General features: G+C 71.7%; 101 protein-coding genes and 1 tRNA gene (1 of these 102 running past the window's edge). 21 read left to right on the top strand and 81 right to left on the bottom strand.

The genetic code is table 11. The features are described 5' to 3' along the window. The 20 genes from cmk to polA all read right to left on the bottom strand — a co-directional run. Positions 1-632 carry the 5' portion of a (d)CMP kinase gene (gene cmk / locus ACTVAJ_RS02340; protein ID WP_470386339.1) on the bottom strand. It extends 64 nt beyond the left edge of the window, so only the first 632 of its 696 coding nucleotides appear in the window; the start codon lies at positions 630-632; its stop codon lies beyond the left edge, outside the window. Between the two features lie 96 nt (positions 633-728). Further along, positions 729-1,868, bottom strand: coding sequence for a prephenate dehydrogenase (locus ACTVAJ_RS02335; RefSeq protein WP_470386338.1), 1,140 nt, complete (start codon positions 1,866-1,868; stop codon positions 729-731). A gap of 70 nt (positions 1,869-1,938) precedes the next feature. After that, positions 1,939-2,301 carry a chorismate mutase gene (gene aroH / locus ACTVAJ_RS02330; protein WP_470386588.1) on the bottom strand — a complete coding sequence of 121 codons (363 nt, stop codon included), beginning with the start codon at positions 2,299-2,301 and terminating at the stop codon, positions 1,939-1,941. Between the two features lie 105 nt (positions 2,302-2,406). Next, entirely contained in the window at positions 2,407-4,221 is a 1,815-nt protein-coding gene (locus ACTVAJ_RS02325) for a pseudouridine synthase (protein ID WP_470386337.1), read from the bottom strand. Further along, positions 4,205-4,798, bottom strand: coding sequence for an SMC-Scp complex subunit ScpB (scpB, locus tag ACTVAJ_RS02320; protein WP_470386336.1), 594 nt, complete (start codon positions 4,796-4,798; stop codon positions 4,205-4,207). The genes ACTVAJ_RS02325 and scpB overlap by 17 nt, the downstream gene beginning before the upstream one ends. Further along, positions 4,795-5,643 (bottom strand): segregation and condensation protein A, encoded by an 849-nt coding sequence (locus tag ACTVAJ_RS02315; RefSeq protein ID WP_470386335.1) that lies wholly within the window; start codon positions 5,641-5,643, stop codon positions 4,795-4,797. The genes scpB and ACTVAJ_RS02315 overlap by 4 nt, the downstream gene beginning before the upstream one ends. Before the next feature lie 114 nt (positions 5,644-5,757). After that, a complete protein-coding gene (locus ACTVAJ_RS02310; RefSeq protein WP_470386334.1) occupies positions 5,758-6,183 on the bottom strand; it encodes a hypothetical protein in 426 nt (141 codons plus the stop codon). Beyond that, on the bottom strand, positions 6,156-7,115 hold the full coding sequence (locus ACTVAJ_RS02305; RefSeq protein WP_470386333.1) for a ParA family protein: 960 nt from the start codon (positions 7,113-7,115) through the stop codon (positions 6,156-6,158). The genes ACTVAJ_RS02310 and ACTVAJ_RS02305 overlap by 28 nt, the downstream gene beginning before the upstream one ends. A 220-nt stretch (positions 7,116-7,335) precedes the next feature. Next, positions 7,336-8,370 (bottom strand): tyrosine recombinase, encoded by a 1,035-nt coding sequence (locus tag ACTVAJ_RS02300; RefSeq protein ID WP_470386332.1) that lies wholly within the window; start codon positions 8,368-8,370, stop codon positions 7,336-7,338. Beyond that, positions 8,367-9,026 carry an NUDIX domain-containing protein gene (locus ACTVAJ_RS02295; RefSeq protein ID WP_470386331.1) on the bottom strand — a complete coding sequence of 220 codons (660 nt, stop codon included), beginning with the start codon at positions 9,024-9,026 and terminating at the stop codon, positions 8,367-8,369. The genes ACTVAJ_RS02300 and ACTVAJ_RS02295 overlap by 4 nt, the downstream gene beginning before the upstream one ends. A 40-nt stretch (positions 9,027-9,066) precedes the next feature. Then, on the bottom strand, positions 9,067-10,710 hold the full coding sequence (locus ACTVAJ_RS02290; protein ID WP_470386330.1) for a CTP synthase: 1,644 nt from the start codon (positions 10,708-10,710) through the stop codon (positions 9,067-9,069). Between the two features lie 283 nt (positions 10,711-10,993). After that, positions 10,994-11,917, bottom strand: a complete 924-nt coding sequence (locus ACTVAJ_RS02285) for a hydroxymethylglutaryl-CoA lyase (protein ID WP_470386329.1) — start codon at positions 11,915-11,917, stop codon at positions 10,994-10,996. Between the two features lie 93 nt (positions 11,918-12,010). Continuing rightward, positions 12,011-13,006 carry a GNAT family N-acetyltransferase gene (locus ACTVAJ_RS02280; protein ID WP_470386328.1) on the bottom strand — a complete coding sequence of 332 codons (996 nt, stop codon included), beginning with the start codon at positions 13,004-13,006 and terminating at the stop codon, positions 12,011-12,013. A 249-nt stretch (positions 13,007-13,255) separates the two neighbouring features. Further along, positions 13,256-13,705, bottom strand: a complete 450-nt coding sequence (locus tag ACTVAJ_RS02275; protein WP_470386327.1) for a DUF3060 domain-containing protein — start codon at positions 13,703-13,705, stop codon at positions 13,256-13,258. 169 nt (positions 13,706-13,874) lie between these two features. Continuing rightward, positions 13,875-15,962: an excinuclease ABC subunit UvrB gene (uvrB, locus tag ACTVAJ_RS02270; protein ID WP_470386326.1), complete on the bottom strand. Its 2,088-nt coding sequence runs from the start codon at positions 15,960-15,962 to the stop codon at positions 13,875-13,877. 35 nt (positions 15,963-15,997) lie between these two features. Then, complete coding sequence (gene coaE / locus ACTVAJ_RS02265) at positions 15,998-16,612, bottom strand: dephospho-CoA kinase (RefSeq protein ID WP_470386325.1); 615 nt, start codon at positions 16,610-16,612, stop codon at positions 15,998-16,000. Between the two features lie 10 nt (positions 16,613-16,622). Further along, positions 16,623-17,114, bottom strand: a complete 492-nt coding sequence (locus tag ACTVAJ_RS02260; RefSeq protein ID WP_470386324.1) for a GNAT family N-acetyltransferase — start codon at positions 17,112-17,114, stop codon at positions 16,623-16,625. A 263-nt stretch (positions 17,115-17,377) separates the two neighbouring features. Continuing rightward, positions 17,378-18,868, bottom strand: a complete 1,491-nt coding sequence (gene rpsA, locus ACTVAJ_RS02255) for a 30S ribosomal protein S1 (RefSeq protein ID WP_470386323.1) — start codon at positions 18,866-18,868, stop codon at positions 17,378-17,380. A gap of 461 nt (positions 18,869-19,329) precedes the next feature. Then, complete coding sequence (gene arfB, locus ACTVAJ_RS02250; RefSeq protein WP_470386322.1) at positions 19,330-19,755, bottom strand: alternative ribosome rescue aminoacyl-tRNA hydrolase ArfB; 426 nt, start codon at positions 19,753-19,755, stop codon at positions 19,330-19,332. A gap of 70 nt (positions 19,756-19,825) precedes the next feature. Next, entirely contained in the window at positions 19,826-22,621 is a 2,796-nt protein-coding gene (polA, locus tag ACTVAJ_RS02245) for a DNA polymerase I (protein ID WP_470386321.1), read from the bottom strand. Between the two features lie 113 nt (positions 22,622-22,734). Between polA and ACTVAJ_RS02240 the strand changes: the two genes are divergently transcribed. After that, the gene (locus tag ACTVAJ_RS02240) at positions 22,735-23,166 is read left to right on the top strand and encodes a PaaI family thioesterase (protein WP_470386320.1); all 432 of its coding nucleotides are present in this window, start codon (positions 22,735-22,737) and stop codon (positions 23,164-23,166) included. Positions 23,167-23,547: 381 nt separating this feature from the next. After that, positions 23,548-24,792, top strand: coding sequence for an ABC transporter substrate-binding protein (locus ACTVAJ_RS02235; RefSeq protein ID WP_470386319.1), 1,245 nt, complete (start codon positions 23,548-23,550; stop codon positions 24,790-24,792). A gap of 381 nt (positions 24,793-25,173) precedes the next feature. On the opposite strand, the gene ACTVAJ_RS02230 is transcribed toward ACTVAJ_RS02235, so the two are convergent. The 5 genes from ACTVAJ_RS02230 to ACTVAJ_RS02210 all read right to left on the bottom strand — a co-directional run bounded on the left by ACTVAJ_RS02230 (position 25,174) and on the right by ACTVAJ_RS02210 (position 30,344). Beyond that, on the bottom strand, positions 25,174-26,019 hold the full coding sequence (locus ACTVAJ_RS02230) for an ABC transporter ATP-binding protein (RefSeq protein WP_470386318.1): 846 nt from the start codon (positions 26,017-26,019) through the stop codon (positions 25,174-25,176). Continuing rightward, positions 26,012-26,893 carry an ABC transporter ATP-binding protein gene (locus ACTVAJ_RS02225; RefSeq protein WP_470386317.1) on the bottom strand — a complete coding sequence of 294 codons (882 nt, stop codon included), beginning with the start codon at positions 26,891-26,893 and terminating at the stop codon, positions 26,012-26,014. Before ACTVAJ_RS02225 ends, ACTVAJ_RS02230 begins: the two co-directional genes overlap by 8 nt. After that, a complete protein-coding gene (locus ACTVAJ_RS02220) occupies positions 26,883-27,872 on the bottom strand; it encodes a branched-chain amino acid ABC transporter permease (protein ID WP_470386316.1) in 990 nt (329 codons plus the stop codon). Before ACTVAJ_RS02220 ends, ACTVAJ_RS02225 begins: the two co-directional genes overlap by 11 nt. 12 nt (positions 27,873-27,884) lie before the next feature. Further along, on the bottom strand, positions 27,885-29,450 hold the full coding sequence (locus tag ACTVAJ_RS02215) for a branched-chain amino acid ABC transporter permease (RefSeq protein WP_470386315.1): 1,566 nt from the start codon (positions 29,448-29,450) through the stop codon (positions 27,885-27,887). A gap of 324 nt (positions 29,451-29,774) precedes the next feature. Next, positions 29,775-30,344: an ANTAR domain-containing response regulator gene (locus ACTVAJ_RS02210; RefSeq protein WP_470386587.1), complete on the bottom strand. Its 570-nt coding sequence runs from the start codon at positions 30,342-30,344 to the stop codon at positions 29,775-29,777. A gap of 136 nt (positions 30,345-30,480) precedes the next feature. On the opposite strand from ACTVAJ_RS02210, the gene ACTVAJ_RS02205 reads away from it, so the two are divergent. From ACTVAJ_RS02205 to ACTVAJ_RS02195, 3 genes are all read left to right on the top strand, one after another. Continuing rightward, positions 30,481-30,563, top strand: a tRNA-Leu gene (locus ACTVAJ_RS02205). A 96-nt stretch (positions 30,564-30,659) separates the two neighbouring features. Further along, a complete protein-coding gene (locus ACTVAJ_RS02200) occupies positions 30,660-31,457 on the top strand; it encodes a transcriptional regulator (RefSeq protein ID WP_470386314.1) in 798 nt (265 codons plus the stop codon). Between the two features lie 216 nt (positions 31,458-31,673). Beyond that, positions 31,674-32,636, top strand: a complete 963-nt coding sequence (locus ACTVAJ_RS02195) for a DUF1266 domain-containing protein (RefSeq protein ID WP_470386313.1) — start codon at positions 31,674-31,676, stop codon at positions 32,634-32,636. 197 nt (positions 32,637-32,833) lie between these two features. Here the strand turns inward: ACTVAJ_RS02195 and pyk are convergent, their stop codons facing one another. Next, positions 32,834-34,264, bottom strand: coding sequence for a pyruvate kinase (pyk, locus tag ACTVAJ_RS02190; RefSeq protein ID WP_470386312.1), 1,431 nt, complete (start codon positions 34,262-34,264; stop codon positions 32,834-32,836). A 178-nt stretch (positions 34,265-34,442) separates the two neighbouring features. On the opposite strand from pyk, the gene ACTVAJ_RS02185 reads away from it, so the two are divergent. Next, the gene (locus tag ACTVAJ_RS02185; RefSeq protein WP_470386311.1) at positions 34,443-35,162 is read left to right on the top strand and encodes a maleylpyruvate isomerase N-terminal domain-containing protein; all 720 of its coding nucleotides are present in this window, start codon (positions 34,443-34,445) and stop codon (positions 35,160-35,162) included. Positions 35,163-35,202: 40 nt separating this feature from the next. On the opposite strand, the gene ACTVAJ_RS02180 is transcribed toward ACTVAJ_RS02185, so the two are convergent. From ACTVAJ_RS02180 to gltB, 3 genes are all read right to left on the bottom strand, one after another. After that, positions 35,203-36,096 carry a prenyltransferase gene (locus ACTVAJ_RS02180; protein WP_470386586.1) on the bottom strand — a complete coding sequence of 298 codons (894 nt, stop codon included), beginning with the start codon at positions 36,094-36,096 and terminating at the stop codon, positions 35,203-35,205. Positions 36,097-36,529: 433 nt separating this feature from the next. After that, on the bottom strand, positions 36,530-37,984 hold the full coding sequence (locus tag ACTVAJ_RS02175; RefSeq protein WP_470386310.1) for a glutamate synthase subunit beta: 1,455 nt from the start codon (positions 37,982-37,984) through the stop codon (positions 36,530-36,532). A 33-nt stretch (positions 37,985-38,017) separates the two neighbouring features. Next, on the bottom strand, positions 38,018-42,574 hold the full coding sequence (gltB, locus tag ACTVAJ_RS02170; RefSeq protein WP_470386309.1) for a glutamate synthase large subunit: 4,557 nt from the start codon (positions 42,572-42,574) through the stop codon (positions 38,018-38,020). A gap of 580 nt (positions 42,575-43,154) precedes the next feature. On the opposite strand from gltB, the gene ACTVAJ_RS02165 reads away from it, so the two are divergent. Beyond that, positions 43,155-44,921, top strand: coding sequence for a bis-aminopropyl spermidine synthase family protein (locus ACTVAJ_RS02165; RefSeq protein WP_470386308.1), 1,767 nt, complete (start codon positions 43,155-43,157; stop codon positions 44,919-44,921). A gap of 86 nt (positions 44,922-45,007) precedes the next feature. On the opposite strand, the gene ACTVAJ_RS02160 is transcribed toward ACTVAJ_RS02165, so the two are convergent. The 14 genes from ACTVAJ_RS02160 to hisI form a co-directional block, all read right to left on the bottom strand. Beyond that, complete coding sequence (locus ACTVAJ_RS02160; protein ID WP_470386307.1) at positions 45,008-45,868, bottom strand: hypothetical protein; 861 nt, start codon at positions 45,866-45,868, stop codon at positions 45,008-45,010. A gap of 392 nt (positions 45,869-46,260) precedes the next feature. Beyond that, on the bottom strand, positions 46,261-47,427 hold the full coding sequence (locus tag ACTVAJ_RS02155; protein WP_470386306.1) for a hypothetical protein: 1,167 nt from the start codon (positions 47,425-47,427) through the stop codon (positions 46,261-46,263). 110 nt (positions 47,428-47,537) lie between these two features. Beyond that, positions 47,538-48,650, bottom strand: coding sequence for a prolipoprotein diacylglyceryl transferase (gene lgt / locus ACTVAJ_RS02150; protein ID WP_470386305.1), 1,113 nt, complete (start codon positions 48,648-48,650; stop codon positions 47,538-47,540). 51 nt (positions 48,651-48,701) lie between these two features. Further along, a complete protein-coding gene (locus tag ACTVAJ_RS02145; protein ID WP_470386304.1) occupies positions 48,702-49,682 on the bottom strand; it encodes a DsbA family protein in 981 nt (326 codons plus the stop codon). Positions 49,683-49,739: 57 nt separating this feature from the next. Beyond that, positions 49,740-50,255, bottom strand: a complete 516-nt coding sequence (locus ACTVAJ_RS02140) for a MauE/DoxX family redox-associated membrane protein (RefSeq protein WP_470386303.1) — start codon at positions 50,253-50,255, stop codon at positions 49,740-49,742. A gap of 370 nt (positions 50,256-50,625) precedes the next feature. Continuing rightward, entirely contained in the window at positions 50,626-51,441 is an 816-nt protein-coding gene (gene trpA, locus ACTVAJ_RS02135) for a tryptophan synthase subunit alpha (RefSeq protein WP_470386302.1), read from the bottom strand. Next, on the bottom strand, positions 51,438-52,655 hold the full coding sequence (gene trpB / locus ACTVAJ_RS02130; protein ID WP_470386301.1) for a tryptophan synthase subunit beta: 1,218 nt from the start codon (positions 52,653-52,655) through the stop codon (positions 51,438-51,440). The genes trpA and trpB overlap by 4 nt, the downstream gene beginning before the upstream one ends. Positions 52,656-52,879: 224 nt before the next feature. Next, positions 52,880-53,686, bottom strand: coding sequence for an indole-3-glycerol phosphate synthase TrpC (trpC, locus tag ACTVAJ_RS02125; RefSeq protein WP_470386300.1), 807 nt, complete (start codon positions 53,684-53,686; stop codon positions 52,880-52,882). A 251-nt stretch (positions 53,687-53,937) separates the two neighbouring features. Then, on the bottom strand, positions 53,938-54,276 hold the full coding sequence (locus tag ACTVAJ_RS02120) for a CD225/dispanin family protein (RefSeq protein ID WP_470386299.1): 339 nt from the start codon (positions 54,274-54,276) through the stop codon (positions 53,938-53,940). An 84-nt stretch (positions 54,277-54,360) separates the two neighbouring features. Next, on the bottom strand, positions 54,361-54,882 hold the full coding sequence (locus ACTVAJ_RS02115) for a DUF2752 domain-containing protein (RefSeq protein ID WP_470386298.1): 522 nt from the start codon (positions 54,880-54,882) through the stop codon (positions 54,361-54,363). A gap of 111 nt (positions 54,883-54,993) precedes the next feature. Then, positions 54,994-55,392 (bottom strand): CD225/dispanin family protein, encoded by a 399-nt coding sequence (locus tag ACTVAJ_RS02110; protein WP_470386297.1) that lies wholly within the window; start codon positions 55,390-55,392, stop codon positions 54,994-54,996. Positions 55,393-55,656: 264 nt separating this feature from the next. Next, the gene (locus ACTVAJ_RS02105; RefSeq protein WP_470386296.1) at positions 55,657-55,974 is read right to left on the bottom strand and encodes an HGxxPAAW family protein; all 318 of its coding nucleotides are present in this window, start codon (positions 55,972-55,974) and stop codon (positions 55,657-55,659) included. Beyond that, the gene (locus tag ACTVAJ_RS02100; protein ID WP_470386295.1) at positions 55,974-56,684 is read right to left on the bottom strand and encodes a Trp biosynthesis-associated membrane protein; all 711 of its coding nucleotides are present in this window, start codon (positions 56,682-56,684) and stop codon (positions 55,974-55,976) included. Before ACTVAJ_RS02100 ends, ACTVAJ_RS02105 begins: the two co-directional genes overlap by 1 nt. Then, positions 56,681-57,025, bottom strand: a complete 345-nt coding sequence (gene hisI, locus ACTVAJ_RS02095) for a phosphoribosyl-AMP cyclohydrolase (RefSeq protein WP_470386294.1) — start codon at positions 57,023-57,025, stop codon at positions 56,681-56,683. Before hisI ends, ACTVAJ_RS02100 begins: the two co-directional genes overlap by 4 nt. Before the next feature lie 168 nt (positions 57,026-57,193). Between hisI and ACTVAJ_RS02090 the strand changes: the two genes are divergently transcribed. Next, on the top strand, positions 57,194-58,195 hold the full coding sequence (locus tag ACTVAJ_RS02090; protein WP_470386293.1) for a sugar isomerase: 1,002 nt from the start codon (positions 57,194-57,196) through the stop codon (positions 58,193-58,195). A 25-nt stretch (positions 58,196-58,220) separates the two neighbouring features. Here the strand turns inward: ACTVAJ_RS02090 and ACTVAJ_RS02085 are convergent, their stop codons facing one another. From ACTVAJ_RS02085 to hisD, 10 genes are all read right to left on the bottom strand, one after another. After that, entirely contained in the window at positions 58,221-60,068 is a 1,848-nt protein-coding gene (locus ACTVAJ_RS02085) for an ABC transporter ATP-binding protein (protein WP_470386292.1), read from the bottom strand. Then, positions 60,065-62,131: an ABC transporter ATP-binding protein gene (locus ACTVAJ_RS02080; protein ID WP_470386291.1), complete on the bottom strand. Its 2,067-nt coding sequence runs from the start codon at positions 62,129-62,131 to the stop codon at positions 60,065-60,067. The genes ACTVAJ_RS02085 and ACTVAJ_RS02080 overlap by 4 nt, the downstream gene beginning before the upstream one ends. A gap of 257 nt (positions 62,132-62,388) precedes the next feature. After that, entirely contained in the window at positions 62,389-62,985 is a 597-nt protein-coding gene (locus tag ACTVAJ_RS02075; RefSeq protein ID WP_470386290.1) for a peptidoglycan-binding domain-containing protein, read from the bottom strand. Between the two features lie 166 nt (positions 62,986-63,151). Next, entirely contained in the window at positions 63,152-63,925 is a 774-nt protein-coding gene (gene hisF, locus ACTVAJ_RS02070) for an imidazole glycerol phosphate synthase subunit HisF (RefSeq protein WP_470386289.1), read from the bottom strand. After that, positions 63,922-64,674, bottom strand: coding sequence for a bifunctional 1-(5-phosphoribosyl)-5-((5-phosphoribosylamino)methylideneamino)imidazole-4-carboxamide isomerase/phosphoribosylanthranilate isomerase PriA (gene priA, locus ACTVAJ_RS02065; protein WP_470386288.1), 753 nt, complete (start codon positions 64,672-64,674; stop codon positions 63,922-63,924). Before priA ends, hisF begins: the two co-directional genes overlap by 4 nt. Before the next feature lie 45 nt (positions 64,675-64,719). Next, entirely contained in the window at positions 64,720-65,376 is a 657-nt protein-coding gene (gene hisH / locus ACTVAJ_RS02060) for an imidazole glycerol phosphate synthase subunit HisH (protein WP_470386287.1), read from the bottom strand. Between the two features lie 16 nt (positions 65,377-65,392). After that, a complete protein-coding gene (locus ACTVAJ_RS02055; RefSeq protein WP_470386286.1) occupies positions 65,393-65,554 on the bottom strand; it encodes a hypothetical protein in 162 nt (53 codons plus the stop codon). Continuing rightward, positions 65,555-66,148 carry an imidazoleglycerol-phosphate dehydratase HisB gene (gene hisB / locus ACTVAJ_RS02050; protein WP_470386285.1) on the bottom strand — a complete coding sequence of 198 codons (594 nt, stop codon included), beginning with the start codon at positions 66,146-66,148 and terminating at the stop codon, positions 65,555-65,557. It abuts the gene before it with no gap. A 76-nt stretch (positions 66,149-66,224) separates the two neighbouring features. Then, positions 66,225-67,307 (bottom strand): histidinol-phosphate transaminase, encoded by a 1,083-nt coding sequence (locus ACTVAJ_RS02045; protein WP_470386284.1) that lies wholly within the window; start codon positions 67,305-67,307, stop codon positions 66,225-66,227. 40 nt (positions 67,308-67,347) lie between these two features. Further along, positions 67,348-68,649, bottom strand: coding sequence for a histidinol dehydrogenase (gene hisD / locus ACTVAJ_RS02040; protein ID WP_470386283.1), 1,302 nt, complete (start codon positions 68,647-68,649; stop codon positions 67,348-67,350). Positions 68,650-68,899: 250 nt separating this feature from the next. On the opposite strand from hisD, the gene ACTVAJ_RS02035 reads away from it, so the two are divergent. The 4 genes from ACTVAJ_RS02035 to ACTVAJ_RS02020 all read left to right on the top strand — a co-directional run bounded on the left by ACTVAJ_RS02035 (position 68,900) and on the right by ACTVAJ_RS02020 (position 72,932). Continuing rightward, positions 68,900-69,460 carry a ferritin gene (locus ACTVAJ_RS02035; protein ID WP_470386282.1) on the top strand — a complete coding sequence of 187 codons (561 nt, stop codon included), beginning with the start codon at positions 68,900-68,902 and terminating at the stop codon, positions 69,458-69,460. Positions 69,461-69,587: 127 nt separating this feature from the next. Further along, on the top strand, positions 69,588-70,364 hold the full coding sequence (locus ACTVAJ_RS02030; RefSeq protein WP_470386281.1) for an LON peptidase substrate-binding domain-containing protein: 777 nt from the start codon (positions 69,588-69,590) through the stop codon (positions 70,362-70,364). Between the two features lie 131 nt (positions 70,365-70,495). Then, positions 70,496-70,954 carry a Cys-tRNA(Pro) deacylase gene (gene ybaK / locus ACTVAJ_RS02025; protein ID WP_470386585.1) on the top strand — a complete coding sequence of 153 codons (459 nt, stop codon included), beginning with the start codon at positions 70,496-70,498 and terminating at the stop codon, positions 70,952-70,954. A 109-nt stretch (positions 70,955-71,063) separates the two neighbouring features. Continuing rightward, a complete protein-coding gene (locus ACTVAJ_RS02020; RefSeq protein ID WP_470386280.1) occupies positions 71,064-72,932 on the top strand; it encodes an AMP-dependent synthetase/ligase in 1,869 nt (622 codons plus the stop codon). A 10-nt stretch (positions 72,933-72,942) separates the two neighbouring features. On the opposite strand, the gene ACTVAJ_RS02015 is transcribed toward ACTVAJ_RS02020, so the two are convergent. Continuing rightward, positions 72,943-73,596, bottom strand: a complete 654-nt coding sequence (locus ACTVAJ_RS02015; protein ID WP_470386279.1) for a hypothetical protein — start codon at positions 73,594-73,596, stop codon at positions 72,943-72,945. A gap of 78 nt (positions 73,597-73,674) precedes the next feature. Between ACTVAJ_RS02015 and ACTVAJ_RS02010 the strand changes: the two genes are divergently transcribed. After that, the gene (locus tag ACTVAJ_RS02010) at positions 73,675-74,205 is read left to right on the top strand and encodes a DinB family protein (RefSeq protein WP_470386278.1); all 531 of its coding nucleotides are present in this window, start codon (positions 73,675-73,677) and stop codon (positions 74,203-74,205) included. Between the two features lie 104 nt (positions 74,206-74,309). Here ACTVAJ_RS02010 and ACTVAJ_RS02005 read toward each other — a convergent pair whose 3' ends face one another. The 3 genes from ACTVAJ_RS02005 to ACTVAJ_RS01995 form a co-directional block, all read right to left on the bottom strand. After that, complete coding sequence (locus tag ACTVAJ_RS02005; RefSeq protein WP_470386277.1) at positions 74,310-75,161, bottom strand: PadR family transcriptional regulator; 852 nt, start codon at positions 75,159-75,161, stop codon at positions 74,310-74,312. Between the two features lie 199 nt (positions 75,162-75,360). Further along, on the bottom strand, positions 75,361-78,924 hold the full coding sequence (gene dnaE, locus ACTVAJ_RS02000; RefSeq protein ID WP_470386276.1) for a DNA polymerase III subunit alpha: 3,564 nt from the start codon (positions 78,922-78,924) through the stop codon (positions 75,361-75,363). A 126-nt stretch (positions 78,925-79,050) separates the two neighbouring features. After that, positions 79,051-80,001 carry a hypothetical protein gene (locus tag ACTVAJ_RS01995; protein ID WP_470386275.1) on the bottom strand — a complete coding sequence of 317 codons (951 nt, stop codon included), beginning with the start codon at positions 79,999-80,001 and terminating at the stop codon, positions 79,051-79,053. Positions 80,002-80,125: 124 nt separating this feature from the next. On the opposite strand from ACTVAJ_RS01995, the gene ACTVAJ_RS01990 reads away from it, so the two are divergent. After that, positions 80,126-81,313 (top strand): endonuclease/exonuclease/phosphatase family protein, encoded by a 1,188-nt coding sequence (locus ACTVAJ_RS01990; protein ID WP_470386274.1) that lies wholly within the window; start codon positions 80,126-80,128, stop codon positions 81,311-81,313. 10 nt (positions 81,314-81,323) lie between these two features. On the opposite strand, the gene ACTVAJ_RS01985 is transcribed toward ACTVAJ_RS01990, so the two are convergent. The 4 genes from ACTVAJ_RS01985 to ACTVAJ_RS01970 form a co-directional block, all read right to left on the bottom strand. After that, on the bottom strand, positions 81,324-82,283 hold the full coding sequence (locus tag ACTVAJ_RS01985) for a hypothetical protein (RefSeq protein ID WP_470386273.1): 960 nt from the start codon (positions 82,281-82,283) through the stop codon (positions 81,324-81,326). Positions 82,284-82,386: 103 nt separating this feature from the next. Then, positions 82,387-82,698 carry a chorismate mutase gene (locus tag ACTVAJ_RS01980; protein WP_470386272.1) on the bottom strand — a complete coding sequence of 104 codons (312 nt, stop codon included), beginning with the start codon at positions 82,696-82,698 and terminating at the stop codon, positions 82,387-82,389. 234 nt (positions 82,699-82,932) lie between these two features. Beyond that, positions 82,933-83,601 (bottom strand): PaaI family thioesterase, encoded by a 669-nt coding sequence (locus ACTVAJ_RS01975; RefSeq protein ID WP_470386271.1) that lies wholly within the window; start codon positions 83,599-83,601, stop codon positions 82,933-82,935. Between the two features lie 133 nt (positions 83,602-83,734). Beyond that, positions 83,735-84,178, bottom strand: a complete 444-nt coding sequence (locus ACTVAJ_RS01970; protein ID WP_470386270.1) for a GNAT family N-acetyltransferase — start codon at positions 84,176-84,178, stop codon at positions 83,735-83,737. A 62-nt stretch (positions 84,179-84,240) separates the two neighbouring features. Here ACTVAJ_RS01970 and ACTVAJ_RS01965 point away from each other — a divergent pair, with 62 nt between their 5' ends. The 4 genes from ACTVAJ_RS01965 (at position 84,241) to ACTVAJ_RS01950 (ending at position 88,061) form a co-directional block, all read left to right on the top strand. Further along, positions 84,241-85,098, top strand: a complete 858-nt coding sequence (locus ACTVAJ_RS01965; RefSeq protein WP_470386269.1) for a helix-turn-helix domain-containing protein — start codon at positions 84,241-84,243, stop codon at positions 85,096-85,098. A 103-nt stretch (positions 85,099-85,201) separates the two neighbouring features. Next, positions 85,202-85,894 carry an AzlC family ABC transporter permease gene (locus tag ACTVAJ_RS01960; RefSeq protein WP_470386584.1) on the top strand — a complete coding sequence of 231 codons (693 nt, stop codon included), beginning with the start codon at positions 85,202-85,204 and terminating at the stop codon, positions 85,892-85,894. Then, positions 85,891-86,208, top strand: a complete 318-nt coding sequence (locus tag ACTVAJ_RS01955; RefSeq protein WP_470386268.1) for an AzlD domain-containing protein — start codon at positions 85,891-85,893, stop codon at positions 86,206-86,208. The genes ACTVAJ_RS01960 and ACTVAJ_RS01955 overlap by 4 nt, the downstream gene beginning before the upstream one ends. A 188-nt stretch (positions 86,209-86,396) precedes the next feature. Further along, positions 86,397-88,061 carry a thiamine pyrophosphate-dependent enzyme gene (locus ACTVAJ_RS01950; RefSeq protein ID WP_470386267.1) on the top strand — a complete coding sequence of 555 codons (1,665 nt, stop codon included), beginning with the start codon at positions 86,397-86,399 and terminating at the stop codon, positions 88,059-88,061. A 58-nt stretch (positions 88,062-88,119) separates the two neighbouring features. Here ACTVAJ_RS01950 and ACTVAJ_RS01945 read toward each other — a convergent pair whose 3' ends face one another. Beyond that, positions 88,120-89,025, bottom strand: coding sequence for a LysR family transcriptional regulator (locus tag ACTVAJ_RS01945; RefSeq protein ID WP_470386266.1), 906 nt, complete (start codon positions 89,023-89,025; stop codon positions 88,120-88,122). Positions 89,026-89,098: 73 nt separating this feature from the next. Between ACTVAJ_RS01945 and ACTVAJ_RS01940 the strand changes: the two genes are divergently transcribed. Next, a complete protein-coding gene (locus ACTVAJ_RS01940) occupies positions 89,099-90,097 on the top strand; it encodes a DMT family transporter (RefSeq protein WP_470386265.1) in 999 nt (332 codons plus the stop codon). 24 nt (positions 90,098-90,121) lie between these two features. Here ACTVAJ_RS01940 and ACTVAJ_RS01935 read toward each other — a convergent pair whose 3' ends face one another. From ACTVAJ_RS01935 to ACTVAJ_RS01920, 4 genes are all read right to left on the bottom strand, one after another. After that, on the bottom strand, positions 90,122-91,048 hold the full coding sequence (locus ACTVAJ_RS01935) for an RluA family pseudouridine synthase (RefSeq protein WP_470386264.1): 927 nt from the start codon (positions 91,046-91,048) through the stop codon (positions 90,122-90,124). After that, a complete protein-coding gene (gene lspA, locus ACTVAJ_RS01930; RefSeq protein WP_470386263.1) occupies positions 91,045-91,617 on the bottom strand; it encodes a signal peptidase II in 573 nt (190 codons plus the stop codon). Before lspA ends, ACTVAJ_RS01935 begins: the two co-directional genes overlap by 4 nt. A gap of 29 nt (positions 91,618-91,646) precedes the next feature. Continuing rightward, a complete protein-coding gene (locus ACTVAJ_RS01925; RefSeq protein WP_470386262.1) occupies positions 91,647-92,057 on the bottom strand; it encodes a TraR/DksA family transcriptional regulator in 411 nt (136 codons plus the stop codon). Positions 92,058-92,244: 187 nt separating this feature from the next. Then, positions 92,245-92,505: a hypothetical protein gene (locus ACTVAJ_RS01920; RefSeq protein WP_470386261.1), complete on the bottom strand. Its 261-nt coding sequence runs from the start codon at positions 92,503-92,505 to the stop codon at positions 92,245-92,247. A 366-nt stretch (positions 92,506-92,871) separates the two neighbouring features. Between ACTVAJ_RS01920 and ileS the strand changes: the two genes are divergently transcribed. Further along, entirely contained in the window at positions 92,872-96,072 is a 3,201-nt protein-coding gene (gene ileS, locus ACTVAJ_RS01915; protein WP_470386260.1) for an isoleucine--tRNA ligase, read from the top strand. A 65-nt stretch (positions 96,073-96,137) separates the two neighbouring features. Here the strand turns inward: ileS and ACTVAJ_RS01910 are convergent, their stop codons facing one another. The 15 genes from ACTVAJ_RS01910 to ACTVAJ_RS01840 form a co-directional block, all read right to left on the bottom strand. Then, complete coding sequence (locus ACTVAJ_RS01910) at positions 96,138-97,280, bottom strand: hypothetical protein (RefSeq protein WP_470386259.1); 1,143 nt, start codon at positions 97,278-97,280, stop codon at positions 96,138-96,140. Between the two features lie 69 nt (positions 97,281-97,349). Continuing rightward, positions 97,350-98,234 carry a DivIVA domain-containing protein gene (locus tag ACTVAJ_RS01905; RefSeq protein ID WP_470386258.1) on the bottom strand — a complete coding sequence of 295 codons (885 nt, stop codon included), beginning with the start codon at positions 98,232-98,234 and terminating at the stop codon, positions 97,350-97,352. 127 nt (positions 98,235-98,361) lie between these two features. Beyond that, positions 98,362-98,661: a YggT family protein gene (locus ACTVAJ_RS01900; RefSeq protein ID WP_017600236.1), complete on the bottom strand. Its 300-nt coding sequence runs from the start codon at positions 98,659-98,661 to the stop codon at positions 98,362-98,364. A 39-nt stretch (positions 98,662-98,700) separates the two neighbouring features. Beyond that, complete coding sequence (locus ACTVAJ_RS01895) at positions 98,701-99,228, bottom strand: cell division protein SepF (protein WP_470386257.1); 528 nt, start codon at positions 99,226-99,228, stop codon at positions 98,701-98,703. Positions 99,229-99,365: 137 nt separating this feature from the next. Further along, the gene (locus ACTVAJ_RS01890) at positions 99,366-100,094 is read right to left on the bottom strand and encodes a YggS family pyridoxal phosphate-dependent enzyme (protein WP_470386256.1); all 729 of its coding nucleotides are present in this window, start codon (positions 100,092-100,094) and stop codon (positions 99,366-99,368) included. Between the two features lie 167 nt (positions 100,095-100,261). After that, entirely contained in the window at positions 100,262-100,981 is a 720-nt protein-coding gene (gene pgeF, locus ACTVAJ_RS01885) for a peptidoglycan editing factor PgeF (RefSeq protein WP_470386255.1), read from the bottom strand. 90 nt (positions 100,982-101,071) lie between these two features. After that, positions 101,072-102,595: a cell division protein FtsZ gene (gene ftsZ, locus ACTVAJ_RS01880; protein ID WP_470386583.1), complete on the bottom strand. Its 1,524-nt coding sequence runs from the start codon at positions 102,593-102,595 to the stop codon at positions 101,072-101,074. Between the two features lie 485 nt (positions 102,596-103,080). Next, the gene (locus ACTVAJ_RS01875) at positions 103,081-103,833 is read right to left on the bottom strand and encodes a cell division protein FtsQ/DivIB (RefSeq protein WP_470386254.1); all 753 of its coding nucleotides are present in this window, start codon (positions 103,831-103,833) and stop codon (positions 103,081-103,083) included. A gap of 74 nt (positions 103,834-103,907) precedes the next feature. Then, positions 103,908-105,368 (bottom strand): UDP-N-acetylmuramate--L-alanine ligase, encoded by a 1,461-nt coding sequence (gene murC, locus ACTVAJ_RS01870; protein ID WP_470386253.1) that lies wholly within the window; start codon positions 105,366-105,368, stop codon positions 103,908-103,910. Continuing rightward, complete coding sequence (murG, locus tag ACTVAJ_RS01865; protein ID WP_470386252.1) at positions 105,365-106,525, bottom strand: undecaprenyldiphospho-muramoylpentapeptide beta-N-acetylglucosaminyltransferase; 1,161 nt, start codon at positions 106,523-106,525, stop codon at positions 105,365-105,367. Before murG ends, murC begins: the two co-directional genes overlap by 4 nt. Further along, on the bottom strand, positions 106,522-107,952 hold the full coding sequence (ftsW, locus tag ACTVAJ_RS01860) for a putative lipid II flippase FtsW (protein ID WP_470386251.1): 1,431 nt from the start codon (positions 107,950-107,952) through the stop codon (positions 106,522-106,524). The genes murG and ftsW overlap by 4 nt, the downstream gene beginning before the upstream one ends. Before the next feature lie 164 nt (positions 107,953-108,116). After that, positions 108,117-109,559 (bottom strand): UDP-N-acetylmuramoyl-L-alanine--D-glutamate ligase, encoded by a 1,443-nt coding sequence (gene murD, locus ACTVAJ_RS01855; protein WP_470386250.1) that lies wholly within the window; start codon positions 109,557-109,559, stop codon positions 108,117-108,119. Between the two features lie 4 nt (positions 109,560-109,563). Beyond that, entirely contained in the window at positions 109,564-110,637 is a 1,074-nt protein-coding gene (gene mraY / locus ACTVAJ_RS01850; protein WP_470386249.1) for a phospho-N-acetylmuramoyl-pentapeptide-transferase, read from the bottom strand. Further along, complete coding sequence (locus tag ACTVAJ_RS01845) at positions 110,634-112,082, bottom strand: UDP-N-acetylmuramoyl-tripeptide--D-alanyl-D-alanine ligase (protein ID WP_470386248.1); 1,449 nt, start codon at positions 112,080-112,082, stop codon at positions 110,634-110,636. Before ACTVAJ_RS01845 ends, mraY begins: the two co-directional genes overlap by 4 nt. 382 nt (positions 112,083-112,464) lie before the next feature. Further along, positions 112,465-114,135 carry a UDP-N-acetylmuramoyl-L-alanyl-D-glutamate--2,6-diaminopimelate ligase gene (locus tag ACTVAJ_RS01840; RefSeq protein WP_470386247.1) on the bottom strand — a complete coding sequence of 557 codons (1,671 nt, stop codon included), beginning with the start codon at positions 114,133-114,135 and terminating at the stop codon, positions 112,465-112,467. A gap of 173 nt (positions 114,136-114,308) precedes the next feature. Here ACTVAJ_RS01840 and mmuM point away from each other — a divergent pair, with 173 nt between their 5' ends. Further along, complete coding sequence (mmuM, locus tag ACTVAJ_RS01835) at positions 114,309-115,304, top strand: homocysteine S-methyltransferase (protein WP_470386246.1); 996 nt, start codon at positions 114,309-114,311, stop codon at positions 115,302-115,304. Positions 115,305-115,343: the final 39 nt, after the last annotated feature.

The raw sequence follows: 115,343 nt of genomic DNA, 5'->3' as shown, positions 1-115,343 counted from the left end.
CCCGTGGTGTCGAGCTCGGTCGCCGACTCGGTCCGCGTCAGCGGCGAGTGCGCCCGGCTGGAGTCCAGTCGGTCGCGGCGGGCCAGGTCGGCCTGGGTCCCGGCGACGTCACTGGTCCGGACCTCCTTGCTGCGCCGCTGGGCGCGCGCCTCGGCGCTGGCGGTCAGGTAGAGCTTGACCGGGGCGTCCGGCGCGACCACGGTCGTGATGTCGCGCCCCTCCACCACGATGCCCGCGCTCTGGGCCCTGGCCGCCGCGATGATCTCGCGCTGGGTGCGCACGAGCAGTTCACGCGCCTCGGGTACGGCGGAGACGGCCGACACGTTGCCGGTGACGTCACTGCCCCGGATCTCGGCGGCCACGTCGCGGCCGTCCACCGCCACGGTGGGGGCCGAGGGGTCGGTGCCCATCGTGATCTCGGGGCGCTCCACGGCCGCGGCCACGGCGGCGGCGTCGTGCACGTCCACGCCCCTGTCCAGCATCCACCACGTCAGCGCCCGGTACATGGCGCCCGTGTCGAGGTACCGCAGGTCGCGTGCCCTGGCCACACCCTTGGACGTGCTCGACTTGCCCGACCCGGAGGGGCCGTCGATCGCGACGACGATGCCCTCGGTGCTGCCCTGCGCGCTCACTGGCCCTGACTCCCGCATACGTTCACTTCTGCCGACGCCCCAGCGTACCCGCGCGCGGACGCGGTCCGGTACGCGCGGAGCCGTTCGGGACCCGGATCACCGGCCGGGGTGGACCGACCATCCGCCGTCGGCCAGCGCCCGGACGAGCGTCTGCTCGCCCTCGGGCAGCACGTACAGCTCGCACACGCCCAGCGGCAGCCCCGGGGTGTGCTCGATCCGCACGTCCTCGATGTTGACCCCGGCCTCGGCGGCCGCGGCGAACAGGCGGCCCAGCGCCCCCGGCTCGTCCGGGATGACCACGGGCACGACCGTGTAGGCGGGCCGCCGCACCGACCCGTGCTTGCCGGGAAGGCTCCCCTGACCACCGCGCCCCCGCAGCAGCACGTCACGCACCGGAGCCAGCGTCTCCTCCGGCCGGGCCTCGGGGTCCGCGCCGAACCTGCGCAGGGCCTCGGCCGTGGCGGCCAGGTCGGCGGCCACGGCCGACAGGACCTCCGCCACGGGTACCGCGTTGTGGGTGAGGATCTCGGTCCACATGGCCGGGTCTCCCCCGGCCACCCGGGTCACGTCGCGCACCCCCTGCCCCGCCAGGGCCAGAGCCGCCTCGTCCGCGCCCAGCAGGCGGGCGGCCACCGCGGAGGAGGCCACGTGCGGAACGTGCGAGACCAGCGCCACGGCACGGTCGTGCGCGGCGGCGTCCAGGACCCGGGGGACCGCACCGCACATCCGCGCCAGCTCGGCGACGGTGGCGACGGTCTCGGTGTCGGCCTTGCCCGTGGGGCACAGCGCCCAGGACCGGCCCAGGAACAGGTCCGCGCGGGCCGCCCCGGGACCGTGCTTCTCACGGCCGCCCATGGGGTGGCCGGGCACGAAGGTGGCCATGTCACAGCCGAGCCGGTCCGCCCCGGCGAGCACGCTGGACTTCACACTCGCGGCGTCGGTGTAGACGTGCGCCAACCCCCGGTCCTGCGCGTCACGCAGGACGTCCGGGACCAGGGCGGGCGGAGCGGCGATCACCGCCACGTCGGCGGGCCGCCCGTCCGACTCGCCGAGCGGCCGACCGGCACCCAGCTCACAGGCCAGGCGCAGGGAGGCGGCGTCCGGGTCGGACAGGTGGACGTCCACGTCACGGGCGCGCAGCGCCAGCGCCACGGAGGTCCCGATGAGTCCGGTGCCGATCACCGTGACCCGGCGTACGACGGGCCGGTGTCCGGCTCCGCCCCAGCTCTCACCCACTGCTCTTCCCGTCCCTCACACGTTGCCGTCCACACCAGCCTACGACCCCGCCGGCGGGAGCACCTGTCGTCTACTGCGCGATGTCCAGGCGCAACGCCTGGGCTCCGCGCAGGTAGACGTGCTGGACCTCGGAACGGGGGAGGTCGGTCTCCACGTGGGCCATGAGCCGGACCACGCGCGGAAGGGCGTGTGGGACGTCGATCTCGGTCGCGCACATCAGCGGGACGTCGGAGAAACCGATCCGGCGCGCGGCCAGCGCGGGGAACTCGCTGTTCAGGTCCGGTGTCGCCGTGAACAGGACGCTGATGACGTCGTCGGGCTCCAGACCGTTGCGCCGCACCACCTCGGAGACCAGCTCCGCTGTGGCCTCCAGTACCTGCTCACGTTCGTCCGCGTCGACCTGCACCGCACCACGGATGGCCCGTACCGCCACGTTCGTTCCCGTCTCGTCGTCGTACCCCGGGCCGCCCTCCCGGACGAGAGGGCGGCGGCCGCCGCCCGGACCGGGAGCCCGGGTGACGACCGCCGTCAACTGTATCTACAGGCCCGCGGCCGAGTAGAGTTCACTCACCTCACGGGACGTCAGCGACCGCATGGTACCCAGCTTGAGGGCGTTGAGGTCGATCGGTCCGACCTGGGTGCGCGCCAGGTCCGCGACCGGGTGGCCCACGGCCTCCATCAGGCGGCGGACGATGTGCTTGCGCCCCTCGTGCAGGCGGATCTCCACCAGGGCCCGGGGGGCGTCGTTGTCGACGATCCGGAAGGAGTCGACCTCGACCGGGCCGTCCTCCAGCTCGACTCCCTTGCGGATCTCGCGCACCACGCTGTGCGGGACCGGGCCCGGCACCTTGGCGATGTAGGTCTTGACGACCTTGTAGCGCGGGTGCGTGAGCCGGTTGGCGAGCTCTCCGTCGTTGGTGAGCAGGATGAGACCCTCGGTCTCGGTGTCCAGCCGACCCACGTGGAAGATCCGCTCGTCGGTCTGGCCGGTGTAGTCGGCCAGGGTCGGGCGGCCCTCGGGGTCCCACATGGTGCTGACCACGCCGCGCGGCTTGTTGAGCGCGAAGTACAGCTTGTCGGGGGCCGTGACGACGCGCATGCCGTCGACGCGGATCTCGGAGGCCTCGGGGTCGACCCGGGCACCGAAGCGGCGGACGACCTGACCGTCGACGCTCACGCGTCCGGCGGCGATCATCTCCTCGCTGGCGCGGCGGCTGGCCACACCCGCGGCGGCCAGCGCCTTCTGCAGGCGGATACCACCGGACACGTCGGCGTAGGTGTCGCGCTCCTCACCGGTGTGGCGGTCCTCGTCCTTGGGGTCGTAGTCGGCGCGCAGGGCGTTGAGCCGTTCGCGCGCGGCCTTCGACAGCTGCGACTCGCTCCGGACACCAGCGGACCGGTCCGCGTCCCGGCTCCCGGAGGCGGGGCCGCGGCCGCCGCGGTCCTGGCGGGCACCGCCGCGCCGGTCTCGGTCACCGCCGTGGGAACGGCGGTCGTCGCGACCGTACGGACGCCGGTCGCCGCGGTCCTCACGCGGGCCGCGGTCGCGGCGGTCACGGTCGTCCCGACCGAAGGAGCGGTCACGGTCGTCCCGGCCCCGGTACCCACCGCGGTCGCGCTCACCCCGGTAGCCGCCGCGGTCACGGTCCTCACGCGGGCCCCCACCACGGCGGTCGTCCCGGCCGTGCGGTCGGCGGTCGTCCCGGCCGCGGAAGTCACGGTCACCCCGAAAGCCCCCGCGATCCTCGCGCGAACCCCGGTCGCGGCGGTCACGGTCGTCCCGACCGTACGGACGCCGCTCCCCCCGGTCGTCACGGAAACCGCCGCGGCGGTCGTCCCGACCGAAGGAACGGTCACGGTCGTCCCGGCCCCGGTACCCACCGCGGTCACGGTCGTCCCGACCCTGCGGCCGACGGTCGTCCCGACCGAACGAACGGCGGTCGTCCCGGCCGCGGAAGTCACGGTCACCCCGAAAGCCCCCGCGGTCCTCGCGCGAACCCCGGTCGCGGCGGTCACGGTCATCGCGACCGTACGGACGCCGCTCCCCCCGGTCGTCACGGAAACCGCCGCGGCGGTCGTCCCGACCGAAGGAACGGTCACGGTCGTCCCGGCCCCGGTACCCACCGCGGTCACGGTCGTCCCGACCCTGCGGCCGACGGTCGTCCCGGCCGCGGAAACCACCGCGGTCGCGGTCCTCACGCCGGAAGGGCCGGTCGTCGCGGTCGCGCCGGTCACGGCCGTCCCGGCCGTGGAAGTCTCGTCCGCCCCGTCGGCGGTTGTCGTTGTTGTCGCCGCGCTCACCGCGCGGGGCGTGGTCCCGCGCACCGCGGGAACTGTCATTGGGTGTGCTCACCGGTGTCGTCTAGACCTTCGATGTCGTCGGGGAGGAACGGCGCCAGATCAGGCAGCTCGTCGAGGCCGCGCAGGCCCAGCCGTTCCAGGAAATAGGAGGTGGTCCGATACAGCAGTGCGCCGGATTCGGAGTCGTGTCCGGCCTCTTCGATCAGCCCCCTCAGTACGAGGGTACGCATAACTCCGTCGCAGTTGACACCGCGGACGGCGGAGACCCTGCCGCGGGAGACCGGCTGGCGGTAGGCCACCACCGCCATCGTCTCCAGGGCGGCCTGCGTGAGGCGGACCTCCTGCCCCTCCCTGAGGAAGTGCTCGACGACGTCGGCGCACTCGGGCCGCGTGTACACGCGCCACCCGTCGGCCACCGCACGCAGATCGAAACCGCGACCCTGCTCGGTGTATTCCCCGGACAGCTCCTCCAGCGTCCGGGCGACCGCCTCCAGGGGCACGTCCAGGGCACGCGCCAGGTCGTACTCGGTGACCGGCTGGTCCACCACCATGAGCACCGCCTCCAGGTCGCGGCGCAGCGTGGACGGCACCGAGACATCCCCCACACCGGCCGTGCGCTCTGCGCTCATTCCCGTCCCCCCTCGTCCGCGGCGTCGTCGTAGTCGGTCTCCACCCGGACCTCGCCCTCGCCGCCCGTCCACGTCACCGTCAGCGAACCCAGCGGCTCCGGCTGGTCGAAGCCCACGTTCGAGGCCCGGTACAGCTCCAGCAGTGCGAGGAACCGCGCGACGACCTCGAAGGTACCGGTACACCCCTCGGTGAGTTCGACGAACGTGAGCGTCCCGTGTTCACGCAGCGCCGCCACGACGAGCTCGCCCTGCTCCTTGACCGACGTCTTGGTCTGGTGGATGTGGGTGACCGGCACACTCGGCGGTTCCTTGGGGGTGAACACCCGTCCCGCCAGTGCCGCGAACTCCTGCGGGCCCAACCGGAACAGCACGTCCGGCCGCAGCGCCGCGAACCGCTCCTCCAGCGGCACCGCGCGCGCGTACCTACGGCCCTGCGACGCCAGCCGGGTGCTCATGACCGCCGCGACCTCCTTGTAGGCGCGGTACTGCAGCAGCCGCGCGAACAGGAGGTCCCGGGCCTCCAGGAGGGCGAGGTCGGCCTCGTCCTCCACGTCGCCCCGGGGCAGGAGCCGGGCCGCCTTCAGGTCCAGCAGGGTCGCCGCGACCAGCAGGAAGTTGCTGGCCTGGTCCAGGTCCCACGCCTCGCCGTGCTCGCGGATGTGGGCGATGAACTCGTCCGTGACCTTCGACAGCGCCACCTCGGTGATGTCGAGCTTGTGCTTGGAGATCAGCGCCAGCAGCAGGTCGAAGGGGCCCTCGAAGTTGTCGAGGTGCACCTGGAAGGCGTTCGGGTCACCCTCGCCGTTCTCCTCCGGGGGCGGCTGCGCCTCCTGATCAGCCGCCATGGGGGCGGCTCCACGTCGTCTCACTCATGCACACAAGGGTGTCACCGGCCAGGCCCCGCCGGTGACACCCTCGCCACGTCGGGCCCGGTGCTCCCCCTGCACCGGTCCCGACGGTCAGTCCTCGCTGAGCCGCCGCACCAGCATGCTGGACGGACCGTGCTCCTCGAAGTCGGCCAGCAGCACCGCGACGGCCTCACGGACGAGGCGGCCCCGGTCGGTCGACAGCCCGTGCTCGGCCCGCAGCGACAACCGCGTCTGCTCCAGGGCCAGCAGTTCCGCTCCCGAGACGTACACGGTGATCTTCTCGTCGTGACGCTGGCGACCGCTCGGTCTGGGAGCACGACGCGCTCCGGCGGCGCCCCCCGAGGTGCCACGCCCGCCCCGGGTGCCGTGTTCGGAACCGTCGGCCCGGGTCTCGCGCTCGGGTGCCGTGCGCTGGCGTCCGGTCGGCTCGTCCGGCTCCGGTTCGGGGCCGGAGGGGCGGAAGAACAGTTCGTCCGCCCCGGGCAGGGTCACACGCCGTGACCGCTGAGAGGCCACCTCGCCAGCACCTCCTTGGCCAGTTCCCGGTAGGCGTTGGCGCCCGCCGAGGAGGAGTCGAACCTCGTGATGGGCTCCCCCGCGACCGTGGCGTCCGGGAAGCGCACGGTCCGGTTGATGACCGTCCCGTAGACCTTGTCGCCGAAACCCTCGACGATGGTGGACAGCACCTCGCGCGCGTGCAGGGTGCGCGGGTCGTACATGGTGCCCAGGAAACCGTCGATGACCAGGCGCTCGTTGAGGCGCTCCTGAACCTTCTGGATGGTGTCCATGAGCAGCGCCACGCCGCGCAGCGCGAAGAACTCGCACTCCAGGGGCACGATGACCCCGTCCGCGGCGGTGAGCGCGTTGACGGTGAGCAGGCCCAGCGACGGCTGGCAGTCGATGAGCACGACGTCGTAGTCGTTGATCACCGGGCGCAGCGCCCGCGCGAGCATCTGCTCGCGGGCGACCTCGCCGACCAGCTGGACCTCGGCCGCGGACAGGTCGATGTTGCTCGGAATGAGGTCCAGGCCGTCGATGTCGGTCTTGAGCAGGACGTCCTCGACCGAGACGTCCCGCTGCATCAGCAGGTTGTAGACGGTCAGGTCCAGCTCGCGCGGGTCGAGCCTGCCCAGGCCGACGGAGAGCGCGCCCTGCGGGTCGAAGTCGACCAGCAGCACCCGTCTGCCGAACTCGGCGATGGCCGCCCCGAGGTTGATGGTGGTGGTGGTCTTACCGACCCCACCCTTCTGGTTACAGAGTGCTACAATTCGTGCCGGACCGTGTTCGTCCAACGGCTCCGGCACCGGAAACTGGTACTCCGGTCTCTTGGTGTGCAGTTCCGCCCCCGTGTTGCGTGTCGTCCCCCAGGGGTTGCTCACCGGGCCGGCGGGACCCTGCCCACCGACGGGTGCGGCGTTCGCATCCGCGTCGTTCTCCGACCAGTTCACAACCCTTGACCTCCCCCACGGACCGGCCACGGCCCGAGGGGCGTTGCTCCCCTGTGCCCGGCCGCCGTCGGAAACTCAATATGTCGACAGCAACGTACCTCTGTGCGGCGACTCTAGAACGACGACACGACGCACTTCAACACGAACCAATCGAAGAAACCCGGTCGCCGCGCTCCGCCGACGGCACCGGCCGCGCGGCACCGGCGCCCTCCGCACCGGGTCAGCGCCGTGCCCGGGGATGGCTGGACGCGTACACCTCGCGCAGACGGTCCACGGTCACCAACGTGTAGATCTGGGTGGTGGTGACCGAACTGTGCCCCAGCAACTCCTGCACGACCCGGATGTCGGCACCGCCGTCCAGCAGGTGGGTGGCGAAGGAGTGCCGCAGCGTGTGCGGGGAGACTCCGTCGAGCCCCGCCCGCTCCGCGACCGCGCTGAGCACCGCCCAGCCGCCCTGCCGGGTCAGACGGCCGCCGCGGGCGTTGAGGAGAAGCGCGCCCGCCCCTCCCCCACCCGACGCCTCCGGCGCGGCATCCCCCCTGCCCGAGGCCGCCAGGGCCGGTCGGGCCCGCACCAGGTAGGCGCCCAGCGCGCGACGCGCGTACGAACCGAGCGGCACCACCCGCTCGCGCCCACCCTTGCCCCGGAAGCGCACCAGCCCGACAGCGTCGTCCCCGTCCACGGCGTCGACGACATCGTCCACGTCCAGTCCCACCGCCTCGGAGATCCGCGCCCCCGTCCCGTAGAGCACCTCCAGCAGGGCACGGTCACGCAACGCGAGCAGGGCCGCGCGGTCACCGGACGCCGCGGCCCCGGCCGGGCCGGCCGCGGCCAGGAGCCGCTCCACCGACTCCAGGGACACCGCCTTGGGCAGCCGCATCGGAGGGGCGGGCGGGGCGACCTCCGCCGCCGGATCGGTCCGCGTCCACCCCTCGCGCACCGCGAACCGGTGCAGCCCGCGCACGGCGGCCAGCGCCCGCCCGGCGGACGCGGCGCCGAGCGGGCGGTGCTCGTCGTCCCCCTCGCGCAGGGCACGGAGGAACCCGGCCACCTGTACCGGTCCGACGCCGGAGAGATCCGCGACGCCCAGCGCGGACAGGTGGTCGGTGTAGCGGGCCAGATCGCGACGGTAGGCCAGCAGGGTGTTGTCCGCCAGCGCCCGCTCGGCGGACAGGTGGTCCAGGAAGGCCGCACGGGCACGCGCCAACGGGTCGGTGGCCCCGGCGGCGGAGGACGCGTCGCCGCCCGCGGTCAACGGACGCGGCGCAGGGACGGGAAACCGTCCCGGACGGCCGCGTGGGCGGCGAGGACACCGATGACGGTCGCCCCGTTGTGCAGGGCGCCGCCCATGACGAGCTCCACCGCCTCCGCCAGGGGGACCCACTCCGCGGTCAGGTCGGCCTCCTCGTGCTCGCGGACGAAGTCGATCTCGTCGGCGGGCACCTCCGACAGGACCCGGGCCAGGAACAGCCAGATCCGCTCGGCGGAGAAGCCGGGACTGGGGAAGAAGTCGGGCAGCTCGTACCACTCCTCGGCGCGCAGCCCCGCCTCCTCGACCAGTTCGCGCCGGGCCGTGGCCAGCGGCCCCTCCCCCTCCACGTCGATCAACCCGGCGGGCAGCTCCCACATCAGGTGACCCGTGGCGTGGCGGTACTGGCGCTGGAGCAGCACCCGCCCGTCCCCGTCCAGCACCACGACGGCGGCGGCCCCCGGGTGCTCCATGTAGTCGCGGGCCGCCACGGCGGTGCCCGCCCCGTCGGCGGCGGGCATCCGCACCCAGTCCGTGCGCATACCGCACTTGGCGCCGCGGAAGCGCTCCTGGGAACGCTCCACCGGCCACGACGCGGGGGCGTCCGCGACTCTCGCGTCCGCCCCCGTCGACACGTGTGCCGGGTGGGTGTCACTGGCCATGTGCTCGCCTCTCAGGCTCGTGCCCCACCCGGCCCAGGGCTCAGCCCCTCTGCTGCCCCTCCAGGGAGGCGGAGATCAGACCGCGGAAGAGCGGGTGCGCCTTGGTCGGACGGGAACGCAGCTCCGGGTGCGCCTGCGTGGCGACGAAGAACGGGTGCGCGTCCCGGGGCAGTTCGACGTACTCCACCAGCTTGCCATCGGGGGACAGCCCGGAGAACACCAGGCCCGCCTCCTCCAACTTGACCCGGTAGGCGTTGTTGACCTCGAAGCGGTGGCGGTGCCGCTCGGAGACCCGCTGCTCACCGTCGTAGAGTTCGCGCACCAGGGTGCCCTCGCCCAGATCGGCCGGGTACATGCCCAGCCGCATGGTGCCGCCCATGTCGCGCTCGCCGGCGACGACGTCGGTCTGGTCGGCCATGGTCGCGATGACCGGGTCGACGGCCTTGTCGTCGAACTCGGTGCTGTTGGCTCCCTCCAGGCCGAGCACGTTCCGGGCGTACTCGATGACCAGCCCCTGGAGCCCCAGGCAGATGCCCAGCAGGGGGATCCGGTTCTCCCGCGCGTAGCGGATGGCGCCGAGCTTGCCCTCGATACCGCGTACACCGAAGCCGCCGGGGATGAGGATGCCGTCCGCACCGTCGAGCTCGGCGGCGGCGCCGGAGGGGCTGGCGCAGTTGTCGCTGGCGACCCAGCGGATGTTGACGTGGGTGTTGGTGGCGAAGCCGCCCGCGCGCAGGGCCTCGCTGACCGACAGGTAGGCGTCGGGCAGGTCGATGTACTTGCCGACCATGGCGATGGTGACCTCGTGGTCGGGCTGGTGCACGCGGCGCAGCAGCTCGTCCCACTCGGTCCAGTCCACGTCGCGGAAGGGCATGCCCAGGCGGCGGACGACGTAGGCGTCCAGGCCCTCGCGGTGCAGGACCTTGGGGATGTCGTAGATCGAGGGGGCGTCGGGGGTGGAGACCACACCGGCCTCGTCCACGTCGCACATGAGGCTGATCTTGGACTTGAGGCTCTGGGTGATGGGCCGGTCCGAACGGCACACGATCGCGTCGGGCTGGATGCCGATGCTGCGCAGCGCGGCCACCGAGTGCTGGGTCGGCTTGGTCTTCATCTCCCCGGACGGGCCCAGGAACGGGATCAGGGAGACGTGCAGGAAGAAGCAGTTGTCCCGGCCGATCTCGTGGCGGATCTGGCGGACCGCCTCCAGGAACGGCTGCGACTCGATGTCACCGACCGTGCCGCCGATCTCGGTGATGACGATGTCGACGTCGGGCGCGTCCATCGCGTAGATGCGCGACTTGATCTCGTTGGTGATGTGCGGGATGACCTGCACGGTGTCACCGAGGTAGGCGCCCTGGCGCTCCTTGGCGATGACGCTGGAGTAGATCTGGCCGGTGGTGACGTTGGCCGAGGCGGACAGCTCGGTGTCCAGGAACCGCTCGTAGTGGCCGACGTCCAGGTCGGTCTCGGCGCCGTCGTCGGTGACGAAGACCTCACCGTGCTGGAAGGGGTTCATCGTCCCCGGGTCGACGTTGAGGTAGGGGTCCAGCTTCTGCATGGTGACCCGCAGACCACGCGACTTCAGGAGTCGGCCCAGGCTGGAGGCGGTCAGGCCCTTGCCAAGACTGGAGGCGACGCCGCCAGTAACGAAAATGTGCTTGGTACTCGCGGCGGATGCCAAAGTGATGCTCCCGTGGGTTGAGTGGCTACGGCGGGCTCGGACGAACTGAGCGGCCGTGCGGCGGTCCGGTGCCGGGCGGAAGACTCCTCGCCAGATCCGTCGGACTCCACGGGGCACCAGGATAACAGGCCCCCCGTGCACCTACACCTGGGAACGCTGGTCACCGCTCCGGTGTTCCGCCTCCGACCTGGACCGATCCGCCGCCCCCGCGCGGTTCCGGGCGTTTGCGCCCCCTCCGGCGCGGCCCCGGTCCGCGACCGACACCACACCCGTGCGGACGCCCTCAGGCGGGAAACCCCCCGGCACGCCCCAGATAGGCCGGCGGGCGCTTCCCCAGGCGCTCACCCATCCAGTCGCCCAGCGCCGCCGCCTCCGCCAGGTCCACGCCCGTGCGCAGCCCGCTGCGGTGCAGCATGTACAGCAGATCCTCGGTGGCGATGTTGCCGGTCGCCGCGGGCGCGAACGGGCAGCCGCCGAAGCCGCCCAGGCTGGAGTCGAGCACACGCACCCCCTCGTCCACCGCCGCGAGCGCGTTCGCGTAGCCGGTGTTACGGGTGTTGTGGAAGTGGCAGCGCAGCGTCCGCCCGTCCGCGACCGGGCCGACCGCGCGCAGCAGTTCGGTCACCTGGCGCGGCACACCCACCCCGATCGTGTCGGCCAGCGCGATCTCCACCGCGCCGGTGTCGGCGATCCGCCGCACCACCTCCACGACCCGCCCGGCGGCGACCTCACCGTCGAACGGGCAGCCGAACGCCGTCGAGACCGTCACACTCAGCGGGATGCCCGTCCCGGCCAGGTCGGCGTCGATCGCGGCCAGCACGGCCAGCATCTCGTCGACCGTGCACCCCTGGTTGCGCGTGCAGAACCCATCCGTGGCGGGCACCGCCACGTTGACCTCCGACACCTTCGCGGCCACCGCGCGCTCCAGGCCGCGCCGGTTGAGCACCAGACCGATGTGGGACACCCCCGGCGCACGGCGCACACCCGCCATGACCTCCTCGGCCCCCGCCATCTGCGGCACCCGTTTCGGGTTGACGAAGCTGACCGCCTCGATCCGCCGCACCCCGGCGTCCACCGCCCGGTCGATCAGTTCGATCCGGTCCTGGACCGACAGCACGGTGTCCTCGTTCTGGAGGCCGTCACGCGGCCCCACCTCGACGATCTCCACGTGCTCCGCGCCCTCGGGCCCGCGCTCGTCCACGGCCATCGGTCCACCTCTTCCACGCCCCGTCGCGTCCTGCGGCCAGGCTAACGGAGGGGCCCGGGCCAGGGCCGAACCGGGGGTGACCTCCGCCACCGCTCAGCGCAGCGCCAGGGCCGGCCGAACCTCCCAGGTCGTCCACACCGGGCGGTACCCCATCCGGTGCCAGAACGGACCCGACAGCGGGTTCATCGCCGCGTAGTTGAGGACGGACACGCCCACGCCGTGGCTGTCCAGAGCCTGGTGGGCCTGGCCGACCAGGGCGGTACCGATGCCGTTGCCGCGCTCGGCCTCGGTCACCACGCCGTAGCCGATGTGCGCGATCGGGCGCGCGTTGACCAGGGACTTGGCCCACCGCGACCGCTCCGGGGGCGACACCCACAACAGGCCCACGGCACGTCCGCGCCGCTCCGCCAGCCAGATCCACGAACGGGACCGGTTCAGCGCCCGCGCGGCGACCTTGCGGGTCTGCTCGGCGGTGTCCGGTTGCAGGAACACCCCGCCGAAGTGCTGTTCGTAGCGGTGCTCCTCCATCAGGAGGGTGACGACCTGGGTGAGGTCGCTGCGGTCGGCCAGCCGGATGGTCACGTCGCGCGGGGGCAGCGACGGAGGTACGCCCCGGCGGCGCTGGCGGGCGGCCAGGACCGTGTAGGGCTGGAGGCCGTGCCGCTGGAGCGGAATGATCCCGCACACGTCACGGGCGGGCCAGCTGACCAGGGCGGCCGACTCCGAACCGGTGCCGGTCGGCAGCTCCTCCAGTTGGTCCCGCCAACTGCTGAGGAGGGAGTCCAGGGCACGGCCGGGGTCGGGACCGCCGACGATGGGGGTGAGCCAGTGCTGGTCGGGCACGCCCCAGATCCGACCGACCTCGCCGGGCTGGTACCAGGTGTAGTGCATGCTCCCGGCCGCCACGGTGTTGCCGTCCTCGTCGCTGACCGTCACGAGCGGAGAGGATCCGGGGGCGAAGCCCACGGGTTCGGGCAGGAGCGGGTCGGCCGCGGTCCAACGCTGTACGGCGGACCGTACCAGCGGGTCCAGTCCGAGATCGCCCCCGGGCGACTCGTCGTGCCGCACCCGCGCCACATATCCGCTCATCCACCCCTCCCCTAGCGGGTCTCTCTCGCCCGGTGCACTCCCTGACGGGCCGGGTCGCACGTCCTCTAACCGATCGGTCGACCGTACCGCCCCGTCCGGCGTCCGGGAACGCCGGACGGCCAACGGACGCCGAGAATTCACTCCGCTCGGGTGTACCCGTCCGGCCCGTCGCCCACGCACCGCCTCTCGTGCGGGCACGGACGCGCACCACCGTAACGGATCGAGGGTCGCCGACGGGTGTCAGGGCGGTCAATCCGCGGACACGGAGACCGCCTCCGCGTCGGCCACCCCGCCCTCGACGACCGAGGTGTTGCGCCCGTGGTTGATCACCTCGGGCTCCCCGACGGCGAAGGAGATCGTGTTGTCCACCCCCACCAGAACGATCCGCTCGGCCGAGCCCACGTCCACGGTGGTCCCCCGGCCGGTGGCCTTGACCAGGCCACACGAGCCGTCCAGGACGACGACGGCGTCGTCGGCGCTGACCACGATCTCACGGTGGGCGCAGTCCTGGCGGACCTCGGCGCCGTCGTCGGCGACCACCAGCGTGTCCTCGTCACTGACGGGCCCGGAGGAGGGATCGGCCCCGGTCCGCACACCCGGGGGAACGGTGACCCCGTCCCGGGCCAGGGCGCAACCGCCGACCAGGAAGGACGTCCCGACGAGGAGGACACCCGTCGTCGCCAACAGCTGAACCTTCATGGACTCCCCCGCGACCGGATATCCGGAATGTACGACATAACCTTGGGCGACCCCAAGGGTATGTCACGCGAAGGTAACCACGCGACCTGTTCGTTGTACGAACGTTCCTGATTCGAGACCTAACGAGCGGCCGAGACGCCGCGAAAAGCCCGCGCCGCACGGCCCGCCGTCACTTCACCCCGGCCTCGTCCATGCCGCGAAGCTCACGCTTGAGTTCCTTGATCTCGTCCCGCAACCGGGCCGCCAGCTCGAACTGGAGGTCGGTCGCGGCCTGGTGCATCTGGGCGCCCAGTTGGTCGATCAGTCCGGCCAACTCCGCGCGCGGCATGCTCTTCGCGTCCACCGCACGCTCACCCAGCGCGGGCACCGGAGCCGTCTCGCCCTTACGGTACCCCGTCGCCATGAGCTCCTCAGTGTCGACGTCCTCCCTGTTCAACGAGTCGAGGATGTCCGCGATCTGCTTGCGCAGCGGGGTGGGGTCGATACCGTGCTCGGCGTTGTAGGCCAACTGCTTGTCCCGGCGACGGTTGGTCTCGTCGATCGCCGCCCGCATCGAGTCGGTCACGTTGTCCGCGTACATGTGCACCTGGCCCGCGACGTTGCGCGCGGCACGCCCGATCGTCTGGATCAGGGAGGTCTCCGACCGCAGGAACCCCTCCTTGTCCGCGTCCAGGATCGCCACCAGCGACACCTCCGGCAGGTCCAGGCCCTCCCGCAGCAGGTTGATGCCCACCAGCACGTCGAACTCGCCCACACGCAGCTCACGCAGCAGCTCCACCCGCCGCAGCGTGTCCACCTCGCTGTGCAGGTAACGCACCCGGATCCCCAGCTCCGCGAAGTAGTCGGTCAGGTCCTCGGCCATTTTCTTGGTCAGCGTCGTGACCAGGACCCGTTCCCGGCGCTCGGTACGCACCCGGATCTCGTGCACCAGGTCGTCGATCTGCCCGTCGGTCGGCTTGACCAGCACCTGCGGGTCGACCAGACCCGTCGGGCGGATGACCTGCTCCACCACGTCACCGCCGCTCTGGCGCAGCTCGTACCGGCCCGGCGTCGCCGACAGGTACACCGACTGCCCGATCCGCTCGGTGAACTCCTCCCACTTCAGCGGGCGGTTGTCCAGCGCCGACGGCAACCTGAACCCGTGCTCGACCAACGTGCGCTTGCGCGCCGCGTCACCCTCGTACATGGCGCCGATCTGCGGCACCGTCACGTGCGACTCGTCCAGCACCAGCAGGAAGTCCTCAGGAAAATAGTCGAGCAACGTGTTGGGCGGGCTGCCCGGCTCGCGGCCGTCGAAGTGCAGCGAGTAGTTCTCGATCCCCGAACACGTTCCCAGCTGGCGCATCATCTCCAGGTCATGTGTGGTGCGCATCCGCAGCCGCTGCGCCTCCAACAGCTTGCCCTGGCCCTCCAGCTCGGCCAGCCGCTCCCCCAGCTCGGCCTCGATCGAGACGATCGCGCGCTCGGTGCGCTCCTCACCGGAGACATAGTGCGACGCCGGGAAGATGAACATCTCCCGGCTCTCACCCAGCACCTCGCCGGTCAACGGGTGCAGGGTCATCAACCGCTCCACCTCGTCACCGAACATCTCGATGCGGATGGCCAGCTCCTCATAGACGGGGATGATCTCGATGGTGTCCCCGCGCACCCGGAACGTGCCCCGGGTGAACGCCGTGTCGTTGCGCGAGTACTGCATCTCCACCAACCGGCGCAGCAGCTCGTCGCGGTCCACCTCCATCCCCACCGACAACTGGGCCATCCGGTCCACGTACTCCTGCGGAGTGCCCAGGCCGTAGATGCACGAGACCGACGCCACCACGATCGTGTCCCTGCGCGTGAGCAGCGAGTTGGTCGCCGAGTGCCGCAGCCGCTCCACCTCGTCGTTGATCGACGAGTCCTTCTCGATGTAGGTGTCGCTCTGCGGCACGTACGCCTCGGGCTGGTAGTAGTCGTAGTACGAGACGAAGTACTCGACCGCGTTGTGGGGAAGCATCTGCCGCAACTCGTTCGCGAACTGCGCCGCCAGCGTCTTGTTCGGCTGCATCACCAGGGTGGGCCGCTGGAGCCGCTCCACCGTCCACGCCACGGTCGCCGTCTTGCCCGTACCCGTCGCCCCCAGCAGGACGGTGTGCGCGTCACCCGACTCCACCCGCCGCGTGATCTCGTCGATCGCCCCCGGCTGGTCACCCGCCGGGGTCATGTCCGAGACGACCTCGAACGGCGCCTCACTGCGCTTGATGTCGCTGACCGGTCGCACGTCGCACTCCTCACCGCAGGCCTGTCCGTCCCACGCTACCGACCACCGCCGACATCCCGGGCCCGCAACTCCCTCCACACCTCGGCGACCCGCGCCACCAACTCCTCCCGCGTGCCCGAGTTGTCCACCACCAGATCCGCCGCGGCCAACCGGGTCCGCCGGTCCGCCTGCGCCCGGATCCGCGCCCACACCTGCTCACGGGGCATACCCCGGTCGGTGGCCACCCGCTCCACACGCGTCTGGTCGGGGGTGTCCACCACGACCACCACGTCGTACAGCGACCCCAGGCCGTTCTCGACCAGGAGGGGGACGTCGTAGACGACCACCCGCACACCGGCCGCCCGCGCCCGCTCCATCAGCTCAGCGCTGCGCTCCCCCACCCGCGGGTGCACGATCGCGTTCAGCCTGGCCAGCCGATCCTCGTCGGCGAAGACGATCTCCCCGAGTCTGGCCCGGTCCAGGCGCCCGTCCGGGGCGAGCACCTCCTCGCCGAACTCGGCGACGACCTCGGCCAGCCCGTCCGTGCCGGGCTCGACCACCTCGCGCGCGATCGCGTCGGCGTCGACGACCGTCGCACCCAGACGCGCCAGTTCCGCCGATACCGCGCTCTTACCGGAGCCGATCCCCCCGGTCAGTCCCACTGTCAACATGCCACCGACACTAGGGCACGCCGACCGACGCCAACTCCTTGCGCATGTGCACCATGACCAGATGGTCGGCGACACGCTCGCGGTGCGTCTCGGAGTAGCCGCGCTCACGGTACAGGCGCTGCTGCTCGGCACTCTGCGCCCCGGTGAACAGCGTCAGGGCGGTCAGCCCGGGACGGCGGTCCCGCAGCCCCTCCTCCACCGCGGCCAGCAGGGCCCGGGCGATCCCGCGGCGGCGCTGGTCGGGAGCGACGGCCAGGCGGCCGATCACCCCGTGCGCACCGGCCGTACTCGCCCGCACGGCCCCGACGATCCTGGCCCCGCACACCGCCTTGAGCACGAGCACGTCCTCGTCCCTCAGGAGCCGGTCGATCCGGTCCAGCCCCTCGGTCAGCGGCAGGATGAACGGGTCCCCGTAGGCCTGCGCCTCGTCGACGAACGCCGCGCGCTGGAGCGTCAGGAGCTCCCCCGCGTCAGCGGGGGTGGCCGGGTGGATGTCGAACACGTCGCCTCCTCGTGGAGCGAGTCTTCCACAGAAGCGCTCCCGCCCGCGGCTCGGACCCGCCTCGCGCACCCCGGGGCCCGGGGCCCGCCGATGCCCACCCGGTCGCGGCCGGGGGTGTGGACAACGGACCGCCCCGCGCGTCCCGGCCGGTGGGACCGGACGGGAACGGCAAGGGGCCGCCCCCGCGTGCGGGAACGGCCCCTCAGGGCTGTCAGGACCTCAGACGAGGATCCTCACGAACCTACCTACGTACTGCGACCTGCTCAGGCCTCGCCGCCGGCGAGCTTCTCACGCAGCGCGGCCAGCGCCTCGTCCGAAGCCAGGGCACCGCTGGTGGACTCGCCACCGGACGTGGTGCCGCCCTGGCCACCACCGGTGTACTCCTCCTCGGCCTCCTCGGCCGGGGCGTTGGCGGCGTCGGCCTCGGCCGCACGCGCCTCCTCGACCTGCTTGCGGTGCGCCTCGAAGCGAGCCTGCGCCTCGGCGTAGCTGCGCTCCCACTCGTCCCGCTGGGCCTCGAAGCCCTCGAGCCACTCGCCGCTCTCGGCGTCGAAGCCCTCGGGGTACTTGTAGTTGCCCTGCTCGTCGTACTCGGCGGCCATGCCGTAGAGGGTCGGGTCGAACTCCTCCTGGCCCGGCTCGACGGCCTCGTTGGCCTGCTTCAGCGAGAGGCTGATGCGGCGGCGGTCGAGGTCGATGTCGATGATCTTGACGAAGATCTCGGTGCCGACCTGGACGACCTGCTCGGGCACCTCGACGTGGCGCTCGGCCAGCTCGGAGATGTGGACCAGGCCCTCGATGCCCTCCTCGACGCGCACGAACGCACCGAACGGAACCAGCTTGGTGACCTTGCCGGGAACGACCTGGCCGATCTGGTGGGTCCGGGCGAACTGCTGCCACGGGTCTTCCTGGGTCGCCTTGAGCGACAGGGAGACGCGCTCGCGCTCCATGTCCACGTCGAGGACCTCGACGGTGACCTCCTGGCCGACCTCGACGACCTCGCTGGGGTGGTCGATGTGCTTCCAGGACAGCTCGGAGACGTGCACCAGGCCGTCGACGCCGCCCAGGTCCACGAAGGCACCGAAGTTGACGATCGAGGAGACGACGCCCTTGCGGATCTGACCCTTCTGGAGGGTGTTGAGGAAGGTCTGACGCACCTCGGACTGCGTCTGCTCCAGCCAGGCGCGACGGGACAGGACCACGTTGTTGCGGTTCTTGTCCAGCTCGATGATCTTGGCCTCGAGCTCGCGGCCGACGTAGGGCTGCAGGTCGCGGACACGGCGCATCTCGACCAGGGAGGCGGGCAGGAAGCCGCGCAGGCCGATGTCGAGGATGAGACCACCCTTGACGACCTCGATGACGGTGCCGGTGACGACGCCGTCCTCCTCCTTGATCTTCTCGATCGTGCCCCAGGCGCGCTCGTACTGGGCGCGCTTCTTGGACAGGATCAGGCGGCCTTCCTTGTCCTCCTTCTGGAGGACCAGGGCCTCGACCTGATCGCCGACGGCGACGACCTCACCGGGGTCGACGTCGTGCTTGATCGACAGCTCACGGGAGGGGATCACACCCTCGGTCTTGTAGCCGATGTCGAGCAAGACCTCGTCTCGATCGACCTTCACGATGGTGCCCTCGACAATGTCACCGTCGTTGAAGTACTTGATGGTCTCGTCGATCGCCGCGAGGAAGGCTTCCTCGGACCCGATGTCGTTGACCGCTACCTGGGGTGTCGAGGTGGCCTCGGTGCTGCTCGTCATTTGTGGGTGGACTCCGGATACGGACAGGTTCAGAAAATGGGCACGCCAGGGGTTCGAGCCCGTCGATCCGTCGTCCAGAAGTGAGAACCCCGGTCACGGAAGGTGAAGCCATCCGTGTCCGCGGGCCGCCGGGTCCAGAGTGTTGACCGAAGCGGTGCGATCACCGAACCCCGAACCGGGGACGACAGACGCCCGCACGAACCCACAACGCTCTGGCCAGAATATGAGACATGGGCGTCCTGGTCAATCGGAACCCAGGGCCGCCAACCCGACGAAGGTCACGTTGGCCGCAATTTACCCGAGCATGGCGGTCAAGATCAACTACACGCCGCCCCATGTCCGAGGGGGTGCGCCAGCGACACGGCACCGTGGCGGAGCGTAGCGCCGGGCACCGGGAAAATTCCCGGAAACGGGCCTCGGGTCCCCGTCGTCACCCGACGGGTTCCCCGGCCCCGTGTCCCTCAGTCCCACGTGGGACGCGACCGCGAACGCTTCACGTCCCCGCGCCGCCGTTTGGCGTCCAGCCTCCGCTGGCGGGAGGCCCGGCTGGGCCGCGTCGCCCGCCGCCCGCGCGCGGGCGGGGCCGTGGCCTCGGCCAACAGGGCGGCCATCCGCTCCCGCGCCTCGGCCCGGTTGCGCGTCTGGGACCGGTGCGTCTGCGCCGACACCGTCAGCACACCGTCGACCAGGCGCCCCTCCAACCGCTCCAGGGCACGCCGGCGGCGCGTCTCCCCGAGTGCCCGGCACGAGGCGACGTCCAGCGACAGCGACACCCGCGTGTCCGACGTGTTGACGTGCTGGCCGCCCGGCCCCGAGGAGCGGGAGAACCGCCACACCAGGGCGTCGGCGGGAACGGTGACCGAACCCACGGTCAACCCGCCCGTCACGGAGGATCCTTCCGTGTCCGCCACCGTTCCCACCTCCCACAACCATCATCGCCGCCGCGGAGCCGCGGCCCTAGTGCGCGGCGTCGTGCCAGTTCTGCCCGCTGCCGACCGACACCGCCAGCGGGACACGCAGATCGTACGCGGTGCCCATCTCGTGCGTCACGAGGTTTTCCACCCGTTCACGCTCGCCCGGCGCGACCTCCACCACGAGTTCGTCGTGCACCTGGAGCAGGACCCTCGACGCGAACCCGCCCTCGGTCAGCGCCGCGTCCACCTGGAGCATCGCCACCTTGATGATGTCGGCCGCCGACCCCTGGATCGGGGCGTTGAGCGCCATCCGCTCCGCCATCTCGCGCCGCTGGCGGTTGTCACTGGTCAGGTCCGGCAGGTACCGGCGCCGCCCCAGGATCGTCTCCGTGTACCCGGCCCGGCGGGCGTCGTCCACCACCGAGCGCAGGTAGTCGCGCACCCCGCCGAACCGCTCGAAGTAGTCCTCCATCAGCTTCTTGGCCTCGTCCGGCGTGATCCCCAGCTGCTGCGACAGCCCGTACGCGCTCAACCCGTAGGCGAGCCCGTAGCTCATCGCCTTGATCTTCGACCGGGCCTCGCCGTCGACCTCCTCGACCGCGATCCCGAACACCTGCGCCGCCATGTGCGCGTGGAAGTCGTATCCGCTGTTGAACGCGTCGATCAGCGCCCGCTCACCCGACAGGTGCGCCATGATCCGCAGCTCGATCTGGCTGTAGTCGGCGGTGAGCAGCTCCTCGAAACCCCCGCCCACCACGAACGCCCGCCGGATCCGCCGCCCCACGTCCGTGCGCACCGGGATGTTCTGCAGGTTCGGGTCGGTCGAGCTCAACCGCCCGGTCGCCGCCACCGTCTGGTTGAACGTCGTGTGGATGCGGCCGTCCTCGGCGACGGTCTTGATCAGCCCCTCCACCGTCGTCCGCAGCTTGGTCTGGTCGCGGTGGTGCAGCAGCACCGCGGGCAGCTCGTTGTCCGTCTGCGTCGCCAGCCACGCCAGCGCGTCCGCGTCCGTCGTGTACCCCGTCTTGATCTTCTTGGTCCGGGGCAGCCCCAACTCCTCGAACAGGACCTGCTGGAGCTGCTTGGGCGAGCCCAGGTTGAACTCGCGGCCCACGATCCCGTGCGCCCGCTCCACCGCACCGCGCGCCGAGGCCGCGAACTCGCCCTGGAGCCCCTCCAGGTACGGCAGGTCGGCGGCGATACCCGCCCGCTCCATCCGGGCGAGCACGTCCACCAACGGCAGCTCGACCTCGTGCAGCAGGTGGCTGCCGCCGCGTTTGTCCAGCTCCGCCGACAGCACACCGGCCAGGTCGCGGGTGGCCGCCGCGCGCACCGCCAGCAGCCGCTGGCGCCCCCCGCCCTCGTCGGTCCCCGTCCCCAGGTCCAGGGTCATCTGGGCGCCGTCGGTGTCCTCCTCCAGCTCCCGGCCCAGGTACCTGTGGCACAGGTCGGCCAGGTCGAACCGGCGCTGTCCCGGCTGCGCCAGGTAGGCGGCCAGCGCCGTGTCGCTGACCACTCCGGCCAGGGACCACCCGTGCGCCCCCAGCGCCAGCAGCGCCCCCTTGGCCTCGTGCACGGCCTTCGGGCGGTCCCGGTCGGCCAGGAACTCCGCCAGGGCCTCGGTGTCGGCCGGGTCCAGGACGGAGGGGTCCGCGTACAGGGCGGCGCCGCCGGGCACGCACAGCGCCAGGGCGTCGACCCGGCCGGTCCCCCGGCCCCAGGCCCCCTCGACCGCCACCCCCGCGGGCGCGTCCGCGGCCAGCGCCCCGGGGGCCGCGTGCCGGGCCAGCCAGGCCGCCACCGTGCCCGTGTCGGCGACCGTCAGGTCGACGGAGAAGCCCTCCGCCGCCGCCCCGGGCCCGGCCTCCGGCTCACCGGAGCGGATCACCGCGTACAGGCGCTCACGCAGGTTGGAGGCGAACTCCAGGTTGTCGAAGAGCGCGTCGATCCCCGCGCGGTCCGCCTCACCGAGGATCAGGTCGGCCACGTCCACGCCCAGGTCGACGTCGGTCACCAACCGGTTCAGCCGCTGGTTGCGCAGCACGTCGTCCAGGTGGTCGCGCAGGTTCTGGCCCGCCTTCCCGGTGACCTCGTCCACACGGGTGACCAGGTCCTCCAGCGACCCGTACTTGGCGATCCACTTGGCGGCCGTCTTGGGTCCCACCCCCGGCACGCCCGGCAGGTTGTCCGCCTTCTCCCCCACCAGGGCGGCCAGGTCCCGGTACCGCTCCGGCGGGACCGCGTACTTCTCCTCGACCGCCTCGGGGGTCATGCGCTTGAGGTCCGACAGGCTCTTGCCCGGATACAGCACCGTGCAGTCCTTCGTCACCAACTGGAAGGCGTCCCGGTCACCGGAGGCGATCAGCACCTCCATCCCGGCCTCGCCGCCCTGGTGGGCGAGGGTGGCGATCACGTCGTCGGCCTCGAACCCGGGGGCCGACAGGTTCGCCACCCCCAACAGCCGCATGAGGTCCTGGGTGAGCGGCACCTGCGACGGGAAGCCCTCGGGCGTCTCGGACCGCCCGTCCTTGTACTCGGCGTACTCCTCGTGCCTGAACGTCGGGCCCGACAGGTCCCACGCCACCGCCACATGCGTGGGCTCCTCGTCCCGCAACAGCTTGACCAGCATCGACGTGAAACCATAGATGGCGTTGGTCGACTGCCCGGTGCTCGTCCCGAACTTGTCCACCGGAAGCGCGAAGAACGCGCGGAAGGCCATCGAGTGGCCGTCCAGGAGCAGCAGGCGGGGCCGGGCACCACCGCCCGCGGAGGGGGAGGCGCTCTCCGCCCCGGCACTGGCTCGGGAATTGTCGTCGGGGGTCTCTCGCTTGGTCACCACAGGGAAATCCTAAGATGCGGACCAGACAATCCGTGGCCATCACCGGGAGAACGGTGACCGCGCCACACACGAGCACCCCACGGGGGCGCACCACCGGACCGGAAGGCACCACCATGTCCACAGGCATCGAGTCCCTGCGCAACCAGTTCGACGAGGGCACCATCACCATGGGCGCCCTCGCCGACCGCATGGGCGTCGAGGTCACCGAAGCCTCCGCCGAACGCGTGGTCGGCCGGATGCCGGTGGAGGGCAACCAGCAGCCCTTCGGCCTCCTGCACGGCGGCGCCTCCTGTGTCCTCGCCGAGTCCCTCGGGTCGATCGGCTCCACCATCCACGCCGCCCGGTTCGAACGCGTCGCGGTCGGCATCGAGATCAACGCCACCCACCACCGCTCGGCCACCACCGGCCACGTCACCGGCGTGGCGGTTCCCGTCCACCTCGGACGCACCCTCGCCACCTGGGAGATCACCATCACCGACGACCAGGACCGGAAGGTGTGCACCTCCCGGCTGACGTGCATGCTGCGGGAGATGCCCGGCAGCTGACCACGCGCCGTGTGACACACCGCCGGGCCCGGCCGACGACGGCGCCGCACGCCTTGACGAGGCACCGCGACTCTCGACGGCCGGGCCTCGTCATGCCCGCGGACCACGACACATCGCCACCCCGCGATCACGAAACAGCGATGTCCGTCCAACCACCACAGCCCTGACGAGCTGCGATGACTACGGACCCATAACAGCCTGACGGCGAGTCGGCACCAACGCCGGAACCGAGCTTTCGCGCCGGGAACATACGTGATTAAGCTCCGCTAACGCTCCTGGTTAAGTAATGCCACACAACGCGGGCATACAGGACGCACAAGCACCTTCGGCACGCCTGCCTCATGCAGCCCGTGCTCCGGTTGAATGGAGTGGACCACGACCATGGCAAGCAAGAAGCTGCTCGGCCTCACAGCCGCGACCGCGGCCCTGGTACTCGGACTTACCGCGTGTGGCAACGGTGGAGGAGACGAAGGCGGAGAGGGCGGAGGCGAGGCGTTCACCTTCGGCATCCTCTACCCGCAGACCGGCAACCTCGCCTTCCTCGGCCCGCCGCAGATCACCGCCGCCGAGTACGCCATCTCCGAGATCAACGACGCCGGCGGCATCCTCGGCACCGAGGTCCCCGCCATCGTCGAGGGCGACGAGGCCGGCGACAACGCCCAGGCCAACCAGGCCGCCAACAACCTGGTCGCCGACGAGGTCAACGCCGTCATCGGCGCCGCCGCCTCCGGCATGACCCAGGCCACCTACGACACCATCACCAGCGCCAACATCGTCCAGTGCTCCGGGTCCAACACCTCCGCGGCCCTGAGCGACATCGACGACAACGGCTACTACTTCCGCACCGCTCCCAGCGACAGCCTCTCCGCCGTGGTGATGGCCCGCAAGATCGTCGAGGCCGGCAACCAGAGCGTCGCCGTCGTGGCCCGAGGCGACGACTACGGCGCCGGCTACGCCCAGAACCTGGAGGCCGAGCTGCAGGCCCTGGGCGCCGAGGTCGCGGTCAGCGAGACCTACGACCCCGAGGCCACCACCTTCGACTCGGTGGTCAGCAGCGTCAACGACGCCGAGGCCGACGCCGTCGCCCTCATCGCCTTCGAGGAGGGCGCCCAGGTCATCGCCCAGCTGCTGGAGAGCGGCGTCGAGGGCGACCAGCTCTTCATCACCGACGGGCTCAACGACCCCGAACTCGGCGCCACCGTCAACGAGAGCGACCCCGACGCCGTCAACGGCATCACCGGCGTCGCCCCCTCCGCCGACAACGCCGAGTTCGCCGACGGGCTGGCCGCCTTCAACCCGGAGCTGGAGGTCTTCCAGTTCGCCCCGCAGGTCTTCGACTGCGTCACCGTCATCGCGCTGGCCGCCGAGGCCGCGGGCAGCACCGACGCGGCCGACTACGTGGCCGAACTGCCCAACGTCAGCCGCCCCGAGGGCACCGAGTGCAGCAGCTTCGGTGAGTGCGCCGAGCTGATCGCGGACGGCGAGGAGATCAACTACCAGGGCGTCAGCGGCAACATCGACTTCGACGACAACGGCGACCCGACCGCCGCCACCTTCGAGATCTTCGCCTTCGGAGACGACGGCCACGAGGTCCTCGCCTACGAGGAGCACTCCCTGAACGACTAGGGAAGGCCACCGGGCGGCCCAGCCGCCCGGACGCACACCGCCGAGCGCCCCGGGACACCCGTCCCGGGGCGCTTCGCGTACGACCGCCGCACGACCGCCCGGGCGGTGCGCCCGCCGCGGCGGCGGCCCCGGAGCGGGCGCAGCCCCGACCCCGGACGCGGCGCCCCCGGACGCAACCGGCAGGGGGCGGGGAACCCGGCGCCCCCGCCCCCTGCACCGCACCTCGCACCCCCGGACACGACTCCGCCCTCCCGCACCCCCGCAGCCCCCGGACACGGCACGGGGTCGGGCACCCGCCCGCGGGACCGGCCCCGCCGCGACCGCCACCGCGCACGACGAGGGGGCGGGGCCCGCAGGCCCCGCCCCCCACAGACGACCGGCTCAGTCCCTGGCCAGCGTCCCCAGGTACAGCTCGATCACGTTCGGGTCGTTCAACAGGTCGCGCCCCGTCCCCGTGTACGCGTTGCGGCCCTGGTCCAGCACATAACCGCGGTCACAGATCTGGAGGCAGCGACGGGCGTTCTGCTCCACCATGACCACCGAGACACCCGTGGAGTTGACCTCCTTGACCCGCTGGAAGACCTCCTCCTGGTAGATCGGCGACAGCCCCGCCGTCGGCTCGTCCAGCAGCAGCACCGACGGGTTCATCATCAGCGCACGGCCCATCGCCACCATCTGGCGCTCACCGCCCGACAGCGAACCCGCCTTCGCCTTGCGGCGCTCCCCCAACAGCGGGAAGAGCTCCGCCACCACGGCGAACCGCTCCGCGAACGACCTCGGCCGCAGGAACGCCCCCATCTGGAGGTTCTCCTCGATCGTCAGCGACGGGAACACGTTCTGCGTCTGCGGCACGTAGCCCACACCGCGCTCGACCAGGCTGTGCGCCGCCAGGCCCTTGATACTCGACCCGCGCAGCGTCAGGCTGCCCTCACGCACGGGAATCAGACCGAAGATCGTCTTGATCAGCGTCGACTTACCCGCGCCGTTGGGGCCGATGATCGCCACGACCTCACCCTCGGTGAGCGTCAGCGTGCAACCGTTGAGGATGTTCACCCCGGGCACGTACCCGGCCACCAACTCCTTGGCCAGCAGCAGGTAGTCCTCCGGACCGCCCACCTCGCCGAGCGCCTCGGCGCCCGAGTGCTCCAGGACCTCCTCACGGTGCCTCTCGAAGGCCACGGCCTCCGTCGGAACCTCCGCCGGTCCCCGATCGTCCTTCTCAGTCATCAGCACTCCCCCGGGCCTCGGCCGAGTCGTCCTCCTGGGCACCCAGGTAGGCGTCGATCACCTGCTGGTTCGAGCGGATGTCCGACGGGCGGCCCTCCGCGATCACCTGCCCCTGCGCCAACACGACGATCCAGTCGCTGATCCCCATGATCACGTCCATGTCGTGCTCCACGAACAGGACCGTCTTGCCCTCGTCCCGGAGCGACGTGATGTGGCCCAGCAGGGACTGCACCAACGCCGGGTTCACACCCGCCATCGGCTCGTCCAGCATGATCATCGACGGATCGGTCATCAGCGCACGGGCCATCTCCAGCAGCTTGCGCTGGCCGCCCGACAGCGCACCCGCCATCTCGTCGCGCTTGTCGATGAGCTTGAACCGCTCCAACAGTTCCAGCGCCCGCTCGGTGTTCCTGCGCTCCTGCCCGCCCCACACGCTCCGCAGGAAGGCACCGGCCATCCGCTCGCCGACCTGGCCCTGCGCGCCCAACAACATGTTGTCGAGCACCGTCATCCGGGTCAGGGCCTTGGTCAGCTGGAACGTCCGCACCATCCCGGCACGCGCCACCTTGTGGCCCGGCCTGCCGTCGATCCTGGCGCCCTCGAACGTCCAGGTGCCCTGGTCCACCCGGTCGAACCCGGTCAGCAGGTTGAACAGCGTGGACTTGCCCGCACCGTTGGGGCCGATCAACGCCGTGATCGTCCCGCGCTGCACCTCCAGGTGCTCCACGTCCACCGCGGTCAGACCGCCGAACGAACGGCGCACCCCGTCCGCCACCAGGATCGGATCCGGCTTGCCCGAACCCGGGACCGGCTCCGCACCGGCCATCCGGTCGACCCCGACACCCGCGGAGGAGTTCGTCTCGTCACTTGACATTGATCAACATCTCCTTGCGGTCGCCGATGAGGCCCTGCGGCCGGAACACGATCAGCACCACCAGCAGCACACCGACGAAGGCCAGCTGGATCGCGCCGAAGTCCGGCGAGTCCAGGAACGGCAGCCAGCCCATCGAACCCATACCCCGGAGCAGACCGTCGGTGAAGTTCATCAGGAACCAGAAGGTCATCGCCCCCAGCACGGGGCCGAACACCCGGCCCGCGCCACCGAGCAGCAGGATCACCCACAGGAAGAACGTCACCTGCGGCTTGAACTGGTCCGGCTGGATCGACGCCTGGTACACCGCCAGCATGCAACCCGCCAGGGCTCCGATCAGACCGCCCAGGACCAGGATCTGCATCTTGTACGCGAACACGTTCTTGCCCAGGCTGCGGACCGCCTCCTCGTCCTCCCTGATGCCCTTGATGACACGCCCCCACGGGCTGTGCATCAACATCCACACCAGACCGCACATCACGGCCACCAGGGCCCAGGTCACCACCAGCAGCCACATGTGGTTGCCGTTGTAGGACAGGGCGCCCACCCCGTAGCGCTCACCCCCGTCGAAGGGGTTCAGCGCGCGGAAACCGTCCGACAGGTTCTGCAGGCCGTACACACCACCGGTCAGCGGCTCGGCGAAACCCGCCCGATAGACCAGACGGATCACCTCCGCCGCCGCGATCGTGGTGATGGCCAGATAGTCCGCCCGCAACCGCAGCGTCGGGATACCGAGCAGCAGCGCCAACACCACCGCGCACAGCAGTCCGACGGCGAACCCGACCAGCAGCGGCAGGTCGAACACCGCCACGCTGATGCCCACACCGTAGGCACCCACCAGCATGAACCCGACCTGGCCGAAGTTCAGCAGGCCCGTGTAACCGAAATGCAGGTTCAAACCGATCGCGGCCAACGCGTAGATCGCCGCGATCGGACCGAACGCCGACCGGATCGACTCCGCGAGGATCGAAACAATATCCATCGTCTGCCTCCTCTAGCCGACCCGCTCGCGCCGACCGAGCAGGCCCTGCGGCCTGATCAGCAGCATCAGGATCATCAGCGCCAACGCCCACGCCTGCATCATCTGTGTCGGGAACCAGAGGGTCGACAGCATCGCCACCAACCCCACGGCCAGGCCGCCGACCATCGCACCGTAGGCCGTACCGAGACCGCCCAGGATCACCGCGGCGAACATCAGCAGCAGCAGACGGAAGCCCATCTCGTACTCCACGATCTGGTTCAGTCCGTAGAGCACACCGCCCAGAGCCGCCAGTCCGCCGCCCAGACCCCAGACGTAGAGCGTCACGCGGTCCACGTCGATCCCCGACGACTCCGCCAGGTCCCGGTTGTCCGACACCGCGCGCATCGCCTTGCCGATCCGGGTGAACTGCAACAGGCAGGCCACCCCCACCAGCACGACCACGGCCACACCCATGACCACCAGGTCACGCGGCGGCAGCGAGACCAGCCCCAGGTCCACCGGCTCCTGGATCTGGTACCCGGCGTAACGCTCACGGCCCGCCCCGAAGAGCACCAGGACCACGTGCCGCACCACCAGGGCCAGACCGATGGAGACGATGAACATCTGGATCAGCGCCACGTTGCGGTGCCGCAGCGGACGCCAGATGTAGCGCTCCATACCGGCCCCCAGGACACCGCCCATCAGCACGGCGATCACCGCCGCGCCCCAGAGGGGAACCTGCCAGCCCACCGAGTCGCCCATCACACCGAGCACCGTCGCCAGCACGATGCCGAGGAGGATGGCCAGCCACTGGGCGACGACCAGCGTCGTACGGGGAAGCCTGTCCTCGAAGAACCCGCCCAGGACCACGGCCGCGGCCAGCCCCAGGAAGATCGCCAGGAGGGAGTTGCCCATCCCCGCCGCTCCGGTGCTGAACAGCAGCGCGATCATCGCGCCGAAGGTGACCATGTCGCCGTGCGCGAAGTTGATCATCTTCGTGGTGCCGAAGATCAGCGACAGACCGATCGCGGACACCGCGATCACCAGGCCGTACAGGAGACCCGATGCGGTGAGCTGCGCGAACCGGTCCCCGAAGGAGCCGCCGCTGTCGACATTCGTGGCGATGGACTCGTCGTCGGCGGCGTCGTCCCCGCCGGAGCCCTCCGACCCCTCGTCCGAGGGCGAGGGGGAGTCCGTGTCCTCGGCCGCGGCGCCGGCCGCGTCCAGCGCGATGATCAGCGGACGCCGGTCACCCGCCTCGACCTCGACCCGCGCCTCACCGTCGACCACGAGCGACGTCTCTCGTACGGCGAACTCGCTGGGGATGGACTCCTGGTCCACGACCACGCGGTACTCGCCCGGTCCGGGCAGCTCCGCTTCCCAATTTCCATCAGGGCCGGTCTCGGCCGCCGCGATCTCGTCCTCGTTCTCGAAGACCGTGAGCAGGATGCCCTCGACACCCTGGTCCCGGTCCTGCGGATTGAGGATCCGACCGTGCAGCGACTCACCGCCCTGTTCGTCTGCCGTCGCCGCTGGCCCGGGGATCACCAGGATGGCGGTGATCAGGGCGAGCAGCACGGTCACGAGACGTGTGCGCACGCGCGCTCCTTGCGCATCTGAGGTTGGCGGCGCCGAATGCGCGCATTCGACACCGTTGTCCTTTGCTGTTCGGTGCGGTGAGTTTAGCCCGGTTTAGCCAGGTCATTCAGCCCTGCTTAAGCCACGTGATGCAACCGTCATCCCATTGTGTGAAACCGAGACCGAACCGGTACGTTCCCCCGGTTGACCCTGAACGAGTGTCTGGTTTTCGTCGCGAACACCAGCTGATCTGCATGTTTCCTCCGCCGGAGGTGTGCAGAAAAACAGACGGGGGCCGCACCCGGATAGGGTGCGGCCCCCGTGCGGTGGTTGGGGTTCCGGCGGTCAGCCCTGCTGGCCGCCGAGCGTCTCGACGACCGTCTCGGCGACCTTGCGCATCGTCAGGCGGCGGTCCATGGAGTTCTTCTGGATCCATCGGAACGCCTCGGGCTCACTCATGCCGTGGCGGCTCTGGAGCAGGCCCTTGGCCTGCTCGACGAGCTTGCGCGTCTCGAGACGGTCCTGGAGGCTGCTGACCTCCGACTCCAGCGCGGCCAGTTCGGCGTAGCGGGAGGTGGCCATCTCGATCGCCGGAACCAGGTCCGACTTGTTGAAGGGCTTGACCAGGTAGGCCATGGCCCCGGCCTCACGCGCCCGTTCCACCAGCTCGCGCTGGGAGAAGGCGGTGAGGATCACGACGGGGGCGATGCGTTCCCCGGCGATGCGCTCGGCGGCGGAGAGGCCGTCGAGCACCGGCATCTTGATGTCGGTGATCACCAGATCGGGCTTCAGCTCCTGGGCAAGCCGGATAGCGGTCTCGCCGTCACCGGCCTCGCCGACGACGGTGTACCCGTCCTCTTCCAGCATCTCCTTGAGGTCCAGGCGGATCAGGGCCTCGTCTTCCGCGATCACCACGCGGCTCTGCGTCCTCGTCACGTACACGAGGTTACCGAGATCCGCTAGGATGCTGGACGTCGGGACCGGCAATGCGCGCCAATCGTGACGTCGGCGTTGACGGATCCCCTCCGGTTCAACGAAACCGGACAAACCAGCCGGAATGGCGGAATGGCATACGCAGAGGTCTCAAACACCTCCGCTCGAGAGAGCTTGTGGGTTCGAGTCCCACTTCCGGCACCCTTCCGAAGAGCCGCCCCCGGGCGGCTCTTCCCGTGTAGGCACCACATCACCCAGAGTCGCCGTTTGTCGCATGTGTGAGCAATCCTTCACCCCATGTACGCACGCGAAATCGTTGACGAAACCTTCCGGCTCAAGTCCCTGGGGCTGACCGACAAGGCCATCGCGGCCCGGTGCGGTGTCTCCATCCAGGCGGTCCGGCACTGGCGACACGGGAACCGCCGCACCCCGGAGAAGGAAGCCGCTCGCGCCGGGCGCGCGAACTACTGCCCCCGGTGCGGCGGCGCCTCCGTCAACGGGGAGGCCTACTCCTACCTCCTCGGCGCCTATCTGGGTGATGGACACATCACCGAGAGCAGGCGCGGCGTCCACGTTCTGTGGATCTTCTACGACAACCGCTACCCCCAGCTCATCGCCTACTGCAAGGCCGCGATGTCAGCCGTCTTCCCTCTTGGGGTGTTCATGGCCAAGCGCAACGGCTGCACAGCGATCAAGGCCGCATCCAAGCACTGGCCCTGCCTGTTCCCCCAACACGGGCCGGGGAAGAAGCACGAGCGGACCATCGCCCTGGAACCCTGGCAACAAGCCATCGTGGACGAGCACCCCGAAGCGCTCATACGCGGGTTCATCCACTCCGACGGATGCCGAGTCGCGAACCGAATACGCAAGAGGCTCCCCGGAGGCGGGGTGAGGTGGTACGAGTACCCCCGCTACCACTTCACCAACGTGTCGGCGGACATCACCCGGATCTTCACCGCGGCCCTCGACCGACTGGGGATCGCCTGGACGATCCACACCGGCAAGAATCCGCCTCATCGGGACGCCCTCGTCGTCTCCGTCTCGACCAGGGCCGCCGTGGCGCGGATGGACTCCTTCGTGGGGCCCAAGTACTGACCCTGTGCGGGGTCCGAAGGTTCGGGCCAGAACCTTGGTATCTACCCGGCCAGTTCGAGCCCACTTGGGCCTTTTGTCACTTTATGCCGGTGCAAGCGGGCTGAACCGGTCACATCACGGCCACAACCTGGGTACAACCCGTGGGTTCGGGCGCCGTTCGGGCCCCGCGTCACCGATCCTGGTTGTGCAGAGAGGTTTCCAGGAGAGGAGCAGCGGGTGCTGACCGCGGTCGCCGGGGTGATCGGCGCACTCGTCATCGGTGCCTGGGTCGTGGTGGCCTGGGGATCCCGCCGCCGCCTGCCGTGGCTGCTGGCGCCCTTGGCGCTCCTCATCGTCCTGCTCGTCGCCGTCGGCCGGCCCGGGTGGTCGTTCCTGCCCGTCGTGGCCCTGGTGGCCGGTTCCTTCGCCGAGCTGGTGGTCGGATCGCGGGAGTCCCCGGCCGTACGGACCAAGAACCCCGACGCCCCCCTCAGCACCGAGCGGTGGGCCGCCGCGGTCGCCGCCCCGTTCCGGGTGGCGCTCGCCGAGCCCTGGGACGTGGTGGCCCGGCCGTCGCTGCGCCGCCGCTACCGGCGGGTCCTGGAGCGGCAGTGGGGTGTGACCGACCGGGAGTCCCTGCTGGCCGCGGTCGAGGGCCTCCATGAGGAGCTGCACTCGGGGCCGTCCCTCGACCTGGTGGTCGACCTGCGCGCGGGTGTGGCCAAATCGCGGCTGCCCGAGGAGCGGGGTGGGCACTCCACCGGTGCCAACGTGCGGCTGACCCCGGAGCAGATCGACCGGCTGCGCACGGTGGCCGACGCTCCGGAGGCCGACGAGACGGTGATCATCGGTGCCTTCCAGTGGTGGAAGTCGGTGCACGTGATCCGTCTGGTGTGCGGCGGGGCGACGTTGGACTGGTTGAGTCCGGTGGAGACGCAGACGCTGTTGCGCCGGGTGGCCTCCGACCTCCAGCGCCGTTACTCGTCGTGGCACCAGTTGTCGGTGGCCTTCCACGCCGGGTACCTGCTGTGGCCGGAGCGCGGCGTGGAGGGTGAGCACGGGGGCGCCGACCGGGTGTGGACGGCGTTGGGGCTGTTGACCGAGGATCCGGCCAGTCCGTGGAACCTGTTGCCGTGGGACATGCCGTTGGAGCGGGTGATCTCCGAGGGCGGGGTGTCCAGCGGCCAGGAGCAGTCGTAGGGCGCTCCCGCCTCGGGTGCGGTCGACGTGCGCCCGCTCCCCCGGCCGTGTCTTCGGGCGGACCCGGTCCGGACACGCGTCGGCCGCACCGGCCCTGGCCCGGATGGTCGGCGCGGCTCATTCGCCTTCCTCCGGGCCGGACCTGATGCGGCCCGTCTGCGGGCGCCTTGTGGGCGCTCCGGTGTGGCTGGGTGCGGCTACGTGTTCAGGGTGACGGCGTCGCCGAGTTTGTGGACGCGCAGGGAGTTGGTGGACCCCACGGTCCCGGGCGGGCTGCCCGCGACGATGACGACCTTGTCACCCTTGGTGTACTCGCCGAGCTGGAGGAGTTCGGCCTCCACCTGGCGGACCATGTCGTCGGTGTTGTCGACCCAGGGCACGAGGTTGGTCTCGGTGCCCCAGACGAGGGACAGCAGGCCTCGTGTGCTGGCCTCGGTGCTGAAGGCCATGAGGGGGATGGGCGACCGGTAGCGGGCCAGGCGGCGCGCGGTCTCGCCGGACATGGTGAAGGCGACCAGCGCCTTGGCGCCGACGGTGGCCCCGATCTCGGCGGCGGCGCGGGCGATGGCTCCTCCGGTGGTCTCGGGCACCCGGGTGAGGATGTGCGAGGCGCGGAGGGATTCCTGTTCGGCGGCGCTGACGATGCGCGCCATGGTCTCGACGGTCTCGACCGGGTACTTTCCGACGCTGGTCTCGCCGGAGAGCATGACGGCGTCGGCGCCGTCGAGGACGGCGTTGGCGACGTCGGAGGCCTCGGCGCGGGTGGGCCGGGGGGCTCCGATCATGGATTCGAGCATCTGGGTGGCGACGATGACCGGTTTGGCCTTGTCGCGGCAGCGTTCGATGGCGCGTTTTTGCACCATGGGAACGTTCTCCAGGGGCAGTTCGACGCCGAGGTCGCCGCGGGCGACCATGACGCCGTCGAAGACCTCGATGATGTCGTGGAGGCGCTCGACCGCCTGGGGCTTCTCGATCTTGGCGATGAGGGGGACGGTGACGCCCTCGTCGTCCATGATCCGGTGGCACTCCTCGGCGTCCGCGGGGCTGCGGACGAAGGAGAGCGCGACCATGTCGACGCCGTTGCGCAGGGCCCAGCGCAGGTCGGCCTCGTCCTTGTCGGTGAGGGCGGGGACGCTGACGGCGACTCCGGGGAGGTTCAGTCCCTTGTGGTTGGAGACGGCGCCGCCGTAGATGACGCGGGTGTGGACGTCGGTGCTGGTGGTCTTGGTGCACTCCAGCACGACGCGGCCGTCGTCGATGAGGACGCGGTCGCCGGGGCGGACGTCGCCGGGGAGTCCCTTGTAGGTGGTGGAGACCCGGGTGGCGTCGCCGGGGATGTCGTCGGTGGTGATGGTGAACTCGTCGCCGGGGGCGAGTTCGTGGGGTCCGTCGGCGAAGGTGCCGAGGCGGATCTTGGGCCCCTGGAGGTCGGCGAGGACGCCGACCGATCGTTGTGCGGCCTCAGCGGCCGCTCGCACGTTGGCGAGGTTGGCGCTGTGGTCGTCGTGGGTTCCGTGGCTGAGGTTGAGTCGCGCTACGTCCAGTCCGGCGTCGACGAGCTTGCGGAGTGTCTCCGGGCTCGAGGTGGCGGGACCGAGGGTCGCGACGATCTTTGCTCGACGTGTCACAGCTCCAACTCTAGAGCGTCTGGGGGATGGAGTGGTCTAAACCAGGTTGCGAATGGACGTATGTCTGGCTGCGGCGGGGCGAACGGGGGCGGGGGTGGCGGCCCCCGGATCTGCCTGGTGGGGCGGGTTCGGCTACGGTTCGGGCGGTGTCTGTCGGGTTCGTGCGGGAGGCGGGTGCGTGGTGTTCGCGTACGAAGAGGTCGTGGCGGCTTTGGATGCGCAGACGGCGGTGTTGGCGGGGGTTCTGGAGGGGTTGTCGGAGGAGGAGGCGGGGTTGCCCACGCGGTGCGACCCGTGGGACGTGGCGGCGTTGGCCGCGCACACGGTGGGGGCCGTGCTGCGGGTGGGCGACATGGTGGAGGAGCCGGTTCCGGATGGGGGCGGGGTGGCTCTGGTGTCGGCGACGGGGTACTACGCGCCGGATGTTCGTTTCTCCCCGGAGGTGAACGCGGACCGGGTGCGTTCCGCGGTGGAGGCCGCGGCTCGGCGGACCGACGCCGGGGAGCCGGGCCGGGTGCTGCGTGCGGGCTGGGCGGCGCTGAGTGCGCGGCTGGCAGCCGAGGAGGGTGGACGTCGGGTGCTCACACGGCATGGTGATCCCATGTACCTGAGGGACTTCCTGGTGACGCGTGTGGTGGAGGTGGTCCTGCACGGCTGGGATCTGGCGGACGCGTTGGGGCGGGAGCCGTGGACGACGCGGTCCGGGCTGGACCTGGTGACGCGGCTGGTGTTCGGCGCGGCGGATCGGGAGGCGTTGGAACGGGTGTTGCCGGGGGTGTGGTCCGGCGCCGCCGCGGCGGAGCGGGCCCTGCGTGCGGTGACGGGCCGCTCCGACGGCGGCGCGGCGGGGCGGGACGCGTTGACCGCGGCCGGGGTGCGGTTCCTGGCGCTGGGCTAGGAAGGTCCGGAGTCGGGCGGAGGACCGGGGCGGGCAACCCCTACCGGTCGCGCCTGGGCTGGGGCAGGGAGGGGCCGACGCGGCCGTAGGCGCGCAGGACGCACAGGCGTTGGATGGTGCGCATGCCCTCGCGGTCGAGGGTGGCGGCTGGGTCCCACCGGCCCGGGGCGGCGTCCCATCCACCGTCGGTGCGCTGTTGCTGTTCGAAGACGTCGAGGTTGCGGCTGATCTCGGCGTCGGTGAAGAGCGGCCGGGCGATGTGGTGGGGGTGGGTGGCCAGGTCGAGCGGGGTGTGGGCGCGGCCTCCGACGCGGGGGTGGACGTCGATGACGGCGCGGATCATGGTGGACAGCCGGTTGACCGCCTGCAGGGCGCGGGTGCGGTTGGGGGCGTGCTGCAGGAAGGTGCACACGCCGATGGCCTCCTGGGGGTTGGTCCAGGCGAGGGTGTCGATGCGCTTCCAGCAGTAGGCGGTGGCGGTGTCGCGCCAGTGGTGGGTGATGTGGTGCTTGTGGAGGTATCCGCAGATGAGCGCGGTGACGTCGAGTCGCCCGGAGAAGTCCTCGGTCGCCAGGTGCCAGGGGGCGGCCTCGGTGTGGTGGATGGTGGGCAGGACGAGGGGGACGCTGCCGTCGGGGTCGCAGACGTTGGCGAGGAACTGGCAGGCGCCGGTGCCGATGCTGTGCGGGATGGGGCCGAGTTCGTCGAGGTAGCGCAGGGCGATCCCGATGGCGGCGGGCTGGCTGGCGTGGCCGCGCATGTCGGGGTCGAGTCCGTTGCCGTAGCCGCCGTCGAGGTTGCGGTAGGCGGCGAGGGTGGAGCGGATCGGGGCGGCCGGGCCGCTCTGGAAGTGGTAGGCGAAACGGTGGCGGTCGATCAGGCGCGCGGTGCGCATGGTGAAGTGCTCCGCGGCGTGGTATGCGTCCCAGGTCACAACGCTCATTCTTCGACGGTACGACCAGCGGATCGTCGCGGAGAATAGTCGGCCGTGCAATATATGCGATCTTTACGCCGATTACGGAATGTTGTCGTTGCATCGCCCCAGGTAGGGGGATACGGCCAGTCCGCTCCAGGGGATGGGGACGGCCGCGGCGACGGCGCGTGGGGCGTGCGGAGGTGTTCCCGAGGTGGACGGGGCCCGTGGGGCGGCGGTCGGCGAAGCACGTGCCGGGAAGCCCGGTGTGTGCGCGTGCCCGGTTTCCGGCGCGGGTGGGAGGGCCGTTCCGGCCGGTGCCGGCGGTGCCGAGGAGGGACGCCGGGCGGGTGACCGTCGCGGCGGGGCCGATGAGGCGTCAGAGCGTGTTCCCAGGCCGGGGACCGCCGGTGCCGGGCGCGGGGTGTCCCCGCGCCCGGCACCGGCGGTCGGCTCAGACCAGGGGCCGTTCGGTCGGCGGGATGGCGACCGGCAGGGTGGTGGTCTCGCCGAGGTAGCGGTCGACTCCGGCGGCGGCGGAGCGGCCCTCGGCGATGGCCCAGACGATGAGGGACTGGCCCCGGCCCATGTCTCCGGCGCAGAAGACGCCGTCGACGGTGGTGCGGTAGTCGGCGTCGCGGACGACGTTGCCGCGTCCGTCGAGTTCGACTCCGAGCTGTTCGAGCAGGCCCTCCTTCTGGGGACCGACGAAGCCCATGGCGAGGGTGACGAGGTCGGCGGGGATCTCGCGTTCGGTGCCCTCGACGGGTTCGAAGCCCTTGTCGGTGCGCCTGACCTCGACGAGCTTGAGGGCGCGGACGTTGCCGTTCTCGTCGCCGAGGAACTCGACGGTGTTGACGGCGTAGATCCGCTTGCCGCCCTCCTCGTGCGCGCTGGTGACCTTGTACAGCATGGGCATGGTGGGCCACGGCTGGTGGTCGGGCCGCTTGGCGGGCGGCTTGGGCATGATCTCCAGCTGGGTGACGGAGGCGGCGCCCTGGCGGTGGGCGGTGCCGACGCAGTCGGCGCCGGTGTCGCCGCCGCCGATGACGACGACGTGCTTGCCCTCGGCGGTGATGGGCGGGGTGTCGTAGTCGCCCTCCTGCACCTTGTTGGCCAGGGGCAGGTACTCCATGGCCTGGTGGATGCCCCGGAGTTCGCGGCCGGCGGCGGGCAGGTCCCGCCAGGCGGTGGCACCGCCGGTCAGGACGACGGCGTCGTGGTCGGCGCGGAGCCGGTCGACGGTGATGTCGACGCCGACGTCGACACCGGTGCGGAAGGTGGTGCCCTCGGCGGTCATCTGGGCGAGGCGGCGGTCGATGTGCCGCTTCTCCATCTTGAACTCGGGGATGCCGTAGCGGAGGAGGCCGCCGACGCGGTCGGCCCGCTCGTAGACGGTGACGTCGTGTCCGGCGCGGGTGAGCTGCTGGGCTGCGGCGAGTCCGGCGGGGCCGGAGCCGACGACGGCGACCTTCCTGCCGGTGCGGGTGGCGGGGGGCAGGGGCTTGACCCAGCCCTCCTCCCACGCGCGGTCGATGATGGAGACCTCGACGTTCTTGATGGTGACGGCGGGCTGGTTGATACCGAGCACGCAGGCGGACTCACAGGGGGCGGGGCAGAGCCGCCCGGTGAACTCCGGGAAGTTGTTGGTGGCGTGCAGGCGTTCGATCGCCTCGGCCCAGTCGTGGGTGTAGACGAGGTTGTTCCACTCGGGGATGAGGTTGCCGAGCGGGCAGCCGTTGTGGCAGAAGGGGATGCCGCAGTCCATGCAGCGCGAGGCCTGCTTGGTGACGGTGCCCCGGTCGAAGTCCTCGTGGACCTCGCGCCAGTCCTGGATGCGCACGTCCACCGGGCGGTGGCCGGGCAGTTCGCGTTCGGTGATCTTCAGGAAACCCTTGGGGTCAGCCATGGTGTGTGTTCCTCCTTTCGTGTTCGCTGACGCTCAGGACTGCGCGGAGGCCATCACGGCCTCGTTGACGTCGCGGCCGTCGCGTTCGGCCTCGGCCTGGGCGAGCAGGACCCGCTTGTAGTCGCGCGGCATCACCTTGGCGATGCGGTCGAGTGCGGCGGGGCCGTCGGCGAGGAGCCGCTCGGCGACGGCGGAGCCGGTCTCGTCGCGGTGGCGGGTGAGGACGTCGGTGAGGAAGACGCGGTCCTCGTCGGTGAGTTCCTCGATCTCGACCATCTCGGGGTTGACCCGGCGGGGGTCGAGGTCGAGGACGTAGGCGACGCCTCCGGACATGCCCGCGGCGAAGTTGCGCCCGGTGCGGCCGAGGACGACGGCGCGGCCGCCGGTCATGTACTCGCAGCCGTGGTCGCCGATGCCCTCGACGACGGCGGTGGCGCCGGAGTTGCGGACGCAGAAGCGTTCGCCGGCGATGCCGCGCAGGAGGATCTCGCCGGAGGTGGCGCCGTAGCCGATGACGTTGCCGGCGATGATGTGGTCCTCGGCGACGAGCTGGGAGGTCCGGTCCGGGCGGACGATGACGCGGCCGCCGGAGAGGCCCTTGCCGACGTAGTCGTTGGCGTCGCCCTCCAGGCGGAGGGTGACGCCCCTGGGCACGAAGGCGCCGAAGGACTGGCCGGCGGAGCCGGTGAAGGTGACGTCGATGGTGTTCTCGGGGAGGCCGTCGGCGCCGTGGCGCTTGGTGACCTCGTGGCCGAGCATCGTGCCGACGGTGCGGTTGACGTTGCGCACCGGCAGTTCGAGCCGGACGGGCTGGCCGAAGTCCAGGGCACCCTCGGCGAGCTGGATGAGGGTGTTGTCCAGAGCCTTCTCCAGGCCGTGGTCCTGGCCGCGGGTGTGCAGCCGGTGGTCGCCCGCCCAGGGTTCGACCTCGTGCAGGATCGGCTTCAGGTCCAGGCCCTGGGCCTTCCAGTGGTCGACGGCGTCGGTGGTGTCGAGCAGGTCGACGGCGCCGACGGCCTCGTCGAGGCTGCGGAAGCCGAGCTGGGCGAGGTACTCGCGGACCTCCTGGGCGATGAACTCGAAGAAGTTGACGACGTACTCGGCCTTGCCGGAGAAGCGTTCGCGCAGGGTCGGGTTCTGGGTGGCGACGCCGACGGGGCAGGTGTCGAGGTGGCACACGCGCATCATGACGCAGCCGGAGACGACGAGGGGCGCGGTGGCGAAACCGTACTCCTCGGCACCGAGCAGGGCGGCGATGACGACGTCGCGGCCGGTCTTCATCTGGCCGTCGGTCTGGACGACGATGCGGTCGCGCAGCCCGTTGAGCAGCAGGGTCTGCTGGGTCTCGGCGAGGCCGAGCTCCCAGGGGGTGCCCGCGTGCTTGAGCGAGTTCAGCGGTGAGGCGCCGGTGCCGCCGTCGTGGCCGGAGACGAGCACGACGTCGGCGTGCGCCTTGGACACGCCGGCGGCGACGGTGCCGACTCCGGCCTCGGAGACCAGCTTGACGTGGACCCGCGCGGACGGGTTCGCGTTCTTGAGGTCGTGGATGAGCTGGGCGAGGTCCTCGATGGAGTAGATGTCGTGGTGCGGCGGCGGGGAGATGAGCCCGACGCCGGGGGTGGAGTGGCGGGTCTGCGCCACCCACGGGTAGACCTTGTGGCCGGGCAGCTGGCCGCCCTCGCCGGGCTTGGCGCCCTGGGCCATCTTGATCTGGATGTCGTCGGCGTTGGTGAGGTAGTGCGAGGTGACGCCGAACCGGCCGGAGGCCACCTGCTTGATGGCGCTGCGGCGCAGGTCGCCGTTGGCGTCGGGGGTGAAGCGGGCCGGGTCCTCGCCGCCCTCGCCGGTGTTGGACTTGCCGCCGAGGCGGTTCATCGCGATGGCGAGGGTCTCGTGCGCCTCGGCCGAGATGGAGCCGTAGGACATGGCGCCGGTGGAGAAGCGCTTGACGATGGCGGAGACGGGCTCGACCTCGTCGATCGGGACCGGCTCGCGCACGCCCTCCTTGAAGCGGAAGAGTCCGCGCAGGGTCATGAGCTTCTCGGCCTGGTCGTCGACCTTGGAGGTGTACTCCTTGAAGATCTCGTACTTGCGGGTACGGGTGGAGTGCTGGAGCTTGAAGACCGTCTCGGGGTTGAACAGGTGCGGCTCGCCCTCGCGGCGCCACTGGTACTCGCCGCCGACCTCCAGGCGCCGGTGGGCGTTGGGGTTGGCGGTGTGGGCGCGGCGGTGGCGGATGGCGACCTCCTCGGCGAGGACGTCGAAGCCGACGCCGCCGAGGCGGGAGGTGGTGCCGGTGAAGCAGCGGTCGATGACCTCCCGGCCGAGGCCGAGGGCCTCGAAGATCTGCGCGCCGGTGTAGGAGCTGACCGTGGACACGCCGATCTTGGACATGATCTTCAGGACGCTCTTGCCGAACGCCTTGACGGTGTTGGCGACGGCCTGGTCGGCGTCGATGCCGCCGATGACACCGCGCTCGACCAGGTCCCGGACGGTGGCCAGGGCCAGGTACGGGTTGACGGCGGAGGCGCCGTAGCCGAGCAGGAGCGCGACGTGGTGGCACTCGCGCACGTCGGCGGCCTCGACGACCAGTCCGACCTCGGTGCGGGTCTTCTCCCGCACGAGGTGGTGGTGGACGGAGCCGGTGAGCAGCAGCGACGGGACGGGCGCGCGGGTGGCGTCGGCGCCGCGGTCGCTGAGCACGAGGATGCGGGCGCCGTCGGCGATGGCCCGGGACACCTCGGCGTTGATCTGGTCCAGGCGCGCGGAGAGCGCCTCGCCGCCGCCGTCGACGGGGTAGGTGCCGTCGACGGTGAAGGTGCGCAGGGCCGGGTTGGCGGTTCCGGCCTTGACGATGGCGGCGAGCTGGGCCTGGTCGACCACGGGTGTGGGCAGGACGAGGCGCCGGGTGTCGCCCACCTCGGCCTTGAGGAGGTTGCCCTCGGCGCCGAGCAGGGTGTTGAGGCTGGTGACCATCTCCTCGCGGATGGCGTCCAGCGGCGGGTTGGTGACCTGCGCGAAGTTCTGCGAGAAGTAGTCGAAGAGCTGGCGGGACCGGTCGGAGAGGGCGGCGACGGGTGTGTCGGTGCCCATGGATCCGATGGGTTCGGCGCCGGTGCGGGCCATCGGGGTGAGGATGACGCGCACCTCCTCCTCGGTGTAGCCGAACACCTGTTGGGCGAGGTTGAGTTCGGCGACCGGGGCGGGCTCGGCCTCGGGCAGGTCGCCCAGGCGGACGAGGCCGGCGTCGATCCACTCCTGGTAGGGGTGTTCGGCGGCGAGCTCGGCCTTGATCTCCTCGTCCTCGATGATGCGGCCCTGGTCGGTGTCCACGACGAAGATGCGGCCGGGCTGGAGTCGTCCCTTGCGGACGATGTCGGCCGGGTCGATGTCGAGGACGCCGGCCTCGCTGGCCAGGACGACGAGGCCGTCGTCGGTGACCCAGTAGCGGCCGGGGCGCAGGCCGTTGCGGTCCAGGACGGCGCCGACGACGGTGCCGTCGGTGAAGGTGACCGAGGCGGGTCCGTCCCAGGGCTCCATGAGGGTGGAGTGGAACTCGTAGAAGGCCCGGACGGCCGGGTCCATCTCGGTGTGGTTCTCCCAGGGCTCCGGGATCATCATGAGCACCGCGTGCGGCAGCGAACGTCCGCCCAGGTGGAGCAGTTCGAGGGCGTCGTCGAGCGAGGCGGTGTCGGAGTCGTCGGGGTCGACGATGGGGAAGATCCGGTCGAGGTCGCCGGGGATGAGGTCGGTGGCGAGCTTGGCCTCGCGCGCCCGCATCATGTTCCGGTTGCCCTTGACGGTGTTGATCTCGCCGTTGTGCGCGACGTAGCGGAACGGGTGGGCGAGCGGCCAGGACGGGAACGTGTTGGTGGAGAACCGGGAGTGGACCAGGGCCAGGCCGGAGGTGTAGCGCCGGTCGGACAGGTCGGGGAAGAACGGCTCCAGCTGCGGGGTGGTGAGCATGCCCTTGTAGGCGATGGTGCGCGGGGACAGGCTCGGGAAGTAGACGTCGGTCTCGTGTTCGGCGCGCTTGCGGACGCAGTAGGCGTAGCGCTCCAGGGCGATGCCGGTGAGGCCCTCGGTGGGGGTGCCCCGGCGGCCGGTGATGAACAGCTGACCGAAGGAGGGCATGGCCTCGCGGGCGGCGGGGCCGCTGTACTGCGGTTCGAAGGGCAGTTCGCGCCAGCCGAGGACGGTCAGGCCCTCGTCGGCGACGATGGCGTCGATGCGTGCGACGGCGTCCGCGCGGGCGGCGGCGCCGGCGGGCAGGAAGGCGATGCCGGTGGCGTAGGCGCCCGCGTCGGGCAGGTCGAAGTCGCAGACCTCGGTGTAGAGCTCGTGCGGAATCTGGGTGAGGATGCCCGCGCCGTCACCGTCGTCGGGGTCGGCCCCCGAGGCGCCTCGGTGGTCGAGGTTGCGGAGGACGGTGAGCGCCTTCTGGACGGTCTCGTGGCTGCGGCGGCCGGTGAGGTCGGCGACGAAGCCCACACCGCAGGCGTCGTGCTCGAAGGCGGGGTCGTACAGGCCCTGGGACGTGGCTTCCGCGTTCGTTCGGACGGACGAACGCCGCACCTGAGCAGCAGGCATCTACCCTCCTGTCGTCTTTCGTCGGCTTCGTGAAAAGCGCATCCGGGACGACGTTGGCCCTGCTGCGTCAAGATTCGGTTGTGTGGCCGGGTTGCGGCCGGTTCCCGTGTGCGGGGCGTCCCTGTCCGCTACCGTCGGGGCGGTCACGTCCTCGTGGCCGCGGTTGCGGAGGGTCACCCGTGTTCGGGCAGGTTCCTCTTATACATGCCGGTCCAGCCGCGATGCGAATCGCAGGTCTAGACCATGTGGAGCCGCGGTGCGCCCTCGCTCCGGGGCCGCGCCTCCCGCGGGAGGCGGCACGGGTCCCTCTCGGAGGAGGTCCTCCGATGAGGGCTGGCCTAGCCGTTCTTCCACCTGGGAACCTGGCTAAACCTCCCAAAGTGGATTAAACCTCGACTGGTGGCCGGGTCCCTCCACATCAGAACGTGAACATGGCGCTCCGCACACCCACATTACCCCGGTGTTAACGTCGGCTCCAAGGGGTGCTCCGCCCGCTCGTGAGTGATATCTCCCTCATCCACCCTGAACCGCCCTGACCAGCGATTCCATCCCCACCGCCCGTACGTGGGACGATCGGGGCATGGCAGGACACCCGACTTCCCCCGGCCCGGACCGCCCCGGAGCCGCCCACGCGCACCCGACCGCCCTCACCCCACGGGCACCGGTTTCGGTCACCTCCGAGCCGCCGCAGCCGTTGCCGCAGGTGGCCCTGCGACTGCTGCTCGACCAGGGGGTGGACGCACCCCGGGTACGCCGGGTCCTGGCTCTGCTCTCGGACGGGCGGTGGTGGAGCGCCAACGACCTCGTGCGCTCCAGCAGCGTCGCCCACGCGATCGTGGCGGCCGTGCTGAGGGAGCTGGACGAGGCCGGCGAACTGGACACCGAGAGCGGTGACGGGCAGCGCAGGGTGCGCCTGGTCGCCCCCTCCGAGTACCGGGGCACCGCCGCCGACGACCTCGCCGACCCCGTGGCCCACCTGCTCCCCCGGTACGCGCGGGCGGGCGCGATCCTGACCCGGGCCGTGAGCGAGGGTCCCGCCTCCGACCCGAACCTGGACCACGTGGCGGCGACCGCGGAGACGGCGCTGCGGCGCGCGCTGTTCCTGAGCACGCGGTTCGACCTCGACGGCCGTGTGCTGCTGTGCGTGGGCGACCACGACCTGACCGCGCTGGCGGTGACCCTGGTGTGCCCGACCGCGCGCGCCGAGGTCGTGGACGTGGACGAGCGGGTGCTGGCGCACATCGACGCGGTGGCCGAACGGGAGGGGCTGCCCGTGCGGACGCACTTCGCGGACCTGCGGCTGGGGTTGCCGTCGTCGCTGCGCGGCGGAGCGGACCTGGTGTTCACCGACCCGCCGTACACCCCGGACGGGGTGGAGCTGTTCGTTCGGCGCGGGTTGGAGGGGATGACCGACCCGCGCCGGGGGCGGGTGGTGGTGGCCTACGGGGCCAGTGAGACCACTCCGCGGCTGGCGGCGGCGACGCAGGCCAGGATGGTGCGGATGGACCTGCTGATGGAGGCGGTCTGGCCGGACTTCAACCGGTACCACGGCGCGGAGTCGATCGGCGCCGCCTCGGACCTGTACGTGCTGCGGCCGCTGTCGCGTACCGCGCCCGCCCCGTCGGGGGACGCCGCGCGCGTCTACAGCCAGGGCGTCAACGCCAAGGAGGCGCGGGGCGGGCTGGACGCCGAGCGCGCGAACGCCGTGGTCGGGGCGGTGCTCGACGACCTGGACGGCGCGGTGGAGGCCCGGGCGCTGACGCTGGTGGGCGAGTGGCCCACGGACATGGAAGGCGCGGCGGGAGCGGGTCGGGTCCGCCTGTCGACGTGGCTGGCGGCCCCCACCTCGACGACGGAGCACGCCGTGGTCAACCTCACAGGCGGATGGGAGCGCCTGGTGGCGCGGGCGGCCCTGGCGGCGGCCTCGGACACGGTGTACGCGCTGGTGCCGTCGGCGGCGGCGGCCGTGCGCGACCAGGCGGGGCAGCGGGCGGTGCGGGCCATGGTGGAACCGCGGTTCGAGGTGCGTTTCCTGCGGGGGTTCGGGGCGCGGAACCTGACGGCGGTGCGGTTCACCCGGCGCGCGGAGGCGGGGACGGCGGCGGACCGGCTGCTCGCCCACGTACAGGAGCGCGCGCACGGGATGCTGCGGGCGACGCTGCGCGGCGGGCTGACCGAGGTCGCGGCGTGGATGGGCAGTCCGATCAACAAGCGCACGTCGCGGCACGCCGTGGCCGCGGCTCCGGCGTGGTTGGCGGGGCACACGCCCCTGGACCTTCCCGACCACCGCTGGGCGGAGCTGCCCGCCGCGGTCCGGGAGCTGGTCGGTCGGGTGGAGCCCGACTAGCCGGGGCCCCGTTCTGTGCGGAGCGAAGGCCCCGAACAGAACGGGGCCCGGGGATTGAACTGCTCCCCGGGCCCCGCGCGAGCCTTCTAGTTGGTGCCGGTGCCGTTGGTACCGGTCGTCCCGGTGCCCTCGGTGCCCGTCTGGCCGGTGCCCTCCGTGCCGTTCTGGCCCGCTCCGCCGGTCGTCCCGGTGCCCTCCGTACCGGTCTGACCCGTTCCGCCGGTCGTCCCGGTGCCCTGTGTGTCCTCTTCGGACCCGTCGTCGAGCTGCACCATGCGCCGGTAGAGCGGGTCGCGGACCTTGGACAGGGCCACGAGCGGGCCCGCGAGGCTGACCCGGTCCTCCACCGTCTCGGAGGAGGTGGGCTGGACCCAGACCACGACGAGGTAGTGGCCGCTGACGATCGCGTCGCTGGCGCTGTAACCCTCGCCGAGCCGGTCGAAGGGTGCGGCTCCGGTCGGGGCGAGCACGAATCCGCGAACGGCGGTACCGCTCCCCGACTCCTCGTCGGGGGCGGTCATGGCGGCGGCGAGCCGACGGCTGGAGTCGACGTCGGCGAGGTTGAACACGGCGGTGACGCCGAAGTAGGTGTCCGACACGTAGGTGGCCCGGCCGACCTGGGTACAGTCGGCGTCCGCCACGGCTTCGGTCAGCTCCTGACCCCACACCGCCGAGGAACAGTCGTCGGTCAGGGCCGAGTCCCGCAGGGTGAACTCGATGGTCCCGTCCGCGTTGGAGATCTCGTTGTTGTTCCGCTCGAACAGCTCACCCTCGTTCAGCGGAAGGCTGTCGACCTCGCGGGAGGCCAGCACGTCGTTCATGCGGCCGGTGTCCCGGACCTGGTACAGGGCCGGACTCGCCTGGACGGGGGGCGCGTCCGCTCCCCCCTCGTCGGGGGAGCGCAGGTAGAACACGGCACCGACGGCCAGGAGCGCCAGGACCAGCACGGCGGCCGGGATGATGATCAGGAGCGGCCCGCGGCGGCGCGGGCCCTGCTTCCTCCGGCCGCCCCCGCGGCGGCGGCCACCGGACCGCGCGCTCCGCCCCTCCGGCTCACCCTGGGGGGTGCCGTCTCCCCCGCGGCTCCGCGTTGGGGCGGACTCCGCCCGTTGGACTGGTTCTTGCGCGGCGCCCCCGGGGAGGGCTCGCCTGTTCGGTTCCGGGTACATCGGGCCTCGAAAGTGTGGACGTCGGCGGACGGATCGCGGTCCGCGCAAGGGGTCCGGGCGGATGCGTGGGCACCGGCTCACCGGATGGCGTGGGGGGCACCCGTGGGTGCCCCCGCGCGGGTCGATCCGTCCGAAATCCTATCGGGGAGCCCGACACCCCCTGACAGGACTCATTCCTCCGCCTGGCTCCTCGCGACGACCTCCTCGTAGGGCAGGAGCACGGTGTCCATGGCCGCGACGCGCACGGAGGCCATGTCCGTGTCGTCCCCGGGCGGGGAGCCGTCGGTGCGCGCGACCCAGAAGACGGCCAGGTAGTGGCCCATCACCTGGGTGGAGGCCTGGCTGAAGCCCTCCTGCAGGCCGGGCACGTCACCGGTGTCGGCGAGCAGGAACCCGGCGCCGGTCTCGGCGTTGTTCGGGTCCAGGGCCTCGGCGACCCCGGTGGCACCCTCGGCGTCGACCAGGTCGAACAGGGTGACCTGGGCGACGTACTCCTCCTCGGGGTCGGTGTAGACACCGGTGGCGGCGCTGGAGCAGTTGGCGTCGATCAGGCTCTGCCCGAGGTCGTCACCCCACACCAGCGAGGTGCACGAGTCGGTGACGCGCCCCTCGCCGAGGGACAGCTCCATCCCGTTGACCTCGACCTCCTCGGCGTCGCCGAAGACGTCCTCCTCGGTCATCGGCTCGGCGCCCTCGGGGCGCCCGTTGATGGGGCCGAAGGTGTCCTCGAGGTTGGCGCCGAGCAGGAACTGCTCCGGGGTGAGCGTGCCGTGGCCCTCGGGCGGTGCGACGATGCTCTGCTCGCCCTCGGCGACGGCGCCCGCGGCGGGGCTGAACAGCTGGTAGATCAGCAGGCCGAGGAGGGCGACCAGGGCGACACCGAAGGCACCCATGAGGACGCCCAGGACGGCGGTTCCGCGCTTGCGCTTGCTCTGTTCGGCGAGCGTGTACACGATCTGGTTGGGCCGGTCGCCCAGTACCGAGACGCGTTTGATCGCCGAGGCGGAGAAGGCCGAGACGCGGTCGACTCCGGCGCGCCTGCCGGGGGTGCTCCGGCCGCCGCCCTTGTCCTTCCTGCGGCGGGAGCGGCGGGACCCGTGCCCGGCGGCCTCCTCCTCGACGGGTTCGGCGCCGTCGCCGCCGTCGGCCTCGGCGACGTCGGAACGGGCGTGGGTGTGGCCGTACTCGGCGGAGAAGTCCTCGTTCGGATCGTAGTCGTCCTCGGGGCCGGTGTCGTAGTCCTCGACCTCGGTGTACTCCTCGACGTGGGTGTCCTCGGCGCGGCGCCGGCCGCCGCGCCAACTTCTCCGGCGGTGACCGGACTCAGCTCTGCTCACGGTCCTTCTCAATCGTCAACCCGTGGTCTGCTCGACAGGAACTCGACAGGGACAGGGGTGCACCGTACGGCCCGGACGAACGCGTCCGGCCAGCCGTCACGCGGGCGACCCTACTCGGGCTTCGACCCGGAGTCCGTGCCCGTGTCGTCGGCGTCGTTCTCCGTCGAGCCCTCGCTACTAGATCGCTCGGGGCTGGGGTGGTATTCCGTGCCCGCCCCGGTGGAGTCGGAGGTCACGGAGCCGATCTCGGAGTCGTCGGTGTCCACGGCGCTGTAGACGGTGCTGTCGTCGGCGGGCTCGTCCGCGCCTGTGGACCTGATCACCTGGGTTCCGGCGTCGTGGCCGTGCGGGACGACGGCGCTGGAGAAGGAGTCGATGCGGCGGCCGGCCCAGAGGAAGTAGAGCAGGGCGGCGAGGAAGACCGCGATGGAGGTCCAGTTGTTCAGGCGCATGCCGAAGAACTCGTTGGCCGGGTCGATGCGCATGTACTCGATCCAGAAGCGGCCCGCGCAGTAGCCCATGACGTAGAGGGCGAACAGGCGGCCGCCCTGGAGCCTGGCCTCGAAGCGGCGGCCGAGGTAGGCGAGGAGGACGGCCAGGCCCAGGCACCAGAGGGACTCGTAGAGGAACGTGGGGTGGTAGGTGCCCTCACCGGGGATCATGCCCTGGCGGAGTCCGCCCTCGGGGTAGGGGTAGATCTCCAGGGCCCACGGCAGGTCGGTGGGGGCACCGAAGAGCTCCTGGTTGAAGTAGTTGCCCCAGCGGCCGATGGCCTGGGCGAGGGGCAGCGTGGGGGCGATGGCGAAGGACAGCTTGGACATCGACAGCCCGCGTTTGCGGGCGACCAGGTACACGCCCAGAGCGCCCATGGGGATGGCGCCCCAGATGCCGAGCCCGCCCTCCCAGACGAACAGGGCGCGGATCGGCTCGCGGCCGGGCGCGAAGTACAGCTGGGCGTCGCTGATGACGTGGTAGAGCCGCCCGCCGATGAGGCCGAGGATGACGGCCCACACGGCCATGTCGACGATGGTGCCCTTCTCACCGCCCATGGCCGCCCAGCGGTGTTCGCTCCAGAAGACCGCGATTATGACACCCGCGAGGATGCACAGGGCGTAGAAGTGGATCTCCAGCGGACCGATGGGGATCGAGTTCACCTGGGGACTGGGAATGGCCGCGAGGGCGCGGCCCAGCTCGGCCGCGCCCTCGGAAGCTGTCGACGACAAAGTCACTTCTCTGCTCTCGGGTTCGCCCCGCACGCGGGGGATGTCTGGTGGCTACTCCTCGCCACCCCCGTCGGTCAACGGTTCGGTCTGGACCTCGCCGGGACTGGCTTCGTCGATCGCCCCCTGGAGGCCGCGCACCGTCATCGTCGTGCTGTTGTCGAGCAGCTCGCCGTTGATGTAGACGGAGGGCGTGGCGCGGAACGCGTTGTCTCCGCTGTAGCGAGTGTAGGCGTTTCCGGTGGCGTCGATGATCTCACCCGTGTAGGTCCCGTCCAGGAAGGACGGGTCGTGGCCGTTGTCGGCGCCCCAGGCCATCAGGTCGGTCAGGACCATGGTGCCGAGGTTCTCCTGGCCGAGCTGGTCGAGGGCGTCCTCGGTCAGGGCGGGCAGGTAGTCCTCGGTGAACCGGGTGACGACGGCGGCCTCGGCGTCGATCCGCTCGTCGAAGGCCGCGGCGTCCTGCTCCGAGGCGCCGGTCTCGCGGAACCAGTCCTTGAGTTCGTCGACGGTGAACCCGGCCTGGCCCTCGGTGGGCTGGTTCTCGAAGAGCAGGTCGTTGTACTCGACGAAGGCGCCGTGGTCGGCGGCGGCGCGGGCGGCCGCTCCGCCGCGCAGGGAGTTGCTGCTGATCGGCACGGCCTGCTGCGCGAAGATGCTGACCGGACGGAAGTGGACGATCGCCTCGCCCGCGGCCGCCGTCTCCTTGAGGACGTCGCCGTTGAGGAGTTCGAACTGGCGGCAGGCGGGGCACTGGTAGTCGGCGTAGACCTCGACGACGGGTGCCTGGGCGCCGGGCTGGGCCATGATGACGCTGCCGTCCTCCTGGACGGCCTGCGGGGCGAGGGCGCCGTCGAACTCCGATCCGCTGCGGTCGGAGTTGAGGACGGCGTAGCCGATACCGACGATGAGGACGACCACCCCGAGGGCGGCTCCGATGACGCCGAGGGTCCGCATGCGCGCGGCCTTGCGCTTGTCCTTCTCCCGCTGTTCCCTGAGCCGTTCGCGAGAACGCTGGCGGGCTGCACTCCCCATGAGTTTCTTCCTTTTCCTGCTACTGGACGTGGTCGGCCGCCGCGGGGGGTTCCGGGGTCACCGGAACAGCCCGAGCGGGCGGTCGAGGGCGAGGGGGGATCGTGGCCAGATCGCGATGAACGCGCCCAGGGCGGCGAAGCCGATGTCGCGCGCGATGTCGAGGCCGTACTCGGTCTCCTCCGGGTCGACCTGTCCGCCGCCGCCGAAGCACCCGCAGTCGATGTTCAGCCCGCGTGCCATGGCCGAGGTGATCCCGGCGATGAACACGACCATGAGCAGCGCGGTGGCGGCCCCGGTGTAGCGGGTGGCGAGCCCGACCAGGAGCAGGACGGCCAGTGCGAGTTCGAACAGGGGCAGGGTGTAGCCGATGAGCCTGGCCAGTTCGGCCGGGAACAGGTCGTAGGCCTCGACCGCCTGGACCGACAGCGCGGGCGGGTACTTGGTGACGGCGGCGGCGATGAGGACGGCCGCGAGCCCGACCCGGCACGCGAGCGTCAGCCAGGGTTGGACGGTCTGCCAGCGGGGGGTGCGCTCGCTGGAGGGCGGTGTGGTGGTCGCGTCGGCTGTGTCCATCGTGTTGGCCTTCGGGAGGAGGTTGACCGATCGGTTCTGTGACGTGTGGTGCCTGGATCGTTCCTGTGGGTGACAGCACAGATCCTACTCGCTGTGGGCGACTCGTGACGCTGGGCTGTGCCCGCACAGGTCCGCGCGGGTGCCCCGCCGCGTTCACCCGCCCTCCATCACACCACCGGAGCGGGCCCCGAGCGGGGTTCCGGGCGGGTCAGGGGGGCTCTCTCACCGGATTCTCACCCTTTTAACCTGAGCCGGCCGACCCGTCCTCGTCCGGCTCCGGCCCGCCCGGCCGGTCTCACGCCCGTACACGGCGACGGCGGTGGGCCGCCCCCGGTGCCGGGGCGGCCCACCGCCGTCGTGGATCCGGGTGCTAACCCCGCGAGCGCACCCCCGCGGCGAGTTCCTCGGCGAAGGAGCGGACCGCGATGAGTCCGGTCTCCAGGTCGGGCGCGTCCAGGACGCGCTGGCAGAAGCCGGCGCCGACGATCACGCCGTCGGCGTATCCGGCGACCTCGGCCGCCTGCGCACCGGTGGAGATGCCCAGGCCCACGCAGACGGGCAGGCCGGAGGACCGGGTGACCTCGCGGGTGCGCCGCACGAGGGTCTCGGCGGTGCCGGCGACCTGGGCCCGGGTGCCGGTGACCCCCATGAGCGAGGCCGCGTACACGAAACCGGTGCAGGCGTCGGTGGTCAGGGCCAAGCGCCGGTCGGTGGAGGAGGGCGCGACGAGGAAGATCCGGTCGAGCCCGGCGGCGTCGGAGGCGGCGACCCACGCGTCGGCCTCCTCCGGGATGAGGTCGGGGGTGATCACCCCGGCTCCACCCGCCTTGGCGAGCCCCTCCGCGAACCGGTCGACGCCGTAGCGTTCGATCGGGTTCCAGTAGGACATGACCACGGCGGCGGCTCCGGTCGCGGCGGTCGCCTCGACGACGCGGAACACGTCGTCGGTGGTGGTTCCGGCGGCCAGCGCCCGGTCGGCGGCCCGCTGGATGGTGGGGCCGTCCATCATGGGGTCGGAGTAGGGCAGGCCGACCTCGATGACGTCGCACCCGCCCTCGACCATGGCCTCGATGACGCGGATGGAGGAGGCCACGTCGGGGAAGCCCGCGGGCAGGTAGCCGATGAGTGCGGCGCGGTCCTCCTCGCGCGCGGCGGCCAGGGCGGTGCTCAGGGTGGTGGTCGTCATCGCTGTCCCTCCGGGTCCACGAGGCCGAAGTAGGTCGCCGCGGTGTCGACGTCCTTGTCACCGCGTCCCGACAGGTTGACCAGGATGACGGCGTCGGGTCCGAGGCGCTCTCCGAGCCTGCGGGCCCCGGCCAGGGCGTGGGCGCTCTCGATGGCGGGGATGATGCCCTCGGTACGGCACAGCAGCCGGAAGGCCTCCATGGCCTCGGCGTCGGTGACGGGTTCGTAGGCGGCACGGCCGGTGTCGGCGAGGTAGGCGTGCTCGGGGCCGACGGCCGGGTAGTCCAGCCCCGCGGAGATGGAGTGGCTGGGCAGGGTCTGCCCGAACTCGTCCTGGAGCACGTAGGTGCGGGCGCCGTGGAAGACCCCGGGGCTGCCCGCGGTGATGGACGCGGCGGTCCTCGTGGTGCGGGCGCCCTCTCCCCCGGCCTCGAAGCCGTACAGGGCGACGGACTCGTCGGGGATGAAGGCGGAGAAGATCGCGATGGCGTTGGACCCGCCGCCCACGCACGCGGCGACCGCGTCCGGCAGCCTCCCGGTCAGCTCCAGGACCTGCTCGCGGGCCTCCTTGCCGACGACGAAGTGCAGGTCGCGCACGAGCTTGGGGAAGGGATGCGGGCCCGCGACGGTGCCGAACAGGTAGTGCGTGTGGTCGACATTGGCGACCCAGTCGCGGAACGCCTCGTTGATGGCGTCCTTGAGGGTGCGGCTGCCGATGGTGACGGGGACGACCTCGGCGCCGAGCAGGCGCATGCGGGCGACGTTGAGCGCCTGGCGCTGGGTGTCCTCCTCCCCCATGTAGATGACGCAGTCGAGACCGAGCAGGGCGCAGGCGGTGGCGGTGGCCACACCGTGCTGTCCGGCGCCGGTCTCGGCGATCACGCGGGTCTTGCCCATGCGCTTGGTGAGCAGGGCCTGACCGAGCACGTTGTTGATCTTGTGCGAGCCGGTGTGGTTGAGGTCCTCGCGCTTGAGGAGGATCCGGGCGCCGCCGGCGTGCTCGGCGAAGTTGCGCGCGTCGGTGAGCGGGCTGGGCCGACCGGTGTAGCTGCGCAGCAGTTCGTCGAGTTCGGCGAGGTACTCCGGGTCCTGGCGGGCCTTGTCCCACTCGGCCTCGACCTCGTCGAGGGCGGCGATGAGCGCCTCGGGGGCGAACCTGCCGCCGTAGCGGCCGTAGTGCCCGTGCGCGTCGGGCACGGGTTGGGCGTGGCTCATGGCTGGGTCTCCTGGTACGGGGCCGACCGCGGTACGCGCCCCGGGCACGGCCTCGGGGCCCGCGACGACCGGCCTCGCGCCGCGGGGCGGCGCGGTTGGGCTGTTGGGTCACGCGGCGTCGGGAACCCGCGGCTCACCCGTGCGGGTGTGGGTGCGGGCTCCCTAGGGCCATCGCCATCGGTGACCGGGGCGGGGCGGGTGGGCCGTCGTCGTCAGCATCGTGCTCAGTTCCGGTCGCGCAGGGCGGGGTGGGCTCCGGCGGTCACCAGGTCGGCGACGGCCTCGCGCGGGTTTCCGCCGCGCACGAGGCTCTCCCCGACCAGGACGGCTCCGGCCCCGGCACCGGCATAGGCCAGCAGGTCGTGCGGGCCGCGTACCCCGGACTCGGCGATCTTGACGCGGTCGGCGGGGATGAGGGGGGCGAGCCGGGCGAAGGTGTCCCGGTCGACCTCCAGTGTCTTCAGGTTGCGGGCGTTGACGCCGATGACGGTCGCCCCGGCGTCGAGGGCCCGTGCGACCTCCTCCTCGTCGTGCACCTCGACCAGCGGGGTCAGGCCCAGCGACCGTGCCCGCTCGACCAGGGAGACCAGGGCCTCCTGGGGCAGCGCGGCGACGATGAGCAGGACCGCGGAGGCGCCGTGGACGCGGGCCTCCCACAGCTGGTAGGAGCTGACGACGAAGTCCTTGCGCAGCAGCGGCGTGTCGACGGCCTTGTGGACCGCCTCCAGGTCGGCGAGGCTGCCGTTGAACCGGCGCTCCTCGGTCAGGACGCTGATCCAGGTGGCGCCGCCGGCCTCGTAGTCGCGGGCCAGGGCGGCGGGGTCGGCGATGGTCGCGAGCGGCCCCTTCGAGGGGCTGGCGCGCTTGACCTCGGCGATCACGTGGACGCCGGGACGGCGCAGGGCGGCCTCGGCGTCCTGCGGAGTGGGCACTGACTCGGCTTGGGCCTTGAGGCGGTCCAGAGGCAGGGCCTCCTGACGCCGGGCCAGGTCAGTGCGTACTCCGTCGAGGATCTCGTCGAGCACGCTCACCAGTTACCGCTCCCTCGTGATGTGGCCGGTCAGGATGGTCGGTGTGCCCGCCGCGCGGGCGCGGTCACGCGGCGGGACCGGCGAGACCGCGCACGCACCGTGTTGATCGTCATCGTATCCACCCTCGGGGCCCGGGGGGCCGCCACCCCCGGGGGACGGCGGCGGGAGTGTCGCGGTGGCACGGGAACGGCGCCCCGCCCTCCGGTGTGTCGGAGGGCGGGGCGCCGCGGGGTCCGGTGGGCCCGGAGGGGTCAGTAGGTGGGTGCGGAGGCGGCGATACCGAACATGACCAAGAAGAACAGGAAGTAGAGCACGATGCCGACCAGGCCCAGGATGAACACGACGAGGCCGATGATGCCCATGATCCTGGCGACCTTGGCGGACTCCTCCGCACCCGCGTAGTCACCCATGGCCCACTTGCTGTCGACCTGGAGGGCGAAGATGAGTCCGATGATCCCCACGGGGCTCAGGCAGCTGAGGATACCCAGGATGTTGTGCACGAGGTACTTCTTGGGCGGTTCCCCGGCCGGGGGCGTCGCTCCGTACCCGCCGGTGCCGTAACCGCCGGGAGGAGGGGGAGCGTAGCTCATGGAGTGGTCCTTAGGGTCGTGGGCGTCTGCGCATGGGACGCGGCGGAGGGGGCATCGGTTCCCGCGTCGGGCGCGATTCGCGGGTCACCACCCGGGGAACAGGGGTACACCCGGTGCGAGGAAGTCGAACCAGGGCAGGTTGCGCAGGACCCAGAAGGCGAGGACCGAGGTGATGACGGTCCAGTAGACCCACATCGGCGCGGGCCTGCGGGGCGTCCTGCGTCTTTTGAGGCTGTCTCCGAACCAACGCACGTAGCTGTAGGCGAGGAAGGGTCCGAAGCCGAACACGAGCAGGGGGTTCATGCTGGCGGCTCCGAGGACGTCCCCCTGGGTCACGAGGGCGACGGCACGCATCGTGCCGCAGCCCGGGCACTGCGTCCCCGTCAGCAGAAGCCAGGGGCAGGTGGGGTAGTTGCCGGGCTCGTTGGGGTCCACGAAGTGGAGGATCGTGGCGCCGACCAGCCCCAGGGCTCCGAGTCCGACGGGCCAGACGATCGGGTGCAACGATCCGAGGCGTCGGCGGACCCGTTCGGTGAGGGACCGGGGAACGGAGCCGTTGTGTCGGAGGTTCACGGACCGCTCGGTCTGCTGTGGTCGCACGCGCACCAGCCTAGGCGTTCGGGTGGGGGATCAGGGTCCGGTCCCGGCACCGGGACAAGGCGTCCGCCCCCGGACACCGAGGTGTCCGGGGGCGGACGCGCAGGAATGCGCTGGGGCCTAGTAGCCGCTGGCGCTGGCGAAGACGCCCAACAGGACGATGAAGACGACGTAGAGGATCGCGAGGCAGAAGCCGATGAAGCTGATGATCCCCAGGATCTTGGCGGTCTTGGCCGCGGCCTCGGCGCCCGCGTAGTCGCCCGCCTGCCACTTGCTGTTGACCTGGATGGAGAACACCAGGCCGACGATGGCGAGGATCGTGCAGCCGAAGAGTCCCAGGATGTTGAACACCAGGAAGTTCTTGGGCGGTTCGGCCGAGGGCGGCATGGCCCCGTAGCCGCCGGTGCCGCCGGGGGGCGGGGGCGCCCCGTAGCCGCCGTTGCCGGGGGGCGGGCCGTAGCCGCCGCCGGGGGGCGGGGGCGGACCGGGGTTACCGGGGGGCGGGGGACCGTAGCTCATGTTCGCAACAACTTTCCTGAAGCGGATGGGGATATCGGAGCGGCGTGTGGAACGAACACGTCGGTCCGTTGCGGGGGCAGGGTCGGATGACCGGCGGACACACACCGCGGGCAGAAATCATGCCAGATCCGTCAGACTCGTACCGACGGATTCCAACGCGGCGGACCGGGCCGGTGGGGAGAATCTACCCGCCCCACCGGACCTTCGTCCATTTTCCGTTACTCACTCGTTGTGAGCTGGTGATTCACCGCAGGAAGGGAGCGCTCAGGCCTTGCTGGCCGTGGCGGCCACCCTACGGTTCGCGCCCGAGCCCTTCTTGTCCTGGGCCTTGCGCGCGGCCTCCCACTCCTCGCGCGTGGGCGGAACGGGGCGGGGCTCCCTGCGGCCCAGTCCGGCCTTCTTCATCACACCGGCGATGATGGCGAGCACCACACTGAGGCCGAGGCCGATCGCGGTCCAGGTGACCAGGCCGCCGCCGAAGATGATGGCGACGCCGGCGACGGACCAGGCAGCGATCCAGGAGATGGTGAGGAACCAGGCGGAGACGGTGTTGCCGTGGTCGTCGTGGTGTTCGTCAGCCATCAGTGTTTCTCCTTCGGTTCGGCTGGCCGTGCTGCCAGCGGTGCGGGTTCTGTGCCGTCCTCGGTGTCGGCGCGGCCGGCGTCGGCCGCGGCGTCGCCACCGCGGGCGTCGAGCGTGGGGTCGTCACCGGCGTCCAGCGATCTCCACAGGTCGGCGGGTGTGTCCGCCCGGGTCGAACGCGGTGCGGCGTCCCGATCGTACCGGGTGCCCATACCTGGCCAGGCGGGGGAGCGGGCGGCGGACAACACCCCCGCGAGCGCGACGAGCAGGGCCCCTCCGCCGGCCATCAGCGGTCCCAGGACCACCAGACGCGGATCGGCGGTGATCTGCGCCGCACCGGTGCCGTCGGCGGCGTGGTCGGCGAGTTCGGCGGCCAGGGCACCGGCCCGGGTGGCGCCCCAGACGGCGGCGAGCGCGCCCGCCCCGCCCAGGGCGACGAGCCCGCCGATGGCCCGGCGCGCCCATCCGCGGGCGGCGTACAGGCCCACGACCGCGGCCAGCCCGGCCCAGCCGATCCCGGACAGGGTGCCGGTGAGGTCGGCGCCGGTCAGTGCGACCGCCACGGGCTCGACCGGCCCGGGAACGGCGATCTCCCCGGTGGCCCAGACCCTGCCGCCCGCGGCGAGCAGCAGTCCGGCCCCGGCGGCCAGGGCGACGGTGGCGACCAGGTACTCGCGGCGCGCACGGGCACCGGATTGGCTGGAACTCATCGGAGCCGCCCCGCGTCGAAGCACGTGCGGTCGCCGGTGTGGCAGGCGGCCCCGGTCTGGTCGACGCGCACCAGCAGGGTGTCGCCGTCGCAGTCGAGCGCGACCGACATCACACGCTGCGTGTTCCCGGAGGTGGCTCCCTTGACCCAGTACTCGCCGCGGCTGCGCGACCAGTACGTGGCGGCACCGGTGGTCAGGGTGCGGTGCAGGGCCTCGTCGTCCATCCAGGCGAGCATGAGGACCTCCCCGGTGTCGTGCTGCTGCACGACGGCGGGCACGAGGCCGTCCGGGTTCCGCTTCAGGCGCGCGGCGATGTCCGGGTCGAGGCTGGAGACACTCATGTTGTCCAGGTTATGGCCGCTGACCGGCCACCGCGCACCGGGTCGCGGTTCGCGGCGGTGTCCGCAGCGGTGTTCGGGGCCGGACGGCGCCGTCGAGGCGTTCGGAGGCGTAGGGTTCGTCCGTCCGTCACCGCTTCCGTTCCGACGGTCCCGCACGAGGGGAGTCCCGTGACCGCCGCGTTCCTGTCCGCCGACCTGGCGGGAAAGCCCGCCGCCCTGACCTCCCTCGCCGAGCGCTTCCCCCGGTGGGATCCGTACGCGGCGCTGCCCGCGCTGCTGGAGGACGAGCCCGCGGCGGTGCGGCTGCTCGGCCTGGGCGCGGCCAGGCGCGTGTGCGAGACGGCGGCGGCCCGGCTGCGGCGGGCGGGGATCTCCGCCAGCGCCGAGCACGCCTCGTCCGCCGAGGAGCCTCCGGCGGGTCCGGAGACCCTGGTGGTGGGGGTGAGCCTGGGCGGAGGACAGCGCGAGTTGTGCACGGTGCTGGACCGCTACGTGGCACGGTCGCCCGTGATCGTGCTCACACCGGACCCGGACGCGGTGGTGGCCCGGTTGGCGGACCTGGTGGTTCCGCTGCACGCGGGCGCGGAGCCGTCCGGGCTGGGCTGCCGCTCCTATCAGCACGCGATGGCGCTGTCCCTGCTGTTGGGGCACCGCCTGGGCGCACCGGCGTCGGGGAGCAGCGGGAACTTCCCGGGTCTGCTGCGGCGGGCGGCCAACGCGACGGAGGCGCTGCTGGCCGACGCGCAGCGATGGGTGCCGGAGGCGGCCCGGGTCCTGGACTCGCCGGACGGCGTGCACCTGGTGGCGCCCGCCGAACGGCTGGCGTCGGCGGGTCAGGGGGTGCGGGTCGTGCGCGGCGGTCCGGTGCGGGTGGCGCACGCGGTCGAGACCGGTGAGTGGTCGCACACCGACCGCTACCTGGCGGCGGTGACCGACTACCGCGCGCTGCTGTTCGCGGGTTCGGTCTACGACGAGCGGTTCGCCGAGCACCTGGGGCAGCTGCGGGGACGGTTCGTGGCCGTGGGCGCCACCCCCGAACGCGAGAGCGTGCCGGGGGCGGAGCTGACCGTGCGGTACCCCGGTGACCGGGACCCGGACGTGAACCTTCTGGTGGAGCCGCTGGTGGCGGAGCTGGTGGCGGCGCACTGGTGGCGCGCCTCCGGCCGCTGACCGCCGCCGCGGCCCGCCCCGCGGTTCAGGCCGAGGACCGCACCCAGGAGGCGTACAGGTCGGCGTAGACGCCCGGCCGCCCGACCAGTTCGTCGTGCGTGCCGCTCTGGACGACGCGCCCCTGGTCGAAGACCAGGACCCGGTCGGCGGCCTCGGCGGTGGACAGGCGGTGGGCGATGGCCACGGAGGTGCGACCGCGGGTGAGCCGGTCCAGGGCGCGCTGGATGCGTACCTCGGTGTGCGGGTCCACGGCGGAGGTGGCCTCGTCCAGGACGAGCAGGTCGGGGTCGGCGATGTAGGCGCGGACCAGGGCGACGAGCTGCCGCTCACCCGCCGACAGGGACTCGCCGCGCTGGCCGACCGGGGTGTCCAGGCCGTGGGCGAGGCTGGCGAGCCAGTCGCTGAGGCCGAGTTGGCTGATGGCGGCCTCCAGTTCGGCGTCGGTGCTCTCGGGGCGGGCGAAGCGGATGTTGTCGCCCAGGGAGCTGTCGAACAGGAAGCCCTCCTGGGGCACCATGACGACGCGGCTGCGCAGGGAGGAGAAGGCCACCTCCCGCAGGTCGACGCCGTCGAGGAGGACACGCCCCCGGGCCGGGTCCATCAGGCGGGTGAGGAGCTTGACGAAGGTGGTCTTGCCCGAACCGGTCTCCCCCACCACGGCCAGGCGGGTGCCGGGGGTGATCCGGACGTCGATGCCGTCGAGGACGACCGGCCCCTCGGGGTAGGCGTAGGTGACGCCGTCGAAGCGGACCTCGACGGGGCCGCGCGGCAGCACGCGCCCGGCCTCTCCGGGGTCGGCGATGTCGGGAACGGTGTCGAGCACGCCCAGGACCCGGCGCCACCCGGCGATGGCGTTCTGGGCCTCGTTGAAGATCTCGGTGGCCATCATCATCGGCATGACGAAGAGCGTCATGAGGAAGAGGAAGGCGACGAGCTGCCCCGCGGTGAGTTCGCCGTCGATGCCCAGCCACACGCCGACCAGGACCACGGCGACGTTGCCGACGGCGGCGACGATCTCGGCGAAGGGCGACACCGCCATGGACAGGCGCTGCGCCCTGACCTGGGCGCTGCGGGTGGCCAGGACGGTGGAGTCGATGCGGTGCGCGGTGCGCTCCTCGGTTCCGTAGGCGCGGATGACGGCGGCGCCCATGACGGTCTCGCCGATGGCGCCCAGCATGTCACCGGTGCGCTCACGGACCTTGATGTAGGCGCGGGAGAGCAGTTTCTGGAGCCAGCGGACGCCGAAGAGCAGCGGCAGGAAGCAGATCCACACCACCAGGGTGAGCTGCCAGGAGTAGACCGCCATGAGGGCGGTGGCGACGACCAGCTGGCCCGCGCTGACGATGAGCAGCAGTCCGCCCCACTGCATGAAGGTGCTGATCTGGTCGACGTCGCCGGTGACGCGGGAGACCAGGGCACCCTTGCGTTCGCTGTTCTGGGTGAGCACTGACAGGTCGTGCACGTGGCGGAAGGCCTTGCGGCGCAGGGTGGCCAGGCCGGACTCGGTGGCCCGGTACAGGCGCACGTTCATCAGGTAGGAGCAGACCATGGTGGCCATGAGCAGGGCCGCGCACACGCCGACCATGCGCGCGACGAAGGCGAGGTCGGGCCCGTCGGGGCCGGAGAGCCCGTTGTCGATGATCTGCTGGACGGCGACGGGCACGATGATCTTGCCCGCGGTGGCCACGACGGCGAGGACCAGGGTCAGCCACAGGCCCTGGGCGAACTCCGGGGAGAGCTGGAGTCCGCGGCGCAGCGTCTGGACGGCCGAGTCCTCGGACCTGCTGAGTGCGGGTGTCGCGGCCCGGTCGGCGTCGGGGCGGTCGGGCTCGGGGGCGGGCCGCCCGGTGCGGGGCTGGGCGGGTGCGCTCATCGGCTGGGCTCCTCGGTGGCGGAGGCGTGGTGGCGTTCGGTGTCGGCGTCGGACTGCGCCGCGGGTGTGCGCTGGGGCTGGGGCGGGCCCGGGTCCTCGGGTGTGGGCGCGCGTCCGGCGCCGTTCTCCTCGGAGGCCCGCTCGTAGGCGGTGACGAGCCTGGTGTAACCGGGTGAGGCGGCCAGGAGCTCCTCGTGGGTGCCGCGGGCCAGGACGCGGCCGCCCTCCAGGTAGACGACCTCGTCGGCGAGTTCGATCGTGGCGCGGCGGTAGGCGACCACGACGACGGTGGCGGCGTCGTCGCGTCCGCGCAGTCCGGCGAGGATCTGGGCCTCGATCTGGGGGTCGACGGCGGAGGTGGCGTCGTCGAGGACGAGCAGGCGGGGGCGGCGGACGATCGCGCGGGCCAGGGCGAGGCGCTGGCGCTGACCGCCGGACAGGGTGGTGCCCTTCTCCCCGAGCCGGGCGTCGAGTCCGCCGTCGAGTTCGCGGACGAACCCGTCGGCGCGGGCCAGGCGCAGGGCCGACCACACGTGGTCGTCGTCGAGGTCGGCGGCGCCGAGGGTGATGTTGTCGCGGACGGTGTCCTCGAAGACGAAGGTGCTCTGCGGAACGAGCGTGGCGTGCCGGGGGATCTGTCCGCGGGCGAGGTCGCGGGTGTCCACGCCGTCGTAGGCGACGGTCCCGGTGTCGGGGTCGACCAGCCGCATGAGGACGGTGGTCAGGGTGGACTTGCCCGCGCCGGTGGGGCCGACCAGGGCGACGGTGCGCCCCGGGGCGATGTCGAGGTCGACGCCGTCGAGGACGGTGGTGCGCGCCTCGTCACCGGTGGCGTCCATGAGGTCGCGGACGCGGTCGTCGGCGTCGTAGCTGTCGGCGTAGGAGAAGGTGACGTCGCGCACGCTGAGCGCGATGCCGGTGGGGGTCTCCTCCAGCGTCCGGTCGCCGTGGCTCATGGTGCCCTCGGAGCGCAGGACCGACTGGACGCGGTCCCAGCCGACGACGGTCCGGGACAGATCGCCCAGAAGCCAGCCGAAGGAGCGGATGGGCAGGGCCATGAGGGTGAACAGGTAGGCGATGGTGACGAGTTCGCCGGGGTCGACCGCGCCGGTGGACAGCCGCCACATGCCGAGGAGGAGGACGGCCAGGACGCCGAGGTTGGGCAGCGCCTCCATGAAGGGGTCGAACATCGACCGCATGCGGCCGACCTGGATGAGGGCGTCGCGGAGGCGGTGCGCGGCGTGGGTGAAGCGCTCGGTCTCGGTGTCCTCGCGGCCGAGGGTCTTGACGACGAGGGCGCCGTCGAAGGACTCGTGGGCGACCCCGCTGACCTCGGCTCGCAGCGCCTGGGCCCGGGAGGCCATGGGTGAGATCCGGCGCTGGAAGACGACGTTGGCTGCGGTCAGGACGGGGAAGACGACGAAGGCGACCAGGGCCAGGACGGGGTCGGTGACGACCATGGCGACGGCGGCCGTGCCGAGCATGAACACCGATCCCACGGCCATGGGCAGCGGCGCGAGCGGCTGCCAGGCGGCCTCGACGTCGGCGTTGGCGTTGGAGAGAAGCTGCCCGGTGGGGTGGCGGTGGTGCCAGGCCAGGGGCAGCTCCAGGTACTTGCGGGAGACGGCGCGGCGGTAGCGGGCCTGCATGCGGAACTGCATGAGTCCGGCGAAGAGCCGTCGGAGGGCCAGGCCGACCGCCTTGCCGAGCCCGACGGCCAGGAGGAGGGCGGACGCACCGAGGAGGGCCGCGAAGGTGGTGGAGCCGCTCTCGAAGGCCGGCAGGATCGTCTCGTCGGTGAGGTGGCCGAGGACGGAGGCCGAGCCGACGGTGACCGCGGCGTGCAGCATCGCGCCGGCGACGGCGATGAGGAACACCCAGGGCTCGGTGCGGATCGCGACGCCCAGGACGCGCATCCCCCGGGTGAAGATCCGGTCGCCGCGTTCTCCTGCGGTGTCGCGTCCGGGATCGGTGGAGGCGGGGTCGTCCGCGCCCTCGGGCGCCGCGGTCGGGGCGGGGTCCTCCCTCTCGTCCGGTCCCTGAGTCCTCGTCGCCTGCGCCATACGCCCCCCGTTCACCTCCGCGTCCGGGTCGGCCCGGATGGGGCCGACCGGTGGTGCCCCGCGCGGCTCCGGACGTGCCGGAGGCGTTCGGGGCACCCGTCGGGTCAACCTATCCAGCGGTGCCGACAGGTTCCACCGAGTTGTTTCAGCACCGGACGTGGGGGGCGTATTCCACCTGTGTCAGCCGGTTTCGTGATGTGTCGCGGCGCAGGGCGGCGGACGGGCGTTGCGGGCGGTCCGGGACGGGACGGCGGCGGTCAGCGGTCGTAGTCCTGGTAGGTGATCAGTGCGCGGAACGTGGCCGGTCCGGCGATCCCGTCGACACCGATGCCCAGGAAGTCCTGCGCGCTGCGGACGGCGGCTTCGGTCTGCGGCCCGTACAGGCCGTCGGTGAACAGGTGGAGCGCGAACTTGGCGTTGAGCAGGCGCTGGATCGCCTCGACGACCAGGCCCCCGGAGCCGCGCCGGTACAGGCCGAAGGTCTCCGAGCTCAGCGCCTCCCAGGTCGCCGCGTCCAGCCGTGAGGTCTGGGCGATCCCCGCGTACTCCTGGTAGGCGCGGACCGCGTGGCCCATCTGGGCGTCGAAGGGGATCGGGCGGCCGAGGTCCATGTGCGGGTCGAACCCGATCTGGATGAGGAGCAGCTTGGCCGCGGCGATGTCGACGTCGGCGTCGCCCTCGCCGTACTCGGGCCAGGGGTCGGCGCCGGCGGCGGGAACCGGAGCGGGGGCGGCGGGCCGGTCGTGGGCGGAGGCCGACGACGAGCCGGCCAGGGCGACGGCCAGGACCATGAGTCCGGCCGTGAGCAGGGCCGCCAGGCGGCCGGGAAGGCGGGTACGCGTCTGGGTGGGCATGGGGGGTGCTCCTTCCCCGGTGGGCGGTCCTCCGGCACTCCGTGTGATGACCGTTCCGGGCCTACGGTTCGCTCCCGGCGCCGGCCGTGCCCCCGAGGTGCCCCGGGCACCGCCGTCCCGGGGGGCGCGCGCCCCGGGACGGTGTCCGTGAGGGCGCGCACCGGGCTCAGCGCACGGCGTATCCGGCCTCGCGCAGGCTCGCCTTGACATCGGCGATGGTGAACTCGCCGAAGTGGAAGACGGTGGCGGCCAGGACCGCGTCCGCGCCCGCGGCGACCGCCGGGACGAAGTGCTCGACGGCTCCGGCGCCGCCGGAGGCGATCAGCGGCACGTCGACGCGGGCGCGCACGGCGCGGATGAGGTCCAGGTCGAATCCTTCCTTGGTGCCGTCGGCGTCCATGGAGTTGAGCAGGATCTCCCCCGCGCCGAGGCCGGCGGCGCGCTCGCACCACTCCAGGGCGTCGATGCCGGTGCCGCGCCGCCCGCCGTGGGTGGTCACCTCGAACCCGCTCGGGGTCGGCTGGTCTCCGTCGCGGACCCGGCGCACGTCGGCGGACAGGACGAGGACCTGGCGGCCGAAGCGTTCGGCGATCTCGCCGATGAGCTCGGGGCGGGCGATGGCGGCGGTGTTGACCCCCACCTTGTCGGCGCCCGCGCGCAGGAGGGTGTCGACGTCGTCGGTGGTGCGCACTCCCCCGCCGACGGTGAGCGGGATGAACACCTGGTCGGCGGTGCGGCGCACCACGTCGTAGGTGGTCTCGCGGTTGCCGCTGGAGGCGGTGACGTCGAGGAAGGTGAGTTCGTCGGCGCCGCCCTCGTCATAGGTCGCGGCGAGTTCGACCGGGTCGCCCGCGTCGCGCAGGTTCTCGAAGTTGACGCCCTTGACCACCCGTCCGGCGTCCACGTCCAGACAGGGGATGACCCGGATGGCGAGGCTCACCGCCGCTCCCCCCTGACCGCGGCCAGCGCGTCCTCCAGGGTGAAGGCGCCCTCGTAGAGTGCCGTGCCCATGATGGCGCCCTCCACACCCTCGGGAACGAGGGTGGCGATGGCGGTCAGGTCGTCGAGGCTGGACACGCCGCCGCTGGCCACGACGGGCTTGTCGGTGCGCGCGCAGACGGTGCGCAGCAGGTCGAGGTTGGGGCCCTTGAGGGTACCGTCCTTGTTCACGTCGGTGACGACGTAGCGGGCGCAGCCCTCCGACTCCAGGCGCTCCAGGGTGGTGAACAGGTCGCCGCCCTCACGGGTCCAGCCGCGGGCGGCCAGGGTGGTGCCGCGCACGTCGAGGCCGATGGCGATGCGGTCGCCGTGCTCGGCGATGATCTTGGCGCACCACTCGGGGTTCTCCAGGGCGGCGGTGCCGATGTTGACGCGGGTGCAGCCGGTGGCCAGGGCGGCGGCGAGCGACTCGTCGTCGCGGATGCCGCCGGACATCTCCACCTTGACGTCGAGCCGGCCGACGATGTCGCGCAGCAGGTCGCGGTTGTGGCCGCGGCCGAAGGCGGCGTCGAGGTCCACCAGGTGGATCCACTCGGCTCCGGCCTCCTGCCACCGCGCGGCGGCGGTGAGGGGGTCGCCGTAGCGGCCGCCGGAGCCCGCCTCGCCCTGGACGAGCTGGACGGCCTGCCCGCCCGCCACGTCCACGGCGGGCAGCAGTTCGAGTGCGGTGGACGACGCGGTGTCAGTCATGGGGCCTTCCCGTGGTCGGTGTCGTAGGTCGGTCGGATGCCGGGGTCACCCGAGCGTGCCCACCCAGTTGGCCAGCACGCGGGCGCCCGCGTCGCCGGACTTCTCCGGGTGGAACTGGGTGGCGCACAGAGGTCCGTTCTCGACCGCGGCCACGAAGGGCTCTCCGTGCTCGGACCAGGTCACCCCCGGGGCGGGGATGCGTTCGTTGGTGGGTGTGAACTCCCAGGTGCGCACGGCGTAGGAGTGCACGAAGTAGAAGCGGTCCCCGGGGTCGATCCCGGCGAAGAGGCGGGTGTCCCCGGGCGGGCGGACGGTGTTCCAGCCCATGTGCGGCACGACGGGCGCGCGCAGGCGCTCCACCGTGCCGGGCCACTCCCCGCAGCCCTCGGTGGCGACGTCCTCGGCGTGGACGTCGGCCTGTTCCACGCCGCGCTCGAAGAGGACCTGCATGCCCACGCAGATGCCCAGGACGGGGCGGCCCCCGGCCACGCGTTTGCCGATGATCCGGTCCCCGCCCGCGGCGCGCAGGCTGGACATGCAGGCGCTGAAGGCGCCCACGCCGGGAACGACGAGCCCGTCGGCGTCCAGGGCGGCATGCGGGTCGGAGGTGACGGTCACGTCCGCGCCGGTGCGCTCCATGGCGCGCTGCGCCGAGCGCAGGTTGCCCGATCCGTAGTCGAAGACGACCACTCGTGACGGCATGAAGCCTGCCTTTCCGCTAGAAGTAGCCCAGTCGGAGCACCCCGGAGGCGACGGCGAGCGCCGCGCACGCGCCGAGGGCGACGGCGACGATCCGGTTGGCCTTCCACAGGGAGTAGGCGCCTCCGACGAGGAAGCCGCCCAGGACGATGAGGAACAGCGCCCACAGGTCGGTGTCCATCTACAGGGCGCCCTTGGTGGACGGGATGTCGGTGACGCGCGGGTCGTTCTCGGTGGCGGCGCGCAGGGCCCGGGCCAGGGCCTTGAACTGGCACTCGACGATGTGGTGGGCGTTGCGGCCGTAGGGCACGCGCACGTGCAGGGCCACGCGCGCCTGGGCCACGAAGGACTCCAGGATGTGCCGGGTCATGGTCGTGTCGTAGTCGCGGCCGATGATCGGCGCCATGCCCTCGGGCTCGCTGTGCACGAGGTAGGGGCGGCCGGACACGTCGACGGTCACCTCGGCCAGGGCCTCGTCCAGGGGCACCTTGGCGTCGGCGAAGCGGCGGATGCCGCGCTTGTCGCCGAGTGCCTCGCGGAAGGCGGCGCCCAGGGCGAGCGCGGTGTCCTCCATGGTGTGGTGGGAGTCGATGTGCAGGTCGCCCTCGGTGCGCACGGTGAGGTCGAACAGGCCGTGCTTGGCGAGCTGGTCGAGCATGTGGTCGAAGAAGCCGACGCCGGTGGAGACGTCGGCGACGCCGGTGCCGTCGAGGTCGATCTCGACCAGGACCTTGGTTTCCTTGGTGGTGCGTTCGACGCGTCCGGTGCGGCTCATGGTGACTCTCTCGGTGGTGGGTGGAACGTGGGTCCCGGGGTGGGCGCGGGCCGCACGCCGGGGCGGTGGAGCGCGGTCAGCGCCCGGTGGCCCGGAGCAGGGCGCGGCGGAAGCTGGCCATCTCGTCGGGGGTGCCGACGGTGACGCGCAGCCATCCGGGCGGGCCGGTCTCGCGGATGAGGACCTGGTGGTCGAGCATGGCGTTCCAGACCTCGGTGCGGTCCTCGAACTCGCCGAACAGGACGAAGTTGGCGTCGGAGTCGGCGACGGAGAAGCCCTGCTCGCGGAGCCAGGCGACGAGTCGGTCGCGTTCGGCCCGCAGGTCGGCCACGGCGGAGAGGAGTTCGTCCGCGTACTCCAGGGCGGTGGACGCGACCGCCTGGGTGACGGCGGACAGGTGGTAGGGCAGGCGGACCAGTTGGAGGGCGTCGACCACGGCCGGGTGGGCGGCGAGGTAGCCGACCCGGGCCCCGGCCAGGGCGAAGGCCTTGGACATGGTGCGCGAGACGATGAGCCGGGGGTACTCCGGGAGCAGGGTCAGGGCGCTCGGGGTGCCCTCGCGGCGGAACTCGGCGTAGGCCTCGTCGACGACGACCACACCGGGCGCGGCCTCGGCGATCCGCCGGATGGCGGCGATGTCGAGGGCGGTGCCTGTGGGGTTGTTGGGCGAGGTGAGGAACACCACGCTGGGGCGGTGCTCGGCGATCGCGGCGAGGGCGGCGTCGACGTCGACCCGGAACCGGTCGTCGCGGGGCACCGGCAGCCAGTCGGTGTTGGTGCCGCGCGCGATGATCGGGTGCATCGAGTAGGACGGTTCGAAGCCCATCGCGGTCCGGCCGGGCCCGCCGAAGGCCTGGAGGATCTGCTGGAGGATCTCGTTGGAGCCGTTGGCCGCCCAGACCTGGTCGGCCGTCAGTCCGTGGCCGAGGTAGGCGGCCAGCCCCCCGCGCAGGCGGACGGCGTCGCGGTCGGGGTAGCGGTTGAGGCCCAGCGCGGTGTCGGCGACGGCCTCGGCCACCGCCTTGGCCAGCTTCGGCGAGGGCGCGTACGGGTTCTCGTTGGTGTTGAGGACGACCGGCACCTCCAGTTGCGGCGCGCCGTAGGGCGATCGGCCGCGCAGGTCGTCACGGAGGGGCAGGTCGTTCAGTGTGAAGCTCACGGTTGCACGCTCTTGGTGTCTCGGGTCGTCCGTCGGGTGCTCAGGCCGTGCCGTCGCCGGTGCGCGCGGTGACCGCCTCACCGTGCGCGGGCAGGTCCTCGGCGTTGGCCAGGGTGACGACGTGATGGGCGACCTCGGCCAACGCGTCGCGGTCGTAGGAGACGACGTGGACGCCGCGCAGGAAGGTCTGGACGCTCAGGCCTCCGCTGTGGCAGGCGCACCCGCCGGTGGGCAGGACGTGGTTGGATCCGGCCGCGTAGTCGCCGAGCGAGACCGGGGAGTGGTCGCCGACGAAGATCGCTCCGGCGTTGCGCACGCGGGCGGCGACGCCGGCGGCGTCGGCGGTCATGATCTCCAGGTGCTCGGCCGCGTAGGCGTTCACGACGGCGAGCCCGTGTTCGACGTCGTCGACCAGGACGATGCCGGACTGGGGGCCGCCGAGGGCCTCGCGGACGCGGTCCGCGTGCTTGGTGGCGGGGACGCGCACCGCGAGCCGCTGGACGACGGCGTCGGCCAGGGCCTCGTCCGGGGTGACCAGGACGGAGGCGGCGACGACGTCGTGCTCGGCCTGGCTGATGAGGTCGGCGGCGACGTAGTCGGCGTTGGCGGTGGCGTCGGCCAGGACGGCGATCTCGGTGGGCCCGGCCTCGGCGTCGATGCCGATGACGCCCTTGAGCAGGCGCTTGGCCGCGGCCACCCAGATGTTGCCGGGTCCGGTGACCATGTCGACTCGGGCGCACTCGCCCGCACCGTGGGCGAACATGGCCACGGCCTGGGCTCCGCCGACGGCGTAGACCTCGTCGACGCCGAGCAGCGCGCAGGCGGCGAGGATGGTCGGGTGGGGCAGACCGCCGAACTCGCGCTGGGGCGGTGAGGTGACGGCCAGGGACGCGACGCCCGCCTCCTGGGCCGGGACGACGTTCATGATGACGCTGGACGGGTACACGGCGCGGCCGCCGGGCACGTAGAGGCCGACGCGGCCGACCGGGATCCACTTCTCGGTGACGCTGCCGCCGGGGACGACCCGGGTGGTGTGGTCGGTGCGGCGCTGCTCGCGGTGGACCTTGCGGGCGCGGCGGATGGACTCCTCCAGCGCGGCACGCACGGCGGGGTCGAGGCCGACCAGGGCGGCGTCGATCGCCTCCCGCGGGACGCGGATGTCGGTGAGGCGGACGCCGTCGAAGCGTTCGGTGAGTTCGATCAGCGCCTCGGTTCCGCGATGGCGCACGTCCTCGCACAGGGGGCGTACGCGCTCGGCCGCGTCCGCCACGTCCAGTTCCGCGCGCGGGAGCGCTTCGCGGGGGTCGCCTTGGGTGCCTCGGAGGTCGATTCGACTGATCACGGCCCCAGTCTAGGGCGCTTCCCCCGCGACCGAGGGTGTCGTGTCCGAATGTTGGACAGCACACGTGAGCGTCCGGCGCGGCGCGGCGTTCGCGGGCATCGCCGACCAGTCCGCCACAAATGGATCCCATCAGTGTCGCCTTACTTTGGAACACCTAACCTCAGTTATCTTCAGAAAGGCTTGCCTAACAAATTTCGACACGTTTTGGACGTGTGTCGCATAAAGCATTTGAATGCGTTATCGTGATGCCATGACTTCGAACAAGAGTGGCGACAGCGGCCTTTCCAAGTTCCACCGCCTCCTGGTTGACCAGGTGCGACACGAGTACACCGCGTCGCACCAGTACGTGGCCATCGCAACGTGGTTCGACGCCCGGGACCTGCCGCAGTTGGCCCGCGTCTTCTACGAGCAGTCGCTGGAGGAACGCGACCACGCGCAGATGATCGTGCGCTACCTCATCGACAGCGACGTGGACTTCGCCTTTCCCGCCGTGGACGAGATCGAGACCGATTTCAACACCGCACGCGACCTGGTGGCGCTGGCCCTGCGTCAGGAGCGCGAGGTGACGGACCAGATCCACCGTCTGGCCAAGGTCGCCCGTGACGAGGACGACTACGCGGGCGAGCAGTTCCTCCAGTGGTTCGTCCAGGAGCAGACGGAGGAGGTCGCCAGGATGTCGACCCTCCTCAACGTGGTCGACCGCGCCGACGGCAACCTCTTCGACGTGGAGACCTTCGTGGCGCGCGACATGCCCAGCGAGGACCACGGCAGCCAGGGCGCGCCCGACACGGCGGGCCCGTCGGTGTCCTGACCCCGGGGCCGTCCCGACGCCGGGAGGGCCTGTTCCAGGCGGCCCGGGCGCGGGCGTCCGGCCCTGAGGAGAGGCCGGACACCGCCCGGGCCGTGCCGCACGCGGGCGCCACGGGCATACTGGAACCATGCCCGTGGCACTGCCGATCTTCCCGCTCAACACCGTCCTGTTCCCCGGTATGAGTGTCCCCCTGCACGTGTTCGAGCGGCGTTACCGCCGACTCGTCTCGGAACTCCTGGGACCCACCCTGAGCGGGGGCGAGGGCCCGGTCCGCCGGGGCGGCCCGCACCGCTTCGGCGTGGTGTGGATCGAACTCGGCCACGAGGTGGCCAGCGAGTCGGGCCAGGGCTCGGGCGGCGCCGACACCGGCGTGCCCGCGACCGGCCGCGGCTCGGTGTCCCTGCCGAGGGTGAGCGGGACGGGGTGCACCGCGGTCGTGCGGGACGTGCGCACCTACGAGGACGGGCGCTACGACCTGGTCGTCGAGGGCGGCGCGCGGTTCACCGTGACCGACCTGTCCGAGGTCGACGCCTCGTCGCCGGACGCGTACTCGACAGCGTCGGTGTCGTTCCTGCCCGAACCGGTCGGCCCGGACGTCGAGGAGCACGCCGAGCGGGTCCGGGACCTGTACGACACCTACTGCCAGCGCCTGGCCGCCATCGGGATGGCGCCGGAGACCCATCCCGAGTTGCCCAAGGATCCGATCGCCCTGTCCTACACGGTGGCGGCGTCGGTGGTCCTGGACCAGGCGGAGAAGCAGCGGCTGCTGGAGGCGGAGGACGCCGCCACCCGGCTCGCGGTGACCGCGCGCTTCCTGCGCCGGGAGAACCGGATCGTGGACGCTCCCACCCTCCCCAACCTGCCCGCCGGTCCCTTCCTGAACAACGGTGTCTCCTTCAACTAGACGGGGTTAGTCTGCTGGTGCGGGCCGGTACGGTGGCCGCGCGCGACACGTGTCCGGTGTCCGCGACCTCCAGTGATCGCGTGAGAGTTGAGGAGATTCCCGGCATGAGTGGAAGGGGCACACCCGCGACCGTGGCCGCGGGGCGGGCCAAGACCGCCTACACCCTGCACCCCTACGAGGTGGACGGCGGTGCGGACGGGCACTCCTACGGCACCGACGCCGCCGACGCGCTGGGGGTCCCGCACGAGCGGGTCCTCAAGACACTCGTCGCCGAGGTGGACGGTGTGTTCACGGTCGGGGTGGTGCCGGTGAGCACGTCGCTGGACCTCAAGGCGCTGGCCGCCGCGGTCGGCGGGAAGCGGGCGACGATGGCGGACCCGGCCAGGGCCGAGCGGATCACCGGTTACGTGCGCGGCGGCATCAGCCCGCTGGGGCAGCGCAAACGGCTTCGGACGGTGATCGACGCGTCGGTGACGGAACTGGTGTCGGTCTACGTCTCCGCGGGTCGGCGCGGTCTCCAGATGGAGTTGGCGCCCCGGGACCTGATCCGGCTGACGGAGGCGGTCACCGCTCCGATCGGCGCCTCCTGAGTGACGGGGGGCACGGTCCCGCATCCCCCGCGCCACAGGGGCCGGTGCTTCCCCGCACAGTCGGCCACGGGGCGTTGCCGGTCCCACTACCCGGGGGTAGCGTTGTGACATGAACAACAGTTCATCCCCCTTTCCCTCGATCGCCGCCATGTTCACCGCCCGCGTCGCCGAATCCGGCGACGCGGTGGCCTTCACCCACCCCGTCCCGACCGCGGACGGCGATGGTGAGACCTGGACCGAGCTGACCTGGGCCCAGACCCGTGACCGCGTCCGCGACATCGCCCTCGGGCTGCACTCACTCGGGGTGACCTCCCAGGCCAGGTGCGCGATCGCGGCGAGCACCCGGATCGAGTGGATCCTGGCCGACCTCGGCGTGCTGTGCGCGGGAGGGGCGACGACGACCATCTACCCCTCGTGCACTCCGCCCGACTGCGCCTACATCGTCTCCGACTCCGGCAGCATGGTCGCCTTCGCCGAGGACGACGAACAGGTCGCCAAGCTGCTCCGCCAGCGCTCCCGGATGCCCGGCCTGTCCCGGGTGGTCGCCTTCGAGGGCGCGGCCGGGGGTGACGACGACTGGGTGATCTCACTCACCGAACTGGAGGAGCGCGGCGCGCGGCTGGCCGCCGAGCGGCCCGGGCTGTTCGAGGAGCTGGTGGAACGCGTGCGCCCCGAACACCTGGCCACCCTCATCTACACCTCCGGCACCACCGGCAGGCCCAAGGGGGTGCGCCTCGACCACGCCAACTGGCTGTACGAGGCCGAGGCCCTGCACACCCTCGACCAGGAGTTGCGCGCGCAGGGGCGGGCACTGCTGACCGGTGACGACGTGCAGTACCTGTGGCTTCCGCTGGCGCACGTGTTCGGCAAGGTCATCCAGGTGGGCCAGCTACGCATCGGCTACCGGACGGCGGTGGACGGGCGCATGGACCGGATCGTGGACAACCTGGCCGTGGTCCGGCCGACGTTCATGGCGGCGGCGCCGCGCATCTTCGAGAAGGTGTACAACCGCGTGGTGCTCCAGGCCAGGGAGGGTGGTGCGGCCCGGTACCGGATCTTCCGCTGGGCGGCGGGCGTGGCCGACCGGGTCGCGCGCGAACGCGAGCGGGGACGCGAACCCGGCGGTGCGCTGGCCGCCCAGCACCGTGTCGCCGACCGTCTGGTGTTCGCCAGGCTGCGGGCCCGGTTCGGAGGGCGGCTCCGGTTCTTCGTCTCCGGCAGCGCGCCCCTGGCACCGGAGATCGGCCGGTTCTTCCACGGCGCGGGGATCACGATCCTGGAGGGGTACGGGCTCACGGAGAGCAGCGGGGCCACGTTCGTCAACCGTCCGGGCCAGGTGCGGTTCGGGAGCGTGGGTCTGCCGATGCCCGGCACCGAGGTCAGGATCGCCGAGGACGGCGAGGTGATGCTGCGCGGCGGCGGGGTGATGCGCGGCTACCACAACCTGTCCGGTGCCACCGAGGCGGTGCTGACCGAGGACGGGTGGTTCGCGACCGGGGACATCGGCGTGCTGGAGGACGGGCACCTGCGCATCACCGACCGCAAGAAGGAGCTGATCAAGACCTCCGGCGGCAAGTACGTGGCACCGCAGGGCATCGAGGGCCGGTTCAAGGCGCTGTGCCCGTACGTGAGCAACCTGGTCGTGCACGGGGACCGTCGGCCGTACTGCGTGGCGCTCGTGGCCCTGGACCCCGAGGCGATCGCCGAGTGGGCCGCCGACAACGGCCTGGGCGGGCTCGACTACACGGCGCTGACCGGGGAGCCCGCGGTGCGGGCGGTCGTGCAGGAGGCCGTCGACGCGTTGAACCGGGATCTGCCGCGGCACGAGACCGTGAAGCGCTTCGCGATCCTGCCGAGCGACCTGTCGGTGGAGGAGGGCGAGATCACGCCCAGCCTCAAGATGCGTCGCCGGGCGATCGAGGAGAAGTACCGCGATCTGCTGGACGGCATGTACGAGGGCACCGTCCAGAACCTGTGAACCGCGACGCTCAGGAGGCGGGGTCCCCGGTTCCGGTGCGGCCGGGTTCGGCGGCCCCGGAGGTGTCGGTCGTGTCCGGTCCCTGCGGCCCCCTCAGGACCCCCGGTTCGGGGAGGGTGCGGGGCACCCCCGGCTGGTCGGAGCGCAGGGCGCTGATCCCGTCCAGCAGTCCGTACTGGAGGACGAAGAGGAAGGGCCAGACCATCAGGAACGAGGTCGCGCGCAGTTCGAGTCCGATCGTGACGGACTCCCCCCGTTCGGCGGCGGCCGCGGCCTCGTGCAGGGGCGCGTCGAGCAGGGTTCCGACCTGCCAGGTGAGGACGGCGGCGGCCACCGCGCCCAGGGCACCCGCGACCAGGCAGACCAGGCGCAGGTCCTGCATGCGGCGGAGCGCCAGGGAGAACTGGACCATGTAGGCGGCGTAACCGGTGACCATACCGGCCGCCCCCGTGAGGAGGGCGAAGTAGGCCTCCCCCGCGAACACCTCCTGCGCGGTTCCGGTGAAGACCCCGCCGTCACCGAGGGCGGTGCCCACCACGCGGTCGGGTGCCAGAAGCCACCACACCGGGCCCAGGGCGACACCGGTCAGGGCCGTGCCGAACAGGACGCACGCGCCCACGAGGAGCGCACGGCGCGCCGCCTCCGCACGACTGTGACCGGTCATGTTCCCCCTTCTTCCGGGCCTGTGGGCGCCCCGGGAAAAGCACTGGCTGCGGGACGTGACCGGAAGGAGAATACCCGCATGAGCGACACCACCGTCCCCTCGCCCCTGACCGGACCCGCCCGGATCGATCCTCCGATGGCCGCCGACGAGCGCACGATGCTCTCGTCGTGGCTGGACTGGCACCGCACGACCGTACGCCTCAAGTGTGCCGGGCTCGCCCCCGAGCACGTGGGGGCGACGCCGCTGCCGACCTCGCCGCTGATGACGGTGGGCGGCATCGTGTCGCATCTGCGCTGGGTGGAGGCGTTCTGGTTCGAGACGGTCATGCTGAACCAACCCGACAACGCCCCCTATTCGGCCGAGGATCCCGATGCGGAGTTCCGGATCGGCGCGCGGCGGCCGTTGGACGAACTCCTGGACGAGTACGACGCCCAGTGCGCGCGCTCCCGGGAGATCACCGCACGTCTGGAGCTGGGCACGACCGCCCGCCGTGCCCGGCCCAACCCCACCCTGAGATGGGTGCTGGTGCACATGGTCGAGGAGACCGCCCGGCACAACGGGCATCTGGACGTGCTGCGCGAACTCGCCGACGGTGTGACCGGCGAGTAACGGCACCGGAGGGGCCGCCGGGGCGGAGAGCCCCCGGCGGCCCCGATGCGTTCCGGGACGCGGTGTCTCCGGCGCCCGGGCGGCGTACGGCTGGCCGCGGTCGGTCAGTCGGTGTCCGGCTCGTCGGTGTCGGCCCGGCCGGTGACCGTGTCGTCCTCGGCGAGGATCCGGTACAGGGACCGCTTGGTCCGGTTCAGGAGCTGCTTGGCCCGCTCCACCTGTTCGGCGGTGCCGGCCTGGGCGACCTGGGCCGCCGCGGCGCTGAGCTGGTAGGCGAGTTCGCCGACCTCCTCGTAGCGCGATCGGGTGTCGGCGTGGGCGTCGGCCCCCGCCTCCCAGGGCGGGGTGAGGTCGGCTCCGCGCTCCTCCAGGTGGGCGATGCCCTCCTCGGTGAGCTGGTAGGGGCGGCGGCGCCCCTCGCCCTCGATCTGGCTGACCAGGCCTTCGTCCTCCAACTGCTGGAGCATGGGGTAGACGGAGCCGGGGCTGGGCCGCCACATGCCGCCACTGCGCTCGCGGCCCTCGCGGATGATCTCGTACCCGCTGCGCGGCTCCTCGGCGAGCAGCAGCAGGATCCCGGTGCGGACGTCACCGCGCCGGGCACGGGGCCCGCCGCGACGGCCTCCGCCGTGCCCGAAGGGGCCTCCGTGCGGCCCGAAGCCGCCGAACCCGCCGAACCCGTGCTGTGAGCCGCCGCCCCAGGGCGGCGCGGGGGGCACGACGGGCGGCACGGGGGTTCCGGGGGGAGGCGGCGGCCGGTGGCCGAACTCGGCCCGGTGGTGCTCGTGGTGTTCCTCGTCGGACGCCTCGGGGCCGTGCTGTCCGCGGTGGTGGCCGTGACCGCAGTCGTGGTGACCGCGCGGGGTGTCGGTCGGCCGCCAGGACCAGGGACCGCGGAACGGTCGACCGCCGCGCCCCTCCCAGGACCAGGGACCGGGTAGCGCCATGGCGCTCATGACTCACTCCTTCTGCCTGCGATGACACAAGACGACTGTCTGTACTGTCTACGACAGTCATTACTTGTTCTGATAGGTCAAAGATATATCGCTAACTCGATTGATGCAAGAGACCGGAGCGGAGAAGTCGGCCCCGGACACGGCGAAGGGGGTCCCGCGTGCCCGAACCGGCACACGGGACCCCCTCGGGGCACAGCCGTCAGTAGTCGACCGCGTAGGCCCCCAACAGGCTCTTCATCTCACTGTTGAACGCCGGGGAGATCCGCACGGAGTACCGGTCCACGGCGTAGATCCGCGACCTCACCGGATTGTCCACCCGGATCCGGACCGGGGTCTCCCCCCTGTGGGAGCTCAGGACCTGGCGCAGGTCGTCGACCAGCTCCGTGGTGAGCCGCTTCTCGTCCACGGTCAGCAGGACCGGGGGTTCACCGTCGGACACGTGCGAGATGTCCAGGATCGACATCTCCGAGGCGAACATCGAGTAGGTGCCGTCGCGCTCGTTGAGGCGGCCCTTGACGGTGACCGCGGTGTCCTCCAGCAGGGCCTCCACGTACAGCGGATAGGTCTTGGGGAAGAACAGGACCTCCATGCTGGCGTCCAGGTCCTCCACCGTGGCGATCGCCCACTGGTTGCCCGCCTTGTTGACGCGCTTGTCCACCTTGGAGATCAGACCGGAGATGCGCACCTCGCCGCGTTCGCGGCTCAGCTCACCGGCGACGATCTGGGCGATGGACGTGTCACGCGAGCGGGCCAGGATGCGCTCGGCGCCGGCCAGCGGGTGGCTGGACACGTACAGGCCCAGCATCTCGCGCTCGAAGGCGAGCTTGGTCTTGCGGTCCCACTCCTCGTCGCCCCACTGGATGTTCAGCCCGATCGGTGTGGAGTCGCCGTCATCGTCACCGCCGCCGAACAGGTCGAACTGGCCGTGCGCCTCCTGCTTCTTGGAGCTGATCATGCCGTCGACCGCCGTCTCGTGGTGGCGGTACAGCTCACGGCGCGGCTGGCCCAGGGAGTCGAACCCGCCCGCCTTGACCAGCGACTCGATGACGCGCTTGTTGCAGGCGGCGAGTTCGATCTTGGACAGGAAGTCGGTGAAGGAGGTGAACTTGCCCTTCTCCGTACGGGTCTTGATGACGGAGTTGACGACGTTGGCGCCGACGTTGCGGACCGCGCCCATGCCGAAGCGGATGTCCTTGCCCACCGGGGTGAAGCGCAGACCCGACTCGTTGACGTCCGGCGGGAGCACCTTGATGCCCTGGGTGCGGCACTCGGCCAGGTAGACCGCCATCTTGTCCTTGTCGTCACTGACCGAGGTCAGCAGCGCGGCCATGTACGCGGCCGGGTAGTTGGCCTTCAGGTAGGCGGTCCAGTAGGAGACCAGGGCGTATCCGGCGGCGTGCGACTTGTTGAACGCGTACCCGGCGAAGGGCAGCATGACGTCCCACAGGGCCTGGGTGGCCTCCTTGGAGAAGCCGCGTTCGGCGGCGCCGGGGAAGAACTTGGCCTCCTCCGCCTCCAGTGCCTCCTTCTTCTTCTTGCCCATCGCCCGGCGCATGAGGTCCGCGCCGCCCAGGCTGTACCCGGCCAGCTGCTGGGCGATGGCCATGATCTGCTCCTGGTAGACGAGCAGGTGGAAGGTCTCCCCCAGGATCGGTTCCAGAGCGTCCTTGAGGTCCGGGTGGATCGGGGTGATCTCCTGGCGGCCGTTCGAGCGGTCGGCGTAGTCGTTGTGCGCGTTGGCGGCCATCGGGCCCGGCCGGTACAGGGAGAGGACGGCCGCGATGTCACCGAACTTCTTCGGCTCCATCCGCTTGAGCAGGTTGCGCATCGCGCCGCCGTCCAACTGGAACACGCCCAGGGTGTCGCCGCGCGAGAGCAGTTGGTAGGTCTTCTTGTCGTCCAGCGGCAGTTGCGCCAGGTCGAGCTCGACCCCCTCGGCCTCCTTGATGGACTTGACCGCGTCGTCCATGATCGTGAGGTTGCGCAGGCCCAGGAAGTCCATCTTCAGCAGACCCATGTCCTCGCACTGCGGGAACGGGAAGCCGGTGATGATGGCGCCGTCGGTGTCGCGCTTGTGCAGCGGAATGACGTCGAGCAGGGGTTCCTTGGACAGGATGACGCCCGCCGCGTGCACGCCGGTACCGCGGGTCAGCCCCTCGATACCGCGCGCGGTCTCCATGACCTTGGCGACCTGCGGGTCGTTGTCCACCAGCCCGCGCAGCTCGGTGGTCTCGCTGTAGCGCTCGTGCTCGGAGTTGAACACGGCGTCGAGCGGGATCTCCTTGCCGCCGACGGCCGCCGGGAACGCCTTGGTGATCTGGTCGCCCACCGAATAGGGCATGCCGAGGATACGCGTGGAGTCCTTCACCGCGGCCTTGGCCTTGATGGTGCCGAAGGTGAGGATCTGCGCGACGCGCTCCTCGCCGTAGAGCCGGGTGACGTAGTCGATCATCTCCCCGCGCCGACGCTCGTCGAAGTCGAGGTCGATGTCGGGCATGGTGACGCGTTCGGGGTTGAGGAACCGCTCGAACAGCAGGCCGTGCTCCAGGGGGTCCAGATCGGTGATGCCCAGGACGTAGGCGATCATCGACCCGGCCGCGGAGCCGCGGCCCGGACCCAGCGCGATGCCCGCCTTGCGCGCGTACTGGCAGATGTCGGAAACCACCAGGAAGTAGGCGGGAAAGCCCATCTCGTTGATGATGCCCAGCTCGAAGTCGACGCGCCTGCGGACCTCGTCACTGATCCCGTCCGGGTAGCGCCCGCGCAGCAGCCGTTCGACCTCCTTGGCCAGCCAGGAGGACTGGGTCTCGCCCTCGGGCACCGGGAAGGTGGGCATGAGGTCGCGCTCGGCGAACACCGCGTCATAGGCGTCGGGCTCGATCCGCTCAGCGACGAGCAGGGTGTTCTTGCATCCCTGGGCCCACTCGTCGAAGTTGAGGATGCCGCGCATCTCGTCGGCGGTCTTGAGGTAGTAGCCCGAGCCGTTGAACCGGAACCTGGTGGGGTCGTCCAGGTTCTTGCCCACGCCCACGGCCAGCAGAGCGTCGTGCGCGGCGGCCTGGTTCTCGTAGACGTAGTGGGAGTCGTTGGTGACCAGCGGCGGGATGTTCAGTTCGCGGCCGACCCTGAGCAGACCGTCACGGACCTCCTTCTCGATGGCCACCCCGTGGTCCATCAGCTCCAGGAAGACGTTCTCCCTGCCGAAGATGTCCTGGAGCTGGGAGGCGTAGGCGATCGCCTCCTTCTCCTGGCCCAGGCGCAGGCGGGTCTGCACACCACCGGAGGGGCAGCCGGTGCTGACGATGATGCCCTCGCTGTTCTCCGCCATCAGCTCCAGGTCCATGCGGGGCTTCATGTAGTAGCCCTCGACGGAGGCCAGGGAGGACATCTTGAACAGGTTGCGCAGCCCGGCCTCGTTCTGGGCCAGCATGGTCATGTGCAGGTAGCGGCCGCCGCCGGAGATGTCCTTGCCGCCCTCGGCCGCGGCGTCGTCGGATCCGCTGGCCCGGCCCCAGAAGACGCGTTTCTTGTGGAAGCGGGACTCGGGCGCCACGTACGCCTCGATGCCGATGATGGGCTTGACCCCGGTGCCCTTCGACTGGTGGAAGAACTCGTAGGCCCCGAACATGTTGCCGTGGTCGGTCATGGCCACCGCTGGCATGCCCAACCGCGAAGCCTCCTTGAACAGGGGCTTGAGTTTCGCGGCGCCGTCCAGCATCGAGTACTCGGTGTGGACGTGCAGATGGGTGAAGGAGTCAGCCATGGTTCGGGTGCCCCCAGGAGGGTCGACGGACGGGTGATGACTCCTGAGCCTACGCCCGTCCCACGACTCTCGCGGACCCCTGTGGACGAGGAAACCGGGTTCGGTCCCGGTCGGCACGGGCCTGGGTCACGGCGCCGCGACCCGGATCACGGACCCGCCGCCGCGGCCCCGGTGACGGACGGCGGTGCCCGTCCCGGCCCCGGCCGATCCGGAGCCGACCCCGGCGGTCCGACCGCCCCGGAGCGCGCGGGCGACGTCGCGTAACCAGGACTCGCGGAAGGTCGGCTCACCGGTGAGCACCGCGTGGATCTCCTCCCGCACCCGGCGCGTACGGCCGTGCTGGTGGAGGGCGACCGCCTGGGCCAGCCCCCGACGGGCCTCCCCGTCGTGGCGCGGCACCCTCACCTCCGGGTCGGACCAGCGCGTGCGTCGGAAGGAGTGGGCGGTCTTGGGCTGGTGGTTACCCAGGTACCGCCACAGGTTCGGGTCGATCGAGACGTTGCGCACGGCCCTGCCCGGAAGGTCCCGGACCCAGTCCTCGTGCTGCTGCCACCGCCAGGTGTTCGGGCTGGTCCTCTCCCGACCGGTGATGCCCACGTAGCGGAGCCTGGTGCGGATCACGTTCCAGGCGGCGCGCTCGTCGTCGATCCAGTCGAGCAGTTCGCGGTGGAGGTTGGTGAACGTCGACCCGTGCAGGACGAGGTCGGCGAAGACCACCGGTCGGCGCCGCGCGGCGAGCTCCCCGGGCGAGAGGCCGCAGGCGGCGAGGTTGACGCGTAGCTGGGCGCGTTCGCCCCGGGTGAGCCCCGTGCCGTCGAGACCGTACAGGGACAGCGGGAGCAGGTTGAGCCGCGACGCGTACGGGGTGCCCGCGAGCGCTCCGCTGAGCAGGTCGAACACGCTGTCCGCCGACCGTCCGACGAAGTACAGGTCCCCGTCGGAGCTGCGGGCGAGAACCTTGGCGGCGCACTCGGTCATCCAGGGCAGGTACGGATGCTCGTGGCCGGTTCCGTCGAGGAGTGAGCCGAGCCGGTCACCGCGGGCGATGTTCCAGCGGAAGGGGCGCATCGGTTCCATGGGGGGCATTGAAGCAAGGCGGGGCGGGCGGGACAACCGGTTTGCGTTCCCTGTGGACGGGCGACCTGCTAACGTCCGGCCGACGGGGCGGGCGTGCCCCGTCCTGCCCGTGAGAGGTCCTCCCATGTGTTCGACCGCGACCCTGGTGCTGGCGTCCTCAGGCGTGCGCCCGGCGCGTCCGGTGTCGGCGGTCTCGCCCTCGGTGCCGGGTCCGCCCGAACCCGGCCTGGTGCGGTTCGCGACCTTCAACGCCGCGCTGACCCGCCCGGAGTCCGGGGCGCTGCTGGCCGAGCTGGCCGGGCCGGGCGGCGCGCAGCTGCGCAACGTCGCCGAGGTCGTCCAGCGCGTGCGCCCCGACGTCCTGCTCGTCAACGAGTTCGACCACGACCCCCACGGGATCGGGCCGCGGCTGTTCCAGGACCGCTACCTGTCGGTGGGACACCGGGGTGCCGAGGCGATCGAGTACCCGTACGTGTACACGGCCCCGGTCAACACCGGTGTGGCCTCGGGGGCGGACCTGGACGGTGACGGCCGGGTGGCGACCGAGCCCGGCAGCGTCGCCTACGCCGGGGACGCGTTCGGTTTCGGGCTGTTCCCGGGCCAGTACGGCATGGTCCTGTTCTCCCGGTACCCGGTCCTCACCGACCGGGTGCGCACGTTCCGGACGTTCCGCTGGGCGGACCTGCCCGGTGCCCTGCTTCCGGTGCGCCCCGACACGGGGGCGCCGTTCCACGCGGAGGAGGCGCTGGCGGTCCTGCGGCTGTCCTCCAAGAGCCACTGGGACGTGCCGGTGGACGTGGGCGGACGCCGTCCGGTGCACGTACTGGCGAGCCACCCGACACCGCCCGCCTTCGACGGCCCCGAGCGGCGCAACGTGCTGCGCAACCACGACGAGATCCGGTTCTGGGTCGACTACCTGTCCCCGGACGCGGGACACCTGTACGACGACGGGGGGCGGCGGGGCGGGCTGGCCCCCGGAGCCCCGTTCGTCGTCGCGGGGGACCTGAACGCCGATCCGGGAGCGGGTGAGGGCCACCCCAAGGCGGTCACCCAGCTGTTGGAGCACCCCCGGGTACGGGACGTGGCACCCTCCAGCAGGGGAGGACTGGGTGCCGCCGCCCTGGACGCGGAGGCCGCGCCGCCCGAGGGGCACCTGCGCGCGGACTACGTCCTGCCGTCGGCGGAGCTGCCCGTGGGCGGGGCGGGGGTGTTCTGGCCCGCGGCGGACGACCCGCTGTTCCGGTTGACGGGGGACCGCCCCTTCCCCAGTTCGGACCACCGGCTGGTGTGGGTGGACGTGGGGCGTCCCTGAACGGAAAGGGTCAGGTTCGGCGTTTCCGGCGTCGCCGGAGCACCCGCAGCGGCTGGGTGGCCGCCCCGTGGAAGGCGAGACCGAACAGGAAGACGGTCAGGAGGACCAGGCCGACGGACCACGCGTCTCCTCTGACGGCGGCCTTCGCGGTCACGACGTCACCGGGGTCGTCGTGGTCGTAGAGGACCTCGATCTCCTCCCCCACGCCGGAGGCGACGTTCTCGACCTCCCGGACGTACTCGCTGCCCCGCACCACGTAGGAGACCTCCCCGTCCTCGTGGGCGCAACCGCGCCCCGAACACCGCCAGACGTCCAGAACGGTGGCCGTGGTGCGTCTGGGGTTGTCGACGGGTACCGGATCCACCACACCGACGGGCACGAGGACGCCGAACGTGATCAGGGCGATGAAGGAGAACATCATCCCCCGACCGCTGAGGAAGGTGTCGAGCGCCAGGTCGGTCACACCGCGCCGCCCGGGAAGCTCGCGCTGGTCCCTGGACACCCTCAGGTGCAGGAGGAAGAGGGCGGCCCCGAGGGCCAGGGAGGCGGCCGCGACGGCGACGGCCGCCCCGGCCGGGTGCCGGGCACCGTCGATCGCGACCAGGGGGTCGGGGCCGGGCACCACCTCGACGGCGACGGGGGTTCCGTGGGCGCGGTCCCCGTCGCTGAGTGCGGGGTCCGTACGCCACTCACCGTCGCGCTCGTACCAGACGTACTGATCGTCGGCGAGGACCCAGACGGCCTGCCCGGTACCGTCCTCGCCCCGGGTGTCGAGCGCGTGGTTGTCCACCGCCCAGGCCCCGGCGAACACGGCGGACGCCAAACCCACCAGAAGGAGCAGCAGCGCGGGCAGCAGCCAGCGGTTCGCCTCCCCGCGCAGCCTCGCACGGCGCTGCTCGTCGAGGCGCCGTCTCCGTACCTCGGGCGACGCGTGGGAGGCGGTCTCCCTCCGTCCGCGGAACCAGGCCATCGTCCCTCCCGTCACGGCCCGGAGTGGGGGCAGGACCCGGGCCTCGGGGAATGGGACGCGGTGCCGGGGCGGCCGGTTCCCCGCGCCGTGGGACCGGAGCCGTTCAGCGGCCCCGTTCAGCCTCCTCCTGGGCGGCGGACAGGCCGGTGCTGATGACGCTGTCCATGATCTCGGCGATGCGGTCGGCGCCCAGTCGCGGGGCGTGTTCGGCCATGCGCTCGACCAGCTCACGCTCGCGGCGCGCGTCGCGTCCGGCGAAGTAGCCGACCGGCTTGAGCCGCTGGACCTGGGCGGCGACGAGGGCGCGGCGCTCCAGGAGTTCGGCGAGTTCGGCGTCCATCTGGTCGATGCGGCCGCGCAGGTGGCGGATCCGCTCGTCGGCGGCGGGCTCGGGCGTGGTGGCCGGACGGTGCACGGTGCTCTCCAACGGGTGTGGACGTGGTGCGGCCGAACGTCCCGTCGGGGTGCCGTCGGTGGGGAGCATCGGCCGCCTGAAAGACGAAGGAGCACCGGGGCGATGCCCGGGTGCTCCGTTGCCGACGATCCCTGTGTCCGCCTACGTGTCAGCGGCCGACGGGACCGTCGGCTGGCTAAACACGCGATAGCGGTGGATCATGACGCCGATACTACCGTCTGTCCCCCGCGGCGGCTACGCACCGGCCTCGGGCAGCTTGAGCTGCACCATGATGGCGGTTCCCTCGGCGGTGACCTCGCCCCCCGCGCGGATCTCACCGGAGACGAACACCTTGCGCCGCTCCACCGCCGTCACGCGCGAGGTGATCTCCAGCGGGGTGAACAGCGGGGTGGGTCTGCGGTAGTCGACCTCGAGTCTGGCGGTGAGTCCGGGCATGCCCGCGACGGCGGCGGCGCTGCCGACGGCCTGGTCGAGCAGGGCCGCGACCCATCCGCCGTGGACCAGGCCGGGCGGGCCCTGGTAGACGGTGTTGAGGGTGACCTCGCCGCGCAGGCCCTCCGCGGTCCGCTCCAGGGAGAGCGGCGGGGCGGCGGGGTTGGTGTCACCCGCGACGATGTTGGTGATGGTGCCGTACTCCGTCGTGCCGTCCCGCAGGTCGCGCTCGACCATGGTGCCGACCTCGCGGCGGGCGACGTTGAGCCGACCGGTGAGCGCCTCGACGGTCGCGGCGGCCTCGGCGAGGGTGTCGGTGCCCGCCTCGGTGTTGGCGACGGCGTCGATGAGGTCGTGGACGCGGGCCACCAGGGAGCGCAGTTCCAGGGGGATGTCGGCGGCGTCGACGACGGGGAGGCCGTACTCCCGGGGGTCGGGCAGTGCGGCGACCGGCTGCGTGTTGACCGTCATGTGTTCCTCGTCGGATCGGGGTGGGCACGGGCGACTGGGGGCACGAACATCAAACCGAATCCTACTCGGTAGTATTCCAGGAAGACGTCCCGTACCGCGCGCTCTCGGTCACACCCCGATCCGCGGGAGCGGGTCAGCGCAGGTCACGCACCATGTGCAGGTGTGGGATACCCGCGTCGAGGAACTCCTCGCCGTGCGCGGTGTACCCGAGCCTCTCGTAGAAACCGAGCGCGTGGGTCTGCGCGTGCAGCTCGACCCTCGCGAACCCGCGCTCCCTGGCCCGGTCCTCCACCGCGCGCACCAGGGCCGCCCCGGTACCGGTCCCCCTCCCCTTGGGCAGCACGGCCAGCCGGCCGAGCAGGCCGACTCCCCCGCCCTCGTCCACGAGTCGGACCGTGCCCACGGGGACCCCGTCGACCAGGGCGATCAGGTGGTCGGCGGTCGTGTCGCGCTCGTCCCACTCCTCCTCGACGGGCACCTGCTGCTCGGAGACGAACACGGCCCCCCGGATGACGAACACCGCGGCGCGGTCGTGGTCGCCGACGGCCAGGCGGATCAGCGGTTCGGTACTGGTCATGACCGCAGACTAACCGGCCCCGGAACCGGACCGCCCAGGGGCACCGCCCCTACTCTGGGGGCATGGGCCAGACCGAGACCGTCCACCCCTGCGTCGAGGACCCGCGCGTGGAGCACGCGCGCTACTGGCGTTTCTCCGGCCTGCCCGACACCGAACTGCTCACCGCACGGTTCGTCACCACCGCGTTCGTCCGCCACACCCACCCCACGTACACGATCGGGGTCATCACGGGCGGGATCGAGGAGTACACCCACGAGCGCGGCGACGCGCGCGTGGGTCCGGGCGGTCTGGCCGTGGTCGGCCCCGGCGAGGTGCACACGGGGCACGCCGGGATCCCGGAGGGGTGGAGCTACCGGGTCTTCTACCCCTCCCCCGCGGTGGTCGAGGACGTCGCCCGCGAACTGGGGATGCGCGGAACGCCCGCCTTCACGGACTCGGGCATCCACGCGCCCGGGGCCGCCCGGGTCCTGGCCCGCGCGCACCTGGCCGCCGAACGGGGCGAGCCGCTGGCCGCCTCCTCCCACGCGCGGCGGGGCATGGGGCTGCTGCTGAGCTCCCACGGACGCGAACGCGCCTCCGAGCCGGTCGAGCGCACCGCCCGGCCACAGGTCGCCCTGGCCCGCGAGGTCCTGGCGGAGCGGATGGTGGACCCGCCCACCCTGGAGGAACTGTCGGCACAGGTGGGGATGGGGCCGTTCGCGCTGACCCGGGCCTTCCGCGCCGCCCACGGCCTGCCGCCGCACGCCTACCTGAACCAGCTCAGGATCGACCGCGCCCGCTCCCTGCTGCGCTCCGGCCGCCGCGTGGGCGAGGTCGCCGCCGAGGTGGGCTTCGCCGACCAGCCGCACCTGACCCGCCACTTCAAACGCCATCTGGGGGTGCCTCCCGCTACCTACCAGCGGGCGATCCTGGCCTCCTGAGGCAGCCGCCGTCCACGCGCGCAAGAACGTTCAAGACCCGGACCGGTGCGCGCACCTACCGTCGGTGGACGTGAAAGCTCCCTCGTTCCCACGCTCCGCGGCCGTGCGCGACGGCGTCGGGCTCGGTGTCGCCGTGGGCGCGGCCGGCCTGGCCTTCGGCACCGCCGCGGTGACCGCCGGGCTCTCGCCCGCGCAGGCGGTGTTCCTGAGCCTGTTCGCCTTCACCGGCGCGTCCCAGTTCGCCCTGGTCGGCGTGGTCGCCGGAGGCGGAAGCCTGGTCGCGGGCGTGCTCGGGGCCCTGCTGCTCGGTGCCCGCAACACCCTCTACGGCCTCCGGCTGGCCGATGTCCTGGGGTGGCGCGGTGTGCGGCGGGCCGTCGCCGCGCACGGGGTGATCGACGAGACCGCGGCGATGACCCTGCCCCACACCGACCGGGCCACGGCCCGTGCGGCGTTCACCGCCACCTACGCGGTCCTGGGCACGTCCTGGGTGGTCACGACCCTGGTGGGGGCGCTGGCCACGGACCGGGTGGCCGACGTGTCGGCGTTCGGACTCGACGCGGTGGGGCCCGCCGTCTTCCTCGGGCTGCTGTGGCCTCGGCTCCGCGACGGGGGTGCGCGGGTGCGCGTGGTCGCCCTGCTCGGCGCGGGTGTCGCGCTCGCCGCCACGCCCCTCCTGCCACCCGGGGTGCCGGTGCTGCTGGCCGCCTCGGCCGCCCTGGTCGCACTCCTGGGCCCCACCCGGGAGGCGGAGCCACGGACCGACCGCGCGTCCGTCGAGGAGGGTCGGCCATGACCCTGTGGATCGCCCTGATCGCCACCGCCGCCGGGTGCTACCTGCTCAAGTACGCGGGGCTCGCCGCTCCGCGCCGCCTGTTGGACGACCCCCGGCTCCAGCGGTTCGCCATGACCGTCCCCGTCGCCCTGCTCGCCGCGCTGATCGCCGTGGAGGCGCTGAGGGGCGAGGGTCAGTCGCTGGCCTGGGACACCGCGCGGATGAGCGGGGTCGGTGCGGCCGTGGTCGCCCTCGTCCTGCGGGCCCCCTTCCTCGTCGTGGTCGTGGTCGCCGCGGCGACCACGGCAGGGCTCCGGTGGTGGGGTGTGGGCTGAGGTCCGGCCACGGCGGCGCCGGTCCGCGGGGGCCGGAGGGGCGGCCCCGCGGGACCCGCCGGATGGGCGCTCCCGGCCTTCCACGGGCCCGCCCGACCGCCTTGACCGGTATCGGGCGCAATGCCAGAGTCGGCCGCAGGCGCCCCGGCGCGCCGAGTGGACCTTGCGACGATGGAAGGACCCGCCCCATGACCACAGCCCGCCCCCGACCCCCTGCCGACACCGCCGCACACGCCGTGGTGGAGGTCCTCGCGGCGGCCGGGATCAGACGCTGCTACACCGTCCCCGGGGAGGGCCTCCCCGAACTGGCCGACGCGGTCGACCGACACCCCTCGGTGTCCCTGGTCGCCACCCGGCACGGGAACGGCGCCGGGTTCATGGCCGAGGCCGAGGCCAAGCTCACCGGGGTCCCCGCCGTGGCGGCGGCCACCCGGGGCCCGGGAGCGGCCAACCTGGCGGTGGGCGTGCACACGGCGATGCAGGACTCCACACCGATGATCGTGTTCCTGGGGCAGGCGGAGACCGGGCGGCTCGGACGGGAGGCGTTCCAGGAGGTCGACCTCACCGCGTTCTACGCGCCGATCACCAAGTGGTCGACCACCGTGCACCGGGCCGACCGGCTGGCGGAGACGACCGCGAGGGCGATCCGGGTCGCCACCACGGGCCGCCCGGGGCCGGTGGCCGTCGCGGTACCGGGCGACCTGCTCGGTCAGCGCGTCGGGTGGGAAACCGTACCGGAACCACCGGTCGTGCCGCGCCCGCCGCTGGGCGTGGCCGCGCGCGACCGGTTGGCGTCCTGGCTGACGCGCGCGATCCGACCCGTGATCATCGCGGGCGGCGGGGCCCGCGGCGCCCGCGACGACCTCGTGCGGGTGGCGGAGCGGTTCGGCACGGGGGTCTACGCGGCGTGGCGGCGCCAGGACGTGTTTCCCAACGACCATCCCCTCTACCTCGGCCACCTGGGACTGGAGACTCCAGCACCCGTGCTGGAGGCGCTCCGCGGGGCCGACGCGGTCCTGGTCGTCGGGTGCCGGATGAGCGAGACCACCACCCAGGGGTTCCGGTTTCCCGAGCCGGGGCGCGGTGTCCGGGTCGCCCAGATCGACATCGACCCCGGCCAGGTGGGTGCCGGGAGCGACCTGTGGTTCGGTGCCGTCGCCGACGCCGGTCAGGCGATGCGCGAGCTGGCCCAGGCCCGGGAACAGGCTCCCTTCCGCGACTGGTCGGCCGCCCGCCGCCGGTGGGTGGCGAGCGCGAGCGTCCCACCGGGGTCCGACGGTCACGAGGGGCCGGGGATGCACCCGTGGGCGGTCCTGGCGGGGATGCGTGCGGCGCTGCCCGCGGACGCACTCGTCACCAACGACTCGGGCGCCTTCGCGTCGTTCCTGCACCGGGGCTGGTGGTACCGCCACGCCGCCACGCAGTTGGCTCCGACCAGCGGAGCCATGGGCTACGCCGTGCCCGCGGCCGTGGCCGCCAAGCTGGCCGCCCCGGAGCGGACGGTGGTCGCGGTGGCCGGGGACGGGGGCACGCTGATGACGGGGCAGGAGTTGGAGACCGCCGTCCGGGAGGGAGCGGCGATCACGGTGGTGGTGTTCCAGAGCGGCCGGTACGGGACGACCATCGCCACGCACCAGGCGCGGGAGCCGGGGCCGATCGCCGGGGTGCTCGACCTGGCGGGATACGCCCGTTCGCTGGGCGCCCTGGGGGCGACCGTCCAGACCGGTGAGGAGCTGGAGAAGGCGCTGGCGGAGGCGGTCGAGGCGAATCTGCCCACACTGGTGGACGTGCGCACCGACCCCGAGGTGGTCAGCCCGGCCGCGGCGCCGCCCGGTCTGCTGTACGCCGGGTGAGTGGTCGGCCCGGGCGAACCCGGTCCGAAGCGCAGCGCAGGACCAAGGCGGGCACCTCTCACTCCGCGTAGGCCGCGGCGGACTCCCGCAGCGCGCGCACGACCGCGCGGATGGCGGGCCGTCGTGAGCCGTCGCTCCGCCAGAACACGTACACCTGACGGACCAGCGCGGGTTGGACGGGCACGATCCGCACCCCCTCGGGGACGGGTCCGCGGCCCAACCGGGGCATGACCGCGGCGCCGATCCCGGCGGCGATGAGCGCCAGTTTGGTCTGGTGTTCCTCGACGTTGTGGATGATGACGGGTTCGGCGCCGCGCGAGCGGATCATGTCGTGCAGCCAGTCGTCGCAGATCGACCTGCGCGACCAGCTGATCCACGGCAGGGTGAGGATCTCGTCCAGGTCCAGCAGCTCGCGGTGGGCCAGGGGGTGGTCGGCGGGCAGCGCGATGTCGCCGACGTCCTCCATGAGCGGTGCCCGGCTCATGCCGCTCGGCAGGTCCAACGGTGCGCCGTCCCAGTCCACGACCATGGCCAGGTCGGCGTCTCCGCGCGCCATGGCGGGCAGGCTCTCGTGCGGTTCCTCCTCGTGCAGTTCCAGGCGCAGGCCGGGGTGGGCGTCGCGCAGGGCGACCAGGGCGTGCGGCAGGAGGCCGCGCACGGCGGTGGGGGTGGCCGACAGCCGCAAATGGCCGACGACGTCGTCGCGGTGGGCCTCCAGTTCGGCCTCGGCCCGCTGGACCAGTGACAGGATCCGGGCGGTGTGCTCGACGAGGAGTTCGGCCGCGTCGGTGAGGCGCACGCCCCGACCGGTCCGCTCGATGAGGGGCTGGCCGACCTCGCGTTCCAGTTTGGTCAGCTGCTGGGACACCGCGGAGTTGGTGACGTGGAGGGCCTGGGAGGCCGCGCTGAGGGAGCCGTGTGCGGCGACGGCGTGGAGGACACGGAGCCGGTCAACACTGAGCATGTAAGGAACACTAACGCACTGATTAAGGAAATATAAGTAGACCTAAGAGATCCGACGACGGTACAACGGTCGCATGTCCGTGCTCTCCCCGTCCCCGACCACGTCCGGGGCCGTCGTCCGCGTGCTGTCCGACTGGCGCGCCAAGTTCGTGCTCCTGGCCCTGATCTGGGGAACGAGCTTCGCCTTCATCAAGATCGGCGCCGAGGCGCTGGCCCCGGTCCACCTCACCCTGGGGCGGATGGCCTGCGGAGCGCTCCCGCTCCTGGTCGTCCTCCTGCTGCGCGGCGGACGGCTGCCGCGCTCGCCCCGGCTCTGGGGGCACCTGTTCGTGACCGCGCTGCTGCTGAACACGGTGCCCTTCACCCTGTTCGGGTACGCCGCGCAACTCATCCCGTCCGCGCTCATGGGCATCGTGAACGCCTCCACCCCCCTGTTCGCCGTGGTGTTCTCCATGCTCCTGCTCGCCGACGAGCGCCCCGACCGGGACCGGCTGCTGGGCCTGTCCATCGGTTTCGTCGGCGTGCTCACCGTGTTCGGGGTGTGGAACTCCCTGGACGAGGTGTCGGTCGGCGACCGGGACGCGCTGGTCGGCATGCTGCTCGTGGTGGGCGCGACCGCCTGCTACGGGCTCGGTACGCCCTACCTGCGGCGCTTCGTGGCCGGCAGCCCGCACGGCGCCCTGGAGCTGAGCACCCTCCAACTGATGCTGGGCGCGGTACCGCTGGTCGTCCTGGCACCGCTGACCACCGACGGTCCCACGGGCATGGACTGGCGGGTGGTCGCGTCGGTGGCCGCACTGGGCGCCCTGGGCACCGGGCTGGCCTACATCCTCCAGTACGCCATCGTGCGCGCCGCGGGCGCCACCGTGGCCACGACGGTCACCTACGTGGTACCGGTCGTGGCGATCGCGGCGGGCACCGTGCTCATGGGGGAGAGCCTGACCTGGAACCAGCCGCTGGGCGCCGTCATCGTCATCCTCGGCGCGGCCCTGTGCCAGGGGGTCCTGCGGACGCGGCGCGGGCCGCGGCGGGAAACGCGACGGGGGCGGCCAGGTGGGCGCACCGCCTCCTGACCGCCCCCGCGGGGCGTGCGGGGTTCAGTCCTCGCGCAGCTTCTCCACCGCCGCGGCGAGGTCATCCGGGTAGGGGCTGGAGAACTCCACCGGACGGTGCTCGGTCGGGTGGTCGAAGCCCAGCCGTACCGCGTGCAGCCACTGGCGCCGTACCCCCAGCCGCTCGGCGAGCGTGGGGTCGGCGCCGTAGAGCATGTCCCCCACGCACGGGTGGCGCAGCGCCGCCATGTGCACGCGGATCTGGTGCGTGCGCCCGGTCTCCAGCTTGATCTCCAGCAGGCTGGCGGCCCGGAACGCCTCCTGGGTGTCGTAGTGGGTGACCGAGGGACGGCCTCCGGCGACCACGGCCCAGCGCCCGTCCCCGGAGGGGTGCCGGTCGATGGGCGCGTCGACGGTACCGCGCAGCGGGTCGGGGTGCCCCTGGACCAGCGTGTGGTAGCGCTTGTCGACGGTACGCTCCTTGAACGCCCGCTTGAGCACGCTGTAGGCGGTCTCGCTCTTGGCGACGACCATCAGGCCGGTGGTGTTGGCGTCGAGGCGGTGGACGATCCCCTGCCGCTCGGCCGCCCCGCTGGTCGCCACCTGGACGCCGGAGGCGAGCAGCCCCTCCAGGACGCTGGGGCCGGTCCAGCCGACCGTGGGGTGGGCGACCACCCCGACCGGCTTGTCCACGACGATGATGTCGGCGTCCTCGTGCACGATCCGCAGACCCGGTACCGGGTCGGGGCGCGGCACGGGCGCGGTGGGCGGCGGCGGGAGCGTGATCTCCAGCCAGGCCCCGGCCTGCACCCGGTCGGACTTGCCCGCCTCGGCCCCGTCGACCAGGACGCTGCCGTCGAGGATGAGTTCGGCCGCCCGGGTGCGCGACAGCCCGAACATACGGGCGATCGCCGCGTCGAGCCGGTCACCCTCCAGTCCGTCGGGTACCGGCAGACTCCGTGTGTCGGTCACGTGCCCGTCCCCTCGTCGGTGTCCTCGCCCGGAGGGCCGGTCACACCGTCCTTCTTCTCGTCCGCGGCCCGGCTGCCGTCCAGGTTGATCCCCCGGAAGGTCAGCAGCACCACCAGGCACGCGCCCACCACGACGCAGGAGTCGGCGACGTTGAACACCGGCCAGTACGGCACGCGGATGAAGTCGACGACCGCGCCGTGGAAGGGGGCGGGGGCGCGGAAGAGACGGTCCAGGAGGTTCCCGGCCGCCCCGCCCATCATCAGCCCGAGGGTGATCCCCCACCAGACGTTGCGCACGCGCAGGCCCATGTAGGCGATGGCCCCCACCACCGCGGTGGCGATGGCGGTGAACACCCAGGTGTGGTCGGTGCCCAGCGAGAACGCCGCCCCGGTGTTGTACACCAGCGTGAACTGGAGGATCCCACCGATCACGTCGACGCTCTCCCCCTCGGAGAAGGTCGACAGGACCCACTGCTTGGTGGCGAGGTCGGCGAGGACCGCGGCGAGCGCGACCAGCAGCAGGAGCAGATACCTGCGCGGCCGCGCCCCGGCGGTGTCGGGCGTGGTCATGTTGCTGTCCCCGGAGGGCTCTACCTCAGTCAGCGACGCTCCTCGCGCTGTTTGCAGGTGACGCACAGGGTGGCTCTGGGAAAGGCCTGCAGACGTGCCTTCCCGATGGCCTGACCGCAGGACTCGCAGACCCCGTAGGTTCCCGCGTCCATCCGTTCGATCGCCCGCTCGCCCTTGGCGAGCAGGTCACGAGTATTGTAGGCCAACGCCAGATCGTGTTCGCGCTGGAAGGCCTTGGCCCCGGTGTCCGCGGGGTCGTCCCCCGCGCCCTCGACCGGGTCGCTCAGCCGGGCGGCGAGCTCGTCCTCGCTCTCGCGGATCTCCTCGCGCAGGGCCGCGATCTCGTTCTGGAGCCGTTCGCGGACCTCGGAGATCTCCTCCGGCGTCCAGGGGTCCTCCCCCGGACGGACTGGCAGCCGGGCTGCTTCGGTGGCCTTCATCGCACTTCCCCTCCCAGACGGACTCGCCCTCCCCGTGCCCCGCCGGCCGCGGGACCTCCCCCACGTGGGACGTTGTGCGAGCGGTGTCGGAAGCGTAGGCAAAACACGAGCTCAAGGCAATGATCCGGGCGGTGTGCCCCCGTCTCGTCTGGTTCAAACGACGGTCGGGCCCCAACACTTCCCCGCCCTACTCCGCGGCGGCGAACCCGCCGTAGTCCTCCGCGAGGGCGGACAGGTGCGGTTCGTCGAACACCGCCGGACCGCCGTGCGGACCGGTGCGCACCTCGATCACCCAGTCCGCGTCCTCCGCGTCGTCCTCCCCGGCGAGCATGTCCCGGTGGACGCGGCAGGGCTCGTAGCCCTGCTCCAGCAACTGCTCGGCCAGCTCGTCGGCGTCCTCGCGGTCGGGCAGGCTCACCATGACCGCGCCGCGCGTGCCCTCCGCCATGAACGGCACCCTCCCCTGGGCGAAATCGCGCTGTGCGCCGCACCGCGCTGCGTTATCCTGACTCTCAAGGCGTCGATGGGGACGAGTAACGCTGGCCCCGACCGGACGGACACAGCCTAGAGGGCCCGCACCGTCCAAGCGACCCGGGGGCGGTGGGAGCCCGGGGGTACGACCAGCGCGAAGATCACCCCGGAGCCGCCGGAGGAACGGGAGCCCCGCGCTCCCCAGTAGAACCGGCACCAGCGCAACGAAGAGGGACCCGCCCGCCGACCCCCAGCGGATCGGCCGCGGTTCCAAGGAGGGTGGTACCGCGGGGCCCGAGCCTCGTCCCTCCGTCAGGCACACCCCTGATGGAAAGGTACGACGGTGGCCAACGACCCCCGGCCCGAATCCCGCGCGCTGCCCCAGCTGCCCGCGCAGATCGACCTACCCGCGACGGAGCGCGAGATCCTCGGCCGCTGGTCGAAGGAGAACGTCTTCCAGCGCTCGCTCGACCAGACCCGCGGCGGCCCCAACTGGGTCTTCTACGAGGGACCGCCCACCGCCAACGGCCAGCCCGGCGTGCACCACGTCGAGGCCCGGGCGTTCAAGGACGTCTTCCCGCGCTTTCGCACCATGCGCGGCTACCACGTCGACCGTAAGGCCGGGTGGGACTGCCACGGCCTGCCCGTCGAGGTCGCCGTGGAGAAGGAACTGGGCCTGTCCGGCAAGAAGGACATCGAGAGCTTCGGCATCGCCGAGTTCAACGACCGCTGCCGCGAGTCCGTCCTGCGCAACGTGGACGCCTTCACCGCCATGACCGAGCGCATGGGCTACTGGGTGAACATGGACGACGCCTACCGCACGATGGACCCCCGGTACGTGGAGTCCGTGTGGTGGGCGCTCAAGCAGATCTGGGAGAAGGGGCTCCTGGTCCGCGACTACCGGATCAGCCCCTACTGCCCCCGGTGCGGCACGACGCTGTCCGACCACGAACTCGCCCAGGGGTACGAGACGGTCACCGACCCGTCCGTCTACGTGCGCTTCCCGGTGACCTCCGGCCCGTTGGCCGCGCCCGAGCACCCGACCTCCCTCCTGGTGTGGACCACGACCCCGTGGACGCTGGTCTCCAACACGGCCGTGGCCGTGCACCCGGACGTGCCGTACGTGGTGGCCACGGACGGCACCGAGCGCCTGGTGGTGGCCGAGCCCCTGTTCGAGAAGGTCCTGGGCGAGGGCTGGGAGCTGACCGGCGAGCGTTTCGAGGGTGACGAGATGGAGCGCTGGACCTACCAGCGCCCCTTCGACCTCGTGCCCTTCGACGAGCCCGCGCACTTCGTCCTGCTCGCCGACTACGTCACCGTCGAGGACGGTACCGGTCTGGTCCACCAGGCTCCGGCCTTCGGTGCGGACGACATGACCACCTGCCGCGCCTACGGCCTGCCCGTGGTCAACCCGGTGCGTCCCGACGGCACCTTCGAGGGCGACCTGGCACTGGTGGGCGGGGCCTTCTTCAAGGAGGCCGACAAAACGCTGGTCCGCGACCTGAAGGACCGCGGTCTGCTCTTCCGCCACCAGGACTACGAGCACTCCTACCCGCACTGCTGGCGCTGCCACACCGCGCTGCTGTACTACGCGGTCCCGTCCTGGTACATCCGCACGACCGCGGTCAAGGACGAGCTCATCGCGCAGAACGACGTCACCAACTGGGTGCCGGAGAACGTCAAGGAGGGCCGCTTCGGCGAGTGGCTGCGGGGCAACGTCGACTGGGCGCTCTCCCGGAACCGCTACTGGGGCACGCCGCTGCCGATCTGGGAGTTCCCCGACGGACGCCAGATCTGCGTCGGCTCCCTGGCCGAGCTGAGCCGCCTGAGCGGGCAGGACCTGTCCAACCTGGACCCGCACCGCCCCCACGTCGACGACGTCGTCATCCCCGACCCCGACGCCGACCCCTCGCTGCCCGAGGAGGAGCGGGTGGCGCGCCGCGTGCCGGAGGTCATCGACGCGTGGTTCGACTCCGGATCGATGCCGTTCGCCCAGTGGGGCGCCCCGCACCACAACGGCGGCACCTTCGAGGAGAACTTCCCGGCGCAGTACATCTCCGAGGCGATCGACCAGACGCGCGGGTGGTTCTACTCGCTGCTGGCCGTGAGCACCCTGGTGTTCGGCCGCAACTCCTTCGAGAACGTGGTCGTGCTCGGCCACATCCTCGCCGAGGACGGCCGCAAGATGAGCAAGCACCTGGGCAACGTCATGGAGCCGATCCCGGTCATGGACCGGCACGGCGCCGACGCGCTGCGCTGGTTCATGCTCGCCAGCGGGTCACCGTGGACGGCCCGGCGGGTCGGTCACGCGGCGCTGGAGGAGATCGTCCGCAAGGTCCTGCTGACCTACTACAGCACGGTCTCCTTCTTCACCCTGTACGCCAACGCCGGCGAGGGCTGGGACCACGCCAAGCTGGCGCAGGCCCCCGCTCCGAAGGACCGCCCGCTGCTGGACCGCTGGCTGCTGTCGGAGCTCAACGAGGTCGTCCGGGACGTCACCGAGGCGATGGACTCCTTCGACACCACCACGGCGGGGCGGCGCCTGACCGCGTTCGTCGACGACGTGTCCAACTGGTACGTGCGCCGCTCCCGCCGCCGGTTCTGGGGCGGGGCGAGCACACCGGAGGGCGCGTCCGCGTTCGCGACGCTGTTCGAGGCACTGGAGACGGTGACCCTGCTGATGGCGCCGATCGTGCCGTTCCTGACCGACCACGTGTGGTCGGCGCTGCGCCGACCGGACGCCCCCGACTCGGTGCACCTGGCGTCGTGGCCGACGGTGGACGAGGACCTGATCGACACCGGGCTGTCCGAGCAGATGGGCCTCACCCGCCGTCTCGTCGAACTGGGCCGGTCGGCCCGGGTCGACTCGGCGGTGCGCACCCGCCAGCCGCTGGCCCGCGCTCTGGTGGGTGCGCCCGGGTTCACGGAACTGCCGGTCCAGCTGCGCGACCAGATCTCCGACGAGCTCAACGTCGAGCGGCTGGACGCGCTCTCCTCCGTGGGCGGCGACCTGGTGGACTACGTCGTCAAGCCGAACTTCCGCGCCCTGGGCAAGCGGTTCGCCAAACGCACACCGCTGGTGGCCAAGGCGATCCAGGCGGCCGACCCGGCGGAGCTGGTCGCCCGGGTCCGCGACACCGGCTGGGCGCAGGTGCGGGTCGAGGACGAGCCGGTGGAGGTCAGCGCCGACGAGCTGCTGGTCACCGAGCAGCCCCGGGAGGGCTGGACGGTGGCCTCCGAGGCCGGGGAGACCGTCGCCCTGGACCTGGAGCTCACGCCGGAGCTGCGCCGCGCCGGTCTGGCCCGTGAGATGGTCCGCATGCTCCAGGACGCCCGCAAGCGCAGCGGCCTGGAGGTCTCCGACCGGATCCACGTGTGGTGGACGGCGTCGCAGGAGGCCACCGAACAGGCCCTGGCCGAGCACGGGGACGCGATCGCCGGCGAGGTCCTGGCGGACGCGTTCGTCTCCGGTGAACTGGGCGAGGACCTGTTCACCGCCTCCTCCGAGGAGTTCGGTGTGACCTTCGGGTTCCGCCGGGCCTAGGGGACGAGGCGAACGGGCGCCGCTCCTGATGGTGGAGCGGCGCCCGTCGTGTGTCCGGGACCGGGTCAGTGGACCGGGTCGGGCCGCTCGTCCTCGGCGGCGGAGTCGGGGGCGTCCGGGGCGTCCGCGGGAGCGGCGGCGGTGGCGGTGGCGGTGGCCGCGACGTCGTCGACCGTGTCCGCGGAGGTCGTCGGCTCGTCGTTCCCGGTGTCGTCGGCGGTGTCCTCGTCGGCGGCGGAGAGTGCGGCCGGGGGTGTGTCGTCGTCGGCTGCGGGGGCCGACTCCGCGTCGTCGTCCGCCCGGTCGCCGCGAACGGTCCTGGGAACCGTGTCCTGCGGGACGTCCGCGGGAACGGTGTCGGTGGCCGGTTCCGGCTCCTTCCCGGCGACGACGTCCTCGTCCGGTTCGGGGCGGGGCTCCCCGTGCTCCTCGGCGTCGGCTGCCGAAGGCTCGGGGTCCGCGGCCGCCGCGTCGACCGTCTCCCGAAGGCTCGGGATCCGGTAGCTGAACGGGGTGGCGGGGGTGGCGGCCTCGTCGGAGGCGTCCGAGGAGTCGGGGACGGTCTCGGGAGAGGGGGTGTCCTGGTCGGTGGGGGGTTCGGGGTCAGTCTCGTCGCCGTGCGTCTCGGCCTGCTCGTCCGGGGCTTCCCGCCGGTGATCCGTGGCCGGCTCGTCCGGGGGGACCTGTCCGCCCGGGGCCTCCCGCTCCTGTTCCGCGTCCGGCTCGTCGGCGGTGACCTCCTCCGCGGGCGGTGGCCCGTCGGAGTGCTCGGGGGTCGCGGCCCCGGTGTCCGGTGTCGGCCGCGCGGCGACCTCGGGCGTCTCCCAGCGCAGAGGTGCGAACTCCGGCTCGCCGAGTTCCTCGGCGACCTGTGTGCCCCGTGGACCTGGTTCCGGGGCCGTGCTCGCCTCCCGCACCGGCTCCGGCGCCGGTGCGGGTTCACGGCCCGGAGCGTCCGGCCGTTCGTACTGGACCGGGGGCGCCACGGGGACGGACGACTTCCCCAAACCGTCCGTCCCGGAACGTTCCCGCTGCGATCCTCCCCCGCTGGACCGTCCCTGGATCATCGCCCCCACCAGTAGGAGGGCGCTGACCGCGCCGAGTCCGAGTGCGACGTACACCAGGGTCGTCTCGGCGAACAGCAGGGCAGCCACGATGACGGCGATGGCCGCCAGCACCGCCACGGTTGCGATGATGCTAAGGATCACGGGTCGACCAGGGCCTTTACACGCGTTGAGCCGGAGTCTTCAGTTGTTCGGAACCGCATACCGCCGAGGTCAGCGGCGCTCGTGCGGAGCCTCGCCCGGGTGGAAACCACCGTGCTGGGCGGGCTCGGGCTGCCCGAACGGGTTGCCCGCGGGACCGTGCTGCTGGAGCGACGGGGCCCCGCCGGACTGGGGAGCCATCGTCTGGAAGCCACCCGTGGCGTTCGGGTTGGGCTCACCGGACTTGCCCTCCTCGTTGAGCTCGCGCAGCTGACGCTCGAAGTAGTCCTTCAGGCGGCTGCGGTACTCGCGCTCGAAGTCCTTGAGGACGTTGACCTTGTGCTCCAGCTCCTCGCGCTGCTGCACGAGGCTGCCCATGACCTGGCGGTGGCGCTCCTGGGCGTCGCGGTCGAGGTTCTCGGAACGGGCCCGGGCCTCACCGATGATCTGGTCGGCCTGGCGGCGCGCCTTGCCGAGGATGTCCTCGGACTCGTGGCGGGCACGGCCCAGCGTCTCGTCGGCCTCACGGCGGGCGTCGGAGATCGCCTGGTCGGCGGTCTGCTGGGCGAGAGCCAGGACACGGGCGGCCGTGTCCATGTTCTCCTCGCCGCCCATGGCCAGGTTCGCCCCGGTCATCGACATCTGGGCGGGCTGGGCCGGGGGCTGGGGGGCCTCGACGGCCTGCGGCGGCTGGACGGGCTCCGGGCGCATCTGCTCGACGTGCTGCTGGGGCTCGGGAGCAGCCTCCTGCTGGAAGTCCTGCATACCGGCGTTGGGAACCTTGCCGCGCAGACACTCGGCGAGCTTGCCGCGCAGCTCCTCGTTCTCCTGGATCAGCCGGTCCAGCTCAGACTCGACCTCGTCGAGAAAGGCATCGACCTCTTCTTCGTCGTATCCCGGTCGGAGCCGGGTGGTACTGAACTGCTTGTTCCGCACGTCCGCGGGTGTCAGCGGCATCTTCGTCTCCTTGGCGCGCTTGGGAGTCTGTCCGTAGGGACGCTACCTGATCGTGACCTTACGGCAATCCAGATCATGACCAAGACCACATAACGGAATCAGGGGTATCTCGTTGCCCTGTGTATCCCTACGCGACCGTAGCTGCGAGGCCCCCGAGTACGTTCATCAGCAGCCAGACGGCGATGAAGAGGATCAACACACTCAGGTCGAGTGCGATACTCCCCAGCCGCACCGGCTTGATGAACCGACGCAGGAACCTCAGTGGTGGGTCGGTGATCGTGTACACGATCTCAGCGAGCACGAGCACGAACCCCGTGGGGCGCCATGTCCTGGAGAAGGACTGCACCATCTCCAGGACCACTCTCGCGATCAGCACGAAGAGAAAGATCTGGAGCGCGATGAGCAGCACTGACAGGACGATACTCACGGTCGTTCCCCGACCCAATCTTTGGACAGGTGTGATGGTCTAGCTCTGATTGAAGAACCCTCGCTCAGCAATCCGCGCCTTGTCTTCGGCGGTCACCTCGACGTTCGCCGGAGAGAGCAGGAACACCTTGTTGGTGACTCTCTCGATACTGCCATGGAGACCGAAGATCAGACCAGCCGCGAAGTCGACAAGACGCTTGGCGTCACTGTCGACCATCTCGGTCAGGTTCATGATCACCGGCGTGCCCTCCCGGAAGTGCTCTCCGATGGTACGCGCCTCGTTGTAGGTGCGGGGGTGGAGCGTCGTGATCCGCGCGAGGTCGGCAGTGGAGGCCACCGTGGTCGAGCCACCGCGCCGGTCGCCCGAACCCAGGTAGTCGTCGGTGTCCGTCACTGCGTCGCCCCGTGCTTCCTCGCCTCGCGGAGCTTCGGCGTCGCCGCCGCGCCCCTCGTCCGACCCCTCGTCGAATTCGTCGAACTCATCATATTCGTCCGCATAGCGGTGATCGTAACGGTCGTCCTCCACGAGGCCGAGGTAGACCGCCATCTTGCGCATCGCGCCGGCCATCCCATACCCTCCGTCGTCCCCGCGGCCTTCACCGCAGCCAGCTCCTCCGTCTTCACCCGTCCCTCACCGCCATCGCGGGGGCGGAGCGCCCATTCGGGCGAACTCCACAGACGGGCCCCAAGGTCTATGTGGGGACATTACCCCACGATCGGCGCCCGGTCGCCGAGCAACGCCGTGCCGAGCCGCAGGTGTGTCGAACCATGGGCGATGGCCGCCTCCAGGTCCTGGCTCATCCCCGCCGAGATCGCCGTGGCCCCCGGGTGACGGTCGCGAACGCGCTCGGACACCTCGCGCAACCGGGCGAAGGCGGCGGAGGCGTCGCCCCCGCGCGGGGCCACCGCCATGACACCGCCGAGGGTGAGCGCCTCGTGCTCGTCGATCCGGGCGGCCAGTTCGAGCGCGTCCCGCGGATCGACACCGCCGCGCGGTCCGATCACCCCCGCCTGGGAGTCGGCGTCGAGGTTGACCTGGATCATGCAGGTCAGATGCCGTGCGGCGGCCGCGGCGCGCTCACCCAGGGCCCTGGCCAGGCGTGCGCGGTCCACCGAGTGGACGACGTGGGCGTAACCGGCCACCGACCGGGCCTTGTTGGTCTGCAACTGGCCGACGAAGTGCCAGGTCAGGTCCAGGTCAGCGGTCTCGGCGGCCTTCGGGGCGGCCTCCTGGTCGCGGTTCTCCCCGACGTCGGTGACGCCGAGGGAGGCGAGGACGCGCACGTCACTGGCCGGATAGGTCTTGGTGACGGCGATCAGCGACACCTCGGCCGGGTCGCGGTCGGCCTTGGCGCACGCGGCGTCGATCCTGGCCCGTGCGGCATCGAGGTTCGCGCGGACCTGGGCGACGCGCGCGGGGTCGGGGTGTGGCACTGTTTCCCTTCTGTTCCCCCGCGGGACCGGGGTGAATCGAGTTGTTCGAGGTGGACCGCGGTGGCTCCGGGTCTGACAGACCGGTTCCACCACCGCGGACACAGGGTACGACCCGGCGGTCCGCCGTTCGGGTTCGGCAACGGTACCGGGTGACCCCGTTCCGGAGCTCAGTCGCGCCAGATGAACGAGGCGAACCGTCCGGTCGGGGCGTGGCGGCGGTGGGAGAAGAGTTCGGGGCTCTCCAGGGTGCAGCGGCCGTCGGCGGTGATGTCGGTGACACCGGTGCGGCGCAGCTGGGCGGTGACGGCGGCGAGCATGTCCACCCCGGGGGTGCCCTGTCGGGTGGCGCAGGCGGCCTCGGGTACGTTCCGGGCGGTCTCGTCCCGCACGTGCTCGGGCACCTCGTAGCACTTGCCGCAGATCGTGGGGCCCAGGAAGACGGTGATGCGGCCGATGTCGGCCCCCTGGGCGACCATGGCCTCCACCAGGTTGGCGGCCACGCCCGCCGCGGTCCCGAGGCGACCGGAGTGGGCCGCGCCCAACACCCCGGCCTCGGCGTCGGCGGCCAGGACCGGCAGGCAGTCGGCGGCCATCGAGGCCAGGACCAGGTCGGAGCGGGTGGTGACCACCCCGTCGCAGGTACCCACGCCCCCCGGTGCGGTGGCCACGAGCACGTCGGCGCTGTGCACCTGGTTCATCCACACGACGCGGTCCACGTCGAAGCCGAGGTTCCGGGCGGCGGTCTCCCGGTTGGCCAGGACCGCGTCGCGCTCGTCCCCCGTGCCGAGCCCGAGGTTGAGGGAGTCGTAGGGCGGTGCGCTGATCCCACCGCTCCGCTCGGTCACGGCCGCACGTACACCGCGACCCAGGTCGATGACGTTACCCATCCCCGTCCTTTCCCTCCCGTCTCACGTGCCGACGGCCCCGCCACGGAGGCGGGGCCGTCGGCACACAGATGCTACCGGGACTGGATCCCGTTACTTCAGGAACTCCGGGATGTCCAGGTCGTCGGGGTCGTCGAAGATGACGCGGCGCCGGGGCGTGGGCACCTCGCCGCGCCGCTCGGCGGTGGAGTCGGTGACCGCGTGGATGGGGCCGCTCCGGTTCTCCCGCGCGACGGGCTCCTCCTCGTCCCGCACGGCCGGCCGCTCCTGGGCGGGGGCCGTGTCGGCGACGGGCTCGGCGTGCGGCTCGGGGAGTGAGGTCGGGGCGTGCGACGGCGTCTCCGGCCGCGGCTCCGGGTCGACCGGTGCCGACGCGGTCGGCGGCACGGACGGGGTGGCCGGCGCGACCGGCGCCGACCGCTCCGGCTCCGCGTGCTGCTGGATCGGCTGGGCCGGCTGGACCCGCGGGCGGGTCTGCTCCGGGGCGCCGGTCGGCTCGGAACGCGTCGGAGCGGCCCACGGCATGGCGCTGGCCGTCGCCCCGCCCGTGTCCGCCACGGACGACGCCCGCTCCCTGGGCGCCTCCGGTCCGGACTCGGGGATCGCCTTCGGGGCGGCGGCCTCAGGAGGGTCCACGGGGCGACGCTCCCGCACCACGGGACCGGTCACCTCGGGTTCGTCGAAGCCCGCGGCGATCACGGTGACGCGCACCTCGTCGCCGAGCGCGTCGTCGATGACGGCGCCGAAGATGATGTTGGCCTCGGGCGCGGCCGAGTTGGCCACCAGCTGCGCGGCCTCGTTGATCTCGAACAGGCCCAGATCGGAGCCGCCCTGGATGGACAGCAGGACGCCGTGCGCCCCGTCGATACTCGCCTCCAGGAGTGGTGACGAGATCGCCATCTCCGCCGCCGCGACCGCGCGATCGTCCCCGCGCGCCGATCCGATGCCCATGAGCGCGGACCCGGCACCCTGCATGACCGACTTCACGTCCGCGAAGTCCAGGTTGATCAGGCCGGGGGTGGTGATGAGGTCGGTGATGCCCTGAACACCCGAGAGCAGGACCTGGTCGGCCGCCTTGAAGGCGTCCAGCACGCTGACCTGGCGGTCGGAGATGGACAGCAGCCGGTCGTTGGGAATCACGATGAGTGTGTCGACCTCCTCACGGAGCATCGCTATTCCCGACTCGGCCTGGGTGGCGCGCCGCTTGCCCTCGAAGCCGAAGGGACGGGTGACCACACCGATGGTGAGCGCTCCGAGGGAGCGGGCGATGTTGGCGACGACGGGCGCCCCTCCGGTGCCCGTCCCACCGCCCTCGCCGGCCGTCACGAAGACCATGTCGGCCCCCTTGAGGACCTCCTCGATCTCCTCCCGGTGATCCTCGGCGGCCTTGCGGCCGACGTCGGGGTTGGCTCCGGCTCCCAGACCGCGGGTGAGCTCACGGCCGACGTCGAGTTTGACGTCGGCGTCACTCATCAGCAGCGCCTGGGCGTCGGTATTGATGGCGATGAACTCGACGCCCTTGAGCCCCTCTTCGATCATTCGGTTGACGGCGTTGACACCGCCGCCGCCGATGCCGACGACTTTGATGACCGCGAGGTAGTTCTGCGGTGCTGCCACGACGAGGGGCCTTTCCGCTCGCATGAGCCGTTCCCTCACCGTGTCCGGGGCCTGGCCGCCGGAGACGCCTCGGGTTCGGCATCCGGTTTACTCCATGTGCGTTTCGGGTTCCCCGCACCGCGGCGTCGACGACGCCGGTGCCAGGGGACCCGGGGCCACCTGATCCCGTTCCGCGTCCGGCCGACCGGCCGGCGCCCTCCGCCTCGTGGACGGATGAGAACGGTTCCTGCGTACCCCCAAAAGCGTGTTTTGCTACGTTCTTGACGGTGGTTGTGCTTCCCGACAGTAAGCGGACTGCCGGGTACGGGCAACCGTGCTGGGATCAGCCTAACCGCGTATAACACGGGGAAGCGATGTGCGCACTCGGCGCGTCGCGTCTGGAATGTCCGCGCCGGTGGGTCAGGCGTCCCGCAGGGTGGCCCGCGACACGTCCCCGACTGGCGGGGACCACCCTGCCGTTCCTTTTCCTCGCGCTGGGTGAGGCTTCACCGAACGATGGCCAGATCCGGAACGCTCACGTCGTAGACCCGGCCGTCCTGCGGGGGGTGCTCCCGCATGAGCGCCCGCAGCACGGCGCTCTTGTCGGCCGTGCCGGAGGGGTCGCCCCACTCCACCAGGGAGCCGTCCCCGAGGTCGAGGGTGATCTCGCCGGTCTCCGTGGCGTCGATGAGCTGGATCTGCGCCAGGAGCGAGTCCGGTGCGCGCTCGACGATGTCCGCCGCCGCCCGGACCGCCTCGTTACCCTCCACCTCCCCGGTGACACGCACCACCGGATGGGTCCCCGGGCGCGTCGGCGAGTCCTCGATGCGCACGCCGTCCCCGTCCACGAGGCGGTACTCGTCCCCGGCCCGGACCGCCAGCAGCGGTTGCCGCTCGACCACCTCCACACGGAGGGTGGCGGGCCAGCCGCGCGTCAGCGTCGCCGACTCCACCAGCTCGACGGACTCCGCCCGCTTCGCGCCGCTCCCCAGGTCGACGCGGATCAGCGGCGTACCGGTGGGCACGTCGACGGCCGCCACGACCTCCTCCGCCGAGACCCGGTCCAGGCCGGTGACGGAGACCTCGCGCACCACGAGCAGCCGGGAGCCCAGGAGCACCCAGGTGACCACGCAGACCAGGGCGACCACCAGCAGCGCCACGAAGGCGAGCTTCCAGGGGTCGGACTTCCCGCGCGCCCTCGTTCCCGACCTCGGGGCCGGTTTCGTGTCGGCCTTGGCCCCGTCCCGGTCAGCGCTCACGTGTCTCCCCCTGCTCGCCTCGGACCTGCGCACCGCTTCGGCCCGTGTCGCCCGCCACCGCCCTCACACGGCGCCTACGGCGCGGTGTCCACGTCCTCCGCGGCCTCGGCACGGGCCTCCACGATCCGCGGTCCCAGCTCGGTGACGTCACCCGCGCCCATGGTGAGCACGATGTCACCGGGGCGGGCGAGTTCGGCCACGCGGCGCACGACCTCGTCCCTGCCGGGCACGTACCACACACGGTCGTGGTCGACCCTGGAGGTGATCAGCTCACCGGTCACTCCGGGCTCGGGGTCCTCACGGGCGGCGTAGACCTCCATGACGACGACCTCGTCGGCGAGGCTGAGCGCGGCGGCGAACTCGTCGGCGAAGAAGCGGGTACGGCTGTACAGGTGCGGCTGGAAGAGGGCGACGACCCGGCCCGGGGGCAGACCCTGCGCGACCGCCTCGTCGGCCACGGACTCCAGGGCGGCCCTGGTGGCGCGCAGGTCGGCCTCGATCTCCGTGGGGTGGTGGGCGTAGCTGTCGTAGACCGCCACGCCGTCCGCCTCCCCCTTGAGCTCGAAGCGGCGCGCGGCGCCGGCGAAGTCGGCGATGCCCTCCACCGCGACCTCCAGGTCGTGGCCGAGTTCGTCGGCCACCACGAGCGCGGCCGCCGCGTTGAGCACGTTGTGCCGGCCCGGAACCGCCAGGGTGCCGTCGATGGGACCGCCGTCGGCGGTCTCGATCGTGAACTCGGTGGTGAAGCCGCGCGCGACCGTCCGGGTGATCCGGTAGTCGGCGTCGTCCGCCTCCCCGTAGGTCACGACGCGCTTGCCGCGCTCACGGGCGGTCTCGGCGACCCTGCGGGCGCCCGGGTCGTCGACGCCGACGATCAGGGTGCGCTCGACCCGGTCGACGAAGGCGGCGAAGTTGGCGTGGATCTCGTCGATGCCGCTGTAGTTGTCCAGGTGGTCGGCCTCGACGTTGGTGACCACGGCGATCTTCGGGGAGAGCATGAGGAAGGAGCCGTCGCTCTCGTCGGCCTCCACCGCGATGGCCGGGCCGATTCCCGCGTCGGCGCCCAGACCGGTGGTGACCAGCTTGCCGCCGATCACGTACCCGGGGTCGGCGCCCAGGTGCTGGAGCACGACGGTGACCATGGACGTGGTGGTGGTCTTGCCGTGTGTGCCGGAGACGGCGACGCCCTCGCGGCCGAGCAGGAGCGCGCCCAGGGCGGCGGCCCTCGGCAGGATCCGCAGGCCGCGGCGGCGGGCCTCGGCCAGTTCGGGGTTGTCCTCGCGGATGGCGGAGGAGACGACGAGTGTCTCGGCGGCGCCCAGGTGTTCGGCCGCGTGGCCGACGTGCGTCTTCGCGCCCATCTCGGCCAGCTCGCGGAGGGTCTCGCTGTCACGGGCGTCGCTGCCCGAAACCTCGACCCCGGACTGGAGCAGGACCCGGGCGATGCCGGACATCCCGGCCCCGCCCAGGCCGATGAAGTGGGTACGACCGAGCTTGTCCACGGGGACCGGGTCGGTGGGAGGAACAAGACTCATCGGGAGTCCTTCCCGTCGTCGTAGAAGACCTCGTCGCCGTCACCGTCGTCGACGGGCAGCTCGGGGGTGGGTTTGTCGCCGCGGGCGATCGCCATGACCTCGCGGGCCAGCTCCGTGTCCGCGTCCCTGCGGCCCATCCGCGCGGCCGCCTCGGACATGGTCACGACCCGGTCGGTGTCGGTGAGCACCGGGATGAGCCGGCTGGTGATCCACTCGACGGAGATGTCGGCGTTGTGCACCATGAGGCCGCCGCCCGCCTGCACGATCGGCTCGGCGTTCAGGGCCTGCTCACCGTTGCCGATGGCCAGCGGAACGAAGGCGCCGGGCAGGCCGACGGCGGTGAGTTCGGCGCAGGTCATCGCCCCGGAGCGGCACATCGCCATGTCGGCCGCGGCGTAGGCCATGTCCATCCGGTCCACGTAGGGCACCGCGACGTAGGGGATGCCGTCCTGGGTCAGGTCCTGGGGCTCCTCGGCGTTCTTGGGGCCGACGACGTGCAGGACCTGGACACCGTGGTCCCTGAAGTGGGGGGCGGCGGCGAAGGCGGTCTCGTTGATGCGCTGGGCACCCTGGGAACCGCCGAAGATCAGGAGGGTGGGCAGGTCGTGGCGCAGACCGAAGTAGGAGCGGGCACGGTCCCCCATGGCCAGCCGGTCCAGTCTGGTGATCTGCTCGCGCAGGGGGATGCCCACGAAGCGGCCGTTGCGGATCTGGGTGTGCGGGTGCCCGGTGTACACGTGCGGGGTCAGCCGCGCCCCCAGGCGGTTGGCCAGGCCGGGAAGCGGGTTGGCCTCGTGCACGACGATCGGGATCCGCCGACGCCGCGCGGCCAGGTAGCCGGGGGTGGCCACGTAGCCGCCGAAACCGACGATGACGTCGGCCTGGAGCCGGTCGAGCTGTTCTCCCGCGGCGCTGAGCGCACCGGCGAGTTTGCCCGGAACCGTGAGCAGCTTGGGGGTGAGCTTGCGCGGCAGGGGAACCGCGGGGATCAGGCCGAGCTCGTAACCGCGCATGGGGACCAGCCTGGTCTCCAGCCCCCGTTCGGTACCCAGACAGAGGATCTCCGTGCTGGGATCGACACGCCGCAGCGCGTCGGCAAGGGAGAGTGCGGGCTCGATATGCCCGGCCGTGCCGCCTCCGGCTAGGGCTACCCTCATCGTCGCCGATTCCTCCTTGGCCGGTCACCCGCCGGGACCGGTCCGCTCCTGTGCTTGGCCTTCGTCCTGCCACCACGGGGGCCCGCCGTCCGGGGGCCGCGCGCTGCGGTGGAGCGCCTGGGGACCGCGGTACCACTCCGCTTGTGCACCGCGGCACCGACATTTTCCAGGCCCAGCCAGCTTAGAGCCCTTTGGGCCCGACTGGGACCCCTGGCCGCCAGGGCCTTCCTCGCCTGGGGTTCGGCCTTGGCCAGGGCGAGCAGGACACCGAGGGCCATCATGGTCGGAATGAGCGCAGAACCGCCGTAGGAGACGAGGGGCAGCGGGATCCCGGTGACGGGGACGAGACCGATGACCGCGGCGATGTTGATCATCGCCTGGCCGAGGATCCAGGCGACCATCGCGATGGCGGCCAGGCGGGCGAAGGGCTCGTCGACCCTGCGGGCCACCCGCAGTCCGGCGTACCCCAGCACACCGAACAGGGAGATGACCACGAGCGTGCCGATGAGGCCGAACTCCTCACCGATGATCGCGAAGATGAAGTCCGACTCCGCGAACGGCAGGAAGCCCCACTTCTCCCTGCTGGCCCCGATGCCGACGCCGAACACCCCGCCGGTGCCCAGCGCGTACAGCCCGTGCAGCGACTGGAAGCCGTTCCCGGTGGGGTCGGAGCCGGGGTCGAGGAAGGCGGTGACGCGGGTGATGCGGTACGGCTCGATCGCGATGACGATCACCGCCAGCCCCAGCACCAGTCCGAACATGGCCACGAACAGCCGTCCGGGCGCACCGACCACCCACAGCATGGCCAGGAAGACGAGCAACAGGACCAGCGTGGTGGACAGGTCCGAGCCCAGCAGCACGAGCAGTGCGAGCAGCCCGACGCCGGGCAGCAGCGGGAAGAGCAGGTGCCGCCACTCGGTGAGCTCCCGCAGCTCCTCCTTGCGCGCGAGCACGTTGGCGCCCCACAGGGCGAAGGCGAGCTTGGCCGGCTCGGAGGGCTGGATGCTCAGGCCGCCGACCTCGATCCAGCGCATGGCACCGTTGACCTCGGTGCCCTGGAACGTGGTGAGCAGGAGCAGGGCCACGGACACGATCATCGCCGGGTAGCCCGCGATGCGCAGCACCCACTGCGGCAGGTGGGAGGCGAGCAGCATGAGCGGCAGGCCGATGCACGCCGACACCATCTGGCGCTGGAACATCGAGAAGGCCGACCCGGTCTCGGTGATCGAGTTGACCATCGTCGACGACAGCACCATGACCAGGCCCAGCGCGATGAGCATCACGCCGGTGCCCAGGACCAGGTAGTAGGAGGTGAGCGGACGGTCGAGGGACCGGGCCCACTCACGCCAGAGCGCCCGTTCACGCCCACCGGTCGCCGCGCGTCCCCGGGGTCGGGTCACCCCTGGGACCGTTGTCGTCGCCGCCATCCGCACCCTCCGCACGATTCGCGCCTCAATACTGGCGCACGGGTGGGTGCGGAACCGCGGACATTTCCCGCGTGTTGGCTATCTTTGACGGCCGGAGGGGTGGTACCGAGCACATCGTGGACGCCCGCGCCGGTGTCGGTCACACACGGTCGCCAATACGACACTCAACGTCGCCGCTGGACCGCCTCGGCGAAGAACCGGCCCCGTTCGGGGTAGTTGGTGAACATGTCCATGGAGGCGGCGGCGGGTGCCAGGAGCACCGTGTCGCCCTCCGCGGCCAGGTCCGCGGCGGCGGCCACCACCGCGTCCATGACCGTGTGCCCCTCGGGGGCGTCCTCGGCCGGGCCCTCGACCTCCACCACCGGGACGTCGGGCGCGTGCTCGGCCAGGGCCTCGCGCAGCCGGGCGCGGTCGGCGCCGATGAGCACCGCTGCGCGCAGCCGGTCGGCGGCCATGGCCACGAGTTCGTCGACCTCAGCGCCCTTGAGCAGGCCGCCCGCGATCCACACCACCGAGCGGTAGGCGCTGAGCGAGGCCGCCGCCGCGTGCGGGTTGGTGGCCTTGGAGTCGTTGACGTAGTCGACTCCGTCCACCGTGGCCACGTACGCGATGCGGTGCGGCTCGGGGACGAACGCGACCAGCCCGGCCCGCACCGACTCCGGGGCCACACCGATCGAGCGGGCCAGCGCAGCGGCGGCCAGGGCGTTGGCCACGTTGTGCGGAGCGGCGGGGCGCACGTCGGCGAGGGTGGCGAGCTCCTCGGCGCTGCTGTGCGGCTCGGCGACGAACGCCCGGTCCACCAGCAGGTCCTCGACCACGCCCAGCTCCCCCGCCTTGGGGGTGTCCAGGCGCAGCCCCACCAGGGGCGTGTGCGGGTCGCCGTCCTCCTCGGCCAGGCGGACCGACCAGGGGTCGGCGGTGTTGACCACGCGCACGGTGCCGCGCGCGAAGACCCGGCCCTTGGCGCGGGCGTAGGCGGTGAGCCCCCCGTGCCAGTCCAGGTGGTCGGGTGCGACGTTGAGCACGGTGGCGGCGTGCGGCCGGACGGTGGAGGACCAGTGCAGCTGGAAGCTGGACAACTCGACCGCCAGGACGTCGCGGACGCGACCGTCGGCGTCGGGCAGGACCGCGTCGATGATCGGTGTGCCGACGTTGCCCACGGCCAGCGCGTCGCGGCCGTCGGCGCGCAGCATGGCCTCCAGCATCCGCACCGTCGTGGTCTTGCCGTTGGTGCCGGTGACGGCCAGCCAGACCTGGTCGGCGGGCTTGAGCCGCCAGGCCAGTTCCACGTCGCCGATCACCTCGATCCCCGCCTCGGCCGCGCGGACCAGCAGCGGGGAGTCGGGGCGCCATCCGGGTGAGGTGACGACCAGGTCGCACCCCTGGGGCAGCGGGGTGTCCCCCAGGACGACCTCGGCGCCGGCGGCGGTCAGTTCGGCCGCCACCGGGCGGGTGGTGTCGTCGTCGCGGCCGTCGACGACGACCACGCGGGCGCCGCGCGCCAGGAGCGCCCGGGCCACGGGGGGACCGGAGACGCCGAGCCCGGCGACGCAGACCGTGCGCCCGGAGAGGGTGGGCGCGGTGTCGGGGTTCTCGTGGTACGGCATGCCTCTACCTTGGCATCCATTCCAGGTAGAACAGTCCGATGGCGATCGCCACGAACAGACCCTGGATGATCCAGAAGCGGATCACGATGGTCGTCTCGGCCCATCCCTTGAGCTCGAAGTGGTGCTGGAGCGGGGCCATCCGGAAGACCCGTTTGCCGGTCAGGCGGAACGAGCTGATCTGGATCATCACGGACATGGTGATGATGACGAACAGACCGCCGATGAGCAGCAGCAGGAGCTGGGTGCGGGTGGTGATGGCCAGGCCGACGATCAGACCGCCCAGGGCCAGCGAGCCGGTGTCGCCCATGAAGATCTTGGCGGGCGGGGCGTTGAACCACAGGAAGGCGATGCAGGAACCCAGGACGGCGGAGGCGACCACGGCCAGGTCCAGGGGGTCGCGGACCGTGTAGCAGTTGGTGGCCAGGTAGGACACGCAGGACTGGCGCAGCTGCCAGTTGCCGATGATGACGTAGGCGACCAGGGACAGGATCGTCGCGCCGGTGGCCAGGCCGTCGAGGCCGTCGGTGAGGTTGACCGCGTTGGAGAAGCCGACGATGAGGAACAGCGCCCACAGGATGAACAGGGGCAGCATGAGCGCGGGGCCGAAGTCGCGCAGGAACGACAGGCTGGGGGCCGCCGGCGTGTACCCGTAGCCGTTGGGGAACTGGGTGACCCCGTAGGCGAAGCCGACACCGACGATGGCCTGGCCGACCATCTTGGCGCCGCTGCGCAGGCCCAGGCTGCGGCGCTTGTAGATCTTGATGAAGTCGTCGAGGAAACCGACGCATCCCATGCCGACGAAGACGAACATCACCAGCAGGCCGGAGGCGGTGGGTCCGCTCGCGCCGGGCTGGACCAGCCACAGCACCAGGTGCGAACCGAAGTAGCCCACGACCGCGCCGAGGATGATGACGATGCCGCCCATCGTGGGCGTGCCCTGCTTGGTCTTGTGGCCCTCGGGTCCGTCGTCGCGGACCTCCTGGCCGAACTTGAACCGGTACAGGAGCTTGATCAGCGGCGGCATCAGCGCCATGGAGACGATGAGCGAGATCGCCGCCGCGATGGAGATGCCGATCACTGGACATCACCCTTGGTGATGAGGTCGATAACCCTTTCGAGCGCTGCCACCCGCGATCCCTTCACAATGACGACGTCTCCTGTGCGCATCCGCTCGCGCACCGCCGAGGCCGCGGCCCCGGCGTCGGGCACCCGGACGGCCTCGCCGCGCCACCGGCCCTCTCTGGCGGCGCGTTCGGCTCCGACGGCGATCCCCTCGGCCTGCTCCCCGACCACGATCAGGTGGGCCACGCCGGTCCGGGCGGCGAGCTCGCCCACCCGCTCGTGCTCCGCGTGCCCGTCCTCGCCGAGCTCGGCCATGTGCGCGAGCACGGCGATGGAGCGGCGTCCGCTCGCGAGGGAGTCCAGGGTGGACAGGGCCGCGCGCATGGACTCGGGGTTGGCGTTGTAGGCGTCGTTGACGAGCGTGGCGCCGCCGTACTCGGTGACCTCCATGCGCCACCGGCTCACCGGGGTCGCCGCTCCCAGGGCGTCGGCGACCGCCCCGATGTCCATGCCGAGCTCGTCGGCGACCGCGGCCGTCGCCAACGCGTTGTGCACCTGGTGGGCGCCCACGAGCGCCAACCGCACCCGGACGGACCCGCCGCCCAGGTGAAGCGTGAAGGAGGGGGTCCCGGTCGACTCCATGACCACGTCGGTGGCGCGTACGTCCGCGTCCTCGGCGAGGCCGTAGGTGACCACGCGCGCCGCGGTGCGCGCGGCCATCGCGCTCACCCTCGGGTCGTCCGCGTTGAGGACCGCCACGCCCCCTCCGCCGCGCCGCCGTGTGCCGGGCGGGAGCGCCTCGACCAGTTCGCCCTTGGCCCGGGCGATCGCGTCGCGGTCGCCGAACTCGCCCATGTGCGCGCTGCCGACGTTGAGCACCACGCCGATGCGCGGCGGCGCCACGCCGCACAGGTGGGCGATGTGCCCGATCCCGCGCGCTCCGGCCTCCAGGACGAGGTGGCGCGTGTCCGTTCCGGCCCGCAGCACCGTGAGCGGGTGGCCGATCTCGTTGTTGAAGGATCCGGCGGTGGCGACCGTGGTGCCGTGCCGGGAGACGACCTGGGCGATGAGGTCCTTGGTGGTGGTCTTGCCGGAGGATCCGGTGACCCCGATGACGTCGGTGGTGTCCGCTCCCCGACGGGGGTCGCCGAGCTCCCGGGCCACGTGGGCGGCCAGTCGCGTCAACGCCGCCACGACCTCGTCGTCGCCGCCGTCCACCAGCAGGTGGGGCGCGTCGACGGGGCGGGACGCCAGAACGGCCGCCGCCCCCGCCTCGACGGCCGCGACCGCGAAGTCGTGCCCGTCCACGCGTTCGCCGGTCAGGGCGACGAAGAGCGCTCCCGGCGCGGCCTGGCGCGAGTCGATGACGACAGGGCCGTCCACGACGGTGTCGGGGCGCGCTGATCCGCCGATGGCGGTCTGGGTGATCTCAGCGATCCGATCGAGCGTGAGCGCGATCAAATCCACTCCTCATGTCAGGCCCGGCTCACGGCGCCGCAGGGGCGCTTGGCCACCCGGCCGGAGTTCAGGTCAGGGGATGGCACCGCGGATGCCGTGCGCGCGACGGCGCGCGGGCCTCACCACGGGGTCGGCACACGCCACTGCCGTGGGAGCCACCATGGGCGGCACGCTTCCGGGCTGCGATTGCCGGACCTACCTTAGAACATGTTGAGGTGTCTGAGGTCCTGTCGGGGCCCGTGTAGAACAATATGCGCCACTTCGTGACCGTACCGCCGCGCAGGTCCGGGCTCCGGTACGGCGCGTGGCCGCGGGCGCGCCCGGGGCGCTGGCACGGCCCCGCCCCGGGCTCGCCCGAACGGTCACGTCCGGGCGTGTGGCTTCGTCAGCCCTCGTCAGGGGCCCTGTGGATGTCCTGGAGGGCGACCCCCAGGCGCTCGCGGGCACTGACGCTGAGCCGCTCCCCCAACGCCGCACGCAGGACCTCGCGGTCGTCGAAGGGCAGGACCTCGCCCTTGACGTACTGGCCCGTCTCGTGGCCCTTGCCCGCGACGACGATCACGTCCCCGGAACCGGCCCCGGCCACCGCCAGGCGGATGGCCTCGGCCCGGTCGAGCTCGACGGTGACGCGCGCCCGCGCGTCCTCGGGCACCTTGGCCACGCCCTCCAGCATCGCGGTGGCGATGGTGACGGGGTCCTCGGTGCGCGGGTTGTCGTTGGTGATGACCAGGTGGTCGGCCAGGCGCGCGGCGGCCTCACCCATGAGCGGGCGTTTGGCCCGGTCGCGGTCGCCCCCGCAGCCGACGACCATGGTCAGCCGCCCGCGGGTGGTGGTGCGCAGGGCGGTCAGGACCGCCTCGATCGCACCGGGCTTGTGCGAGTAGTCGACGATCGCGGTGAAGTCCTGGACCACACCCGGCACGTCGTGGACGACGACGGGCTCCATGCGGCCGGGCACGCCGGGCGCGGCGGCCACCCCGGCGATCGCGGTCTCCAGGGGCAGCCCGGCCTCGACCAGGCCGACGATGGCGGCCATGGCGTTGGACACGTTGAACGGCCCGGGAAGGGAGACCGAGGCGTCGGCCTCCATACCCCCGGGGCCGACGATGCGGAAGGTGCTGCCGGTGGCACCCAGGCGCACGTCCACGGCACGCCAGTCGGCCGCCATACCGCCCGCCTCGGGGGCCGCGTCGGAGAAGCCGTCCACCGCGAAGGTGGTGACGGGCACGGCGCCGTCCCCGCGCACCATGTCCACGAGCGCGCGGCCGAAGCGGTCGTCGGTGTTGACGACGGCGATGTCGCAGTACCCGGGCGTGAACAGGCGCGCCTTGGTGTCGAAGTAGTCGCGCAGGTCGGTGTGGAAGTCCAGGTGGTCCTGGGAGAGGTTGGTGAAGATGGCGACGTCGTAGCGGGTGCCGCCGACCCGGCCCAGGGCGAGGGCGTGGCTGGAGACCTCCATGGCGGCGGCGGTGACGCCGCGTTCGCGCATGACCGCGAACAGACCGTGCAGGTCGGTGGCCTCGGGGGTGGTGAGGGAGGAGGCGACGCGCTCGTCGCCGACCCGCATCTCGACGGTGCCGACCAGGCCGGTGCTCATCCCGGCCTGGCGCAGGCCCGACTCGACCAGGTAGGTGATGGTCGTCTTGCCGCTGGTGCCGGTGGTCCCGATCAGCAGGAGGTCCCGGGCGGGGTCGCCGAAGACCCATCCGGCCGCGGTCCCGAGCGCGGCCCGCGCGTCCGGGACGACGACCACCGGCAGTCCGGTGGCCGACGCCCGCTCGGCTCCGGCGGCGTCGGTGAGGATCGCTGCGGCTCCCGCCTCGGCGACCTGCGCGGAGAAGTCGGCGCCGTGGGCGCGCGTACCGGGCAGGGCGGCGTAGAGGTCGCCCGGGCGTACCTGGCGTGAGTCGTGGGTGATGCCGCGGACGTGCACCTCCTCGCCGGGCACCTCGGCGGTGTCGTCGGCGCCGGGATCCGGGCGCAGCAGTGTGGTGTCCGGCCCGAGCAGCGTCGCGAGGGCGGACAGCGGACGGAGTTGGGTGTGTTCAGGTCGCATTACCGGTGGCACGAGTGGAGGTTAACGGCTGTGGACGACCGCTCGGTAATTTCCACGCTGCGCGTGGCACGGTTTCCCGCGCCGGCGTTTCCCCCAGGTTACGCGGGGTGCGCCCGGGAGGACGGGGCGCGGCCGCTCGGTACGGTGGATCACACGGGGGCGGGAGGGAGACCATGGTCCGGATCGTGCCGGGTGAGCGGCCGCTGGTCCTCGACGGAGGACTCGCGACCAGGCTGGAGTCCTACGGGTGCGACCTGGGCGACGCACTGTGGTCGGCCCGGCTGTTGGCGGAGGACCCGGACCTGGTGCGCCGGGTCCACACGGACTACTTCGAGGCGGGCGCGGACGTGGCGATCGCCGCCGGGTACCAGGCGACCGTGGCGGCGTTCACGGCACGGGGGGTCGACCGGGCCCGGGCCCGGGAACTGGTCGTACGGTCCGTGGAGCTGGCGCGCCAGGCCCGGGACGCGTTCGGGGCGGGGCTGGTCGCGGCGGGGGTGGGACCCTACGGGGCGGCGCGGGCGGACGGTTCGGAGTACACCGGGAACTACGACCTGGACGAGGACGGGCTCGTGGCGTGGCACCGCGAACGGTGGGAGCTGCTCACCGGCGCGGGAGCCGACCTGGTGGCGTGTGAGACGGTCCCGTCGCTGGCCGAGGCCCGCGCCCTGGCGCGGCTGCTGGCCGAGACTCCGGACGTGGCCGCGTGGATGAGCTTCTCGTGCGTGGACGGGGCGCGGATCAGCGACGGCACGCCGCTGGCGGAGGTCGCCGCCGAACTCGCTCCGTGCCACTCGGCGGGACGGCTGGTGGCGGTCGGGGTCAACTGCACCGCACCCCGGTTCGTCCCGTCGTTGGTGGGCGCCGTCGCGGCCGCCGGGCTGCCCGCGGTCGCCTATCCCAACTCGGGTGAGGTGTGGGACGCGGCTCGGCGGCGCTGGACCGGCACGAGCGACGCCGAGGAGTTCGGTGCCGCCGCCGTCACCTGGTGCGAGGCAGGCGCCGTGCTCGTGGGCGGGTGCTGTCGCACCGGCCCCGAGCACGTGCGCTCCGTCCGGGCCCACGTTGACCGGTGGTTCGGGCGTCGGCAGGGTGCTGCACGACGAGGCGAGCCGCCGAGCGAGGCACGAGCGACAGGCGACGCCGAGAAGGAAGCACCCCTGCCCTGAGGACACCCGAACCCGGTCCGAAGCGCAGCGGAGGACCAA

This window comes from Nocardiopsis sp. KDC1DS13DA1 (genome assembly GCF_055632325.1).
This window is presented reverse-complemented; position numbering and strand designations above follow the sequence as displayed.

Excerpts from the sequence above, each read along its gene's own strand:
- scpB (WP_470386336.1), bottom strand. The coding sequence starts at position 4,798 with ATGAGCGCAGAGCGCACGGCCGGTGTGGGGGATGTCTCGGTGCCGTCC.
- ACTVAJ_RS02315 (WP_470386335.1), bottom strand. The coding sequence starts at position 5,643 with ATGGCGGCTGATCAGGAGGCGCAGCCGCCCCCGGAGGAGAACGGCGAG.
- ACTVAJ_RS02295 (WP_470386331.1), bottom strand. The coding sequence starts at position 9,026 with ATGGCCAGTGACACCCACCCGGCACACGTGTCGACGGGGGCGGACGCG.
- ACTVAJ_RS02285 (WP_470386329.1), bottom strand. The coding sequence starts at position 11,917 with ATGGCCGTGGACGAGCGCGGGCCCGAGGGCGCGGAGCACGTGGAGATC.
- ACTVAJ_RS02280 (WP_470386328.1), bottom strand. The coding sequence starts at position 13,006 with ATGAGCGGATATGTGGCGCGGGTGCGGCACGACGAGTCGCCCGGGGGC.
- ACTVAJ_RS02275 (WP_470386327.1), bottom strand. The coding sequence starts at position 13,705 with ATGAAGGTTCAGCTGTTGGCGACGACGGGTGTCCTCCTCGTCGGGACG.
- coaE (WP_470386325.1), bottom strand. The coding sequence starts at position 16,612 with ATGTTGACAGTGGGACTGACCGGGGGGATCGGCTCCGGTAAGAGCGCG.
- rpsA (WP_470386323.1), bottom strand. The coding sequence starts at position 18,868 with ATGACGAGCAGCACCGAGGCCACCTCGACACCCCAGGTAGCGGTCAAC.
- ACTVAJ_RS02240 (WP_470386320.1), top strand. The coding sequence starts at position 22,735 with ATGTCCACAGGCATCGAGTCCCTGCGCAACCAGTTCGACGAGGGCACC.
- ACTVAJ_RS02235 (WP_470386319.1), top strand. The coding sequence starts at position 23,548 with ATGGCAAGCAAGAAGCTGCTCGGCCTCACAGCCGCGACCGCGGCCCTG.
- ACTVAJ_RS02230 (WP_470386318.1), bottom strand. The coding sequence starts at position 26,019 with ATGACTGAGAAGGACGATCGGGGACCGGCGGAGGTTCCGACGGAGGCC.
- ACTVAJ_RS02225 (WP_470386317.1), bottom strand. The coding sequence starts at position 26,893 with ATGTCAAGTGACGAGACGAACTCCTCCGCGGGTGTCGGGGTCGACCGG.
- ACTVAJ_RS02220 (WP_470386316.1), bottom strand. The coding sequence starts at position 27,872 with ATGGATATTGTTTCGATCCTCGCGGAGTCGATCCGGTCGGCGTTCGGT.
- ACTVAJ_RS02200 (WP_470386314.1), top strand. The coding sequence starts at position 30,660 with ATGTACGCACGCGAAATCGTTGACGAAACCTTCCGGCTCAAGTCCCTG.
- ACTVAJ_RS02175 (WP_470386310.1), bottom strand. The coding sequence starts at position 37,984 with ATGGCTGACCCCAAGGGTTTCCTGAAGATCACCGAACGCGAACTGCCC.
- gltB (WP_470386309.1), bottom strand. The coding sequence starts at position 42,574 with ATGCCTGCTGCTCAGGTGCGGCGTTCGTCCGTCCGAACGAACGCGGAA.
- ACTVAJ_RS02165 (WP_470386308.1), top strand. The coding sequence starts at position 43,155 with ATGGCAGGACACCCGACTTCCCCCGGCCCGGACCGCCCCGGAGCCGCC.
- ACTVAJ_RS02145 (WP_470386304.1), bottom strand. The coding sequence starts at position 49,682 with ATGGGGAGTGCAGCCCGCCAGCGTTCTCGCGAACGGCTCAGGGAACAG.
- ACTVAJ_RS02140 (WP_470386303.1), bottom strand. The coding sequence starts at position 50,255 with ATGGACACAGCCGACGCGACCACCACACCGCCCTCCAGCGAGCGCACC.
- trpA (WP_470386302.1), bottom strand. The coding sequence starts at position 51,441 with ATGACGACCACCACCCTGAGCACCGCCCTGGCCGCCGCGCGCGAGGAG.
- trpB (WP_470386301.1), bottom strand. The coding sequence starts at position 52,655 with ATGAGCCACGCCCAACCCGTGCCCGACGCGCACGGGCACTACGGCCGC.
- ACTVAJ_RS02120 (WP_470386299.1), bottom strand. The coding sequence starts at position 54,276 with ATGAGCTACGCTCCCCCTCCTCCCGGCGGTTACGGCACCGGCGGGTAC.
- ACTVAJ_RS02110 (WP_470386297.1), bottom strand. The coding sequence starts at position 55,392 with ATGAGCTACGGTCCCCCGCCCCCCGGTAACCCCGGTCCGCCCCCGCCC.
- ACTVAJ_RS02105 (WP_470386296.1), bottom strand. The coding sequence starts at position 55,974 with ATGGCTGACGAACACCACGACGACCACGGCAACACCGTCTCCGCCTGG.
- ACTVAJ_RS02100 (WP_470386295.1), bottom strand. The coding sequence starts at position 56,684 with ATGAGTTCCAGCCAATCCGGTGCCCGTGCGCGCCGCGAGTACCTGGTC.
- hisI (WP_470386294.1), bottom strand. The coding sequence starts at position 57,025 with ATGAGTGTCTCCAGCCTCGACCCGGACATCGCCGCGCGCCTGAAGCGG.
- ACTVAJ_RS02085 (WP_470386292.1), bottom strand. The coding sequence starts at position 60,068 with ATGAGCGCACCCGCCCAGCCCCGCACCGGGCGGCCCGCCCCCGAGCCC.
- ACTVAJ_RS02080 (WP_470386291.1), bottom strand. The coding sequence starts at position 62,131 with ATGGCGCAGGCGACGAGGACTCAGGGACCGGACGAGAGGGAGGACCCC.
- ACTVAJ_RS02075 (WP_470386290.1), bottom strand. The coding sequence starts at position 62,985 with ATGCCCACCCAGACGCGTACCCGCCTTCCCGGCCGCCTGGCGGCCCTG.
- priA (WP_470386288.1), bottom strand. The coding sequence starts at position 64,674 with ATGACTGACACCGCGTCGTCCACCGCACTCGAACTGCTGCCCGCCGTG.
- hisH (WP_470386287.1), bottom strand. The coding sequence starts at position 65,376 with ATGCCGTCACGAGTGGTCGTCTTCGACTACGGATCGGGCAACCTGCGC.
- ACTVAJ_RS02055 (WP_470386286.1), bottom strand. The coding sequence starts at position 65,554 with ATGGACACCGACCTGTGGGCGCTGTTCCTCATCGTCCTGGGCGGCTTC.
- hisB (WP_470386285.1), bottom strand. The coding sequence starts at position 66,148 with ATGAGCCGCACCGGACGCGTCGAACGCACCACCAAGGAAACCAAGGTC.
- ACTVAJ_RS02035 (WP_470386282.1), top strand. The coding sequence starts at position 68,900 with ATGACTTCGAACAAGAGTGGCGACAGCGGCCTTTCCAAGTTCCACCGC.
- ACTVAJ_RS02030 (WP_470386281.1), top strand. The coding sequence starts at position 69,588 with ATGCCCGTGGCACTGCCGATCTTCCCGCTCAACACCGTCCTGTTCCCC.
- ACTVAJ_RS02020 (WP_470386280.1), top strand. The coding sequence starts at position 71,064 with ATGAACAACAGTTCATCCCCCTTTCCCTCGATCGCCGCCATGTTCACC.
- ACTVAJ_RS02015 (WP_470386279.1), bottom strand. The coding sequence starts at position 73,596 with ATGACCGGTCACAGTCGTGCGGAGGCGGCGCGCCGTGCGCTCCTCGTG.
- ACTVAJ_RS02010 (WP_470386278.1), top strand. The coding sequence starts at position 73,675 with ATGAGCGACACCACCGTCCCCTCGCCCCTGACCGGACCCGCCCGGATC.
- ACTVAJ_RS02005 (WP_470386277.1), bottom strand. The coding sequence starts at position 75,161 with ATGAGCGCCATGGCGCTACCCGGTCCCTGGTCCTGGGAGGGGCGCGGC.
- dnaE (WP_470386276.1), bottom strand. The coding sequence starts at position 78,924 with ATGGCTGACTCCTTCACCCATCTGCACGTCCACACCGAGTACTCGATG.
- ACTVAJ_RS01995 (WP_470386275.1), bottom strand. The coding sequence starts at position 80,001 with ATGGAACCGATGCGCCCCTTCCGCTGGAACATCGCCCGCGGTGACCGG.
- ACTVAJ_RS01990 (WP_470386274.1), top strand. The coding sequence starts at position 80,126 with ATGTGTTCGACCGCGACCCTGGTGCTGGCGTCCTCAGGCGTGCGCCCG.
- ACTVAJ_RS01985 (WP_470386273.1), bottom strand. The coding sequence starts at position 82,283 with ATGGCCTGGTTCCGCGGACGGAGGGAGACCGCCTCCCACGCGTCGCCC.
- ACTVAJ_RS01975 (WP_470386271.1), bottom strand. The coding sequence starts at position 83,601 with ATGACGGTCAACACGCAGCCGGTCGCCGCACTGCCCGACCCCCGGGAG.
- ACTVAJ_RS01970 (WP_470386270.1), bottom strand. The coding sequence starts at position 84,178 with ATGACCAGTACCGAACCGCTGATCCGCCTGGCCGTCGGCGACCACGAC.
- ACTVAJ_RS01965 (WP_470386269.1), top strand. The coding sequence starts at position 84,241 with ATGGGCCAGACCGAGACCGTCCACCCCTGCGTCGAGGACCCGCGCGTG.
- ACTVAJ_RS01955 (WP_470386268.1), top strand. The coding sequence starts at position 85,891 with ATGACCCTGTGGATCGCCCTGATCGCCACCGCCGCCGGGTGCTACCTG.
- ACTVAJ_RS01950 (WP_470386267.1), top strand. The coding sequence starts at position 86,397 with ATGACCACAGCCCGCCCCCGACCCCCTGCCGACACCGCCGCACACGCC.
- ACTVAJ_RS01945 (WP_470386266.1), bottom strand. The coding sequence starts at position 89,025 with ATGCTCAGTGTTGACCGGCTCCGTGTCCTCCACGCCGTCGCCGCACAC.
- ACTVAJ_RS01940 (WP_470386265.1), top strand. The coding sequence starts at position 89,099 with ATGTCCGTGCTCTCCCCGTCCCCGACCACGTCCGGGGCCGTCGTCCGC.
- lspA (WP_470386263.1), bottom strand. The coding sequence starts at position 91,617 with ATGACCACGCCCGACACCGCCGGGGCGCGGCCGCGCAGGTATCTGCTC.
- ACTVAJ_RS01925 (WP_470386262.1), bottom strand. The coding sequence starts at position 92,057 with ATGAAGGCCACCGAAGCAGCCCGGCTGCCAGTCCGTCCGGGGGAGGAC.
- ACTVAJ_RS01920 (WP_470386261.1), bottom strand. The coding sequence starts at position 92,505 with ATGGCGGAGGGCACGCGCGGCGCGGTCATGGTGAGCCTGCCCGACCGC.
- ACTVAJ_RS01905 (WP_470386258.1), bottom strand. The coding sequence starts at position 98,234 with ATGCCGCTGACACCCGCGGACGTGCGGAACAAGCAGTTCAGTACCACC.
- ACTVAJ_RS01895 (WP_470386257.1), bottom strand. The coding sequence starts at position 99,228 with ATGGCCGGCGCGATGCGCAAGATGGCGGTCTACCTCGGCCTCGTGGAG.
- pgeF (WP_470386255.1), bottom strand. The coding sequence starts at position 100,981 with ATGGGTAACGTCATCGACCTGGGTCGCGGTGTACGTGCGGCCGTGACC.
- murC (WP_470386253.1), bottom strand. The coding sequence starts at position 105,368 with ATGAGTCTTGTTCCTCCCACCGACCCGGTCCCCGTGGACAAGCTCGGT.
- murG (WP_470386252.1), bottom strand. The coding sequence starts at position 106,525 with ATGAGGGTAGCCCTAGCCGGAGGCGGCACGGCCGGGCATATCGAGCCC.
- ftsW (WP_470386251.1), bottom strand. The coding sequence starts at position 107,952 with ATGGCGGCGACGACAACGGTCCCAGGGGTGACCCGACCCCGGGGACGC.
- murD (WP_470386250.1), bottom strand. The coding sequence starts at position 109,559 with ATGCCGTACCACGAGAACCCCGACACCGCGCCCACCCTCTCCGGGCGC.
- ACTVAJ_RS01840 (WP_470386247.1), bottom strand. The coding sequence starts at position 114,135 with ATGCGACCTGAACACACCCAACTCCGTCCGCTGTCCGCCCTCGCGACG.
- mmuM (WP_470386246.1), top strand. The coding sequence starts at position 114,309 with ATGGTCCGGATCGTGCCGGGTGAGCGGCCGCTGGTCCTCGACGGAGGA.